Consider the following 115,343-nt stretch of genomic DNA (forward strand, 5'->3'; position numbering starts at 1 on the left):
TCGTTGCCGTAGATCGCCGCTGTGTCGATGCTGCGGTACCCGGCCTCCAGTGCCGTGGCGACGGCCCGCTCGGCCTCGTCGTCCGGCACCTGCCACACGCCGAAGCCCAGCTGGGGCATCTCGACACCGTTGTTGAGGATTTTCGGGGGGACCCTGCTGCTCACGAGCTCTCGATCCTTAGGTTGTCGACAGGTGGTACAACCATCGTCAACGATCACCGGCCCCGACGCATTCCTGACCGCGGAATCCGCCGGAACTGACCGATGGGTCAGCTGCAGCGGGCGGAGATTGGCCGGAAATGGATCCGACGTTATGGGTCCGGACCATTGACCGCGGCCCGTTCCTGCCGAGACTCTGGTGCGCATCGTCGGACGTATCGCTGAACCCGGTGCAGAGATGTGAACGTCCCTGTGGGTTTCCCGACCGATCCCTGTGAAAGAGAAACCTCTCTCTGCGCTCTGAGACCCCCCAACCTCAGGAAAGCAGGTACACACCCCATGAACGAGACGATCTCCGAGAACTGCCAGCCGGAACCCGCCGCCCCGCAGACATCGGATGAAAAGGTCTGGCGAACCCCTGGTTACCAGGTCGTGGAGACCGCCCTGGAAGTGACCGGCTACGCCCTCGGCGACCGCTGATCCGCCCTGGGCGACCCGCCATGACCGTCACCACCGCCACTGCCGTCGCCTCCACGTCCGCATCCGCCTCCTCGGCCGCCGACGCCGGGACCGCGGCCGACCCCTGGCCGGTCCCGGAGTTCACCGAACGGCTGCGCGCCGTCACCGCCGACCGCTACCACGACCGCCACCCCTTCAACGAGCGCATGCACCGGGGCGAGTTGACCCCGGCCGAACTGCGCCGCTGGATCACCAACCGCTTCCACTACCAGCGGCACATCCCCGTCAAGGACGCCCTGATCCTCGCCAAACTGGACCGGCCCGAGCTGCGCCGTCCGTGGCTGCGCCGCATCCGCGACCACGACGGCACCGCCGACGGCGAGGGCGGCATCGAGCGCTGGCTGCGCCTCGGCGAGGCGGCCGGCCTCCCGCGCGAACAGCTGTGGGACAGCTCCCGGGTGCTGCCCGGGGTGCGCTTCGCGGTCGAGGGGTACGTCACCTTCTGCCGGCTGCGCCCCGCCCTGGACGCGGTCTCCGCCTCCCTCACCGAACTGTCCGCACCCGGCCTGATGCGCACCCGCATCTCCGCCTTCGAACGCCACTACCCGTGGATCGACCCGGCCGGCCTCGCCTACTTCCGCACCCGCGTCGACCAGGGCGCCCGGGACGGCGCGGAGGCCCTCGCACTGGTCCACTCCTGGGCCCGCACCCGCGAGCAGCAGCACCGCGCCGTCGCCGCGCTCGCCTACAAGTGCGAGGTGCTCTGGGCACTGCTCGACGCCGTGGACCGGGGGGACACCGGGGGCCGGGACGGGGCCCCGGACGGAGCCGGGCCATGACCTGGCGGCCCGTCCTCGCCCGTACCGCCGTGCTGCGCCACGATCGGGTCCGCGGCACCGACCTGTTGCTGCTGCCCGAGCGGGTGGTCGTGCTGCACGGCGGGGCGGGCGGCGTGCTCCGGCTGTGCGACGGCAGCCGGGCGGTGCCCGAGATCGTCGCCGAACTGTCCGAGGCGTTCCCGGGCGCCCCGGTCGCGGCCGAGGTCCCGGAGTTCCTGACGGCGTTGCGAAAGGAGGGATGGCTGCGATGACGACCGCCGAGCCGCGTGGACCGGCGCCGCCCTGGGCGCTGCTCGCCGAGCTCACCCACGCCTGTCCGCTGCGCTGCGGGTACTGCTCGAACCCGGTCCGACTGATCGGTCGGTCAGCGGAACTGGCCACCGGACAGTGGGCGGAGGTGTTCCGGCAGGCCGGTGAGCTGGGCGTCGTCCAGACCCATCTGTCCGGCGGCGAACCGCTGCTCAGACGCGATCTGGCCGAGCTGGTCGGCGCCGCCGACACCGCGGGCCTGCACACCCAGCTGGTCACCAGCGGGGTCGGGCTGAGCGAGCGGCGGCTGGCCGGGCTGGTCGGCGCCGGGCTGCGCGGGGTGCAGTTGTCCGTGCAGCACGCGGAGCCGACGGAGGCCGAACGCATCGCCGGCGCCCGTTCGTTCGCGGCCAAGGAACGCGCGGCCCGGCTGATCCGGGCGGCGGGCCTGCCCTTCGGGCTGAACGTCGTGCTGCACCGGGGCAACCTGGACGCCGTCGAGGACCTGATCGCGCTCGGCGTGGCCTGGGGCGTGGACCGGATCGAGCTGGCCAACACCCAGTACCACGGCTGGGCGGCCCGCAACCGCGCCGCCCTGCTGCCGACGCCCGGACAGGTCGAGCGGGCCCGCGAGACGGTCCTGCGCCGGCGTCGGCGCCCGGACGAACCGGAGCTGGTGTGGGTCGCCCCCGACCTCCTCACCGGCACCGCGAAGCCCTGCATGGGCGGCTGGGGCCGGATCTCGCTCACCGTCACCCCCGACGGCACCGTCCTGCCCTGCCCGGCCGCCGGTACCCTGCCCGGCCTCGACCCGCCCAACGTCAGGGACCGTCGACTCGGCTGGATCTGGCGGGAGTCGAAGGCCTTCAACGCCTACCGGGGCGAGTCGTGGATGCGCGAGCCCTGCCGCGGCTGCGCCCTGCGCACCACCGACTTCGGCGGCTGCCGCTGCCAGGCGTACGCGCTCACCGGCGACGCCCGCAACCCCGACCCGGCCTGCCGTCACGCCCCCGACCACCACCTCGTACCCCTGCGGCGGAGCTCCGAGGCCGCCGTCCCCAGAGAAGCCCTTGCAGAAGGAGGACCATGAAACGCCTGCGAGTCGCCCTCGCGGCCGTCGCCCTCACCACCGCCCCCCTGGTCGCGCTCCCGGCGGCCGTACCCCCGCCCGCCGCCGCGGCAGCCGCGGCCGTCGCGCCGGCCAGGCCGGCCGCCGCCACCGACTGGTCCACCGCGGTCGTCGACTCCACCATGGCCCGCTACACCCCGAGCACCATCGGCGGCTGGTCCTACCCCGTCGGCCTCTACCTCTACGGCCAGTACCTCACCTACCGGCGCACCCACGATGCCCGCTACCTCACCTACATCAAGAACTACGTCGACCGGTTCGTGAAGAGCGACGGCTCGATCGACCAGTCCTTCAACAGCCTGGACAGCATGCAGGCGGGCCGGCTCCTGGTGATCCTGCACCACGAGACCGGCCAGGACCGCTATCGCAAGGCGGCGAAGAAGATCCGCGACCGCCTGAACACCTACCCGCGCACGGGCGACGGCGGCTTCTGGCACGCGGACAACTCCAGTCGCGCCCACCAACTCTGGGCGGACGGCGTCTACATGGTGAACCCGTTCCTCGTCGAGTACGGCAAGGAGTTCGGCGACAGCGTGTACACCGACGACGAGGCCGCCAAGCAGCTCGCCGTCTACGGCGGCCACCTCCAGGTCGCGAACGGCCTGCTCAAGCACGCCTACGACGAGTCGAAGACGGCGAGTTGGGCGGATCCGGCGACCGGGCTCGCCCCCGAGCACTGGTGCCGGGCCGTCGGCTGGTACGCGATGGCGATCGTCAACGTGCTGGACGCGATCCCGGCGAACCAGCCCCGCCGTCCGCAACTCCTCGGCATCTTCCAGAAGCTGGCGGCCGGCCTGGAGCGGTACCAGGACCCGGCGACCGGCCGCTGGTTCCAGGTGATCGACAAGGGCGCCCGGAGCGACAACTGGACCGAGACCTCCTGCTCCAGCATGTTCACCTACGCCCTCTCGCGCGGAGTCCAGCAGCACTACCTGGACCCGCACTACGCGGACGTCGCCCGCCGCGGCTACCAGGGCGTGCTCGCCGAGCTGTCGGTCGGCGCGGACGGCCGAACCGACCTCGCCGGGATCTCCATCGGCACCAACGTCGGCGACTACGCGTACTACGTCGGCCGCACCCGGGCCGTGAACGACTTCCACGGCCTCGGGGCCTTCCTGATCATGAACGAACAACTGCGAGGTGATTCAGTGTCATGAGCACATCATCCCGAAGGGCGGTGCTGGGAGCCGCGCTCGCCGGTGCCGCCACGGCCGCCGTCGGCCTTCCCGCGACCACCGCGCACGCGGCGTCCTGGCAGCTCAAGTGGCAGCCGTCGGCGAGCGGCGACGGCCTCGGCGCCTTCGAGACCGTCGAGGACGACCGCGCCGACTCCCACCCCGCCGGACACCCGCACATCTTCGCGACGGGGAACAACTGGCGCTTCAACATGCACACGGTCGACCGGGACACCTCGACCGACCGCCAGCGCCAGGAGGTCACCGGCCTGCGCAACGGCAGCGGCAGCGACTACCTCAAGTGGAACCAGGGCCAGACCTGGCGGCTCACCTACTCGATGTACATCCCGAGCTCGCTGAAGGCGACCACCACCTTCACCCACATCATGCAGATGAAACAGCCCGGCAGCGGCACCTCCCCGATCGTCACGCAGTCCCTGCGCCGGGTGAACGGCAAGCAGACCATCGAGCTGAACCTCGCCACCGACGGCATCATCGTCGGCCGTGCCGATCTCGACCCGCTGCACGACAACTGGACCGACGTCGATTTCCAGATCAAGGTCGGCAACGGGACGGCGGGCTCGGTCCGCTGGATCCTCAAGTCCGGCGGCGCCACCGTGATCGACGTCTCCAAGACCGGCGTCGACACCTTCCTGGCCGACCGGGTCCGCCCGAAGTGGGGCATCTACCGCTCCCTCGGCGACACCTCGGGCTCGCTCCAGGACACCTATCTCCTGCTCACCAACCTCCGCGGCTACCAACAGGTGTGAGGAACCGCCACCATGAAACCCCCCACCGCCGAGCGGCACCGTGCTGCCGCCATCGTCCTCTTCGTCCTCGCCGTCGTCCTCGGCCTCTCCCATCCCGCGGCCCTCGCCTCGTCGGGGACCGCCGCGCCACGCGCCGGCGCCGTCTACGACGTCCGTGACTACGGTGCCAAGGGCGACGGCTCCGCCAACGACTCCCCGGCCATCGACAAGGCCGTCACGGCCGCGAACGCGGCGGGCGGCGGCACCGTCCGCTTCACCGCCGGCACCTACAAGTCCAAGAACACCATCCACATGAAGAGCCATGTGACGCTCCAGCTCGACAAGGGCGCCACCCTCCAGGGCTCCAGCGCGGACACCTACGACAAGGCCGAGTCCAACCCGAACGACAACTACCAGGACTACGGCCACAGCCACTTCCACGACGCGATGATCTACGGCGACAAGCTCACCGACATCGGCTTCGTCGGACAGGGCGTCATCGACGGTGCGGGCAACCTGATCACCGGCAACCCGAAGACCGGCGAGGCCGACAAGATCATCTCGCTGACCCGGTGCGACGGCCTGCGGATCGGCGACGGTCTCACCCTCCGGCGCGGCGGCCACTTCGCGGCCCTCGTCAACGGCTGCAACAACGTGACGTCCGACCACCTGACCATCGACACCGCGAGCGACCGCGACGGCTGGAACGTCATCTCCACCACGAACGCCACGATCACCAACGCCGACATCAAGGCCAACGACGACGCCCTGGTCTTCAAGAGCGACTACGCCCTCGGCGCCAAGCTCCCCAACGGCCATGTCCGGGTGAGCGATTCGACCCTGTCGGCCAAGTGCTGCAACGCCCTGATGTTCGGCTCCGAGACCTGCGGCGACTTCTCGGACTACCAGTTCGAGCACATCCGTATCGAGGGCGCCGACAAGTCCGGCCTCGGCATGGTCTCCATGGACGGCGCGAAGATCTCCGACGTCCACTACCGCGACATCACGATGACGAACGTGCACTCACCGATCATGGAGAAGATCGGGACGCGGAAACGCTGCGGGAACAGTCCCGGCGTCGGATCGATCAGCGACGTCACGTACGACGACATCACCGCCACCGGCAACAGCCCCTCCTTCAGCCCGACCCTGTGGGGCGAGAGCGGCCACCGCATCAGCGGCGTGACCTTCGACAACGTCAACATCACCGTCCCCGGCGGCAACGGCACCATGTCCACCGCCGTGCCCAGCAACGACCCGAACGACTACAACCCCAAGGCCATCGGCACCCGGCCGGCCTACGGCTGGTACCTGCACAACGCCGACCACGTCCAGTTCACCGACAGCAGCGTGAAGTTCGCCGCGAACGACGGGCGTCCGGCCGTCATCGCCAACGCGGCGAGCGACCTCCGCCTCACCCGCTTCACCGCCCAGAAGGGGAGCAACTCCCCGTACGACGTCGTCCTCCAGGACGTCACAGGCGGCTGTCTGACGGACAGTCACAACACCTCGGGCGGCGCGCTGCGCGTCTCCGGCGGCCAGGACTGCGGTACGGCCGCACGCCCGCTCGACCTGGAGAACCCCCGCCAGGACTTCCTCCGCGGCTCCGTCGGCGGCCTCTTCCTGCACTGGGGCGAGCGCACCGCGCCCGCCCACACCAGCTGCACCGCCTGGGAGAACGACGTCACCGACGGCGGCTGGACCCCGGACTACTGGGTGAACGAGGCGCAGAAGCTGCACACCCAGTACCTGGTCCTGGCCACCTTCCACAGCCGCCTCGGTTACGCTCGCCCCTGGCCGTCGAAGATCCCCGGCTCCTGCTCCACCAAACGGGACTTCCTCGGCGAACTGATCACCGCGGCCAAGGCCAAGGGCCTGAAGGTCATCCTCTACATGACCAACGACCCCCAGTGGCACGACGAGGGCGGCCACGAGTGGCTGGACTCGGCCGCCTACTCCGCCTACAAGGGCAAGAACATCGACCTCACCACCAACGACGGCTTCGGGCAGTTCAGCTACGACAACTTCTTCGAGGTCATGGACCGCTACCCCGACCTCGGCGGCTTCTGGATCGACAACGACAACGCGTACTGGGAGAGCCACGACCTCTACCAGCAGATCTACCAGAAGCGCCCGAACTACACGCTCAGCAACAACAACGAGGACACGCCGATCATGGACATGATCAGCAATGAGCAGAAGACGGGGATGACACCGGCCTACGACTACCCGCAGGCCGTCTACACCGCCCAGCCCCGGCTGACCGAGGCCGACTTCAAGCTCCCCTCGACCGGCGCCTGGTGGTACGACGGCTCCGACCCGTCCGTCGACAAGATGCTCACCCTCGGCCGCCTCGTCACCAACGCGGGCTCCTCGGTGAAGGCCCTGATGGCCGAGACCGCCCAGGTCAACGGCAAGTTCCCGGCGAACCAGGCCGCCTTCAACAACTTCGCCAACTCCTACCTGAACCCCATCTGGGAGTCCCTGGGCGCCACCGAGGGCGGCGGGTACATGTACGGCGGCCTCAAGCCCGGCTTCTGGAACGACGGCGCCCACGGCGTGACGACGATCGCCAAGGACGACCCGAACCGCCAGTACGTCCACGTCCTGACCCCGCCGTCGACCAGCACCCTGCGGATCCGCGACAACGGCTACCGCATCGCCTCGGTCGCCAATCTCCGCACCGGCAAGGCCGTCTCCTGGTCGCAGTCCGGCGGTGTGCTGACCCTCACCGGGCTCGGCGACTGGGACCCGTACGACACCGTCTTCAAGGTCACCACGGCCGGCCGCCAGGGCATCCTCTCCGGCGTCAAGGTGACCGCGAGCGCCTCGGCGAGCGGCCACGCGGGCTCGGCCGCAGGAGACGGCGACTACCTCACCTACTGGGACAACAACAAGACGCTGCCCGTGAACCTCACCTTCGACCTCGGCTCGGCCAAGAAGGTGCAGTACCTCGGCCTCAACCAGCGTGAGGACTCGGTCGCCTACGCCCGCTCGGACACCGAGCAGTCGGCCCGCATCAAGGACTACAAGGTGTACCTCAGCAACGACGGCACCACGTGGGGGAGCGCCGTCAAGTCCGGGCAGCTGCCCAGCCGGCGCGGCATCCAGGGCATCGACCTCACCGCCGCCACGGCCCGTTACGTCCGCCTGGAGGTGGACACCACCTGGGCCGCCTCGACCGACACCACCCGCTACCAGCGGCTGCGGATCGACGAGGCGTGGATCGGCACCGCCTACGCGACGCCCGTGACCGGAGGACGCCCGTGACCAGGACCAGAACCCTCACCGTGGCGACGGCCGCGCTGCTGGCCGCGGCGGCGCTGCCGCTCCTGCGCCCCGGGCATCCGGCGCCCGCCTCCGACAACGGGCAGGCGATACGGCCCGCGATGGGCTGGAGCAGCTGGAGCTTTGTGCGCCGCTGGCCCACCCAGGCCAAGATCGAGGCCCAGGCCGACGCGCTCGCCGCGAGCGGGCTGAAGGGCCACGGCTTCGTCCAGGTCAACCTCGACGACTTCTGGCAGAAGTGCGACGGGAACGGCTTCACCGTCGACTCCTACGGCCGCTGGGCCGTCGACACCGCCAAGTTCCCCGACGGCATCAAGGCTCTCGCGGACTACGTCCACGCCAAGGGCCTGAAGTTCGGCTTCTACGTCACGCCCGGCATCGCCAAGAACGCCGTCACCAGGAACACCCCGATCGAGGGCACGTCCTACCACGCGCAGGACATCGCGGACACCTCGAAGACCGAGAAGAACTACAACTGCAAGAACATGTACTACATCGACTACTCCAAGCCGGGCGCGCAGGAATTCGTGAACTCCTGGGCGAAGCAGTTCGCCTCCTGGGGAGTCGACTACCTGAAGATCGACGGGGTGGGCAGCCAGGACATCCCCGACGTCCAGGCCTGGTCAAAGGCCCTGCGCGTCTCCGGCCGCCCCATCACCTTCGCGCTCTCCAACAACCTCGCCATCGCCGACGCCCCGACCTGGCGGTCCCTGGCCAACAGCTGGCGCACCCAGGGCGACGTCGAGTGCTACTGCGGACCCGGCGACAACGGCAGCGGCTACCCGCTCACCGACTGGTCGCACGTCTCCGCCCGCTTCAACACGGCGGCGAACTGGCAGCAGTACGCGGGACCCGGCGGCTGGAACGACCTGGACTCGCTGGAGATCGGCAACGGCGACCAGGTGGGCCTCACCGCCGACCAGCGCCGCTCCCACTTCACCCTGTGGTCGATGGCCGCCGCCCCGCTGCTGCTCGGCACCGACCTCACCCACCTCGACACCGTCGACAAGGCCATGCTCACCAACGACCGGCTGATCGGCGTCGACCAGGACGGGGTGGCCGCCAAGCGGATCGTGAACAGCGGGGTCAAGCAGGTCTGGAGCAAGAAGGAGAGCGACGGCCAGTACGTCGTGGCCCTCTTCAACACCGGCACCTCCGGCAGCTCCACGGTGAGCGTGGACTGGTCCCAGGTCGGCTTCACCGGCTCCGGGGACGTCACCGACCTGTGGTCCGGCTCCCACAAGGGCACCGTCGCCACCACCTACAGCGCGACCCTGCGCCCGGGCGAGACCCGGCTGATCCGCGTCCGGCCGCTCGGCTGAGGAGGACCGTCATGACACCCAGAACCCTGCTGGCCCGCGCCCTGCCGCTGGCCCTCGCCGTCCCGCTGGTCGCCCTGCTGCCGGGGACCGCGCGGGCGGCCACCGACTACCAGGCCGAGGACGCCACGATCTCCCAGGGCACCGTCGCCACCAACCACACCGGCTACACCGGCACCGGCTTCGTCGACTACACCAACATCAAGGGCTCGTACGTGGAGTTCACGGTGAGCGCGGCCACCGCCGGCACCTCCGCGCTCGCCGTGCGCTTCGCCAACGGCACCGACACCGACCGGCCGATGGACATCTCCGTCACCGGCACGGTCGTCGCCTCCGGCGTCTCCTTCCCGGCCACCGCCGACTGGAACACCTGGGTGACGAAGACGGTGAACGTCCCGCTCACCGCGGGCAGCAACAAGATCCGCGCCACCGCGACCACCGCGAACGGCGGCCCCAACCTGGACAAGGTCAGCCTCGCCGCGGCGGCCGACACCCAGGCCCCCACCCGCCCCGGCCAGCCGTCCTGCTCCGCCATCGGCGAGGACACGCTCACCCTCGCCTGGGGCGCCGCCACGGACAACGTGGGCGTGACGGCGTACGACCTCTACGAGCACGGCAACAAGATCGGTGAGACGGCCGGGAGTTCGACCTCGAAGACCCTCACCGGGCTCACCCCGAACACCACCTACGACCTCACCGTCATCGCCCGGGACGCGGCCGGCAACACCTCGCCGGCCAGCCCCGTCGTCGACTGCACGACCCAGCCGAGCAGCGACAGCACCCCGCCCACCGCCCCCGGCACCCTGTCCGCGACGAACATCACCGCGAACACCGCCGACCTCTCCTGGGGCGCGTCCACCGACGACCGGGCGGTGACCGCGTACGACATCCGCAGCGGCACCACCGTCTACCAGACGGTCACCGGCGGCACGACCAGCACCCTCACCGGTCTCGCCTGCGACAGCCCCTACACCCTGGACGTGGTCGCCCGGGACGCGGCCGGGAACGTCTCCCAGCCGAGCAACGCCGTCACCTTCACCACCAAGGCCTGCGCCACCGACGGCGGCACGCCCTCCTCCATCGCCACGCTCTCCAGCGGCTGGACCATCCCCTGGGGCACCTACTGGATGCCCGACGGCAAGACCGCGCTGGTCACCGAGCGGGACGACTTCCGGGTCTGGAAGGTGACCAAGGACGGCACCCGGACCCAGGTCGGGACCGTCCCGAACGCCGTCACCACCAACGGCGAGGGCGGCCTGCTGGGCGTCGCCGTCGACCCCAAGTGGGAGACCAACCACTACGTCTACTTCATGCACACCGCCGACGAGGGCAACCGGGTCGTGCGCATGACCTACGACGGCACCAAGCTCAGCGACTACAAGATCCTGCTCCAGGGCATCAAGAAGAACCGCTACCACAACGGCGGCCGGCTCCTCTTCGGCCCCGACGGCTACCTCTACGTCTCCACCGGGGAGGCCCAGACACCCGACCTCGCCCAGGACAAGAACTCCCTCAACGGCAAGATCCTGCGCATGACGACCGACGGCAAGCCGGCCCCCGGCAACCCGTTCGGCAACTACGTCTACAGCCTCGGCCACCGCAACCCGCAGGGCCTCGCCTTCGACCGCAACGGGCGCCTGTGGGAAGCCGAGTTCGGCAACAGCTCCAAGGACGAGCTGAACCTCATCAAGCCCGGCGCCAACTACGGCTGGCCGACCTGCGAGGGCACCTGCTCGGTCGCCGGGATGACCAACCCCAAGGCCACCTGGAACGTCTCCGAGGCGTCCCCGAGCGGCATCGCCATCGTCCGCAACGTCGTCTACATGGCGTCCCTGCGCGGCGAACGGCTCTGGCGCATCCCGATCAACGGCGACACCGAGAACGTCGGCACCCCGACGGCGTACTACGTCGGGACCTACGGCCGGCTGCGGACCGTGACCAAGGTGCCGGGCGCCGACCAGCTGTGGCTGTCCACCACCAACTGCGACAACAACGGCAACGAGCCGGACGGCTCGGACAAGATCTTCCGGGTCAACATCAGCTGACAAAAGGAAGGTGAGGTGCCGTCAGGCCCGGTACAGGGCCTCGACCTCGTTGGCGTAGGCGTTCTCGATCGCCTTGCGTTTCAGCTTCAACGACGGGGTCAGCAAGCCGTGTTCCTCGGTGAACGGCTGGGCGAGGATACGGAACGTACGGATCGACTCGGCCTGTGAGACCAGGGTGTTGGCGGCCACCACCGCGCGCCGCACCTCGGTCTCCAGGTCGGGGTCCCGCACCAGCTGGGCCGCGGACATCTGCGGCTTGCCGCGCATGGTCAGCCAGTGCTCGACCGCCTCGGTGTCGAGGGTGACCAGGGCGGCGATGTAGGGGCGGTCGTTGCCGACCACGATGCACTGGTTGACCAGCGGATGGTCCCGGACCCGCTCCTCCAGGACACCGGGGGAGACGCTCTTGCCGCCGGAGGTCACCAGGATCTCCTTCTTGCGGCCGGTGATCGTCAGATAGCCGTCCTCGTCGAGGGAGCCCAGGTCGCCGGTGGCCAGCCAGCCGTCGTGCAGGGTGGCGTCGGTGGCCTTCTGGTTGTTCAGGTAGCCCTGGAAGACGTTGCCGCCGTGCAGCCAGATCTCCCCGTCGTCCGCGATGTGCACGGTGGAGCCCGGGATGGCCTGCCCGACCGTGCCGTACCGGGTGCGCTCGGGCGGGTTGGCGGTCGCCGCCGCCGTCGACTCGGTCAGGCCGTAGCCCTCGTAGATCTGCACGCCCGCGCCGGCGAAGAACAGGCCGAGCCGGCGGTCCATCGCCGAGCCGCCGGACATGGCGTTGCGGATCCGGCCGCCCATCGCCGCCCGCACCTTGGAGTAGACGAGCTTGTCGAAGAGCTGGTGCTGCATGCGCAGCGACGCCGACGGACCGGGCCCGGTGCCCCACGCCTTCGCCTCGACCGCGTCCGCGTACTTCACCGCGATCTCGACCGCCTTCTCGAACGGCCCGCCCTTGCCGTCCTTCTCGGCCTTGCGCCGCGCGGCGTTGAACACCTTCTCGAAGATGTACGGCACGGCCAGGATGAACGTCGGCCGGAACGCGGCCAGGTCGGGCAGGAGCGCCGCCGCGTGCAGCTGCGGCTGGTGGCCGAAGCGGACCCCGTGCCGGATCGCCGCCACCTCCACCATGCGCCCGAAGACGTGCGCGAGCGGCAGGAAGAGCAGGGTGGAGACCTCCTCGCCCTTCTTCGCGCGGAACACCGACTCCCAGCGGGCCACGACCGTGTCCGCCTCGTACATGAAGTTCCCGTGCGACAGGACACAGCCCTTGGGGCGGCCGGTGGTGCCCGAGGTGTAGATGATCGTGGCCACCGAGTCGGGGGTGACGGCCTGCCGGTGCCGGTGCACCACGTCGTCCTCGAGGTGGGCGCCCGCGTCGTACAGCTCCTGCACCGCGCCCTCGTCGAGCTGCCACAGCTGGCGCAGCTGGGGCAGCCGGTCGATGACGGTGGCGATCGTCATCGCGTGGTCCTCGTGCTCCACGATCGCCGCCGTGCACTCGGCGTCGTACAGCATCCAGAAGCACTGCTCCGCCGACGAGGTCGGGTAGACCGGCACCACCTGGGCGCCGATCGTCCACAGCGCGAAGTCGAACAGGGTCCACTCGTAGCGGGTGCGGGACATGATCGCGACCCGGTCGCCGAAGCGGATGCCCCGGGCGAGGAGCCCCTTGGCGAGGGCGAGGACCTCGTCGCGGAACTCGGCGGCGGTCACGTCACGCCACTGGCCGAGCTCGTCCTTGCGGCCCAGCGCGACGTGCAGCGGGTCCGTCCGGGCATGCTCGAACACGGTGTCGGCCAGACCGCCGACCGGCGGTGCCGACGCCAACGGCGGGTTGGTGAACTCGCGCAAACCCCGCTCCCCGCTCCTCGCTCCACAGTGACGGTAGTAGTGACGCTCCGCACAGCGCCGTGAAAGCTACCCCACCGGAAGACCGTTCGGGAGGGGGTGCGAAAACGAGCATTGCTCTCGTATGACCGCGCTTGCGCACGGAAAATACGCCCACATGGGGAAGGGTCGGACAGAATCCTTACGGTTCAGTAAGTTCCGGCTCCGTAATCTCCACGGAATCTGTACGTCCCGATTACGGCCCCCGGCCGGTTACCCGCCGGTCAGGGGCGGGGTGCCGGAGCGCCCTCTGATGACTGCGCCGGGGTGGCCGATTTCGTCACTCCGCGGGTCCCGCCGCGCATACGGTTCGGGGCGGTGAGGTTCCGCCGCGCGACGGAACCCGACGGGAGTCGCCATGCTGGAGCTGGAATCCGACACGCTGGATCCGCTGGACCTGCAACTGCTCAGCGCGCTGGAGGTCGACGGCCGCGCCTCCTTCAGCCGGATCGCGGCCGTGCTCGGCGTCTCCGACCAGACGGTCGCCCGCCGTTACCGGCGGCTGTGCGCCGAGGCCGGGCTGCGGGTCGTCGCGGTCCGGGACGCCGAGCGGCTCGGCCAGGACCAGTGGATGCTCCGGCTGCGCTGCGCGCCCGACGGCGCCACCGTCATCGCCGACGCCCTCGCCAAGCGCCCCGACACCGCCTGGATCGGGCTGGCCTCCGGCGGCACGGAGATCGCCTGCATGACCCGGCCGCGCCACGCCGGCGACCACGACGACCTGCTGCTCGGCAAGCTGCCGCGGACCCCGAGCGTGGTGGAGATCCGGGCGCAGCAGCTCCTGCACCGGTTCTACGGGGGGCCGACGGGGTGGGTGCGGAAGTTCGGGGCGCTGTCCGAGGAGCAGGCGGCGGCGCTGCGGCCGGCGCCGCCGGAGGCCGCGGGGCCGGCGCGGCTGGAGGCCGCGGGGCCGGCGCGGCTGGAGCCCGAGGACGCGCCGCTGCTCGCCGCGCTGGAGCGGGACGGGCGGGCGACGTATCCGGAGTTGCAGCGGGCGACGGGGCGGTCCGAGTCCTCGGTGAAGCGGCGGCTGGCCGCGCTGATCGGTTCCGGGGCGGTGTACATCGACGTGGAGTACCGGTCCGAGGTGCTGGGATTCTCGAAGTCCGCGGTGCTGTGGATCACCACGACGCCGGCCGCGATGCACTCCGTGGGCGAGGCGCTGGCGGCCCATGACGAGGTGGCGTCGGCCGCGGCCACCGCCGGGCCGTCGCATGTCGTGGTGACGACGGTCTTGCGGGACACGGCGCATCTGTACGCGTACCTGAGCGGGCCGGTGGGGCGGCTGGAAGGGGTGCAGCATGTGGAGGCGATGCCGTTTTTGCGGAGGGTGAAGCAGCTGACCTACCAGGGGTTGTGGTGACGGCGCGGGCCGGTGGGGGCTGGTAGCTCGGTTCCCCGCGCCCCTGGCGGGGCGCTGTGGCTAGGGCCGTCTCAAGTGGGCTCCGCTGGCCAGGATCGCCGCTGCCAGGGCGTCTGCCGCTGCCTGGGCCGGTGATCGTCTCGGGCCGTGTACGAGGACGAAGTCGACCTTGCCCAGTTCCGGCAGGCCCGCCCGGTCCGGGACGCGGAACAGGCCCGGCGGGATCAGGCCCTTCGAGTGGGCCATCACGCCCAGGCCGGCCTGGGCCGCCGCGAGGAGGCCGTTGAGGCTGCCGCTCGTGCAGACGATGCGCCAGTCGCGGCCCTGGCGCTCCAGTGCCTCCAGGGCCAGGGCGCGGGTGATGCCGGGCGGGGGATAGACGATCAGTGGGACCGGGCGGGCGGGGTCCAGACGGAGCCGCTCCGCGCCGATCCACACCAGGTCGTCGTGCCAGACCAGCTCGCCCAGCGGGTCCTCGGCACGCCGCTTGGCCAGCACCAGGTCCAGCTTCCCGGCGGCCAGCTGCTCGTGCAGGGTGCCGGAGAGCTCCACCGTCAGTTCGAGGTCGACCTCGGGGTGGTCGTGCCGGAAGCCCTCCAGGATCTCCGGCAGCCGGGTGAGGACGAAGTCCTCCGACGCGCCGAAGCGGAGCCGGCCCCGGACCCGGGTGCCCGTGAAGAAGGCCGCCGCCTGCTCGTGCACCTCCAGGATCCGGCGGGCGAACCCGAGCATCGCCTCGCCGTCCTCGGTCAGCTCGACGGAGTGCGTGTCCCGGGAGAACAGCTGGCGGCCGGCCGCGTCCTCCAGACGGCGCACGTGCTGGCTGACCGTGGACTGGCGCAGTCCGAGCCGCCGGGCGGCCTGGGTGAAGCTGAGCGTCTGGGCCACGGCCAGAAAGGTGCGCAGCTGCGAAGGGTCGTACACTCGAACATGTTATCGCGGAACGCGATGGCAGTGAGAGTGGTATACCGGATTCCCGATCAAGTGTCGGAGGAGGACGATGGAGGGGGCCCCTCCGGCCCCCGCGACAACCCGGCCGTATCCGCCGTTACCCGGCCGTATCCGCCGGTACGACACCCTGACCGACCCGCAAGTGGAGCACCGTGAAACGCCTGAGCTGGCCCAGTCGGATGCCGATCGACCCGTACGTCCTGCTGTTGCTCGGGACGGTGGGTCTCGCCGCGCTCCTTCCGGCCCGGGACACGGCCGCCGACGTGGCCTCCGGCGCCTCCACGGCCGCGATCGCCTTTCTCTTCTTCCTCTACGGGGCCCGCCTGTCCACCCGCGAGGCCGTCGACGGGCTGCGCCACTGGCGGCTCCACGTCACGGTCCTGGCCTGCACCTTCGTGGTCTTCCCCGTGCTCGGCATGGCGGCCCGCGGTCTGGTGCCGGTACTGCTCACCCATCCGCTCTACCAGGGCCTCCTCTTCCTGACCCTGGTGCCCTCCACCATCCAGTCGTCGATCGCCTTCACCTCCATCGCCCGGGGCAACGTGCCCGCCGCGATCTGTGCCGGCTCCTTCTCCTCGCTGATCGGCATCGTCCTCACCCCGTTGCTCGCCGCCGCGCTGCTGGGCAACAGCGGGGGCGGGTTCTCCGCCGACTCGATCGTGAAGATCGTGCTCCAGCTGCTGGTGCCGTTCGTCGCCGGACAGCTGCTGCGCCGGTGGATCGGGGACTTCATCACCCGGCACAAGAGGATCCTCGGCCTCGTCGACCGAGGCTCCATCCTGCTCGTCGTCTACACCGCGTTCAGCGAGGGCATGGTCCGGGGCATCTGGCACCAGGTGAGCGCGGCCCGGCTGGCCGGACTGCTCCTCGTCGAGGCCGTCCTGCTCGCCGTGATGCTCCTGCTCACCTGGTACGGCGCCAAGGCGCTCGGCTTCGGCCGCGGGGACCGCGTCGCCATCCAGTTCGCCGGGTCGAAGAAGTCCCTCGCCTCCGGGCTGCCCATGGCCAGCGTCCTGTTCGGCGCCCATGCCTCGCTGGCCGTGCTGCCGCTGATGCTCTTCCACCAGATGCAGCTCATGGTGTGCGCGGTGATCGCCAAGCGCCGTGCCCACGACCCGGAGGCCCAGGAGGCCGCCGAACCCGCGGTGGCCCCGGCGGCGCAGCCGCGGCCCGCGGTCGGCACCGGGCCCCTCGGCCGCTGAGCGCACCTCCGTCGGCTGCCGAACGCGACCAGTTCACGGGCCTGTTGATCCGGATTTCCGGTACGGACGGCTCATGGCGGCTAACGTTCCGTCATGACCGCACCCCTGGCGCTCGATCCGGCGCACACGGCCCTCGTCCTCGTCGACCTGATGGACCGCATCGTCGCGCTGCCCCTGGAGCCCCGCAAAGGCACCGAAGTCCTGCACACGGCCGAGGAACTGGCCCACTCCTTCCGCGCCGCCGGCGCGCCCGTGGTGCTGATCCGCGTCGAACGGCCCTCGCTCGCGGAGCAGCCGCCGGGCAGCGGGCTCGTCGCCGGACTCAGGAAGGAGGGGGACGTGGAGATCGTCAAGCGGACGATCGGCGGCTTCCAGGGCACCGAACTCGACGCCCGGCTGCGCGGCCTCGGGGTCACCCGGCTGGTGTTCGGCGGCATCGCCACCAACCTCGGCGTCGAGTCCACCGCCCGCGCCGCCGGCGACCTCGGCTACGACCTGGTCTTCGTCGAGGACGCCATGGCCGCCCTCACCGGCCCCGAGCACGAGGCGTCCGTCCGGCTCGACTTCCCGCGCCTCGGCACGGTGGTCACCGCCGCCGACGTCCGCCTCGGCCCCGCCTGACCGGCCGGTCGCTCAGACCAGCGTTCCGCCGCCGTCCACGACCACCACCGACCCGGTGCTGTACCCCCCACGCATCAGGTACAGGTAGGCCTCCGCCACATCCGCCGGCTCGCCCATCCGCCCCACCGGCAGCGACTCGGCGGACGACCGGTACAGCTCCTCCCGGACCGTCTCCGGCAGCCCCCGCCACAGCTCGGTCCGCACCACCCCCGGCGAGACCACGTTGATCCGCAGCGGCGCCAGCTCCACCGCCAGTGCCCGGGTCAGCGACTCCATCGCCCCGCACAGCGCGGAGGCGACGCTCGACCCGGGCATCGGCCGGCGCCCCGCCGTGCCCGTGGTCAGCACCACCGACCCGCCCGGCCGGATCGACCCGGCGCCGTACTTGACCGCCGCGTACGCACCCCACAGCCGGGTGTCCAGGAAGCCCCGGGCCGTCGCGATGTCCGTCCCGGCCACCGTCTCCAGCAGGATCGAGTCACCGGCCGTGTACACCAGGTGGTCGAACGCCCCGATCCGGGCGAAGAAGGCGCGCAGCGCGTCCTCGTCCGTGGCGTCCAGCACCTGTCCCTCGGCGTCCTCCGGCAGCGTCTTCAGCGCCGCGTCGACGCTCTCCTGCCGCCGCGAGGCGACGACCACCCGCGCGCCCTCCCGTGCCGCGCCCTCGGCGACCGCGAGCCCGATGCCCGAGGTGCCCCCGATGACGACGACACACTGTCCCTGCAGACCCATGGCTGATCCCTTTCCAAGCCGGTGTTCCGTCCCGTCCGGACGTCTCCAGCCTGCGGCTCTGCGGCAACCGCCGTCCAAGACCTCTTTCGGCGGTGGCGATACCCTGAAGACATCGCCACCCCGGAAGGAGCCGCGGACATGGACCTGGATCTGCGCAAGGTCCGCTACTTCGCGGCGGTCGCCGAACTCCTCCACTTCGGCCGGGCGGCGGAGCGGCTGCACATCGCCCAGCCGGTGCTGAGCCGTCAGATCCGGGCCCTGGAGAAGGACTTGGGGGCCGAGCTGTTCGTACGGGACAGCCACGGTGTGACCCTGACCGACGCCGGGCGGCAACTCGTCGAGGACGCACGGCAGTTGCTGGCCGTCGCCGACGCGACCCGGCGCCGGGTCGGGCAGGCCGCACGGGGCGGGCGGCGGCTCGTCGTCGGCTTCCGGGCCGGCGTGGTGGTCACCGAGGCGCTGCGCGCCTTCTCCGCGGGCCACCCGGAGATCGAGGTGCGTGCCCTCCGGGTCGAGTGGGACGACCAGGAGCGGCTGATCCTCGACGGCACCGTCGACATCGCCTACGTACGGCTGCCCGTCCGGGAGGCGGGGCTCGAACTGCGCCCCCTGTACGGCGAGCCCCGGGTGGCGATGCTCCCGGACCGGCACCGGCTCGCCGGCAAGCAGGAGATCTCCCTGCCGGACCTCGACGGCGAGCAGTGGCTGCGCTACAACGACCCCCGGCCCGGCGACCTGCCGCTGCGCACCATCGAGGAGAAGTTCGAGTGCGTGGCCGCCGGCATGGCCATCACGATGGTGCCCCGCTCGGCCGCCGAGCAGTACTCCCGCCCGGACATCGTCTACGTCCCGGTCGTCGACGCCGAACCCGACCGGGTGCTGCTGGCCTGGGCGGCCGGCCGCCGCTCGCCGCTGGTCGCCGCCTTCGCCGAGGCCGCGGCGGGCGTCGGGGCGCCCGGCTCCGGCTGAGGCGGGGCCCCTGCGGCGCAGGGGGCGCTCCCCGCCGGTCGGGGCCCCGCCGCCGTGCCGCGGGGAACCGGGTCAGCCCTGGGCGGCCGCGGCCCGCAGAGCGATGCGGTCCTCGCCCGCGTACACGTTCATGTTGCTGCCCCGCAGGAAACCGACCAGGGTCAGCCCGGTCTCCGCCGCCAGGTCCACCGCAAGCGAGGACGGCGCCGAGACCGCCGCGAGCACCGGGATGCCCGCCATCACCGCCTTCTGCGCCAGCTCGAAGGAGGCCCGCCCGGAGACCAGCAGGATCGCCCGGGACAGCGGCAGGTCGCCGTTCTGCAGGGCCCGGCCGACCAGCTTGTCGACCGCGTTGTGCCGGCCCACGTCCTCGCGGATGTCCAGCAGCTCGCCGTCCTCCGCGAACAGGGCCGCCGCGTGCAGCCCCCCGGTCCGGTCGAAGACCCGCTGCGACGCGCGGAGCCGGTCGGGGAGGCTCGCGAGCAGCTCGGGCTCCACCCGGACCGGGGGAGTGTCGGCTATCGGCCAGCGGGCCGTCGTACGCACCGCGTCGAGGCTCGCCTTGCCGCACAGCCCGCAGGACGAGGAGGTGTAGACGTTCCGCTCCAGGGTGAAGTCGGGGAGCTGGACGCCCGGCGTCGTCCGTACGTCGACGACGTTGTAGGTGTTGGAACCGTCGGCCGTGGCGCCCGCGCAGTAGACGATGTTCTGCAGGTCGCCGGCCTCCGCCAGCACCCCCTCGCTCACCAGGAACCCGGCCGCCAGCGCGAAGTCGTCGCCGGGCGTGCGCATGGTGATGGCGAGGGGTTTCCCGTTGAGTCTGATCTCCAGCGGTTCCTCGGCGACGAGCGTGTCCGGCCGGGCGGAGACCGCTCCGTCGCGGATCCGGATGACCTTGCGTCGTTCCGTGACTCGTCCCATGGTCTGATCAGCCCCGGTTCTGTACGTGCTGGTAGCCGAAACGGCCCTTGATGCAGAGATTGCCGTGGGTCACCGGGTTGTCGTGCGGCGAGGTGACCTTCACTATCTCATTGTCCTGCACATGGAGCGTGAGGTTGCAGCCCACACCGCAGTACGCGCACACGGTGGTCGTCTCCGTCTGCCGGGAGGCGTCCCAGGTGCCAGCCGCCCGCATGTCGAACTCCGACTTGAACGACAGCGCCCCGGTGGGACACACCTCCACACAGTTGCCGCAGTACACGCACGCCGAGTCGGTCAGCGGGGCGTCGTGCTCGACGGCGATCCGGGCGTCGAAGCCGCGCCCGGCGACCGAGATCGCGAAGCTGTTCTGCCACTGGTCGCCGCAGGCGTCCACGCACTTGTAGCAGAGGATGCACTTGCCGTAGTCGCGCACGTACAGGTCGTTGTCGACCCTGGGCTCCTCGTCCAGGCGGGCCGCGTCGGGGCCGAAGCGGTCGGGCTTCGCCTCGTACTCCTTGATCCACTCGGCCGCGCGGGGCGTGGTCGACAGGTCGACCGAGGAGGCCAGCAGCTCCAGGACGATCCTGCGGCTGTGCCGGACGCGTTCGCCTCCGGTGCGCACCACCATCCCCGGCTCGGCCTTCCGGGAGCAGGCCGGCACCAGGGTGCGGGCCCCCTCCACCTCGACCACGCACACCCGGCAGGCGTTCTTCGGGCGCAGCGTGTCGCCCTCGCACAGGGTCGGCACGTCCTTCCCGGCGGCCCGGCAGGCGTCCAGGATCGTCGAGCCCTCCGGGACCCGCGCCTCCTCGCCGTCGACGGTGAACTCCAGCAGCCGGCGCGGGATCCCCAGCGGTGTCACGGTCATTCGTACGCCCCCAGACGGTCGATGGCGGATTCCACGGCGTTCCACGCGGTCTGGCCGAGACCGCAGATCGAGGCGTCCCGCATCGCCCGCCCGACCTCGCGCAACAGGCCGATGTCGGCGGCGGCTTCGGCGCCGGTGCGCGCGACGATCCGGTGCAGCGCCTCCTCCTGCCGGACCGTCCCGACCCGGCAGGGCACGCACTGCCCGCAGGACTCGTCGCGGAAGAACCGGGCTATCCGGAGCAGGAGTCGCGGCAGGGGCACGGTGTCGTCGAAGGCCATGACCACACCCGAGCCGAGCGTGGTACCGGCCTCCCGGGTGCCCTCGAAGGTGAGCGGGATGCCGAGTTCGTCCGGCCGGACGAAGCCCCCCGCGGCGCCGCCGAGCAGGACCGCCCGCAAGTTCTCGCGCACACCGGCCAGTTCGAGGAGTTCGCCGAGCGTGGCACCGAAGGGGAGTTCGTAGATGCCGGGGCGGGCCACGCTCCCCGACACGCAGAACAGCTTCGGGCCGGTGGACCTCGCCGTGCCGATCGCCGCGTATGCCGGGGCGCCCATGGTCAGGATCGGCAGGACGTTGACCAGCGTCTCCACGTTGTTCTCGACCGTCGGCTTCCCGAACAGCCCCTTCTCCACCGGGAACGGGGGCTTGGAGCGCGGCTCGCCCCGGTACCCCTCGATGGAGTTGAACAGGGCCGTCTCCTCACCGCAGATGTACGCCCCGGCGCCGCGCCGGATCTCGATGTCGAAGGCGAAGCCCTGCCCGAGGACGTCGTCGCCGAGGAAGCCCCGGGTACGGGCCTGGTCGATCGCGTGCTGGAGGCGCCGGGTCGCGCGCGGGTACTCGCCGCGGAGGTAGACGAAGCCCCGGTGCGCGCCGATCGCGTACGCCGCGATCGTCATCGCCTCGACCAGGGAGTACGGATCGCCCTCCATGAGCACGCGGTCCTTGAAGGTGCCCGGCTCCGATTCGTCGGCGTTGCAGACCAGGTAGTGCGGACGGTCGGGCTGGGACGCCGTGGCCTGCCACTTGCGGCCGGTGGGGAAGGCGGCACCGCCGCGCCCGACCAGACCCGAGTCGGTGACCTCGCGGACGACCCCGGCGGGGCCGAGCGCGAAGGCCTGCCGCAGGGCGGTGTAGCCGCCGTTCGCCCGGTAGTCGTCGAGCGAGGCCGGGTCGACCACGCCCACCCGCCGCAACAGGGTCAGGCCCTCCTGCCCCGCCTGGGGTACGGCCGCCACGGCCGGCGGCTCCTGAGGCACCGAGTCGGGTGCGGTGGCCGCGAGGACGGCCGCCCTGACGGTCGCCGGGGCCGCCACCGCCGTACGCACCGGGTCCCCGGCCCGGATCGCGAGGGCGGCCGGGGCGCGCTCGCACAGGCCCAGACAGGGGCTGCGCTCGACGTGCACGCCGGGGCCGAGACCCGCCTCCACCCCGGCGCACAGTGCGGCCGCGCCGGCCGCCGTGCACGCCAGGTCCGTGCAGACGTGCAGGACGGTCGCCGGGCGGGGCTTGACGGAGAACATCGCGTAGAAGGTGGCGACCCCGTAGGCCTCGGCCGGGGGGACGGTCAGGCGGCGGCACAGATAGCCGAGGGCGCCCTCGCCGATCCAGCCGATCCGGTCGTTGATCGCGTGCAGCCCCGGCAGCAGCAGGTCGCGGCGGTCCCGGGCCTCCCGGCCGCCGCGCGCCCACCGCAGGTCCGCGTCGGAACGGTCGGCGCCCTCCCAGGAGGACTCCGGAGGGCCCAACAGGGCGTCGACGGCGGCCCGTTCGTCGTCCGTCGGTTTGCTGTCGCCGAAGTGCAGGTCCACTTGTGTCACCTCACGATGGTCGCGACCGGGAGCTTCTCGATGCGGATCGCCGACGCCTTGAACTCCGCCGTCCCCGCGATCGGGCAGTTCGCCTCGATCGTCAGCTGGTTGGTGTCCACCTCGTCGGGAAAGTGCATGGTCATGAAGGCGAGACCGGGACGCAGCGCCGTGTCGATCCAGACCGGGGCCACCACCGCGCCCCGCCGCGAGGACACCTGGACCTCCTCGCCGACGACCACCCCGTACCGCTCGGCGTCCTCCGGGCACAGCTCGACGTACTCGCCGCGCCGTAGCGGTGAGGCGTAACCGCCGCTCTGCACCCCGGTGTTGTAGGAGTCCAGCCGTCGCCCGGTGGTGAGCCGGATCGGGAACTCCTCGTCGGTGAGGTCGACCGGCGGATCGTGCCGGACCAGCCCGAAGGGCGCCGGCATCCCGCGCCTGGCCGGGTCCGTCTCCCACAACCGGCCGTGCAGGTACGTCGGTTCGAGGCCCTCGGTGCTCGGGCACGGCCACTGGATGCCCTGGTGCTCGGCGAGCCGGTCGTACGTCATCCCGTAGTGGTCGGGGGAGACGGAGCGGAGCTCGTTCCAGACGGCCTCCGCGTCCTGGTACTTCCAGTCGTGGCCGAGCCGGGCCGCCAGGTCGCAGAGGATGTCGATGTCCTCGCGGGCCTCGCCGGGCGGGGTGACCGCCCGGCGGACCCGCTGGACCCGGCGCTCGCTGTTGGTGGTCGTGCCCTCGGTCTCCGCCCAGCCGGCGGTCGCGGGCAGCACGACGTCCGCCAGCTCCGCCGTCCTCGTGAGGAAGATGTCCTGGACGACCAGGAAGTCGAGGGCGCCCAGCCGCCGTACCGCCTGCTCGCTGTCGGCCTCCGACTGGGCCGGGTTCTCGCCGATGCAGTAGACGGCCCTGAGCGTGCCCTCCTCCATCGCCTCGAACATCTCGGTGAGGGTCAGCCCGTAGTGCGGCCGGATGACCGTGTCCCAGGCCGACTCGAACTTCAGCCGGGCGTCCGGGTCGAGGATGTCCTGGAAGCCGGGCAGGCGGTTGGGGATCGCGCCCATGTCGCCGCCGCCCTGCACGTTGTTCTGGCCGCGCAGCGGCTGCAGCCCGGCACCCCAGCGGCCCACCTGACCGGTGAGCAGGGAGAGGTTGATCAGGGCGCGGACGTTGTCGGTGCCGTTGTGGTGCTCGGTGATGCCGAGGGTCCAGCACAGCTGGGCACGCTCGGCACGCGCGTAGGCGTGCGCCAACTCCCTTATGGCGCGGGCCGGTACGCCCGTCACCTTCTCGGCGAGGGACAGCGTCCAGGGCTCGACGAGCGACCTGTACTCCGCGAAGCCGGTGGTCGCCCGCTCGACGAACGCCTCGTTGACCAGACCCGCGTGGATGATCTCCCGGCCGATCGCGTGCGCCATCGGGATGTCGGTGCCGACGTTCAGCCCGAGCCAGCTCTCCGCCCACTCGGCGGTCGAGGTACGGCGCGGGTCGACGGCGTACATCCGGGCGCCGTTCCTGATCCCCTTCAGCACGTGCTGGAAGAAGATCGGGTGCGCGAAGCGGGCGTTGGAGCCCCACATCACGATGACGTCGGTCTGCTCGATCTCCTCGTACGAGGAGGTGCCGCCGCCGGAGCCGAAGGCCGCGCTCAGGCCGGCCACGCTCGGGGCGTGGCACGTCCGGTTGCAGGAGTCGACGTTGTTGGTGCCCATCACCACCCGGGCGAACTTCTGCGCCACGTAGTTCATCTCGTTGGTGGCACGGGCGCAGGAGAACATCCCGAACGCGTCGCGGTTGCGCTCCAGACCCCGGGCCGCGCGGTCCAGGGCCTCCTCCCAGGTCGCCCGCCGGAAGGGCTCGTCGCGGGAGTCCCGGACCAGGGGGTGGGTGAGCCGGGTGTAGGTCTTCGGCTGCCGTTTCCCCGGGCGGCTCGTACGGCTCGTACGGCTTGTGCGGCTCATGCGGCGCTCCTCAGCGCGAGCAGGTCCGAGATGGCGTGCACGGTGCGCAGGGTGGGCACCTGCACGCCGGTGATCTCCGCCAGCTCGACGACCGCCGCGAGCAGCACGTCGAGTTCCAGCGGCTTGCCGCGCTCCAGGTCCTGGAGCGTGGAGGTGCGGTGGTCGCCGACCTTCTCGGCGCCCGCGAGCCGGCGTTCGATGGAGACCCCGACCTCGCAGCCGAGCGCCTCGGCGACGTCGAGCGTCTCGCGCATCATGATCTCGATGACCCGCCGGGTGCCGCCGTGCAGGCACATCTGCCGCATCGTGGCGCGGGCCAGCGCGCTGATCGGGTTGAAGGAGATGTTGCCGAGCAGCTTGAGCCAGATGTCGTTGCGCAGGTCGGGTTCGACCGGGCACTTCAGTCCGCCGCTCTGCATGGCCTCGCTCAGCCGCAGACAGCGCTTGGACACGCTGCGGTCGGGTTCCCCGATCGAGAACCGGGTCCCTTCCAAGTGCCGTACCACGCCCGGCGCTTCGAGCTCGGTGGCCGCGTACACCACGCAGCCGACGGCGCGTTCGGGGGCGAGTACGGCGCTGACGCTCCCGCCGGGGTCGACGCTCTCGACGCGGTGGCCGTCGTGGGGGCCGCCGTGCCGGTGGAAGTACCACCAGGGGATGCCGTTCTGGGCGGCGACCACCGCCGTCCGCTCGTGCAGCAGCGGCTCGACCAGCGGCCCGCACGCCGCGTACGAGTTGGCCTTCAGGCCCAGGAAGACGTAGTCGACCGGGCCGACCTCGGCCGGGTCGTCGGTGGCGTGGGCGTGCGCGGTGAAGTCGCCGCGCGGGCTGAGCACGCGAACTCCGTACTGCCTCATGGCCGCCAGATGGGGTCCACGGGCGATGAGATGCACGTCGGCGCCCGCGCGGTGGAGCGCGGCACCGACATAGGCGCCGATCGCACCGGCGCCGAGGACTGCGACTTTCACGGAACACTCCGTTCGGTTTGAGGGATACCGCGGAGGTGGTCGGGGAGAAGGCCGACCGAATCATGTCGACGAAATATTGTCTACAGTATGGAGTCGGGGTCGACAAGGGTTCGGGCAGCGACCGTTCGGCGCATTCTGGATACCGTTCAACGCATACGATCGAGCCACCGGGTTCTCAACCACCCCGGCGGGGCCCTACCGTCCGGGATTCATGAGCAGCCCCCCTGTAGCGCCGCCGGGCTGGAGCCGCTGGCTCGTCCCGCCCGCCGCCCTCTCCGTCCACCTCTCCATCGGCCAGGCCTATGCCTGGAGCGTGTTCAAGCCGCCGCTCGAATCCGCGCTGCACCTGAGCGGCACCGAGAGCGCGCTGCCCTTCCAGCTCGCGATCGTGATGCTCGGTCTGTCGGCCGCGTTCGGCGGCACCCTCGTCGAGCGCAACGGACCGCGCTGGGCCATGACGGTGGCCCTGATCTGCTTCTCCACCGGCTTCCTGATCTCCGCCCTCGGCGCCGAGACCAAGCAGTTCTGGCTGATCGTCCTCGGCTACGGCTTCGTCGGCGGCATCGGCCTCGGCATCGGCTATATCTCGCCCGTCTCCACGCTGATCAAGTGGTTCCCGGACCGGCCCGGCATGGCCACCGGCATCGCCATCATGGGCTTCGGCGGCGGCGCGCTGATCGCCTCGCCCTGGTCGGCGCAGATGCTTTCGTCCTTCGGCAGTGACAACGATGGCATCGCCCTCGCCTTCCTGGTGCACGGGCTGTCGTACGCCGTCTTCATGTCCCTCGGTGTGCTGCTGATCCGGGTCCCGCGCACGGAGGACCGCGTGAACACAGCGGACGCGCCGAGCGCCTTCGAGGGCGTCCAGGTCTCCGCGAACAGCGCGATCCGGACCCCGCAGTTCTGGTGCCTGTGGGTCGTGCTCTGCATGAACGTGACCGCCGGCATAGGCATTCTGGAGAAGGCCGCGCCGATGATCACGGACTTCTTCGCCGACAGCTCCACCCCCGTGACGGTGTCCGCCGCGGCCGGGTTCGTCGCCCTGCTCTCCGCCGCCAACATGGCGGGCCGGATCGGCTGGTCGTCCACCTCCGACCTGATCGGCCGCAAGAACATCTACCGCGTCTATCTGGGCGTCGGCGCTGTGATGTACCTGCTCATCGCCCTGTTCGGGGACTCGTCGAAGCCCCTGTTCATCCTCTGCGCCCTGGTGATCCTCTCCTTCTACGGCGGCGGCTTCGCGACCGTCCCCGCCTACCTGAAGGACCTCTTCGGTACCTACCAGGTCGGCGCCATCCACGGCCGGCTGCTCACCGCCTGGTCGCTGGCCGGGGTACTCGGCCCGCTGATCGTCAACTGGATCGCCGACCACCAGAAGGACGCCGGCAAGCACGGCTCCGATCTCTACACGCTGTCCTTCGGCATCATGATCGGCCTGCTCGTCGTCGGCTTCGTCGCGAACGAGCTGGTCCGGCCCGTCCATGTCCGCCACCACATCCCCGCCCCGAGGGAGGCCGTCGATGTCGAACGAGAGCAGCCGGCCTGAGCCGGACCGCCGCTGGCTGATCGCCGTCGCCTGGATCTGGGTGGGCGCGCCGTTCGCCTACGGGGTGTACGAACTGGTACAGAAAGCGACACAGCTGTTCAACGGGTGAGTCCGGTGTGCACCGGGTGAGTCCGGGGAATGCTCGGGCGTCCGAGGGTCTGCAAGAAGCCGACAACTCGGGCGCCCGTTTCCTGTGGCCTTACGTGCCGTCGTACCCGTGAGTCACTGAACAGACTGGTGGGCCCAGACCGAGGCAACAAGGGGGCTCCACCACCCATGATCGGCTCGCGCATCGCCGCCGTCGGCCACTACCAGCCCGCCAGGGTACTCACCAACGAGGACCTGGCGGGCATGGTCGACACCAGTGACGAGTGGATCCGCAGCCGGGTGGGCATCAACACCCGGCACATCGCGGGCCCCGACGAACCCGTCGACGAACTGGCCGCGCACGCCGCCGCCAAGGCCCTCGCGGCGGCCGGCCTCACCCCCGCGGACATCGACCTGGTGCTGGTCGCCACCTCCACCGCGATCGACCGCTCCCCGAACACCGCCGCGCGCGTCGCCGCCCGGCTGGGCATCCCGCGGCCCGCCGCGATGGACGTCAACGTCGTGTGCGCCGGCTTCACCCACGCGCTCGCCACCGCCGACCACACCGTCCGGGCGGGCGCCGCCACCCGGGCCCTGGTCATCGGCGCCGACAAGATGTCCGAGGTGACGGACTGGACCGACCGCACGACCTGCGTCCTGGTCGGCGACGGGGCGGGCGCGGCCGTGGTCGAGGCGTGCGGACCGGGCGAGGAGCCCGGGATCGGACCGGTCCTGTGGGGTTCCGTCCCCGAGATGGGCCACGCCGTACGGATCGAGGGCACCCCGCCCCGGTTCGCGCAGGAGGGGCAGAGCGTCTACCGCTGGGCCACCACCCAGCTGCCGCCCATCGCCCGGCGCGCCTGCGAGAAGGCCGGGATCGCCCCCGCCGACCTCGCGGCCGTCGTCCTGCACCAGGCCAACCTGCGGATCATCGAGCCGCTCGCGGCGAAGATCGGCGCGGTGGACGCGGTCGTAGCCCGTGACGTCACCGAGTCCGGCAACACGTCGGCGGCGAGCATTCCGCTCGCCCTCTCCAAGCTGGTCGAGCAGGGCCGGGTGTCGAGCGGCGACCCGGTCCTGCTGTTCGGCTTCGGCGGCAACCTGTCGTACGCGGGGCAGGTCGTGCGCTGTCCGTGAGGGCGCGCTCCGCGGTGTGACGTGGTCAACTCCCGCTTCCCCTGGCAGCAGTGCGCCGTAGACTGTAGACGAAAGACAATTGATACTGAGTGTCCGCACTGAGTGTCCGCTCGTAACGGGTGTCTGCCGAAGGGGGACCCGATGTTGTCAGCCGGACTGCCGCAGGGCGCGGTGCCCAAGCTCGAACGCCCCGGCCCGCTGCGCGACCGTGTCTACGAGGCGCTGCTGGAACTCATCACCACCCGCGCGCTCCAGCCCGGCCAGCACCTCGTCGAGAGCGAACTCGCCGGCCACCTCGGCGTCTCCCGGCAGCCGGTCCGCGAGGCGCTCCAGCGGCTGAACACCGAGGGCTGGGTGGACCTGCGGCCCGCGCAGGGCGCGTTCGTGCACGAGCCGACGGAGGAGGAGGCCGACCAACTCCTCACCGTCCGCACCCTGTTGGAGGCCGAAGCGGCACGGCTTGCGGCGGCCAACGCGGGCAGTGCGGGCGTGGCCGCCCTCGAATCCCTCTGCGCCGAGGGCGAGAAGGCGGTCGCCGCGGACGACGTGGACGCGGCCGTCGCCCTGAACGCCGCGTTCCACGCCAAGATCATGACCCTGGCCGGCAACACGGTCCTCGCCGAACTCGCCGCCCAGGTCGACCGCCGGGTCCGCTGGTACTACACCCCGGTGGCCCGCCAGCGCGGCCACGAGTCCTGGATCGAACACCGCGGACTGATCGCGGCGATCACGGCGCGGGACGAGCAACTGGCGACCACGCTGATGCGCGAACACACCGAGCACACGCGGCGGTCGTACCACGAGCGGGCGACGTCCTGACCCGGGCCGGGTGACGGCGGGCGCGTCTGTTTTACGGGTCGGCGTCTACAGGCCGGCTTGCGCAGGCCGGCTTGCGCAGGTCGGCGTTTACGGGTCGGCGTTTACGGGTCGGCGTTTACGGGTCGGCTCACGGCAGCGTGATGAGAGCGATGCTCTCCGCCGTCGCGACGGCCAGCCGGGTGCCGTCGGGGTGGAGGGCGGCGGCGGGGGTGGGAATGCGCCGGTAGCCGAAGCAGGTCGGTTTGACGGGCACGGCGACCTCGGGCCACTCCGCGACGATGCGCCCGGTGGCCGCGTCGAGCAGCCGCGGGTGGCCGGCGAACGAGATCACCTGGTCACCACGGGGCACCAACAGCACCCCCGGCTCGGCATCGCCGACGGGGCTGCGGTGGAGCCAGCGTCCCTCGGACACCGACCACACCCCGAGGTGGAGCGGCGGCAGCCCGGCCGTCTCCTCCTCGTCCCACTCCTCGGCCCCCGTCGCCAGCACCAGCCGGTCGGCGTCGAGCCAGCAGCCCGCCGTCACCTCGGCGGTCATGACCGCCGATATCGGCAACAGACCGTCGCCGTCCAGGGTTCCGGGGTCGCTGAGCGCGAGCGCGGTGTCGTAGACCAGGGCCACCCCGAAAGGCTGCCAGAACCAGCCGACCGAGAGCAGGTAGCGGCCGTCCGGGCTCAGTGCGAGTCTGGAGTGGAAGACGTCCTCCGGCTCCCGCCCGCCGGCGGTCAGCCGTTCGCCGCTCGCCGCGTCCTCGATCTGGAGCACGTTGTACTCGTCCGGGCAGTGCACGACGACCTCACGGCCGTCGCCCAACGCGCCCAGGGCGAGCGGGTAGTCGTAGTTCGGCGCCCGGTAGTAGCTGCGGTTCAGCTCCCGCACGACCCGTTCGCCTTCGAGCAACACGCCCTTGGTGCCGCGCTCCTGGTACACCGCGGAGTAGCGCCCCGAGGCCGAGACGGTCCCGGCGTCGAACGGAAAGCTCCATGCGAAGGGCGCCGAGCGCTCCACCCCGTCGCGGCTCCAGCGCCGCCCGCCGCCGGTCACGGAGACCAGCTCGTCGCCGTCCCACGCCAGCGACTTCGGCGCCGACTTCACCGGTATCGACTCCACGGTCATCGATGCCCCCGTCCCCGGAGCACCTCGGGCGGGCCTCCGCCGGGAATCTACGGGACCACGCTCGGTCGGCGCGTAGGAATTTCGCGCGTCCCGCGCCTACCCGTCGTCGCGGCACAGGCAGAAGGGGTGACCGGCGGGATCGAACAGCACGCGGACGTCGTCCCGCGGCTGATCCGGCGCGAGTACGGCCCCCTTGGCGACGGCCTCTGCCACCGCCCCCTCCAGGTCGGCCACCTGGAAGTCGAGATGCATCATCACGCGCTGCTCACCGTCGACCGGCGGCCAGGTCGGCGGCCGATATCCGGCAGCCTCCTGGAACACGATGTACACGGCCCCCTGCGGCGGCGCGACGACAGCGGTCCCGGGCTCCTCGTGCACGATCGGCCACTCCAGCAACTCCGCGTAGAAGCGGGCCAGGAGCGCGGGGTCCGGTGCCTCAAGGGCCGTGCCCCACCACATGCCGTTGCTTCGAGATCGCATGGCTGAACCTACCGCGGTGCCGCGGGAACCGTGGGCGTGGCCACGGCGCAGTTAACCGCGTCCATCAAGGCGGCGCCGGTCTGGTGCGCCTGCCTGGTGAGGGTGGACGTGGCGAAGAAGAAGGCGGCCGTGCGACGGCCGGTGGAGTCCGTGACGTTGTAGGTCGCGTAGCCCGGGACGATGCCGACGTGGTCCCAGACCGTGCCACAGGAGGTCTTCGCCGTCTCGATGCCCAACCCGTAGCCGAGCTCGTCCGGGTCCCCCGGCCCGTTCTCCGGCACGGTGGTGCGCATCTCGGCGAGTTGGGCGGCGGGAAGCAGGCGGCCCGACATCAGCGCGCCGTAGAAACGGGACCAGTCACCGGCGGTGGACACGATCGCGGCATCCGCTCCGTCGGCCGTGACGTAGTCGCCGGTGACGTCCACGTGGTCGTCGTGCTGAGGTCCGGCGTAGTTCCTGAACTCGTCGGGGACGTCCGGTGGCATGTGGGCAGCGTCGGGTTCATAGCCGTGCGCGTGCCGGTCGCGCCAGGCGGAGCCGGTGGCGTAGAAGGTGTGCCGGAGCCCCAGGGGCGCGGCGATCCGGTCCCGCACCAGCGCCGCAAGGCTTTTACCGGTGGCCTTCTCCAGAACGGCGCCGATCGCGATGTAGTTGGTGTTGCTGTACGACCACTCGGTGCCGGGCTCGAACTGTGCCGGGTGTCCGCTCACCAGCCGAAGGATTTCCGTCGACGTCCACACGTGGGTGTCCTGGCCGGTGAGGGCCCCGGCAAGGGCCGGGTCGTCGGTGTAGTCGAACAACCCGCTGGTGTGGTTGAGCAGCATGCGCAGGGTGATCTTTCTGCCGTTGCGCACCTGGCCGGGCAGCCACTTGTCGACCGGATCGGTGAGGGCGAGTCGGTGCTCGGCGACCAGTTGCAGGGCGAGGGTGGCCATCACCGTCTTCGTGTTGGACGCTTCCCGCACCTCGTCGTCCGCGCTGAGCCGATGGTCCTTCCTCGTCCAGGTGGCCTGTTCGGATATCTCGACGGGCCTGCCGTGACCGTCGTCCACCCGCACGATCACCCCGGGCACTCCTTCTTCCACCAACTCCCGTGCCAGTGACCGCAGATGAGCGCGTAACCCCGTGCTGTCGTCCTGTCGGACCGCAGCACTCCCATGGATCGTGTTCGCGCGGGACGGGATCGCAGTGAGGGGCACGACGAGCGCCGCGGACACCGCAAAGGTCGCCAGTGCACGAACCCCCGTCCGTTGCCGACGCCGTCCGACACGCACATTCACACGCAATGCATGCTCCTTCGTGCATCGGGGGGAAGGCCGTCGTGCACGATCGGGGCGAAGCCGGCTCCGGCGGGCCCTGTACAACCCTGGAGAATGCTTCGGAGGATAGCCGAAGCCGGGGTGAAAGAGATGAGTATCGACATCACCGGCCCGGCCGAGGCCGTGTTGCGGAAGCGGCGAAGTCCCGGACACGGGTCCGGGACTCGCCACTGGTAAGACCTGTCCTGAGGCTCCGGGGAAGTCCTCAGGTCGCCGTCTGCGGCTGTGCCGTCACCACCTTTGCTCCGGTGCCCGTCTCGCGCCCCGGCTGTCGCAGCAGCAGGGCGACGCCCGCGGCCAGCATGGAGATCCCGCCCGCGAGGGCGTACGCGCCGTTGTAGCCCCACGCGCCGACGACCATGGAGCCGAGGCCGCCGCCGAAGAGGCCGCTGATGAGTTTGCCGCTGTAGACGAGGCCGTAGTTGGTGGCGTTGTAGTTCTCGCCGAAGTAGTCCGGGGTGAGGGCGGCGAAGAGCGGGTAGAAGGCGCCGCCGCCGAAGCCGGAGAGGAAGGCGAAGAACAGGAACAGCCACTCGCTCTTGATGTCACCGGCCCAGATCACGCCGAACTGGGCGAGCCCGAGGACGACGATGACGAAGACCAGGGTCGGCTTGCGGCCGAGGCGGTCGGAGAGCCAGCCGACGACGCCGCGGCCGATGCCGTTGATGACCGCCATCACGCCCATGGACGAGGCCGCGACGAGCGGGCCGAAGCCGACGTCCTTCGCGAAGTCCACCTGGAAGGAGATGCCGAAGATCGAGACGCCGGCCGTCATGACGATCGCGATCCACATCAGCGGGAGCATGCCGGTGCGGATCGCCTCCTTGGGGGTGAACTGGCGTACCGCGGGAGGGTTCTTGGCGAGCGCCGCGCCGGTCCTCGTGTCGGTCGCGTGGGCGAGCGGGTCGACGTCGGCCGGCCACCAGTTCTTCGGCGGGTCCTTGAAGAAGAACGCGGTGACGAGGACGACGACCATCACGTAGGCGCCGATGAGGTCCAGGACCCGGTGGTAGTTCGCCGTGTCGAAGGCGTAGTTGAAGATGAAGATGAAGGGGAGCGAGCCGTAGGCGAAGCCGCCGTTCACGAAACCCGTGCGGGCGCCCCGGCGTTCGGGGAACCACTTGCCCACCATGTTGATGCAGGTCGCGTAGACGAGGCCGGAGCCGAGGCCGCCGATCACGCCGAAGCCGATGATCGCCAGCCAGATCTCGCTGATGTGGGAGAGGGCCAGGAAGCCGATCAGGCACATCCCGGATCCCGTGTACATCGCCCGGCGGGCCGTGAGGATGCCCTTCTCCCGCAGCCAGCCCGCCGGGAACGCGATGCCGGCCTGGAAGAACACCCAGACGCTCAGGATCCAGAACGTGTTGGACTGCGTCCAGCCGTGCGCGTGGGACAGGGTGTCCTCCGCGGAGCCGTACGCGTACTCGAAGACGCTGATGGCCATCATGGCGATCCACGGCAGGTACACCATGATGTTGCGGGAGTGGCCGAGGATGTCCCGGTCGGTCTCGCCGATCCGGTACACCCGGCCGCGGGCGTCCGTGACCTCGCGGTACGGGCGCCGGCCCGCGTCGGTGCTGTTCGTGGCTACAGGGTCTGCCGACATGTCACGCCATCTCCTCGCCGAGCGGCTGCGGGTTGGGGACGATGCGCCGGGCGCTGGGCCTGCCCGGTGCCTTGAGGAAGAGGGCCAGCACTGCGGAGGCCAGGCCGACGGAGCCCGCGAGCACGAACGCGCCGTGGTAGTCCCACTCACCGACGACGACCGCGCCCAGACCGGAGCCCACCAGGCCGGAGATCAGCTTGGAGCTGTAGACCATCCCGTAGTTGGTGGCGTTGTTGTTCTCACCGAAGTAGTCCGCCGTCATGGCCGCGAAGAGCGGGAAGATCGCCCCGCCGCCGAAGCCGGAGACCATGGAGCAGAACAGGAAGAACGGCATGCTGCCCATCTGGCCGGAGATCAGCACGCCGAACTGTGCCGTGCCGAGCACGATGCAGACGATGATGAGCGTGTTGCGGCGGCCGTACCGGTCGGAGATCCAGCCGATGACGCCGCGGCCGGTGCCGTTGACGATGGCCTTCAGGGACATGGCCGTGGCGACGATCCCGCCCGCGAAACCCATGTCCTTGCCGAACGGCACCTGGAAGGCGATGCCGAAGATATTGATGCCGGCCGTGCAGAGCAGACAGAACCACATCATCCACAGGACCGGTGTACGGGCGGCCTCCTTCGGGGTGTACTGCTTGACGGCGGGCGGGTTCTTCTCCAACGCCCTTCGTATCCGCAAGTCCTGAGTGGCCTTCAGGGGATCGACGTGCGGCGGCCACCAGTTCTTCGGCGGGTCCTTGAAGAACCAGCCGGCCGACGCCACCACCAGGCACAGCCCGATGCCGACCGCGGAGAGCACGACCTTGTAGTTGCCGAGGTCGAGGACCGAGGTGAACAGGAACACGAAGGGCACGGACCCGTAGGCGAAACCGCCGTTCACGAAGCCCGTCTTGCCGCCCTTGCGCTCCGGGTACCACTTGCCGACCATGTTCACGCAGGTCGCGTAGACGAGACCGGCGCCGATGCCGCTGCACATGCCGAAGCCGAGATAGGCGACGACCACGTTCGGCGCGAACGCCAGCGCCACATAGCCCAGCAGCGTGCCCACGGCACCGATCAGCATGGCCGTCCGGGCGGGGAGCCGTCCGCTCTCCCGCAGTTGCCCGGCCGGGAAGGCCACGGCCGCCTGGAAGAACACCCAGACGCCCATCAGCCAGAAGATGTGCCCGCTGCTCCACAGATGCGCCTCGTGGAGCGTGTCCTCCGCCGACGTGAACGCGTACTCGGCGGAGCTGATGCCCATCATGCCCACCCAGGGCAGGATGACCATCCACTTGCGTGTCCGGCCCATGAGATCGACATCGCGTTCGCCGATCCGGTACGTGCGGCCGTTGCGGTCCGTCACCTCCCTGAAAGGGACGGACGTCGATAGATCGATGGATGACATGTCTGCTCAGCACCCCTTGCGTCGAAAGTTCTGGCCAGCGCCCCCTGTCCAATGCCTTTCGTGCGCGCACGGGTCCCGGGGCCGGCCGGGGACGCGCTCCGCCGGCCGGCCCCTTCCTCGGCTACGTCATGACCCGCCCCCCAGCAGTCCGGCCGCCCGCGCCCAGCGGTACTTGGCGCCGAGCACGGCCACCGGCCGTTCGGTCGTGTACGGGTACGCCACGACCCCCCGCTCGTACAGGTACTGGCAGGCCTCCTCGACCTCGACGTCCCCCGCGAGCGAGGCGACGACCGGCTTCTCGATGCCCCGCTCCCGGAACTCCGCGACCACACGGGCCGTCAGTTCGGCGAAGACCATCGGCGGGGTGACGATGGTGTGCCAGTAGCCGAGGACCAGCGCGTGGATCCGCGGGTCCTCAAGGCCGAGCCGGATCGTCGCCTCGTACGTCGACGGCGGCTCGCCGCCCGTGATGTCCACCGGGTTGCCGGCGGCGCCGAACGGCGGGATGAAGCGCCGGAACGCCTCGTCCAGGTCCGGCGGGATCTCCATCAGGGTCAGCCCGTTGTCGGTGATCGCGTCGGACAACAGGACACCGCTGCCGCCGGCGCCGGTGATGATCACTACGTTGTCGCCCTGCGGGGGCGGCAGCACCGGCAGGCCGCGTGCGTACTCCAGCATGTCGTTCAGGCCGGGTGCGCGGATCACGCCCGCCTGCCGCAGGATGTCGTCGTACACCGCGTCGTCGCCCGCGAGCGCCCCGGTGTGCGAACCGGCCGCCTTGGCACCGGCCGCCGTTCGGCCCGCCTTGAGGACCACGACCGGCTTCTTCGGTACGGTCGCCCGCGCGGCCTCCACGAAGGCGCGGCCGTCCTTCAGGTCCTCCAGGTGCATCGCGATGCACTCGGTGTGCGGGTCCTCGCCGAACCAGGTCAGCAGGTCGTCCTCGTCCAGGTCCGACTTGTTGCCGAGCCCGACGATCGCCGACACACCCGTCTTCGTGGTGCGGGCGAAGCCGAGGATCGCCATGCCGATGCCGCCCGACTGGGACGTCAGCGCGACTCCGCCCTTCACGTCGTACGGCGTGCAGAACGTGGCGCACAGGTCCTGCCAGGTGGAGTAGTAGCCGTAGATGTTCGGGCCGAGGAGGCGGATGCCGTAGCGCTCGCCGATGGCGACGATCTCGGCCTGGAGTTCGTCCTCGCCGGTCTCCGCGAAACCGGACGGGATCAGGACGGCGTTGGGGATCCTCTTCCGGCCCACCTCCTCCAGCGCCGCCGCGACGAACTTGGCGGGAATGGCGAAGACGGCCACATCCACCTCACCGGGAACGTCCGTGACACTCTTGTACGCCTTGCGGCCCAGAATGTCATCGGCCTTGGGGTTCACCGGATGGATCTCCCCGGCGAAGCCGCCGTCCACGAGGTTGCGCATCACCGAATTGCCGATCTTGCCCTGCTCGTTGGAGGCGCCGATCACGGCGACCGAGCGGGGCTGCATCAGCCGGCGCATGGACTCCAGGATCTCCTCGCGCGTGTACTTCCTGCGCTCGGGCGGCTGCTTCTCCGCGAGGATGATCCGGATGTCGGCGGCGACCGCGCCCTCCGGGGTGGCGATCACCGGGTTGAGGTCCACCTCGGCGATCTCCGGGAAGTCCGCGACGAGTTGGGAGACCCGGCGGATCTGCTCGGCGACCGCCCACCGGTCCACCCCGGCCTGCCCGCGCACCCCGCGCAGCACCTCGGCCGCCTTGATGGAGTCCAGCATCGACAGCGCCTCGTCGGCGGAGACGGGCGCGAGCCGGAAGGTCACGTCCTTCAGCACCTCGACCAGCACCCCGCCGAGCCCGAACGCGACGACCTTCCCGAAGGTGGGGTCGGTGACCGCGCCGACGATCACCTCCGTGCCCTTCGGCAGCAACTCCTGCACCTGGACACCCTCGATGCGGGCCTCGGCGTCGTAGTCGCGCGCGTTCTCGACGATCCGGTGGAAGGCCGCGCGCACGTCCGCCGCGCCCTCGACGCCCACGATCACCCCGCCCGCGTCGGTCTTGTGCAGGATGTCCGGCGAGACGATCTTCATCACCACCGGTCCTGCGAAGCGCGCCGCGTACGCCACCGCCTCGTCGACGTCGGTCGCCAACTCCTCGCCCGGCACGGTGATCCCGTACGCGTCGGCGATCACCTTGCCCTCGGGCGCGGTGAGTGCGGTACGACCCTCCGCCCGCACGGAGTCGAGGAGTGCGCGGACCCGCAGCTCCCGGTCCTCTGCCATCACGTCAGATCACTCCGTTCGACTTGAGCAGGCGCAACTCCTCGTCGCCGAGACCGAGTTCGCCGATGTAGACCGCTTCGTTGTGCTCGCCGAGCAGCGGCGAACTGGTGACGTCGACCGGGGAGTCGGAGAGCTTGAGCGGGCTGCCGACGGTGACGAACTCGCCGCGCTCGGGGTGCGGGACGGTCACCACCATCTCGTTGGCGACCAGCGACTCGTCCTCGATGATCTCCTTGGTGGAGAGGATCGGCCCGCACGGGATGTTGTGGGCGTTGAGCTGCTCAAGGACCTCCCACTTGGGGAGCGTCGAGGACCATTCCTCGATCAGCTGGAACATCTTGCCGAGCTTGGGCAGGCGGGACTCCGGGGTCGCCCACTCGGGGTCGTCCGCGAGCTCCGGCCGGCCGATCAGCTGGGTGATCGGCTGCCAGCCGACCGGCTGCACGATCACGTACACGTAGTCGTTCGGGCCGCCCGGCGCGCACTGGACCGCCCAGCCGGGCTGGCCGCCGCCGGAGGCGTTGCCGGAGCGGGGCACCTCGTCGCCGAAGTCCTCGTTCGGGTACTCGGCGAGCCGGCCGTGGGCGAGCCGCTGCTGGTCGCGGAGCTTCACCCGGCAGAGGTTGAGCACGGCGTGCTGCATGGCGACGTTGACGCGCTGGCCGCGCCCGGTGTGCTCGCGCTGGAAGAGTGCCGCCAGTATTCCGGCTACTGTATGCACTCCGGTGCCCGAGTCGCCGATCTGTGCGCCCGTGGCCAGCGGGGGGCCGTCCTCGAAGCCGGTGGTCGACATCGACCCGCCCATCGCCTGGGCGACGACCTCGTACGCCTTGAAGTTGGTGTACGGGCCGTCCCCGAACCCCTTGATGGAGGCGTACACGATCCGGGGGTTGATCTCCTTGATGCGGTCCCAGGTGAACCCCATCCGGTCGACCGCGCCGGGACCGAAGTTCTCCACCATCACGTCCGAGCGCCGGATCAGCTCGGTGAGGAGTTCCTTGCCGCGCTCGGTCTTGGTGTTGAGGGTGATGCTCCGCTTGTTGCAGTTGAGCATCGTGAAGTAGAGGGAGTCGACGTCCGGGAGGTCGCGCAGCTGCTTGCGCGTGATGTCACCGGACGGCGCCTCCAGCTTGACCACGTCCGCGCCGAGCCAGGCGAGCAGCTGGGTGGCGGAGGGGCCGGACTGGACGTGGGTCATGTCGAGGACGCGAATGCCCTCAAGTGCCTTGGTGGTCATGGGCGTTCCACCTCACTTGTACATCGTCTGGTTCATGGTTCCGGGGGCGTACGCGTCCGGGTCGACCCAGACGTTGATCAGCGACGGCTTGCCCGACTCCCGGGCTCGGCGCAGCGCGGGGCCGATGTCTGCGGGGTCGCGGACTTCCTCGCCGTAACCGCCCAGCATCTGGGCGAACTTGTCGTAGTGGACGTCGCCGAGGGTATTGCCGACCCGCTCGCGCTCCTTGCCGTACTTGGCGGCCTGGCCGTAACGGATCTGGTTCATCGAGGAGTTGTTGCCGACGATCCCGACGAACGGGAGGTCGTAGCGGACCAGGGTCTCGAAGTCCCAGCCGGTGAGCGAGAAGGCGCCGTCGCCGAAGAGGGCGACCACCTCCTTGTCGGGGCGGGCCTGCTTGGCGGCCAGCACGAAGGGGACGCCGACGCCGAGGGTGCCGAGCGGACCCGGGTCCATCCAGTGGCCAGGCGACTTGGGCTGCACGACCTGCCCGGAGAAGGTGACGATGTCGCCGCCGTCGCCGATGTAGATCGAGTCCTCGGTGAGGAAGTCGTTGATCTCGCTGACCAGGCGGTACGGGTGGATGGGGGAGGCGTCCGACCGCAGGCTCGGCAACCGCTTCTCCAGCGCGGTCTGTTCGGCGGCGCGCAGCTCGTCCAGCCACTCCTTGCGCCGGGAGGCCCCGCCGTTCACCCGACCCGAGGCCGCCTCGGTCACGGACTTCAGGACCAGGCCCGCGTCCCCGACGATCCCGAGGTCGATGTCCCGGTTCTTGCCGACGGTGCGGTAATCGAGGTCGATCTGTACGACCGTCGCTTCCGGGGAGAGCCGCTTGCCGTAGCCCATGCGGAAGTCGAAGGGGGTGCCGACGATCACGATGACGTCGGCGTTGGAGAAGGCGTACCGGCGGGAGAGCTGGAAGTGGTGCGGGTCGCCGGGCGGCAGGGTGCCGCGCCCGGCGCCGTTCATGTACGCGGGGATGTTGAGGGTCCGGACCAGCTCGATGGCGTCCGCGGTGCCGCGGGTCGTCCAGACCTGGCTGCCGAGCAGGATGGCCGGCTTCTCGGCGTGCACGAGCAGGTCGGCGAGCTTCTCGATCGCCTCGGGGACGCCGGCCGAGCGGGTCGAGGCCCGGTAGGCGCCTGCCTTGGGTATGCGGGCCTTTGCGACCGGGACCTTGGCGTCGAGGACGTCGCGGGGTATCTCCAGGAAGGAGGGTCCCGGCGCGCCGTGGTAGCACTCGCGGAACGCCATCGACACCATGTCGGCGGCGCGCGCGGTGTCCGGGACGGCGGCGGCGAACTTGGTGATCGGCGTCATCATGTCGACGTGCGGCAGGTCCTGCAGGGACCCCATCTTGTGCTGGCTGAGCGCCCCTTGGCCGCCGATCAGCAGCATCGGGGACTCCGCGCGGAAGGCGTTGGCGACTCCGGTGACCGCGTCGGTCGTACCCGGCCCCGCGGTGACGACCGCACAGCCCGGTTTGCCGGTGATGCGTGCGTAGCCGTCGGCGGCGTGGGCGGCCACCTGCTCGTGGCGGACGTCGACGACTTCTATGCCCTCGTCGACGCAGCCGTCGTAGATGTCGATGATGTGGCCGCCGCACAGGGTGTAGATGCGGTCGACCCCCTCGGCCTTCAGCGCCTTGGCAACGAGATGACCACCGGAAATCACGTCCTGGGTGTCGTCGGGCATGGCGAAGTCCTGTCCCTTCGTAGGGGGTTGGAACGCTCTCGCGGTACATTGCATACAGTCGACGAATACTGTATGAACCTTGTTATCCCGCATCCGGTGGGTGGTGTCCAGGGGGCGTGCGGCACTTTCAAGGCAGGAGCCGAAATGGACCTGTACGAGCACCAGGCAAGGGAACTCTTCGAGGAACACGGCATCGTGGTGCCGAGGGCAGAGGTCACCGACTCGCCCAAGGAGGCCCGCGAGATCGCCCGCCGACTCGGCGGCAAGGTCGTCGTGAAGGCGCAGGTCAAGACCGGTGGCCGGGGCAAGGCGGGCGGCGTGAAGCTCGCCGCCGACCCGGCCGCGGCGGAACTCACGGCACGTCAGATTCTCGGCATGGACATCAAGGGACACACGGTCGGCAAGGTGATGCTGGCCCAACCCGTCGACATCGAGAGCGAGTTCTATGTCTCCTACGTCCTCGACCGGGCGGCCGGCGGCTTCCTCGCCATCGCCTCCGCCGAGGGCGGCATGGAGGTCGAGGAGGTGGCCGCGACCCGGCCGGAGGCGGTGGCCCGGGTCCCCGTCGACCCCGCGGTCGGCGTGACCTCCGCCAAGGCCCAGGAGATCGCCGACGCCGCCGGACTGCCGCCGCAGACCGTCGACGTCCTCGTCCGGCTCTGGCAGGTGCTGGTCCGCGAGGACGCGGTGCTCGTCGAGGTGAACCCGCTCGTGCGCACCGAAGAGGGCCGGATCCTGGCCCTCGACGGCAAGGTCACCCTGGACGACAACGCCCGCTTCCGGCAGTCCCGTTGGGGTGCGGAGGAGGGCGAGCACCACGACCCGCTGGAGGCGGTGGCCGCCGCGAAGGGACTCAACTACGTCAAGCTCGACGGCGAGGTCGGCATCATCGGCAACGGCGCGGGCCTGGTGATGTCCACCCTGGACGTGGTCGCAGGCTGCGGAGCCCGGCCCGCCAACTTCCTGGACATCGGCGGCGGAGCCTCCGCCCGGATCATGGCCGACGGGCTGTCGGTGATCCTCTCCGACCCCTCGGTGAAGTCGGTCTTCGTCAACGTCTTCGGCGGGATCACGGCCTGCGACGCGGTCGCCGACGGCATCGTCCAGGCGCTGGAGGCCGTCCGGTTGACCAAGCCGCTGGTGGTCCGCCTCGACGGCAACAACGCGGCCCGCGGCCGGACGATCCTCGACGGCCGCGCGCACCCCCTGGTCGAACAGGCCACCACCATGGACGGCGCCGCCCGCCGCGCCGCCGAACTCGCCCACACCGCCTGAGGAGCCGGGACATGGCGATCTATCTCACCAAGGAGAGCAAGGTCCTCGTCCAGGGCATGACCGGCGGCGAGGGCATGAAGCACACCCGGCGGATGCTGGCGGCCGGGACCGACGTCGTCGGCGGGGTCAACCCGCGCAAGGCCGGGCAGAGCGTCGACTTCGACGTCCCCCAGTGCCTCAAGGGCCTGGGAGGTGCCCCCAGTGCCGTCCCGGTCTTCGGCACGGTCGCCGAGGGCATGGCCGCGACCGGCGCCGACGTCACCGTCGTCTTCGTGCCGCCCGCCTTCGCCAAGGCGGCGGTGCTGGAGGCCGCCGACGCCGGCATCGGCCTCGCCGTCGTGATCACCGAGGGCATCCCGGTGCACGACTCGGTGGCCTTCACGTCGTACGCCCGGCGGAGCGGCACCCGGATCATCGGGCCCAACTGCCCCGGGCTGATCACCCCCGGCCAGTCCAACGCGGGCATCATCCCGGCCGACATCACCAAGCCCGGCCGGATCGGACTCGTCTCCAAGTCCGGCACGCTGACCTACCAACTCATGTACGAGCTGCGGGACATCGGCTTCTCCACCTGTGTGGGCATCGGCGGCGACCCGGTCGTCGGGACGAGCCACATCGACTGCCTGGCGGCCTTCCAGGAGGACCCCGACACCGAACTCGTCGTCCTCATCGGGGAGATCGGCGGCGACGCGGAGGAACGGGCCGCCGCCTACATCCGGGAGCACGTGACCAAGCCGGTCGTCGGCTACATCGCCGGGTTCACCGCGCCCGAGGGCCGCACCATGGGCCACGCGGGCGCCATCGTCTCCGGCTCGGCCGGCACCGCACGGGCCAAGCAGGAGGCGCTGGAGGCGGTCGGGGTGCGGGTGGGGAGCACACCGACCGAGACCGCCCGGCTGGTGCTCGAACTCCTGGAAACGGGGGGCTGACCATGGACCTCGTCCGCAAGCCCGGCACCGGCTGGGACGACGCCTGGGCGCGCTGTCTCGACCTCGCCCCCGAGGCCTTCCGGGACGACCGGGTCCTCAACCTCTGGGCGGGCACCTGGCGGCCCGACGGCCGCCCGCTCCCCGCGAGCAGCCCCGTCGACGGCGGCCCGATCGCCGGCGCCCCGCGCCTGGACCGGGACACCGCGCGCCGGGCCGTCCGCGCCTGCCTCGACCAGCACCGCGCCTGGCGGTACATCCCGCTGGAGGAACGCCGGGCCAGGGTCGCCGCCACCCTGGACGCCCTCACCGAACACCGCGAACTCCTCGCCCTGCTGCTCGTCTGGGAGATCGGCAAGCCCTGGCGGCTCGCCCAGGCGGACGTGGACCGGGCGATCGACGGGGTGCGCTGGTACGTCGACGGCATCGGGCCGATGCTCGCCGGGCGGGCCCCGCTGGACGGGCCGGTGTCCAACATCGCCAGCTGGAACTACCCGATGAGCGTGCTCGTTCACGCGGTACTGGTCCAGGCTCTGGCCGGCAACGCGGTGGTGGCGAAGACCCCGACCGACGGCGGAGTCGCCTGTCTCACCCTGGCCTGCGCGCTGGCCGCCCGCGAGGGCCTGCCGGTGACGCTGCTCAGCGGCAGCGGGGGCGAGCTGTCGGAGGCGCTGGTGCGGGCGCCCGAGATCGGCTGCGTCTCCTTCGTCGGCGGCCGGGACACGGGGGCCGCGGTGGCCATGGCCGTCACCGACCTCGGCAAGCGGCACGTACTCGAACAGGAGGGACTCAACACCTGGGGCATCTGGAACTTCACCGAATGGGAGGCGTTCACCGCCGTCGTTCCCAAGCTCTTCGACTACGGCAAACAGCGCTGCACCGCCTATCCGCGCTTCGTCGTCCAGCGCGAGCTGTTCGACGAGTTCCTCACGGCGTACCTGCCGGCGGTGCGCCGGCTCCGGATCGGCCACCCCCTCTCGGTCGCCGACCCCGCCGATCCGCTCCCCGAACTGGACTTCGGGCCGGTGATCAACGCGGCCAAGGCCAAGGACCTGACCGACCAGGTGGCCGAGGCCGTCGACCGCGGCGCCGTCCCGCTGCACCGCGGCAGCGTGTCCGACGCCCGCTTCCTGCCCGGCCAGGACACGTCGTCGTACGTCCACCCGGTCACCCTCCTCAACCCGCCCCCGTCCTCCCCGCTCCACCACGCGGAACCCTTCGGCCCGGTCGACACGATCGTCCTGGTCGACACCGAGGCCGAGCTGCTGGCCGCCATGAACGCGTCCAACGGCGCGCTGGTCGCCACCCTCTCCACCGACGACGAGGCCACCTTCGCGCGGCTTGCCCCGCAGATCCGCGCCTTCAAGGTCGGCCACGGCAAGCCACGCTCCCGCGGCGACCGCGACGAGCTCTTCGGCGGCTTCGGCGCGTCCTGGCGGGGCGCCTTCGTCGGCGGGGAGCTGCTGGTGCGGGCGGTGACCAACGGGCCGGCGGGGGAGCGGCTGCCGGGGAACTTCCCGGAGTACCAGCTCATGCCGTGACGGCGGCGCGCACAGGCGGCGGTCCGGGCGCGCGCCCGGACCGCCTGCGAGCAGGGGGCCGGCCCCGGGAGGTGGGCCGGCCGCCTGTGCGGTAGCGGACCGGGCACACACGGTGAGGCGCCGCCCACCTGCGGATATGCCGACGGAAACGCAGGTGAATGGCACTCCGAAAGCTTGGTATTGTTGTCCATGTCGCCGCGGGGAACACCCCCGGTCAGGCGGCAGACACCTAGTCCGGGTGGCGGAATGGCAGACGCGCTAGCTTGAGGTGCTAGTGCCCTTTATCGGGCGTGGGGGTTCAAGTCCCCCCTCGGACACAGATTGCCCCACGGCGTCATATTTCGGGGCAGAGGACATCGGCACCCGTTTCCGGCCACTGGCTGGGGCGGGTGTTCGTCGTACTCGACCAGCAGCTGCACTGCCTTCTCGTCGTCCCAGTGAACATCCGGGATCTTCAGTCCGATCACCGCGAAGCCCCCAGGTCGACTCTGTGCGTGTCCGACAGCGACGATGGCGGCGTGGTCAGAGGGCCAACTGCTCAGCGAGCCCCGGCTGGTGGGTGGTCCGCGAGCGCGGCGTGCTCGTCAGCGGGTGTCTCAGCCCCAAGGCGTCTCAGGCGGCGCAGCTCCCATGGACGAGACGTGACGGACGTCGCGGCCATGTGCCGCAGCCGCCGCTCAGAGGTGGCCGTCCAGGAACTTCCGTACCTCGGCGATGGTCATGGGCCCCGTGCCGTGCGCCACCGTCTCCCCCTCCTTCAGCAGGACGTAGGACGGGACTCCGGTGATCCCGTATCGCTCGGTTGCGGCCGGACAACGGGTGATGTCGGCGCGGACGGCCGTCAGGCGGCCCGTGTAGTCGTCGGCGATGCCACCCACGACGAGGTCCATCATCCGGCAGGGCTCGATTGCCTTGGGCCATGTCCCGGTGAAGTATGCGAGAACCGGAACCTCGCTCATCCCGAGGATGAAGTTGAACTCCGCGTCCTCACGGGGTCGGTGAACCCGCTTCGTCATGGAAGCTCCTCCTGACCTCACGTTCCGTCACTCTATCCCCATGTGTGCCAGGCCGGCCCGGTCGGTCGTCCGGTTGACCTGGCGGAAGAGAGGCACGGGGCCGCCGCAGAACCATGGTGGTCCCCGGCGTGAGCGGCCGCGACCCAGATCGCCGACCGGATGTTCGATGAGTGCGTCGACGAGCGGGCCGGTGCGCATCGTCCACCGGCATCCAGGCAGCATGAGCCAGCTGATGGCACCGAGAACGAGGCACGATTCCTGGACCGCTCATGGATGCGGTCGTGGACGGTCGGAGTACGCGTCAGCTGACCCGGAGACCGACCGCCAGTGTCAGTTCAAGGACCCGGTGTGGCGATGTGAGATCCGGAAACAGCTCCCGCAGCTGCGACATCCGGTACCGGACTGTCTGGGGATGGACGAACAGCGCCGCCGCCACCTCGTCCCGCCTGCCCTGGTGCAGCAGCCACTCCCGCAACGTCTCCTCCAGCCGCCGTGCGGTCGCGACGGGCAAGGTCCGCAATGGTGCGAGGGCTCGGGCACGCAGGTCCGCGAACGCGTTGGCGTCGGCGCTCAGCACCAGCTCGGGCAGGTGGTCCTCGGTATCGCGAACATCACAGGAGAGGGAGCGCGCGCGTACGGCTCGTGCGTACGAGGCGGACGCACGTGTCCATGGCCGGGCCGGGCCGACCACGGCGGTGCGGTCGGTCAGCTGCCGCAGGAGATGTGACCGGTCGGCATCGGGGACGAGCAGCACACCGGTGGCGTCCGGCAGATCGTCGAGGACGAGGGTGCTCGGGTCGAACGCGCGGTAGGCAGGCCGGGCCTGGGCGGCGGGCAGCAGGACCGCGGTCAGCGAAACCGGAGGCTGCCACCCGGCCCGTTGGGCAGAGACCAACAGCACGTCCGGGCTCGCTCCGGCGAGGAGGTCGCGGGCCAGGTGCTCCAGGTGACGCTCGTGATCCCTGCCCCGGGCGGCCAGTTCGTCGGCGTGGCCCGCGGCGCTCGCGGCGGAGAGCTCGTCGATGTAGGCGAAGGTCAGCTCGGCGAACTTGGCGACCTCGGCGGCGGGCAGACCTGCGGGTACGGCCCCCGCTGCCAGGCATCGCCAGGCCACGCGGGCACCGACGCGGTAGGCGCTGAGCAGGGCGTCCATCGAACGGCCGTCGCGGACCTCGCCGCGGCCCAGCTCGTAGGCGGCGTCACCGCCGTCGCCGCCCGTGGCGTTCCCGCTCGCGAGGTCCAGATAGTGCCCCAGGGCGGTGCGGACGGCTCGGCGGATGGTGGCGCCCATGTGGCCCGTAAGGGCGTTGGTGTAGGGAGGGACCTCGTCGATGATCGCCTGGACGACCTCGTCGGCGGTGGCCTTCAGCCCAGCCCGAAGTACGGTGACCGTCGTCTCGTCCAGGGCCAGTTCGCTGGCCCTCCGGATCACATGGTTCACGTTTTATTCCCTGCGAACAATTCTGCCGTCCAGATTTACGTCCTGCGGTTAGGACCTTACGCCCTGAGGCACAGCAAGCTGGAGCCATGACGAGTACAGCCCTCCGCAGCAGGGCGTGGAAACTGCTGGAGATGGTCACGACGCCGCTGCTGCCGTCTGACTACCTCGACCTGGTCAGCCCGCTGCGTGCGGGCGCTGACCTGCGGGGGCGCATCGAGGCCGTGCATCCCGAGACGGGTGACGCCGCGACCATCGTGATCAGACCGGGACGGGGCTGGCGCGGCCACACAGCCGGTCAGTACGTGCGGATCGGGGTCGACGTCGACGGGGTGCGCCTGTGGCGTGCCTACTCCATCACCTCGCCGACGAACCGCCAGGACGGCCGCGTCACGATCACCGTGAAGGCGATCCCGGACGGCAAGGTCAGCAACCACCTGGTCCGCAGGGCGACTCCGGGGACGCTGATCCAGCTCGACCAGGCGACCGGTGACTTCGTGCTGCCCCAGGCCAAGCCCGCCAAGGTGCTCTACCTGACGGCCGGCAGCGGCATCACGCCCGTGATGGGCATGCTGCGCGACACCGAGTTCGACGACGTCGTCATGGTCCACTGCGCGCCACAGCCGCACGACGTGATCTTCCGCAGTGAACTGCACGACCTGGTCGCGGACGAGAAGCTGCGGCTCACCGAGGTGCACACCGACACGGACGGCATGCTCGACATCGCCCGTCTCGACGAACTCGTGCCCGACTGGGCCGAGCGCGAGACCTGGGCCTGCGGCCCCGCGGGCCTGCTCGACGCCGCCGAAAAGCACTGGACCGAGCACGGCGTCCAAGAGCGCCTGCACACCGAACGCTTCCGCCCCGGCATCGTCGTCCCCGGCGACGGCGGCGGTGAGGTCACGTTCAGCGCCACCGGCAGGACCGTCGACGCGGACGGCGCCACGCCGTTGCTGGACATCGGCGAGGAGGCCGGCGTGCTCATGCCCTCCGGGTGCCGCATGGGGATCTGCTTCGGCTGCGTCACGCCGCTCAAGGCGGGCGCCGTCCGCGACCTGCGCACCGGCGAGATCACCGAGGCCGAGCCCGGCGTCCTCATCCAGACCTGCGTGTCCGCCGCGGCGGGCTCCTGCGACATCGAACGGTAGGAACACCTTGACCGCCATCGACCCCACCGCCCACCTGACCGCGGAGCAGATCGAGGAGCTCGGCCGCGAGCTGGACGCGATCCGCGACGAGGTGATCGCCAGCCGTGGAGAGAAGGACGCCGCCTACATCCGCAAGGTCATCTCGGCGCAGCGTAAGCTCGAACTGGCCAGCCGGGGCGTGCTGCTGTTCTCGATCTTCCCGCCCGCGTGGCTGATCGGCACCGCCGGCCTGTCCGTGGCGAAGATCATGGACAACATGGAGATCGGCCACAACATCCTGCACGGCCAGTGGGACTGGATGCGGGACCCGAAGATCCACTCCACCACCTGGGAGTGGGATCACGTCTCGCCGGCCGACCAGTGGAAGCACTCCCACAACGAGCTGCACCACACGTACACCAACGTGATCGGCAAGGACAACGACCTCGGCTACGGCATCATGCGCGTCGACGAGGACCAGAAGTGGCACCCGTTCCACCTCGGCCAGCCGCTGTGGAACTTCATCAACGCCTGCTTCTTCGAGTACGGCATCGCGGCGTACGACCTGGAACTCGGCAAGAACCTGCACAAGCGCCGCCGCAAGAACCCGGAGTTCCGCGCGCGGGCCAAGGCCGTGGGCCGCAAGATCCGCAAGCAGGTCCTCAAGGACTACGTGATCCACCCGCTGCTGTCGGGCCCGTCGTTCCTCCCCACGCTCGCCGCCACGTTCACCGCGAACCTGGTCCGCAACATCTGGTCCCACTCGGTGATCATGTGCGGCCACTTCCCCGAGGGCGTGCAGGTCTTCGAGCGCCGGTCGATCAAGGGCGAGACGCGCGGCCAGTGGTACCTGCGCCAGATGATGGGCTCGGCGAACATCAGCGGCAGCAAGGCCATGCACTTCATGACCGGGAACCTCTCGCACCAGATCGAGCACCACCTGTTCCCGGACCTGCCGAGCAACCGGTACGCCGAGGTCGCGGTGAAGGTGCGCGCACTGTTCGAGAAGTACGAGCTGGAGTACGTCACCGGGCCGCTGCCCAAGCAGGTGTTCTCCGCGTGGCACAAGGTCTTCCGGCTCTCCCTGCCGAACAAGAAGCCCGAGGTCAAGACCCCGGACCGCGAGCAGGAGCTCGTCGCGGCCTGATTCCCGATATCACTCGCAGTAACGGTACGGAACAGAGGGCCCCGACCTGACGGTCGTGGCCCTCGTTGCGTCTGCTGTTGGTGCGTCGGTCACCCGGCAGGGTCGAGCACGACCGGAAGCTCCGCGAGGCCGCGGAAGGCCGGGAAGGGAACCTCCAGCCACCGCGTCTCGGCGCGGGGGTCGGCCAGAGCCATCCTCGGGAACCGGTCGAACAGGATGGTGAGGGCCAGCTGCATCTCCAGCCGGGCCAGCGGGGCTCCCAGGCAGTAGTGGCCGCCGTGCCCGAACCCGAGATGCGCGTCCTGTGCGTTGCCCGGACGCATCACATTCAACTCGTCCGGGGCGTCGAACTTCAGCGGATCACGGTTGGCCGAACTGATCGCGACCTGGACCAGGGCGCCCTTGGGAATCCGGGTCCCGCTGTACTCCACGTCCTCGGTCGCGTAACGGAACGTCGAGCTCTCCACGGAGCCGTCGTAGCGCACCAGTTCCTCGACCGCGGCACGCATCAGCTCCCCGTTCTCCCGCACGGCGCGCAGCTGTTCGGGGTGGGACAGGAGGTGGTGCACGGCGTTGCCGATCAGGTACGCGGTCGTCTTGTGACCCGCGAACATCAGCAGGAACGCCGTGGAGACCAGCTCGCTCTCGGTCAGCCCGCCGTCGTCGTCCCGGACCGCGGTGAGCGCGCTCAGGAGATCGTCACCCGGACGCCTCCGCTTGGCGGCGACGAGATCCGAGAAGTACGCGTGCAGATCCTCCTCCGCCTGCTGCCGGACCCGCCTGGCCTCCTCGCTGAAGCCGCTCTGAGCCACCGTGGTGGACAGGTTCTGCATCCGCGACCGCTCCTGGGGCGGTACACCGAGCAGATCGCAGGTCACGATGATCGGTAGCGGGAACGCGAAGACCGGCAGCAGGTCGAAGGGTTCCCGGCTCGGGCACTCGTCGAGCAGGCCCCGGACGATGTCCTGGATCTTCGGCCGCAGAGCCTCCACCCGCCGTGGGGTGAACGCGGAGTTGACCAGCCTGCGCAGCCGCGTGTGCTTGGGCCCGTCGGAGTTGAGCATGTTGTCGTCCAGCGCGACGGACGAGTCACCGAAGATCCTCCGGTAGGCGTCCATGGCCCCGTACATGTCCTTGCTCAACCGCGGATCCGCCAGCGCGGCCCGGGCGTCCTCGTACCGGGTGATCAGGTACGTCTCGTTGCCGTGCGGCGGTCTCATGGGGCAGACCGGGGCCGCGTCGCGGAGACGGGCGTAGACCGTGTGAGGGTCCCGCCGGAACTCCGGGGTGCAGCGTTCGGCCGCGGTGACGGCCTCTTGCGTGGTGGTCACGGACGACTCCTGAGGTCGAAGACTGCCTCGGCGTTGCCACCGAGGACGAGCTGCTGCGACGCCCGGTCGACCGGCAGCTTCTCGATCATGCGGATCTGCTCCTCCAGCGGCACGGCCAACGGTGGTGAGTCGGTACCGAACAGCATCCGCTCGGGGCCCAGCACCTCCGCGTTCAGGCTCAGATGCGCCGAACTGAACGGGCTCGTGTCGACGTACATGCGCCGCAGCGCGGCGGCCGGGTCGACGGCCGGTGTCCGGGCCGCCGACGGGTCCGAGGCCGCCTCGGGCCGGCCGGAGGGGGGCGCGCCCCCGGCCCAGTGCCGGGGGCGCGCCGCCGTCTGCAGGCGCTCCGACAGCAGCGCCATCGCGCCGCCGCCGGTCGCGCCGATCAGCCGTAGATCCGGGTACTTGTCCAGCCACCCCGCGAAGGCGATCATGGCCATGCCCATGGTGACGTCGCCGAACCGGCCGATCTGCTCGACGAAGCCCATCTCGGCGACCCGTTCCGTGCCGACCGGTTCGGCCGGGGCGTGTACCAGGACCGGCACCCCCGCCTCCGCGGCCAACGCGAAGAAGGAGTCGGCGCGCGGGGAGCCGAGCAGCTCCCCGTGCACGCTGGACGTGGTGATCAGGCCGACGAAGGCCGGGTCCTTCAGGGTCTCCCGCACCCCGTCGAGGTGATCGTCGTCCCCGAACGGGTTGGCGTACACATAGCCGCGCAACTGGTCGGGGAACCTGGCGATCAGCCCCGACATCCAGGCGTGGAAGCCGCGCAGCCGGTCCCGTGGTTGCGCGTAGTTGTCCACGCCCGGTACCCGCGCCATCGCTCCGGCGCCGACGGGGCTGCCGATGATGGTGAGGTCGATGCCGGCCTCGGCGCGAGCGGCGAGCATGCCGTCGACGTCGGTCAGGCTCGGGGGCATGGGGAAGCGTTTGGCCGCCTCCGGCGGGGAGAGATGCCCGTGGATGTCGATGATCACGTGTCGCTACCCGGTTTCGGTGTCAGTGCGCGGGTGACCGCGGCACAGTCCTGGTCGCCCAGTCCCTGCTCGATGGCGTGGACGTGGGTCTCCGCCGCGGCGCTCGCCAGCGGCAGACTCAGGCCGACTGCCGCCGCCTGCTTGGTAGCGAGCATGAGGTCTTTCGCCATCAGCCGCAGCCGGAAGTCCGGCTCCTCGAAGCGGCCGGAACCCAGGCGCCTCGACTTGAACGCCATGACCGGGGAGGCGAAACCGCTGCCCGCGATGGTCTTGAGGATCAACTGCCGGTCCAGGCCGCAGGCGGTCGCCAGTTCGGTGACCTCGGCCAGGGCCTGCACCTCGATGCCCATCAGGAGGTTGAGGCACAGTTTCATCCGCATGCCGGAACCGAGTGCGCCCAGATGGACGACCTCCTTGCCCAGTGCCTCCAGCAGCGGGCGGCAGGCGTCGAACGTCTGCTCCTCGCCGCCGACGAAGAGCCGGAGCTCGCCGTCACGGGCATGGTCCCGGTTGCCGAGCATGCCGACGTCCACGACCGAGGGGATGTCCCCGGCGATCTGGAGGACCTCATCGGGGGAGACGGTGCTGGCGCAGACGAGGACGCCGGGGTACGGGCCCTTGGACAGGACGCCGTCGGGTCCGTGCAGCATGGAGCCGAGGGCTTCGCCGTCGGCGACGACGCAGATGGCGGCGCTCGTGCCCGCGACGGCGTCGGCGGGGTGTGCGGCGACGAAGGCGCCTGCCTCGGCAAGCGGTTCGGCCCGCTCCGCGGTACGGTTCCAGACCCGGACCTGTATTCCCCGGTCGAGGAGGCGGGTGGCCAGGCCGGTGCCCATCGTGCCGAGCCCGAGTACGGCGACGGGGCCGTTGGCGGTGCGCGTCATGACGTCACCCCCGTGGTCTCCTTGACGACCCGGAACCGCAGCGACTGTGTCGAGTCGACCCACTCGCGCAGCGGAGCCACCAGTGCGCGGTGCTCCGCGCTCTGCTGCCAGGCGAAGAAGTCCTCGGCCGTCTGCCACTCGCTGGTGATGACCCACTGCCGGGAGTCGTCCACGGGTGCTCCCAGCCTCTCGACGATGTGACCGGGGGTCCGGGCGACGGACTTGCGGAGCTGGTCGTACAGATCCAGGAAGCCCTCCTCGCCGCCCTCGATCACTCGGACGGTGAAGACGACGTTCAGCTTGTCGGCCGGCCGGCCGTTGTTCCTCGTGTCCATGTCTCCTCCTGAGGGTGAGATCCGGCAGGACACGACTCCACTGCCCCATGTCCCTCGTGCGGACGCAACTCCGAATGGGGCACGGGCCAACGGGGACAAGGGGACAACGGTCCGTGATTGCTCTGTACGGGTGAGTGACGAGGCGGTGCGTTTCGCCGCCTGCCGGGGCCCGAACGGCCGCGTTCGAATGGGGGTCCGCAACCCCCGCTACGTGCCGGGGAAGCCGCGGAGGCGACCGGCGCCGTGGACGCCGCAGGCGGCGGCCGACATGGTCGGCCGCCGCCTGCGGAAGGGGTTCGGGTTCCTGTGCGTGGAGTGACGCGGTGTCAGCCGGTCGCGCTGCCCGAGACCCACTGGGCCCACGGCATGTTCCAGTCGCTGAGGCCGTTGTCCGGGGCCAGCGCGGTCTTGTCGTCGGAGTTCTTGACGATCACGATGTCACCGATCATCGAGTTGTCGAAGAACCACGCGGCGCGCTGCTTGCCGTCGCCGCCGCTCCTGACGTCCTTCAGGCCCACGCAGCCATGGCTGGTGTTGACCTTGCCGAAGATCGAGTCGGCACCCCAGTAGTTGCCGTGGATGAAGGTGCCCGAGTCGGTCAGGCGCATGGCGTGCGGTACGGCCTTGATGTCGTACGAGGGCTTGCCGTCCTTCTCCGTGAGGCCGACGGTCGCACCGTTCATGCGGATGTGCCGGTACTTCTCGGAGATGACCATCTGACCGTTGTACGTCGGGTGCTCGGGGCTGCCGGACGAGATCGGGATGGTCTTGATCGTCTTGCCGTCCCGTACGACGGTCATCTTCTTCGTCCTGGCGTCGACGGTGCTGATCTGGCTCCGGCCGATCTTGAACGTGACCGTCTTCTGGATGCCCTGACGGGTGAGCTTGACGGTGACGGTGGAGCCGGGCTTCCAGTAGTGCTCGGGGCGGAAGTCCAGGCGGTGGTCGTTGAACCAGTGACCGACGACCCGCTGCCCACTGCTGGAGCCGACCTGGATCTCCGACTGCACGGCGGCCTTGTCGCTGATCGCCTTGTCGAAGGAGATCGACACCGGCATGCCCACGCCGACGGTCGAGCCGTCCTCGGGCGAGAGGTGCCCGATGAAGTCGTTGGCCGGGGAGGTCGTGGTGATCGTGGCGTTCCCGGTGACCGAGCGGCCCTTGGCGTCCTCGGCATCTGCGGCGACCTGGTATCGGGCAGCCCGTTCCAGCCGGCCGTTCGACTGCCAGGACGTGCCGTCCGCGGACAGGGTGCCCGGGATCTCGGCACCGGTCGCGACGGCGGTCATCACCACCCTGGTGAGGGTGCCGTTGCTGACGGTGACCTTGACGGGATCGCCGACTCCGACGCCGTGGGTGCCTTGCCCGGGCGTGATCTTTATTCGGGCGTCGGAGGCGTCCTGGGTGCCCGTCTGATCTCCCCGCGCATGCGATGCCGGCTGGTTCCCGGTGGCGTCGCCGCCGGTGGCGGCGTTGCCGGTACCGCCGAGGGCCGTGAGTGCGAGTACGCCGCCGAGTACGCCGGTCATGGTCATCAGGCCGGCGTGTCGCTTACTTAGCGTGATCAAACGCTTCTCCCATGCCACTGATCGTTGAAATCGCTGGAGCCGACCACCGGAGGGGTGGTAATTGGCATTAAGGGACCATTTTTATCTATTGATCCGCACTAAAAGGGGGGAATGTGGCGAATTACACGCGTCGCGAGAGCCTCGCCCGGGCTCTCCTCGCCTGTCTGCCGACGCGCAGGGCCACGCAGATCCGGCGGGTGCTCACCGGGTCGTTCTCCGCCGGTCGCTCGTTCAGAGGCCGAAGAGGCCGGGGTTCTCACGGACGTAGTCGGCCACCCCCGCTGGAGGCCGCCCGGTGACCTGCTCGACCCCGTCCGCCTTGCGGTCGTACCGACCCTCCGCGTGCAGGCGGGCCATCGTGGAGATGTGCTGGAAGGTGTGCTCCGGCAGTCCCAGCGGTCTGAGACAGTCGTCGATCCATTCCCGCAGCGGGACGTCGGTGTAACCGACCGGGCGTCCCAGAGCCGCGGAAACCTCTGCCGCCATGGCGGCGATGTCCTGCGAGCAAGGGCCGGTCAGCTCGTAGGTCCGGCCGATGTGCGGGGCCGGATCGGCCAGGATCTCCTCCACGACCGCGGCCACGTCCCTGGCCGCCACGGGGGAGGTCTTCGCCCGGCCGAACGGCAGTCTGATGCTTCCGGTCTTCGCGATCGAGGCGAAGCCCACCCGGAACAGCGGGTTCTCCAAGAACACGGTGGGCCTGATCCGGACGACGGGCAGGCCGGACCAGTCGAGCACCTGCTCCACCAGCCACTGCTGCCGCTGCTGCACGGACTCGGAGGCGCTGGTGAGGTCCATCTCGGAGACGGTGAGCTGCGACATGTTCACGAAGACTTCCAGGCTGCCGTACTCGCGTGCGACGGCCGCTGCCGTCACTGCGGCCTCCAGATACTGCGCCGACACCCCCATGCCGAAGTACATGCGTCCACAGCCGGCCAGGGCGTCGGCGACGTCGCCCGTGCGCGTCAGGTCTCCGACGACGACCTCGCAGCCCGACGCGCGCAGCGCCTCCGCCCGCTCGTCCTCGCGATGCACCATGGCCCGGACGGGCAGACCCCGTTGCCGAAGACCTTCGGCAACGGATCGTCCGACGGCACCGATGCTGCCCGCGGCGCCCGTCACCAGTATGGGCAGCACACTGCCTTCCGGGACGCGCTCCATACCAGCAGCCTGCGATGCGCCCTGCCGGAGTGCAACAGGAGTGCAACCGGAGCCCGACGAGCTGTGGGCGCGGCACAGGCGCGGCGCGGGTCGCGCCCGGCCGCCGCTCGGCGAGCGGCACCGCGGCGACGGCATCGGCCCGGTGCCGGCTCGCCCTCCTGGTAGCGTCCTGCGGTGATCACTCTGGGGGAACCCGCGTTCTTCACCCGCCTGCGCGACGTGCGACGGGTGCTCATAGCCGGTGCGGGCGGCGGCTTCGACGTGTACGCCGGGCTGCCGCTCGCGCTCGCGCTGCGGTCGGCGGGCAAGGAGGTGCACCTCGCGAACCTGTCCTTCGCCGACCTGTACGGCCTGGACCTCGACGTGTGGGTGGACCAGGACGTCGCGGCGGTCGGGCCCGACACCCCGCTGCGCGGCGACTACTTTCCCGAGCGGACGCTCGCCCAGTGGCTCGCGGCGCAGGACATGCCGTCGACCGTGTACGCGTTCCCGGGTATCGGGGTCGCTCCGCTGCGAGCGGCCTACCGGACGCTGATCACGCATCTCGGCGGTGTCGACGCGGTCGTGCTGGTGGACGGCGGGACCGACATCCTGATGCGCGGCGACGAACACGGCCTCGGCACCCCGGAGGAGGACATGGCGAGCCTGGCCGCCGTGAGCGGGCTCGACGAGGTCCCGCACCGGCTGGTGGCCTGCCTCGGCTTCGGGGTGGACGCCTATCACGGCGTGAACCACTCGCTCGTACTGGAGAACCTGGCCGCCCTGGACCGGGACGGCGCCTATCTCGGGGCGTTCTCGCTGCTCGGGGCGGCACGCGAGGGTGCGCTCTATCTCGACGCGGTGGCGCACGCCCAGCGCCACACCGCGAGCCATCCGAGCATCGTGAACGGATCCGTCGCCGCCGCCGTGCGCGGTGACTTCGGCGACGTCCGGTTCACGGAACGGACCAGGGGCGGCGAGTTGTTCGTCAACCCGCTGATGGCGCTGTACTTCTGTGTGGACCTGCCCGGACTGGCCCGCCGCAATCTCTACCTCGGTCTGCTGGAGGGGACTTCGCTGATGCGGCAGGTGAGTTCGGTGATCGAGGAGTTCCGTACCACGCTGCCCCGTCAGCGTCCGCCGCGGGCGTTCCCGCACTGAGCCCCGCACGGGGATGCACGACTCGTTCTCCCCGTGCACCGGACGATGCGGTGGCCGGCCTCCGCACTGGCCCATCCGAATGATTCACCGGCGCCGCAGGGTGAACGGCGGCGCTGTGGGCCCCGACTCGGGGGACGGGGGCCGTTCGCGCGCCTACGTTGGCTCGTGTGCCGCTGAGCTACGCCTTTGTGAACCTGAAGCCCGGGGTGGGAAAGACGACCAGCGCGGTCTGGTTGGCCCACGCGCTGCACGAGTCGGGCATCCCGCCGCTGCTGGTCGACAGTGACCCCGCTTCCTCCGCGCTGCGCTGGAGCGAACTGGCGGGCGGCTTCCCGTTTCCCGTGGTCGCCCTCCCGGTGGGCGATGTGCACCGACGTGTGAACGACTTCCTGGGCGAGCGGCAGGCCGTCGTGTTCGACGCCCCGCAGATGGAGGACCACGCGCACATCGCCCGCAGCATCATGAGATACGCGGGCGAATGGATCGTGCCGGTCACTCCGGCCCCCATCGAACTGGACCGCATGGCGCCCATCGGGGGCGAGATGGGCGACGTGCAGTCCCTGCGCGCCCAGCCGGCCCACGCCGCCGTTCTGCTGAACCGGACCAACCGGGCCGACGCCACGCGCACGGGTCCCGACGCCGACGCCCGGGAGGCGCTCACCGAGCGGGGTTTCGACGTGCTGTCCACGCACATTCCGCGGCTCGACCTGTACGCCCAGTCGTTCGGAAGCCCGGTGGCGGCCAAGGGCTCGGCGTACATGGACCTCGCAGAAGAACTCGTCAAGCGACAGGACACGGCATGAACCAGCGCAAGGACACCTACCGGGCCGCGTTGAAGCGCGGCCCGGAGGCGGTCGTACCGCGTCTCGTCGAGGTCACCCGGCTGCACACCCGGTACGTCCGGGTGACCGTCGAGCTCGACACCGGTCTGCCGCGTGACCTCGTGCAAAGGGCGAGGTCACCGCTGGCCGCGATGGTGCGGGCGGGCGCCGCCGCCCTGCGACCCCCGAGAAGCGAGCCGTAAGCCCCGGCGCGGAAACCCTTTGCCCGTGCCGCCGCCCGGATGATGGGGTGGCACGGTGTCCGACCACGACGAAGCAGGAGCGGTCCGGCCGTCGGCCCTGGCCTGGGTGGGCCGGCATCTGGCGGCCGGTGAACGGGTCGTCGCGACCGGGGCGCTGCACGGGGGCATCACCGCCGAGATGCGGCGGCTGACCATCGGCGCCCGGGACGGAGCCACCCGAGACCTGGTGCTGCGGACCTTCGTCGACCCGTCGTTCGTGGCGCTCGCCGAGGACCTGCTGAACCGCGAGGCCGGCGTCCTCGCCCTGCTCGCGGGGACGGGCGTGCCGGCTCCGGGCCCTGTCGCGGTCGACGCGGCCGCCGCGCACTGCGAGTACCCGTCACTCCTGATGACGCATCTGCCGGGCCGGACGGTCCTCGACGACCGGGGACTTGAGGCGCGCGTCCCCCTGCTGGCCCGGCAACTCGTGGCGATCCACGCGCTGCGGCCCGCCGAACGTCCCCGGGAGTACCGGGCGTGGACGACCGCCGACGCCGTCGTCCCGCCGGACGGCGCCGACGCCGCGGCGTGGGCAGCGGCGACGGACGTGATCCGCCGGCCGGCGCCAGGATACGAAGGGCGGTTCCTGCACCGGGACTTCCAACCCGGCAACGTGCTGTTCGACGTGGCACCGCCAAGCCTGGCCGGTCCCCGGATCACCGGGGTCGTGGACTGGGTGGAGACCTGCTGGGGTCCGGCGGATCTCGACGTGGCGCACTGCTCCACCAATCTCGCGATGCTGCACGGCCCGGCGTGGGGGCTGCGGTTCGCCGAGGCGTACGAGGAGGCCGGCGGGGTGCTGGCCGCGGCCACGGGCGAACGGCTCTACTGGCGGCTGCTGGACGCCCTGGGCTTCGCGGGGCAGATGCGGTGGGTGGCCCGGCCGTGGCAGGAGGCGGGCAGGACGGAACTGACGACGCGGACGGTAGAGGGGCGGCTGGACGCCTACGTCACCGCCCTGCTGGACACCCTGCGCTGAGCCGGGGCCGGAGGGCGAGCCGCCGTGGCGCCGCGAAAACCCGTTGGCGGGCCGTGGCGACCGCTGCTACCTTTCCGGAGGCCGTGCCAGAGACGAGGAGGTGGTACCCGTGAACGCTGTATCGACATGGGTGCTCCCCTCCGGGGTCGCGGTCGGGCGATAGGTCGTCCGGGAGCGCCGTTCACGCGCATTCCCGAAAGGCACGACCATGCATTTCACTTCTGAACGGCGTCTCGACGACGGCGTCCTCGAACGCGAATTCACCCTCGGCGAGATCCCCGGCACCCTGTGGACACCGGAGTCCGCCACGCCGGAGTCCGCCACATCGGAGTCCGCCACACCGGCCCCGCTGATCCTGATGGCCCACAACAACGGCCTGCCCAAGAGCGAGCCCCGGCTGGTGGCCCGGGCCCGGAGGACCGCGGCGTACGGCTACGCGGTGGCCTCCATCGACGCCGCCGGGTGCGGCGACCGGCCCCGTTCCGCCGCCGCCGAGCAGGCCCGCGCCGGCCTCCGCCGCGCGATGAAGGCCGGCGAGCCGGTCGACGAGATCTTCGAGTCGTTCGTCGGCCCCCTGGTCGAGAACGCGGTCCCGGAATGGCGGACCGCCCTGGACGCCCTCCTCGCGCTGCCCGAGCTCGCCGGCCCGGTCGGCTACTCCGGGTGGACCGCCGTCGGCATCGGCCTCGTGGCGGTCGAGCCGCGCATCGCTGCCGCCGGGCTCTTCGCCGGGGGATACGTGCCCCGTGCCCAGCGCGCGGAGGCCCGGCAGGTCACCGTGCCCCTGCTGCTCCTGCTCCAGTGGGACGACGAGGGCAACCCCCGGCAGCGGGCCCTCGACCTGTTCGACGCCTTCGGCAGCAAGGAGAAGACCCTGCACGCCAATCTCGGCGGGCACACCGGCACCCCGTGGTTCGAGCTGGAGGACGGGAACCGGTTCTTCGACCGGCACCTGAGGTGAGGCCGGGCCGTCGGGCCGGCCGCAGACGGTAGGCGGCCGGCCGGTAGACGGCAGTCAGGCGGTGTCGGCCAGGATGCCGCTCGTCGAGGACAGGCCCCGGCCTCCTCGACGGCGGCACCCGGCCGGCCCCGCGCCGCCCGCACCGTCAGGACGCCTTGCGCCCGCGCCGGATGGGTTCCCCCACCCGGTGCAGGTGCGTGAGGGCCTCGCGGTACGACCGCAGCAGCCCCGTCTCGTGGTACGGCACACCGATCTCCGCGCAGTACTCCCGCACGATCACCCGGGCGCGGCGCAGGTGAGGGGTGGGCATGCTCGGGAACAGGTGGTGTTCGATCTGGTAGTTGAGCCCGCCGAGCAGCACGTCCGTGCACCGGCCGCCCCGCACGTTGCGGGAGGTGAGCACCTGGCGCCGCAGGAAGTCGGGCCGCTCGTCGCCGGTGAAGGTGGGCATGCCCTTGTGGTTCGGGGCGAACGTGCAGCCGAGGTAGACGCCGAACAGACACTGGTGCACGGCGAGGAACGCCACGGCCTTGCCGGGGGAGAGGACCAGGAACAGCGCCGACAGGTAGGCCGCGAAGTGCAGAAGGAGCAGCACGCCCTCCGCCGTCCGGTTCTTCATGGAGGGCGAGCGCAGCGCCCGCACGCTCGACACATGCAGGTTGAAACCCTCCAGGGTCAGCAGCGGGAAGAACAGGAACGCCTGGTGGCCGCCGACCAGCCGGGCCAGGCCGCTGCTGGTGCGTGCCTGGTCGGTGGACCACACCAGGATGTCCGGTGCGACGTCCGGGTCGAGTTCCTCGTGGTTGGGGTTGGCGTGGTGACGGGTGTGCTTGTTCATCCACCACCCGTAGCTCATGCCGATGGCGAGGTTGCCGAAGAGCCGGCCCCAGGTCTCGCTCGGGCGGCGTCGGCGGAAGACCTGACGGTGGGCCAGGTCGTGTGCCACGAGCGCCACTTGGCCGAAGACGAGGGCCATGGCGGCGGCGAGGGCCAGCTGCCACCAGGTGTCGCCGAGCGCGAAGAAGGCCGCCGCGCCGCCCAGCAGAGCCGCGACCACCAGGCCGAGCCGCACGGCGTAGTAACCCGGGCGCCGGTCCAGCAGGCCCGCTTCGCCGATGCGTCGGGAGAGCCTGGCGAAGTCGCTGCCGGGACCGGAGGTCGGCGCGGGGGCGGCGGCCGTCCCGGCCGCGACGGGAGCGTCGATGGAGAACGTCATGCCGCCGAGTCTGGGTACGGCCGCTGCGCGCCGACAGCTGGCCAGCCACCGGATCCGCAGGGGGACCACCTCCGGCGCTCCGGGGGGTTACCACCCCTTCCCGCACCGCTGACCTGGGCTTTCGCGTCGGACTCGGGGCCGTTGCGGTCCCCGAGTCCGACAGCTCCGCGGGCGGTAGGTCAGCGCAGTCCGGCGAAGAGGTCGTTCTCGGGTACGGGCGCGCCGGTGGTGTCCTGGACCCGGACGAAGGTCTCCACGCCCATCAGTTCGGTGAACCTCTCCCGGCCCATCCCGAGGAAGAAGATGTTCTCGCCCTGGCTGGCGTGCGCGGCCAGCGCGTCGAACTTCTGGCCGCCGAACGCGGTGGTGTCCACCCAGGTGCTGATCTCGTCGTCGGGGAGTCCGATCTCCGCCATCGCGGCGGCCTCCTCGGGGTCCGGCTCCGGCACGTCCGCGCCGAACTCGCGCATGACCTCTCCGAACCGCTGCATCATCGAACGCGGTGCCGTCGTCCAGTACACCTTCGGGGTCGGCTCGGTCATCTCCAGCGCCGCCATCGTGATGCGGTGGGCCTGGATGTGGTCGGGGTGGCCGTAGAAGCCGTTCTCGTCGTAGGTGACGACCACATCGGGCTGGTAACGCCGCAGGAGCTCCGCGAGCCGGGCGGCGCACTCCGCCACGGGGGTCCGCCAGAAGGAACCGGGGGCGTCGTTGGCCGGCCAGCCCATCATTCCGGAGTCGGCGTAGTCCAGCGTCTCCAGATGGCTGATCTTCAGGATCTCGCAGCTCGCCTCCAGTTCCCGGCGCCGCATCGAGGCGACGGCCGCCGGGTCGTGCCCGGGCTCGCCCGGCTTGACACCCCCCGGCCCGTCTCCGCAACCGCCGTCGGTGCAGGTCACGAGGACCGTGCGCATGCCCTCCGCCGCGTACCGCGCGAGGACCCCTCCGGTGCCGGTGGCCTCGTCGTCGGGGTGGGCGTGTACCGCCATCAGCGTCAAGGGCCGGTCGTTCATGAAACAGTCCTCCTGTGTGACAAGGTCTCGGCGCGAGTCCGCGGCGGGTACCAGCGCGGTGCCGGTCCCCCGGCGGGTGCAACAGTGCCGGCCGGGCAGGCTGTTCCCACCGCACGCGGCACACCTCAGGATCCTGCACCTGGGCGAGGCAGAGTGACTGCACTGGCTATGTGAATTACAGGTTCCAGCAAGAAACTTGCGTCTTTTTGTGCAATCCATTCTCCACTTCGTTGGAATCTAGCGAGTCGGCTACCGGTGGTGGCCGCAGTCGCTGCGGTCGACGCACTGTGCGCGGCCGTCCGGTCGCTGACTGCCGCGCCGACATCCCGGATTCGGCGTCCGGCGGGGTGTCACCACCTCGACTTCGTCGCGCATTAGATCTTGCATGCCGAAATTTTATTGTTGCAATGTTCTGTCTGGTTATTGCGCGGCGATGTCAACGTCATTACGGTCCCCCGTGCGTCATCACCACCCTCCGTCTCCCCTCCCGCCTCTGGCGGTGCCGGCGGAACAGTTCGGGCATTACGTGATGAAAGGAGTGGTAAGTGTTCCATTCCGTCAGAGATCTGAGACGAGCCCTCGTCTGGGCGGTCAGCACCGCGATGCTGACCGTCGCCGGCGTCTTCGCGCTGGCCGTCCAGCCGGCCGCGGCGGCGGCGACCGCCGCCACCGGCGGCAGCGGCGCGAGCCTGCCGTACGTCGAGGTGCAGGCGGAGAACTCCGCCACCAACGGCACGAACATCGGACCGAGCTACACCCAGGGCCAGTTGGCCGACGAGGCGTCGTACCGCAAGGCGACGACCCTCCAGGGCACCGGCCAGTACGTCACCTTCACCACGCCGGTGGCGACCAACTCGATCAACTTCCGGTACAGCATCCCCGACACCTCGGGCGGCTCGGTCTACACCGCCGCGCTGTCGCTGTACATCAACGGCGTCAAGCAGCCCGACTTCACCCTGACCAACGCGTACAGCTGGTACTACGGCAGCTACCCGTTCACCAACACCCCGGGCAGCAACCCGCACCACTTCTACGACGAGGCCCACCGCCTGTTCGCCACCACCTATCCGGCGGGCACCACCTTCAAGCTGCAGGTCGACTCGGGCGACACCGCCTCCTCGTACACGATCGACTTCGCCGACTTCGAGCAGGTCGGCGCCGCCCTGACCGCGCCTTCGGGAGCGGTGTCGGTGACCAGCCAGGGCGCAGATCCGACCGGTGCGACCGACGCGACCGGTGCGTTCAACGCCGCGATCAGCGCGGCAGGCCCCGGCGGCACGGTGTGGATCCCGCCGGGCACCTACAACATCCCCGGCCACATCAGCGTCAACAACGTCACCGTCGCCGGCGCCGGCATGTGGTACTCGACCGTCACCGGCACGGCACCCGGCTTCTACGGCAACTCCGCGCCCTCGGCCAGCACCGGCGTGCACCTGCAGAACTTCGCGATCTTCGGCAACGTGCAGGAGCGCGACGACAGCGCCCAGGTCAACGGCATCGGCGGCGCGATGAGCAACTCGACCGTCGCCAACCTGTGGATCGACCACATGAAGGTCGGCGCCTGGATGGACGGGCCGATGGACGGGCTGACGTTCAGCGGCATGCGCATCCGCGACACCACCGCGGACGGCATCAACTTCCACGGCGGCGTCACCAACTCGAAGGTGACCAACAGCGACATCCGCAACACCGGCGACGACTCCATCGCCACCTGGGCGGACTCCGGTATCGGCGCCGACGCCAACGACACGATCTCCAACAACACCGTCTCGCTGCAGATCCTCGCCAACGGCATCGCGATCTACGGCGGCCACGACAACACCGTCAGCGGCAACCGCGTGGTGGACTCCGGCATCACCCAGGGCGGCGGCATCCACGTGGGCCAGCGCTTCTCGTCGACGCCGGTCGGCACCACCACCATCTCCGACAACACCATGGTCCGGGACGGCAGCCTCGACCCGAACTGGCAGTTCGGCGTGGGCGCGCTGTGGTTCGACGGCAGCCAGGGCGCGATCACCGGCCCGATCAACGTGACCAACGCGCTGATCCAGCAGAGCCCTTACGAAGCGATCCAGTGGGTCGAGGGCACCATCAGCGGGGTCAACCTGAACAACGTGACCATCGCCGGCACCGGAACCTTCGCGCTCCAGGAACAGACCGGCGGCGCGGCCAAGTTCACCAACGTCACGGCGACCGGCGTCGGTTACACCTCGCCGGTGTACAGCTGCTCGGTCGGCAGCTTCACGGTGACCGACGGCGGCGGCAACTCCGGCATCAGCGGCACACCGTACTGCGGAGGGTGGCCGGCCCCGGTCTACCCGCCCTACCCGTCCGAAGGCGTCACGGCCACCCCGGGCGCGCTCAACTTCGGCTCGGTTCCCACCGGTTCGACGAGCGACGCGCAGACCGTGACGGTCTCCAACCCGACCAACGCCGCCGCGTCCGTGTCGTCGATCTCCACCAGCGGCGACTACTCCCAGACCAACACCTGCGGCTCGTCGATCGCGGCGAACGGCTCGTGCACCGTCAGCGTGAAGTTCGCCCCGACGGCCACCGGCAGCCGGAGCGGCTCCCTGAGCGTCAACGCGGGCGGGGTCACCAACACCGTCACCCTCTCCGGCACCGGCACCGCGCCGGGCCCGGTGCTGAACACCGACCCGGCGAGCCTCGCCTTCGCCGCCACGGTGGTCGGCTCCTCGGCCGCCACGCAGACGGTGAAGGTGACCAACTCGGGCACCACCTCGGCGACCGTCTCCGGCGTCACGGCGACCGGCGACTTCAGCCAGACCAACAACTGCGCCACCCTCGCGGTCGGCGCGTCCTGCACGGTGACCGTCGGCTTCAAGCCCACCGCAGGAGGCTCCCGCACCGGCAGCCTGACCGTCGCCAGCAACGCCAACAACAGCCCGACCGTCGTCGCCCTGTCCGGCAGCGGCATCGACAGCACCACCGACATCGCCGCCGGGCGGCCGGCGACGGCGAGTTCGAGCAACAGCCCGTACGTCGCTTCCAACCTCACCGACCCGGACGCCTCGACGTACTGGGAGGGCACCAACGGCTCGTTCCCGCAGTGGGCCCAGGTCGACCTCGGCCAGAGCTACGGCGTCGGCAAGGTCGTGCTCAAGCTCCCGCCGGCGACCGCCTGGTCGGCCCGCACCCAGACGCTGTCGGTGCAGGCATCCACGGACGGCTCCAGCTTCTCCACGATCAAGGCGTCGGCCGGGTACACCTTCGACCCGAACGCCAACGGCAACACGGCGACCATCACGTTCAGCGCCGCCACGGCGCGCTATGTGCGGGTGAACATCACCGCCAACACGGGCTGGAACGCCGCCCAGTTGTCGGACTTCGAGGTGTTCCCCAGCGGCGGCGGCTCCTCCCCGGCGGCCCTGTCGGCGAGCCCGGCGTCACTGACGTATCCCACCCAGGCCCTCAACACCGCAAGCAGCGCGCAGACCGTCACGGTGACCAACACCGGAACGGCGGCCGCGACGGTCTCCGGCGTCACCGTCACCGGTGACTTCTCGCAGACCAACACCTGCGGGACGTCGCTCGCGGCCGGGGCCTCCTGCACGGTGGCCGTCACCTTCACGCCCACCGCGTCCGGCACCCGCACCGGCGATCTCGGCATCGCCAGCAACGCGTCGAACGGCACGACCACGGTCGCGCTGACCGGTACCGGCGCCGGCACGGCGAGCAGGAACCTGGCGGCCGGAGCGGCATCCACCGAGTCCAGCCACACCGACGTCTACCCGTCGTCGAACGTGACGGACGGCAACCAGGGCACCTACTGGGAGAGCGCCAACAACGCCTTCCCGCAGTGGGTGCAGGTGGACCTCGGTTCCGCGCAGAGCGCGAGCCGCGTCGTCCTCCAGCTCCCCGCGACGTGGGGCGCCCGCAACCAGACGCTGTCCCTGTCGGGCAGCACCGACGGCTCCTCCTTCACCACCGTCAAGTCGTCGGCCACGTACACCTTCGACCCCACCACCAGCAACACGGTCACGATCACCTTCACCGCGACCACCCAGCGGTACTTCCGGGTGAACATCACGGCGAACAGCGGCTGGCCCGCCGGTCAGATCTCCGAGTTCCAGGTCTGGAACACCTGATCCCCCCCCACGGTGCCGCCGGGCGCGATCGTCAGCGCGCCCGGCGGCACCGGCCACCGAAGGCGACCCGACCGCAGGAGTGCCCACCGGCTCCGGGCGGCGGTCCGTCAGTTCGACGGCGGAAGGTCCATGGAGCCCGGTGTGACCAGACCCGTCTCGTACGCGGCGATGACCGCCTGGGCGCGGTCGCGGAGCTGCAGCTTGGCGAGGACGTGCGTCACGTGGGTCTTCACCGTCGCCTCGCTCAGGTGGAGACGGGCGGCCAGCTCCGCGTTGGTCAGGCCGCGGGCCAACGACTCCAGGACCTCCAGCTCCCTGCGGGTGAGCGTGGACAGGTCGCGGTGCAGCGTGGTGGTACGCCCCGCGGGCTGGGCGAAGCGCTCCACCAGGCGGCGGGTGATGGACGGCGCGAGCAGTGCGTCCCCGGAGCGGACCAGGCGCACGGCCGCGGCCAGGTGCTCCGGGGTGACGTCCTTGAGCAGGAACCCGCTGGCGCCCACGGCGAGTGCCCCGTAGACGTACTGGTCGAGGTCGTAGGTGGTGAGGATGATGATCCGGGGCGGGCTGGGCGGCGCGTCCGGGCCGAGAATGCGGCGGGTGGCCTCCAGACCGTCCGTACCCGGCATGCGGATGTCCATCAGGACGACGTCGGGGAGCGTACGCCGCACGGTCGCCACGGCCTCGTCGCCGTCGGCCGCCTCGCCGACGACCTCGATGCCGTCCGCGGCCAGGATCATCCGGAAGCCGGTGCGGACCAGTGCCTGGTCGTCGGCGATCACCACCCGGGGCGGTCCCGCACCGTCGTCGGCGCGCTGTGTCTCGGTACTCACTCCACCTCCACCGGAATGACCGCCAGGACCGCGAAGCCTCCGTGCGGGCGGCTGCCGGCGGACAGCGTACCGCCGTAGACCGCGAGCCGTTCGCGCAGTCCGATCAGGCCACGGCCGCTGCCCGCGACCCGTGAGCCGCGCTGCCCGCCGGTGTCCTCGACCGCCACCCGTACCTGGCCCGGGGCGTGCTCCACGCGCACGGTGACCGTGGCACCGGCGGCGTGTTTGACGGCGTTGGTCAGCCCCTCCTGCACCACCCGGTACGCGGCGAGGTCCACGCCCGCGGGCAGCGTGGCCGGGGTGCCGGTGACGGACAGCTCGACACGCGTGCCCGAGTCGCGCACCCGCCCGGTCAGTTCGGCCAGCTGACCGAGGCCCGGCTGGGGCGCCAGATCCGCGGTGGCGGCCGGCTGCGGTCCATCGGAGGCCATCGTCAGCAGACCCATGACGTGCCGCAGCTCCGCCAGCGCGGCCCGGCCGCCCGCCTCGACGGCCTTGAGCGCCTCGCGGGCCTGGTCGGGGGAGACGTCGAGGGTCTTGCGCGCCGCACCGGCCTGAATGGTCATCATGCTGACGTTGTGGGTGACGACGTCGTGCAACTCGCGGGCGATGCGGGCGCGTTCCCGCTCCACGGCCTGCCGGGTCGCCTCCTGCTGGGCGCGGCCCCGCTGCTGCCACACGTGCACCGCGTTGGCGGCGAGCGCCACCGGCAGCAGCACCAGGACCGGGATCAGGCCGCGGTCTATCTCCGGCATCAGCGACAGGACACCGAACGCGGTACCGCCCAGCGCCAGGCTGGCCAGTGCCGGTGCGCGGTACGGGCTGTACATCGCCGCGCTGTACGCCGCGATCAGCGCGCTCGCGAAGGCGAACACCGACGCGTCCTCGGTGATCTCGCCCTGGTGGAAGCCCCAGGCCGCGGCCAGCACGGCCCAGAAGGCGGCCAGCGGATACCGCCGGCGCAGTGCCAGCGGTGCCGCGCAGAGCACACCCAGGGCCAGCTCCCACGGGTGGGCGGGAGGCAGCTTCCGCTCGGTCCGCTGCCGGGGCTCGGGGTTCTGGTCGCCGGACAGGTCCGGACGGGACGGCGCGGCCGAGCCGGAGCCGGAGCCCGTGTCGGCGTCGGAGGCCGATGCCGACACGCGCGGCACCTGCGGCCGGTTGTCGTACGTGGAGCGGTCGAGATCCGCGGAGACCGTGCCCACCGCGAGGACCGCGGCGATCAGCAGATCGGCGATCCAGGTCCAGCGCGAGCGCCGCGGCAGCGCACCGGCGGCGCGCCACCACCTACCCCCTCGGGACGACTGGACGATGCCTGCGCGCAGCCGCCGCACGGGTGCCGGCCACCATCGGACGATCCGCCTGGCTCCATTCACCGGGCCATTGTGTCAACCGGGCGCCGGCCCGGGATCCGTCTGCGTGCGGGGACGACTCAGCCTGTGGACTAGGCCGCTGGGTTGAGACGGCCGGACCTCCTCCGGAGACGGTAGGAATCTTCGGCACAGCGGCCGACGCGGCACCGGACCCCCCACACCTAGCTTCTTCGGTACTACAAGAGACCCGGCAACCCTGGAGGAGCCGTGAGGGACCTGACCGACCCGCTCATCGAGCTGCGCGACGTGAGCAAGGCGTACGACGAGGGCCCGCCCGCGCTCTCCGGGCTGTCGCTGGACGTGCGGCCAGGCGAGGCCGTCGCCGTGCTGGGCCCGTCCGGCAGCGGCAAGTCGACGCTGCTGAACCTCGTCGCCGGCCTCGACCGGCCCACCGAGGGCGGCGTGACCGTCGCCGGGGTGCGGGTGGACCAGCTGAACGAGGCCGGATCCGCGAAGTACCGCAGGTCCTGGATCGGCATGATCTTCCAGTTCTTCAACCTGCTGGACGACCTGACCGTCGCCGACAACGTGCTGCTGCCGGCCCAGCTCGCGGGCATGCCCCGGGCCCGGGCCGCCGCCCGCGCCGACGAACTGCTCGGCCATCTCGGCATCGCCCGCCACGCGCACGCCTACCCCGGCCGGCTCTCCGGCGGTGAACGGCAGCGGGTCGCGGTGGCCAGGGCGCTGATGAACAGTCCGGCGCTGCTGCTGGCCGACGAACCCACCGGCGCACTCGACTCGGCGTCCGGGGCGGACGTACAGACGCTGCTGCGCGAGCTGAACGACGACGGGCTGACGATCGTGCTGGTCACCCATGACCTGGCGCTGGCGAAGGCATGCGCCACCCGCACCGTCGAACTGGTCGACGGACAGGTCGCCCGGGACACGACGCACGGTCTTCCGCAGGTGAGCCGATGAGCGCCCCGTGGCCGTCGGGCCGGGCGAGCACCCGACTCGAAGAGCCCGGCACGGCCGCGCCCGCGCCCGACGGCGGCGGCCCGGGCCGCGGAACGGGGTCTGCCGGGGGTGCCCGCGGGGGTGGTGCGCTCGGCAGAGTGGTGCGCGCCGGTGTGGGGCGGCGCCGGGTGCAGACCGTGGTGATGGTGCTGACGACCCTGCTCGCGGTGGCCGCCTCGGTGCTCGGCGCCGGGCTGCTCGTCGCCTCCCAGGGCCCCTTCGACCAGGCGTTCGGGAAGCAGCAGGGGGCCCATCTCAGCGCGGAGTTCGACGGGACGAAGGTCTCGCAGGCACGGCTGGCGGCGACCGGGGACGCCGACGGCGTGGCGGCGGCGGCCGGTCCGTTCCCCATGGCCTCGCTGCGGGTGCAGAGCACGACGGGCGGGGCCCTGGGCATCACCCCGCCGCCGCTGACCGTGGTCGGCCGCGCGCAGGCGGACCAGCCGGTGGACAAGGTGACACTCGTCGAGGGCAAGTGGGCCGCGAAGTCCGGGGAGATCGTCCTGGACACCAGTGCCCGCACCCCGGGCGTGACGGTGGGCAGCCGGCTGGAGGTCACCGGGCCGGGCGGCAAGACGGAGCTGACCGTGTCGGGCATCGCCGAGTCCGTCGGCGAGAGCGCCGACGCCTGGACGCTGCCGGCTCAATTGCGCGAACTGGCCGGCTCCGGCACGGGCCTGGGCTACCAGATGCTGTACCGCTTCGACCACGCGGACAGCCGCGCGGAGGTCGCCGCCGGCAAGAAGGCCGTCTCCGCGGGACTGCCCGCCGGGGCCCTGCGCGGCGCGCAGTCATGGCTCGACGTCAAGCAGATCGCGGACGACAACGTCTCGGCGTTCGTGCCGTTCGTGACCGCGTTCGCGCTCATCGGCCTGGCCATGTCCGTCCTCATCATCTCCATCGTGGTCAGCGGCGCGGTCGCGGCGGCCACCCGGCGCATCGGCATCCTGAAGGCCATCGGCTTCACCCCGGCACAGGTGGGCCGGGCCTACGTCGCGCAGGCCCTGATCCCGGCCTCGGCCGGCGCCCTGCTGGGCGTGGTCGTGGGCAACCTGCTGGCCGTGCCGATGCTGAACGAGGTCGAGACCGCGTACGACACGACCTCCCTGCTCATCCCGCTGTGGATCGACGTCGTGGTGCCCCTGGCGGCGCTGGGACTGGTGGTCCTCGCCGCGCTGGGACCGGCGCTGCGGGCCGCCCGGCTGCGGACCACGGAGGCGATCAACGTCGGCCGTACACCCCGGGAGGGACGGGGGCGCACCGTCCGGCGGCTGCTGACCCGGCTGCCGGTGCCGCGCCCGGTCAGCCTCGGCCTCGCCACTCCGTTCGCGCGTCCCGCGCGGGCGGCGACCACCGCCGCCGCCGTCGGCTTCGGGGCGCTGGCGATCACCTTCGCGGTGGGCCTCGGCAGTTCGCTGTTCGCCATCCAGACGGACGGCAACCCGGACTCGGTCGGTGACGTGACGGTCAGCACCGTGGGACGCCCTGGCGCCCCGGCCCGCCAGGGCGCAGGCGACCGCGAGGCACCCACCCGCGGTGCCGAGGGCACGACGGCCGGGACGGGCTCCCGTACGGATGACGGTTCCCGCGCGGACGCCGGTCCCACCGCCCGCGACGACCAGGGGGGCCGCGGCGACCCCGGGTCCGCGACCGGTCCGCAGACCAAGGTGAAACCGGCCGACCCCGCCAAGGTGGCCGCCGCGATCCGGGCGCAGTCCGGCACCGGGTCGTACTTCAGCACCGCGAAGACGCAGGTCAGCGTCGCCGGCGTCAAGGGCGGCTCACCCCTGGTGGTGTACGAGGGCGACGCCGCGAACAGCGGGCAGCGGATGCTGTCGGGGCGCTGGTTCTCCGCACCCGGCGAGGCCGTGGCACCCGCCCGCTTCCTCCAGGCCACGGGGGCGAAGATCGGGGACACCGTGACGCTGACCGACCAGGGGCACAGCGCGCGGCTGAAGCTGGTCGGCGAGATCTTCGACCTCGGTGACCAGGGCATGGCGGTGCGCACCGACGCCGCGTCGGTGACGCAGCTCGTGCCCGACGTGAAGCCGGACCACTTCACGGTCAGGCTCGCCGAGGGCACGGACAAGGGCGACTACGTGGACGGGCTCAACGCCAGGCTGAAGACCATCGGCGGGGTGGCCACGAGCTCCGACGACGACCGCTCCTCGACCGTCATCGTGGTGATGCAGTCGCTGATCGCGATGCTGACGGTGATGCTGGTGGTGGTGGCCTGCCTGTGCGTGCTCAACACGGTGGTGCTCGACACCCGCGAACGCGTCCACGACCTCGGGGTGTTCAAGGCGCTGGGGATGACACCCCGGCAGACCGTCACCATGGTGCTCGTCTCGGTGACGGCGACCGGGCTGGTGGCCGGTGCCGTCGGCGTACCGCTGGGCGTGGCGCTGCACCACTTCGTCATGCCGGCGATGGGCCGGTCGACCGGCGCCGAGATCCCGGCCGCCGACATCGACGTCTACGGCCCGGGACTGCTGGTGCTGCTCGCCCTGGGCGGCGTCGTCATCGCGGCGGCCGGCGCCCTGCTGCCGGCCGGCTGGGCGGCGCGTACGGGGACGGCCCGGGCGCTGCGCACGGAGTGAGACACGGGGCGGACCCGGCACACGAACGCCCGGGCGGTACCGGTTGAATCCGGTACCGCCCGGGCGTTCGCGCGCGGCCCGGACCTGCCGCTCAGACCTGCCGGCCGGCCCTGTCGGCCGGGCGCCGGTCGGAGAAGCGGCCGACCTTGGCCAGTACGTCCGTGCTGTACAGGCGCCGGGCCTGTTCCAGGGCGAAGTCGGCCAGGTAGCGGCGGAGCGCGTCGGGGTCCTCCTCGGCCGCGTTCAGCATCCTGCGGTTCGCGGCGACCGCCTGGCCGCGGAACCGGTCGAGGGCGTCCTCGACGGCCCGGTCCAGGTCCCCGGGCGGATGCACCTCGTCCACGAGCAGGCGTGCCTCCGGGTCGGTGGCGTGGATCGTACGGCCCTCCAGAATGATCTGGCGGGCCAGCCGGGGTCCCGTGAACCGGGTGAGACGGAAGTTGGCGGCGCCCGGCACGATGCCCTCCTGGGCCGCCGGGAGGCTGAGATACGCGTCCGACGCGGCCAGTACGTGGTCGAGGACGAGGAGCAGTTGCATGCCCCCGCCGATCGCGAAGCCGTCGACGGCCGCCACCCACGGTTTCGCCCGCACGGCCGGCGGCCAGTGGCCGTCCCCGTCCGGGTGCAGACCGCCCCAGATCTTTCGGAGGTAGCCCAGCTCACGGCGGAGCAGGAAACCCATGAGTGAAATGTCCCCGGCGTGCAGGGACTTGAGGTTGATGCCGGCGCTGAACACCCGTCTGCCCCGGTAGCGCGGGTGCGTCATGACGCCGCCGCGCAGCAGGCACACGTCCACCGCGGGGTCGAGCAGGACGAGGTCGACGGCGGTCTCCATGTCGTCGACCTGGCGTTCGTCCTCGGCGTTCAGGCAGTCGTCGCGGCACATGGTCAGCCTGGCCACGCCGTCGCGGCGCTCGACGCGCACCGAACCGAGGTCGGCCGCGCCCGACGCCGTGTACGCGGGCAGCAGAGCCAGCGCGCGGGGGGTCGGCCGGAGCATCGACTCCAGCAGGTGGGCGCCCGCGGCCGGCGCGTGCAGGACGGCGCTGAAGAAGATGCCGAGGTCGATCTCGTGGCCCTCCTTCAGCGCCTGCGGCAGCCGCCGGTCCGCGGCCAGTTCGGCCGGCGTCGGCAGCAGCCCGGGAAAGGCCGCGCCGGCCGACTCGGCCAGTTCGGCCGGCCGCGGCCGACGGGTGTACCCGGCGGTGGCCTCGGCGTACACGGCCTCGGCGTGCACGGCGAGGAACGCGGCCCGGACCGACCGGCGTTCGTCGGCGTGCGCCGGATCCGACCGGGCCCGCCCGCGCAGCGCCGCACGGTCCTCGGCGAGTGCGGCCCCGCCCGCCCGAGGGCCGGAACTCTCCCGGGCGGTCGTCATGTGGTCGGCTCCGCCGCAGCGAGACGCAGGGCCCGGTCGCAGGCCGCCAGATGGGCGCCGAGGGCCTCCTCGAACGGTACGGTCCGTGCGTCGAGGAGCAGTTGGCGGCGGATCGCCAGTTCGGGGCCGGGTACACCGGCCGCCAGGCCCGCCGCGGCCGCCGCCGCGCCCGCCGCGTCGTCCGTCACCTCGTCGACGAGGTGCAGGGCCAGCGCCTCCGCCGCGTCGATCGGCGTGCCGAACAGCGCCGCCCGGCGGATCGCGGCGATCCCGGGCGTCTGCTGGACCAGCCGGTGCAGTGCCATGCCCGGCCAGGTCACGCCGTCCAGGGCGGGCAGCCGCAGCCGCAGCGAGCGGGTCGCCACCCGCAGGTCGGTGGCGAGCAGCGCGTCCAGGGCGGCGCCGCCGCAGGCCCCGTCGGCGACGGCGACGGTGACCGCGGGCAGCCGTTCCAGCCGGCGCAGCACACGCTCCCACTTGCTGACGAGGCCGACCGTCATCCCCTGCGCCCACCCTGAGCCGGGCGTGCCGCTCAGTTCGAGGACGACCGGGCCGCGGGCCCCGCCGTCCTCGGCCGCGTCGCACACGGCGCCCACCGCCGCGACGGTGTCGGCGCCCGGCGGCCGGCCGCCGTCGATGTGCACCCTCAGGTAGTCGTTCACCGGATTCTCCTCACCACTGGACCAGTGCCGTCTCGATCGTGGAGCCGGGTCCCATCGTCATCAGCACCCCGAAGTCGCCCGCCCGCACGACGCGTTCGCGCACCAGTCGCTCGTAGGAGAACAGGAAGGAACCGCTCGACAGGTTGCCGTAGTCGCGCAGCACGCCGCTGGTGTGCCGCAGGTCGTGCCGGGTGAGTCCGAGGTTGACCCGGACGGCGTCGATGACCTTCTTCCCGCCCGAGTGCACCAGCCAGTGCCCGATGTCGGTGCGGCGCAGCCCCTCGCCCGCGAGCAGGCGGTCCACCACCTGCTCGGCGTTCGCGCCGACCACGTAGGGGATGTCCGGGTCCAGGTAGAAGCTGAACTTGTGCTGGTCGTCGTCCCAGTCGTAGCGCATCGCGTCGATCGCGCTGTCGATGAGGTGGCTGGCGAAGCCCAGCAGCCGGGGTCCCGCCGAGGCGCCGGGCACGGCCGGCAGGCCGCCGGACGGCGGTCCCGCGGCGTCCGGCGGGTCGGCGCTCAGCGCGATGGCGGCTGCCCCGTCGCCGAAGAGGCTGTTGACGACGGAGGTGCGCATCGAGCCGTCCATGACGTACGCGGCCGAGCAGGCCTCCACGCACAGCAGCACCGCCACCCGGCCGGGATGGGCGGTGGCCCAGGCGGCCACGGCGTTGAGGGCGTTGAGCCCGGCGTTGCACCCCATGCCCACCACGTCCATGCGGCTGGTGCCGGCCCTGATGCCGGTCTCCCGCATCAGATGCGCGCTGACCCCGGGCGTGAGCAGCCCGGTGGTGGTGACGCAGCACAGGTGGTCGATGTCCGCGAGGGCGAGACCGGCGTCGTCCAGGCACCGCCGAACGGCCCTCGCGCCCATGTCGAGGGCCAGCCGTTTGTGCTTGGCCAGCAGCTGCCCCTGGGGTTCGGTGCCGAAGGCCCCGGTGTCGTCGCGCGGGGGCAGGGTGAGGAAGCGCCGCTCGATGGCGCTGTTGAGGAAGACCGACCGGGTCCGGGGGTCGGTGATGCCGAAGAGGTCGAGCAGTTCGCGCTGCCCGTACGCGTTCCCGGTGACGGCGGTGCCGGCGCCGATGATCCGGGCCGGTGTCAGGGTGTGCTTGCCGTGCGGCTCCACCGCCGCGGGCGCCGGACGGGCGTCGGGCGGGGTACTCGTGGTGGTCATCGGTAGGTCCACCCCCACATACGGGGCTTGCTGCGCGGACGGCGTACGACGTCGGTCACTCTCGTCGTCCTTTCAGGTGCGGGCCGTGGCCGTGATGAACCGCGCCAGTCGCGCGATTCCCTCACGGATGTCGGCGTGGGTGAGATAACTGACGGACAGCCGGAGCACGTGCTCTCCGCCGCCCTGCGGATAGAAGTAGGACATGGGCGTCCAGATGACGCCGAACTCCTCGGCCGAGCGCGTCAGCGCCGCGTTGTCGGCGGCGAAGGGCACGGTGACGGTCAGGAAGAACCCGCCGCTCGGCCGGTTCCAGCGCACGCCGAGCGCGGTGCGCCGCGGCTCCGGCAGACAGACGTCGAGCTGCCGGAGCGTGGCCCGCATGGCCGCGCCGTAGTGCGCCGCGGTCTCGGTGTTGAGGGCCGCGGCGCCCCCGCCCGCGGACAGCAGCATGCCGGCGACGGCGGCCTGGCTCAGCGCCGAGGTGTTCACCGTCACCATGCTCTTGATCCGGATCAGCTCGTCGGCCAGCAGCCCGGTGTTGCCGTCCCGGTCGACGACGGGCTGGTCCGCGACCACGTAGCCGACGCGGGCGCCGGGGAAGAGGGACTTGGCGAAGGAGCCGAGCTGGACGACCCGCCGCTGCCGGTCCAGCGCCTTCAGCGTGGGCTGCTGCGGCCCCGGACTGACCAACCGGTACGGGCTGTCCTCCAGGATCAGGATGTCCTCGCGGGCCGCCAGCCGCAGCAGTTCGCGCCGCTCGGCGGGGGACATGGTGGCGCCGGACGGGTTGGAGTGGTCGGGGACGACGTAGAAGGCGCGTGGACGGCGTCCGCGGGCGCGCTCCGCTCCGATCGCGGCCGCCAGGTCGGCGCAGCGGAACCCGTCCGGTCCCTCCTCGACCGCGACCGTCTCGATGTCGAGGAGCCGCGCCGCGCCCGTGATGCCCACGTAGCAGGGGCTGGAGACCAGCAGCACGTCCTCGGGTCCGGCGATGAGCGCGCGCAGCGCGAGCAGCATCGCCTCCTGGCAGCCGACGGTCACGACGATCGCCTCGGGCGGCACGTCGATCCGCTCGTCGAGACGGAGCGACTCGGCCACCAGCTCACGGATCTGACCGCCGGTCGGCCCGTACTGGAAGAGCGCGTCACGGATCCGCTCGGCCGACCAGCCGGCCTTCTCCAGGTGCTGCATGTAACGGCGGATGTACCCGAAGATGCTCTCCGGATCGAAGAAACCGTCGTAGGGACGCCCGGGGGCGAAGGAGACGGCCCGCGGATAGCGGTGCGTGATCTCGTTGAGGAAGTTCATGGTGTCCAGCAGCGGATCGCTGACACTGGCGTGCAGGTGCTCCCGCGCCAGCACGGCGTCCGCGGCCGGGGCCGGGGGAGCGGCCACGGAGCGCCGCGGGCGCCGCACGGACGGGGGAGCGCCCCCGGCGACCAGGTCCGGCCCCGCGTCGGACACGGACGCCAGGCCGGTCAGCGCCATCGCGTCGCCCAACTCCTCGGCCACGATGCCCAGGACGTCCGCGACGCCGTCCCGGCCGGCCACGGCCAGGCCGTACAGCACCGGGCGGCCCAGGAGCACCGCGTCCGCGCCGAGCGCGAGCGCCGCGAGCACGTCGACGCCGCGCCGCACGCCACCGTCGAGGAGCACGGGGACACGGCCGGCCGCCGCCGCGGCGACCTCCGGCAGTGCTTCCAGGGCGGCGGGCGCGCCGTCGAGCTGCCGGCCGCCGTGGTTGGAGACCACGACCCCGGCCGCGCCGGCGGCCAGTGCCCGCGTGGTGTCCTCGGCGGTGAGGACGCCCTTGACCAGCACCGGCAGCGCGCTGACGGACCGCAGCCAGGACAGGACCGTCCAGTCCGGCCCCGGGTCGAAGGCTTCGCGGGCGTGGTCGGCGGGGGAGGCGAACCCGGTGCCGGACAGGTTGGCTGGCGTGATCTCCGGCGGCAGCCGGAAGCCGCCTCGCAGGTCCCGCAGCCGCCGGCCGAGACGCGGGGTGTCCGCCGTCAGCACCAGCGCCTCGACGCCGGCCCGCTCGGCCCGCTCGACCAGGGCCCGCATCGTGGCACGGTCGCGCAAGCAGTACAGCTGCAGCCACAGCGGTGCCCCCGCGGCGGCGATGTCCTCGAACGTGCGGCCCGCGAAGGTGCTGACGACCAGCGGCACGCCCGCCGCCCCGGCCGCCGCCGCGGTGGCGACCTCACCGTCCGGGTGCACCAGGGTGTGATAGCCCATCGGGGCGACGCCGACCGGCGCCGCCCACTCCCGGCCGAGGACCCGGGTGCCCGGACCCGGCCGGCCCGCGCCGGTGAGTACGCGCGGACGCAGCCGCACCCGGTCGAACGCCGCCGTGTTCGCGGCCAGCGTCCGCTCGTCCCCGGCGCCACCGGTGACGAAGTCCCATACGCCCGGGGCCATCCGGCTCTGGGCCCGCCTCGCGTAGTCGGCCAGGGTGAGCGGCCCCGGCTCGCCGGCCGGCGACGTCATTCGGTGGCCAGCCGGTCGCGTTCCACGGCCTCGTACAGCGCGCGGATGTTGGCGCTGCCGAACCCACGGGAGCCCCGGCGCTGGATCAACTCGTAGAAGAGCGTGTTGCGTTCGTAGGGGGAGCGGCTGAACAGCTGGAGCAGGTGGCCCCACTCGTCGCGGTCCGCCAGCACCTGCGCGGAACGCAACTCGTCGATCTCGTCGCGCAGTCCGGGCAGGCGCTCCAGCAGCGCGTCGTAGTAGGTGTCCGGGACCGACAGGAACTCGATGCCGCGCGTGCGGAAGTCCGCCACGGCCGGGATGAGGTCGTCGACCAGGAAGGCCAGATGCTGGACGCCGGGGCCGCCGTTGCGTTCGAGGAAGGCGTCGAGCTGGCCGGTTCCCTTCGACAGGTCCGGGGCGACGAAGGTGAACGTGACCCGGCCGGAGGCATCGCGCACCACGATCGAGTCCATCGCGTGCGCGCCGACGTCCACGTACTCGGAGGAGTAGCGGGAGAACCCGAAGGCGTCCCGGTAGAAGTCCGCGTAGGTGTCCAGGGTGCCGCCCTCGACGCAGACCGCGACATGGTCGAGGAGCCGGATGTGCCGGGCGCGCCCGGCCGGGTCCGGCACCGCGTCCGGTACGGCGACCCAGCTGTGGCCCGGCGGCAGTCCGTCGCCGTGCGCGTCCGCGGGCAGCAGGGTGTGGGCGACCCCGCCGAAGCCGGAGACCACCGGGGCGCCCGCCGCCGAGGCGGACCGCCGGGCCCCGGCGGCCACCGCGGCCCGTACCGCCCCGGGCACGTCGTCGCAGGCGAACGCGATGTCCGCGACGCCGTCGCCGTGCGCGTCCAGGAAACCCCAGGTCGCGGGACCGGTCGTGACGACCAGCTGCACGGAGCCCTGCCGCAGCAGCGCGGAACTGCGGTCGACGGCCACCGTGTCGGCGGTCCGTACGAAGCCCAGGGCGGTGACGAGGTAGTCGACGACCGCCTTCTTGTTGCTGGTGTAGAGCTCGATGTACGCGATGTCCGTCCCGGCCATCGTCACCAACGCCATTCCTGCTGACCGTACAGGTGCCCCGACTTGATGCCGTGGTCCGCGCACCAGGTCATGAACTCCTCGATCTGCTTGATCTGGTAGGTGTCCTCGTTGTACGTGGTGGCCATGACGTGCCCGAGCCAGGGCTCCTCGCCCATCGCGTACACGTACGCCTCGCCGGCACCCAGCTCCGTCATGATCGCCGCCGCCTGCTCGGCGTTGGAGCCGGACAGCTTGCGGGAGCTGCTCATCTTCTTCGTCACCGGCTTGGTGAGCAGCGCCTGGTACAGCCAGGTGAGCGGGGCGCCGTCGCACTCCATGCCGAGGAAGGCGTAGTCGGCCGTACCCAGGTGCCGGCGCACATAGCGGTACAGCGCGGGGTCGATGCCGGAGGAGTCGGCGCCGACGAACGCGGACCGGCCCGCCAGGTCCACCCAGTAGGTCGACTTGCTGCGGATGTCGAGGTCGCAGTGTTCGCCGAGGAACGGGGTGGCCACCACCTTGCCGCCCGGGAAGGGGAACTCGTCGTAGTCGTCCGCCTCCACCACCGGGAACCCGAGGTGCTTGAGGTACAGGCCGATCGAGGGGTCCTCCAGGTTGCCGCGCGAGGAGCGGGGCACCACGACCGTGCCGACCCGGCCGCGCAGTTGCAGCAGTGTCTCCAGCACGATGTGGTCCTGGTGGCCGTGGGTGATCAGCACCAGGTCGACGAAGTCCGGCAGGTCGTCCAGGGTGTAGCGGTCGCCCGCGTCCCCGTCGGCGCTGATGAACGGGTCGGTGAGGACCGCTCCGCCGGGGGTCTGGAGCAGCAGGCAGGCGTGCCCGAGGTAGCGGATCCGGCCCCCGGCCTCGATGTGCCGGTCCGGTGCCAGGCTCGGCTCGGGGGCGAGCAGCCCGGACAGCTGCGCGGCCTGCGCGTCGTTCAGCCCCAGCGCCTCGCGCAGGTGCCCGAGGGTGGTCGGGCGGACCCGGGTCCTGAACAGCTCCTCCAGGCCGGGGTGGCGGAAGGGGATCTTCAGCTCCAGTACGTCGGGCGACGGCAGCCTCGGTGTGCTGAGGATGAACGGCCGCTCGACTCCGGGCTCCAGCGAGAGCTGCACCGACTGCCGGTCCTCCATGTAGGCCGGGCTCTGGTAGACGAGCGGTTCGATGAACCGCAGCGCCGCCTGGTTGTCGGTGTCGTACGCCAGCTCCACGAGGCCGCCCAGCTCCGGCGGCAGCTTCGGGTACAGCGGCGTGAGGTCGTATCCGGTGGCGTTGGTCCGCAGCAGCTCCTGGCCCTCCGCGACCGCCTCGGCGAACCGCAGCATGCCGGCCCGCTCGCGCTTGATCTCGTCGAGGAGTTCCGCCACCTGGGAGCTGGCCTCCTCCGGGATGTTGACGAAGAATCCGCCGCGCAGCTCGGGATTGCTGCTCGCCGCGACATGCACCTGCGGCGACTGCAAATACGATTCGAGCATGGGTACCTGAAGAAAGGCCAGATTCATCGAGGCCTGCACAGGAGCCACCGTGTGAAACCAGCCGTAGAAACGGTCGACCAGCGGCTCGATTATTGCTTTCGACCGCAGAAACAGCTGCTCGTCGGGCATGAAGGTGCCTACCTCCCGCAAAGAAGGAACAGAATTCCCAGCCGGTGATTCCGTGTTCTCTGCGCAGCACTATGGCCCGCATGCGGCTCGGGGAACAAGACGCGCCGAGCGGTGTTCAACTGCGGCGGAAACACAGTTGAACACCGCTCGGCGAGAAAAAGAAGGACGGGCCGGACGGGGCTGTTCCCGCCGGTCCGCGGGGGTCGGCCGGCCGGTCCGGCCATGGCACTCGCGGGACTTCGGCGGCGCTGCCAGGACCGCGCGGATCTTTTCCGCGGCCGGCCGCAGTTCCGTCCAGTCCGGCTGTTACCCGCACGAACTGCGAACCCGGCCCGTGGCATCTCGGGCAGCGGTTCCCAGCGGGTGGCGCGAACCGCGGCGCGGTCCCGGGCGTGCGCCGCGGAATTCCACTGCCGGTGCGGAGCGTACGTACTCCTCGGGAATCGGCAATTCGCTCCCGCGTGGAAAGATCTCTCTCCGGGTCAGTGCGGCGGCCAGCCGCGGGCGCGCAGCGACTCCTCCAGCCCGGCCCCGGCCCCCCGGGCGACGCTCAGCCGCACCAGGCCGGTCGGCTGCACCGCCGAGTGCTCAAGAGAGACGTCCTCGATGTTCACCCCGGCCCGGCCGGCATCGGTGAACAGCCGTGCCAGCTCGCCCGGTTGGTCGCCGATGCGGACCGTCACGGTCTCGTACGGCGCCGGGTGCACGCCGTGCTTGCCGGCGATCCTGGCCCGGCCGGCCGCTCCCCGGCGCAGCAGCTCCGCCACGGCCCGGGCGCCGTCGGCACGTTTGGCCTCGTCCGTCGCGGCCATGGCGCGCAGTCCGGCGACGGCGTCCGCGAGGCCCTCCGCCAGGGTCTCCAACAGGTCGGCCACGACGGCCGAGTTGGCGCCGAGGATGTCCACCCACAGCCCCGGGTCGGCGGCCGCGATCCGGGTGAGGTCGCGCACCCCGGGCCCGGCGATCCGCACCTCGCGCTCCTCCGCCCGGGCCAGCAGGTCCGCGACCAGGCTGGCCACCACGTGCGGGAGGTGCGAGACCAGGCCCACGGCCCGGTCGTGGGCGTCCGCCGCCATCACCACCGGCACCGCCCGGCACGCCGAGACCAGCTCCAGCACGGTGTTGAGGGTGTCGGTGCCGGTGTCCGGGGTGGGGGTCAGGACCCAGGTGCAGCCCTCGAAGAGGTCGGGCCGGGCGCCCAGCGGGCCGCTGCGCTCGCCGCCCGCCATCGGATGGCCGCCGAGATAGCGGACGGTGTCGCAGTCGAGGGCGAGCGCGTCCAGCCGGGGCCCGGCCTTGACGCTGGCCACGTCGGTGAAGTGCCGTGCCACCCCTTCGGCCTGCACGTCGCTGAGCACCCCGGCGACCAGGGCGGGAGGCACCGCGAGCACCGCGAGCTCGACCGGCTCCTCGGGCGGTGCGACGGTGCCGGCGCCGAGGGAGGCGGCGGTTCGCGCGGCGCCTGCGTCCGTGTCCCGCAGGTGCACGGTCGCGCCGTGCGCCCGCAGCGCGAGAGCGACGGAGGTGCCCATCAGGCCGGTGCCGATCACCAGGGCGGTCTTCATGGCGGATGTGTCCGTTTCCGGGAAGGGGGACGGCGCCCGTACGGTTCGTCGGTTTCCGGGGTGAACCCGAGCCGGAACGAAGGCGGAACGAAGCCGGAAGGAAAGTCCGAAGTGCCGTCGATTTCCGTGGATGACACCGTCCTCAGCTGAACCACAAACTCCGGTTCATGGTCCTGTATCCATGGTTGCCGGGTGTCCTCGGCCTGTCCACATTCACTCCCGGCGCCCGGTACCCCATGCATGGAATTAGAGCATCCGCTTATTCGAATGAGAATGCAGTGTGAAGGTTCGGGTCCCGGCCCTGTCGTGCGGCGGCCCGGTCGGCGAGGGTGTTCCCGGGTCCCCGGCTGCGGACCTGGTAAGTGTCGAGGCGCTGGTGCGGACCGGAACGGACGCCAGGTGTCTAGACCTTTTGTCAGCTACGGTCGAGAGTCTCGACAGTGCCGTGGCGACTGATGAAGATGGGGACTGGTCTCTTGCAGAGGGCCCGCAGCGCCACGAGTGCCGAGCACGCACAGGGGCCGCGGACGCGGTTTCCGTCCCGGCCGGAGCGCCCTGTCCCGCGGCTCGGTATTCCGGCAGCCGGCCCGGTCGACGTTCAGCGCCACACGGGTCACAGCTGTTCAACGGAAACCATACGGGGGATACATGGATCCATTGATTGCTGGGCCACCGGAAAATATCGGTGAACCCCGAGCTGTCAATTCTGACGGAACACAGAGAGTCAGGTCCCAGACACGATCGAATATCTGGAGCAAAAAGACGGAAACCGTCCCGATCTCGTCCCTGCGCCCCGGAGAGTCGCCGCGCACGGAAGGGCAGGACAGGGAGCACATCGCCAGACTCGCCGAGGTCGACACGCCGTTCCCGCCCATCCTCGTCGACCGGCGCACCATGCGCGTGATCGACGGGATGCACCGGATTCTCGCCACCCTGTGGCAGGGCCGGCAGGACATCGAGGTCGAGTTCTTCGAGGGAACCGAGGAAGACGCCTTCCTGCGAGCCGTCGAAGCCAACGTGACACACGGCTTCCCCCTCTCCCAGGCCGACCGGCGAGCCGCCGCCACGAAAATCATGATCACCCACCCGCACCTGTCGGACCGCGCCATCGCACGGTCCGCGGGCCTCGGCGCCAAGACCGTCGCGGCCATCCGACGCCGTTCCGCCGACGCACTGCCACAGGTGGACGCCCGCGTCGGCCGGGACGGCAGAGTCCGCCCGCTCAACAGCCTGGAGGGCCGGTTACGGGCCGCGGCGGTACTGGCCGAACGGCCGGAGACATCGCTGCGGGAGGTGGCACGACTGGCCGGAATCTCACCCGCGACGGCCGGCGACGTACGCAAGCGCCTCAACTCCGGTCTGCCACCGGCCCCCCTGCCACCCGTACCGCACCCCGCGGAGTGGTCCGAGGACGGGACGGAGTCCGACCAGGAACCGGACCCGGCGGACACCTCCGCGGCGCAGGACCTCCCGGGCCCCCGGATGTCCCGGGTACCCCGGCAGCGACGCCTGCCGGGGCCACTGCTCGACAAACTGATGCGGGACCCGTCCTTACGGCACAAGGAAGGCGGCCGCCACCTGCTCCGCCTGCTCCAGCAGAACGCCATCGGCCCGGCCGAGTGGTCCGAACTCAGCTCCGTGGTGCCGCCGCACTGCGGTGACCTCGTGGCCCAGCTGGCCCGGCAGTACGCCGAGACCTGGCAGGGATTCGCGAAGGAACTGGAGGAGCGGGAACGCTCCCTGAACCGCGAGGCCGCATGCGGCGAGGCGGCCTGCGGCTGAGCACCGCGACCCGGTGCCGCGCACACGACACGGCGCCTGCCCCGGTCCACCGACCGGAGCAGGCGCCGTAGTCCGTCCAGGGCCGCCCGTCGCCCGCCGCGCGACGTAGACGTCACGGGGCCGGGCCCCCGCTCACAGGATCGGCCTGCGGATCCAGACCAGCCCGAACGCGGCCAGCGCGCCCGCGGCCACCGCGTAACCGGCGAACTCCGTCCACTGGAACGACCAGTAGCGCCCGGCCGGCTGATACGTCACCTCGAAATGCAGGTTCTTCCCCGCCAGACAGGCCACGTCCCTGGGCCGGTCCCCGGTCATACAGCTCTTGACCTGATCGGTCCGCACCGGCTTGCCCGCCGCGTCGAGCAGGGTGTGACCCGAGTCCATCACCCACGCCCCCGCGATCACGAAGTCCAGGATCTGCACCTGCTTCCCGCCCAGATCGACCCGCCCCTCCTCGGCCGTCTGCGCGCTGAGCGCCTCCGTCGTCGTCACCGGCTCCCGCAGTTGCGGGCGGACGAGGAACGGCACCGCCACCTGGACGGCCACGAGGACGGCCAGGGCGACCGCCATCGCCGGCAGGGTACGGCGCACCAGCAGCCCGACGAGCGTGGCCAGCACGAACGCGAACACCGCGTACGCAGGCGGCGTGATGTTGCGCGAGCCGAACGACAGAACGGCGAAACGGTTGCCGTCCACCTCGTCGTACGGACTGGCCGCCCAGGTCAGCAGCAGGCTGAAGGCGCCCGTGAACACCACCGCGGCCAGCGCCGGCACCGCCAGCTTCACCGCCAGCCAGCGCGTGCGCGTCACGCTCTGGCTCCACACCAGGCGATGCGTCCCCGCCTCCAACTCCCTGGTGACCAACGGAGCGCCCCAGAAGATGCCGATGACCACGGGCAGCGCCAGCAGCACCGCACTGACGAGAAACACCAGCGTGTCGTACTGCCCGAGGAACGCGTCCCGGGCGGTGGCGCAGCTGTGCCGGGCGGCACAGCCGGCCACCACCTCGTCGTACCGGTCGCGCAGTTCCAGGCCGAGAACCACCAGCACGGCCGCGAAGGCGGCGAGCGCGGTCGTGGCGGTCAGGGCCTGGGCACGGAACTGACGCCAGGTGAGCCAGGTCATGGCCGGACCTCCGAGGACTGCGACGGGACGGCGGAAGGGCTCGCGGCCCGCTCCAGGTACGCGAGGATGATGTCCTCCAGATCCAGGTGCTCCGCCCGCACCGCGTACGGCACCGGACCGGGCGAGCGGACGATCAACGAGCTCTCGTCGCCCGAACCCTCGGCCCTGATGACCTCCGCCGTGGCCGGCAGCTCCGCCAGCTCCTCGCGGCCCCCCGACAACCGGTAGTGCATCGCGACCAGGTCGTCGGCCTCGCCGGTCAGCCTGACCCGGCCGTCGGCCAGCACCACCAGGTAGTCGCAGACCTTCTCCAGGTCGCCCAGCAGATGCGAGGACAGCACCACCCCGACACCGAGATCGGCGACGAACTCCATCAGGTTCTCCAGGAACCCGCGGCGCGCCAGCGGATCGAGCGAGGCCACCGGCTCGTCGCACACGAGCAGTTCGGGGCGCTTGGCCGCGGCGACGGTCAGCGCGAGCTGCGCCCGCTGCCCGCCGGAGAGCCGGCCCGCCCGCTGACCGGGGTCGAGCCCGATCTGCCGGATCCGGCCCTCGGCCAGCTCCTGGTCCCAGCGCGGATTGAGCTTCGCGCCCAGCCGCAGATGCTCCGCGACCGTCAGGTTCCCGTAGACCGGGGTGTCCTGGGCCACGAACCCGACGCGCGCCAGTTGCTCCGCGCCGCTGCCGGGCCGCCTGCCGAGCACCGAGATCCGGCCCTCGGACGGCTCGACCAGACCACAGGTCAGCCCGAGCAGCGTCGACTTGCCGGCGCCGTTCGGACCGACCAGGCCCACCACCCGGCCGGCCGGTATCCGCAGGTCGACACCGGAGAGCGCCGACCTCCGGCCGTACCGTTTCCCGAGGCCGTCCGCCTCGATCGCAAGGGACATCCGATCACCTCTCCTGTGGGGGATCCGTGGGGGGAACCGTCGTGGGAACTGCGCGTGGGGGGATGGTGGGCCCCGTGGGGGGACAAGCGGTGCAGGCCGGTCAGGACGGGTCCGGCAGCGGCACTTCGAGCCGGCGGCCCGCGCCGTTCGGCGCCTGCCGGGAGAACTGCGTGTGGTACAGCTGCGCGTACAGCCCGCCCGCCGCCAGCAGCGAGTCGTGCGTGCCCCGCTCCCGCACCCGGCCCGCGTCGATGACCAGGATCTGGTCCGCGTGCCGGATCGTGGACAGCCGGTGCGCGATCACCAGCGAGGTACGGCCGCTCAGCGCGTTCGCCAACGCCTGCTGGATCGCCGCCTCCGACTCCGAGTCCAGATGCGCCGTGGCCTCGTCGAGCACCACGATCGGCGGCGACTTGAGCAGCACCCGGGCCAGCGCGACGCGCTGCTTCTCGCCGCCCGAGAGCCGGTAACCCCGGTCGCCGACCACGGTGTCGAGGCCGTTCGGCAGCCCGTCGATCACCTCCCAGATCCGCGCCGCCCGGCACGCCTCCTCCAACTCGCCGTCCGTGGCGTCCGGATCGGCGTACAGCAGGTTCGTGCGGATCGTGTCGTGGAAGAGATGGGCGTCCTGCGTCACCACGCCGATCTGCTCGCGCAGCGACGCGAACGTCAGCTCCCGCACGTCCTGCCCGCCGATCCGGACCGCCCCCGCCAACGCGTCGTACAACCGCGGCACCAGGTGGGTGATCGTGCTCTTGCCCGCACCCGACGGGCCCACCAGAGCGGTGAGTTGACCTGCCGGCGCACGGAACGACACGTCGTCGAGGATCCAGGAGTCGTCCGCCTTCTCCGGCACGCGCCGCTCCAGCGACTCCAGCGACCTGAGCGACACCTGCTCCGCCGTCGGATAGCGGAACGACACCCCCTCGAACTCGATGTCGGGGGCCACCTCGCCGGCCGCGGGCAGCGCCCGGGCGTCCGCCCGCTCCTCCAGCAGCGGCTTGAGGTCCATCACCTCGAAGACCCGGTCGAAACTGACCACCGCCGAGATGATGTTCCGCTGGATGCTGGTCAGCTGGTTGATCGGACCGTACAGCCGGAACAGCAGCGTCGTCAGCGCCACCAGGGTGCCGATCTGCAGCACCCCGTCGATGACCAGGCTGCCGCCCAGCCCGTACACCAGCGCCGTCGTACAGGCGGTGAGCAGCGTGGTGGCGATGAAGAACATCCGGCCGTAGACGTCCTGCGTGACCCGCAGGTCGCGCACCTTCGACGCCCGGCCGTCGAAGGCCTCGGCCTCCTGCACCGGACGGCCGTAGAGCTTCGAGAGCATCGCGCCGGCCACGTTGAAACGCTCGTTCATGATCGTGCCCATGGCCGCGTCCTGCTCCATGGCCGCCCGCACCAGCCGCTGCACCCGCTTGCCGAACACCTTCGCGGGCAGGAAGAAGATCGGGATCATCAGCAGCGCGACCGCCGAGATCTGCCAGGACAGATAGAACATCGCCGACACCACCAGCGCCATCGTCAGCACGATGGACACCGACTGGGACAGCACCGAGGAGACCACCTGCTGGGCCCCGATGATGTCCGTGTTGAGCCGGCTGACCAGGGACCCCGTCTGGGTCCTGGTGAAGAAGGCGACCGGCTGCCGCTGCACATGCCGGAACACCTGGGTACGCAGCGTGTAGACGAGGCCGTGGCCGATACGGCCCGAGAACAGGGCCTGACAGTAGATCGCCCCGGCGTCCACCAGCGCCAGACCCACCAGCGCCAGCGACAGGCCCACCACCAACGACAGGCGCTTGTGCATGATGCCCTCGTCGATGATCAGCTTCAGCAGCACCGGGCTGGACGCCGTGATCAGCGCGTCCAGCCCGGTCGCGAGCAGCATCGCCGTCAGCGCGCCGCGATGCCGCAGCGCGTACGGGACGATCCTGCGCACCGTGCCCGGCTTGATCTGCTGCCGGGTGATGGAGTCGTCGTTGAACCTCATACGCCGGGGACCGAGGGGCTCCGGGCCGCCCATCATCGCCATGGGGGACTTCCTTCCGATCGGGGCCCGGCTGCGGTCAACCGAGCGAACTGTGCTTGTCGAGGAACTCGATGACCGCCTGGTTGAAAGGCTCCGGGCGCTCCAGATAGCCGAGATGGCCGCAGTCCCGCAGCTCCACGAGGTCGCAGTCCGGGATGGCCTCGGCGACCTCCGCGCCCAGATGCGGCGGGCTGATCCGGTCATCGGTGAACGTGATCACCCGGCACGGCACCGTGAGCCGTGCCAGCTCCGCACGCCGGTCCCGTCCGGTGTCGATCCAGGCCTGCCCGCCGGCCTCACCGCCGTCGCCGGAGTACTCGAACAGGTCGAGCCACCCCGCCACGGCGGACTCGTCGTCGACGGTCGCCGGCGACAGCATGTCGAACACCGTCTTCACCGCCCGGTACCCGCGCGGCAGTTCGAGGCCGCTCTCCCGCAGCGCCCGGCTCGCCGCGTCCTGCGCCCGACGCGCCCGATCGGAACGGGACTTGGTCGCGGCCAGCACCGCGGTCCGCACCAACTCAGGCTGGGACACGGCCAGTTCCTGGGCGATCAACGCACCCAGGGACACCCCGACGAGATGACACGGACCGAGCTCCAGAGCCCGGATCAGGCCCGCGGTGTCCGCGACCATATCGTCGAGCGAGTATTTCCCGGGCGGTATCGCGGAAGGCGACACACCTCGGTTGTCGAAAGCGAAGGTCCGATATCCGGCGGCGTTCAGCGCAGGCGTCTGGTACATCTCCCAGACACGCGCCGACGCACCCGATCCCATGATGAGCAGGACATTGACACCGGACCCGGAAACCGAATAGGCGAGTTGGATGCCGTTGCTCTGCAGGTAAGGCAAGATGGCCTCCCGATCCGCGCGTTGTGGAGATGCCGTCGTCGGGACACGCGCACACTATGCCAGCGACCGGGTGAACACAGAACGACGGTGTTCAACCGCTGCCTTGCGCCAGTTGAACAGCCGTGGTGAAAGGCCTGTTGGACAGTGGATAGCGCCCTTGTCATCCTGGCTTCGGCCGACGAGAGTTGCGCATCGAGTCGCCCGGTCAATTCGGCCAGGGAGATGTCCCCTCGTCATCGGGGCCGCGAATCCACTGGTCACCACGGTCCGAGAGGAAGGCTTGCCATGAACCCCTTCGAAGATCCCGACGCGAGCTATCTGATCCTGGTCAACGAGGAAGGACAGCACTCGCTCTGGCCGGTCTTCGCAGACGTGCCCGAGGGATGGACCAAGGTGTTCGGCGCGGCCGGACGCCAGGAATGCCTCGACTATGTCGAGAAGAACTGGACCGACCTGCGTCCGAAGAGCCTCATCGAGGCCATGGAGAAGGACCGCGCGTAAATCGCGGACAGAGAAGAACCGCGGGTGACAACCGCGGGCAGCAGAACCGCGCACAAGGCGAGGCGGACGGCCTGGCGAGCCGTCCGCAACAGCCGCCGGTGAACGCGGATCCGTCTTTCACACCGCCCGGTGGCCGCCCAATTCCGCCACCCGTGGCGTTCGGTGGTGCAAGTCAGTGAATCGATCGGGAGATGGGAATCGTTGTGTCTCGAGTCGGGATGGCGGACCGCACGACCGGAAACACGGGTGAATACGTCGAGATCCGCGGCGGCCTCGACACGGACCTGCTGCTACGGGCCCTGCGCACCACGTCCGCCGAGGCGGCCGACCGTCTCCGGAGCCACCACGTCGGCGACACCCTCGCCGAAGTCCGCCTGACGGACCTGCGCACCGAGCCCGACCCGCGCGCGGCAGCCGAGCGCGACATGCGCGAGGACCTGTGGACCCCGCGCCCGTCCGCCGACACCGGCCGCCCGCTCACCGCCCAGACCCTCTACGTCCTGGGCCCGGACCACGTGCTCTGGTACCGGCGCAGCCACCGCCTGGTCGAGGACGCGCGCGATGCCGCACTCTTCCGCGACCGGGTCGCCGCGCACTACGCCGCCCTCACCGCGGACACCGAGCCCCCCGCGCCGCGGCACCGCCCGGCCTCCCCGGACACCCCGGCCGACTACCCGAACTACCCGGCGTACGAGGAGGACCGGCGCTACTGGGCGCGCTCGCTCGCCGGCCTCACCGAGCCCACGGACCCCGGACGACGGCTGCGCGTGCCCGCCGGCACCGACGCGACCGCCCTCGCGGCCGTCGCCCTGACCGCGCACCAGCTCACCGGCGACGAGGACGTCGTCATCGGTGTCCTCCCCCGGAGCCAGGCAGGCACCGGAGCCGGGTCCGTCCTGCCCGTACGCGTCAGGCTCACCCCGCTGATGACCGCACAGGACCTCGTCCGGGCGAGCGTCTCCGCGCTGCGCTCCGCACTGAGCCACCGACGCTTCCCGTACGACCACATGCTGCGCGACCTCGGCCTCGACGCCGGCACCCCCCTCCACGACATCGAGGCCGAACTCCTCCCCGCGCACCCGGCCCCCCGCTTCGGCGACTGCACCGTCTCCGTCCACCACGTCCCCGCCACCGGGCGCGACGAGGAGACCGAGCTGCGGTACCACCGGGCGCTGGAGTGGCTGAACCGCGCCGCCGCCGACGAACCCCTCCGCCACGCCGATGCGTTGGTGGCGGGGGAGTGGGGTCGGTTGGTGGGTTGGGGTGGGTTGGGTCGTGGTGTGGCTGGTGGCTGGGGTTCGGGGTTGGGGTTGTTCGAGGAGCAGGTGGGTTTGGACGGGGATGCGTTGGCGGTGCTGGGTGAGGGGGGTGGGGTTTCTTTCGGTGAGTTGGATGTGCGGGCGAATCGGGTGGCTCGGTGGTTGCGGGGTGTGGGGGTGGGGGTTGGTTCGTCGGTGGGTGTGGTGCTGGGGCGTGGGGTTGATGTGGTGGTGGTGTTGTTGGGGGTGTGGAAGGCGGGTGCGGTGTTCGTTCCGGTGGATCCGCGGGTTCCGTCGGAGCGGATGCGGTTCGTGTTCCGGGATGCGGATGTCATGTGTGTGGTGACGTCGGGTGAGTGTGCGGAGGCGGTCCCGGGAGACCTGGACGCTCCGGTACTGGTGGTCGACGAGCCGGGTGTGGTGCGGGAGTTGGCTGCCCTTGAAGGGGCTCCGCTTTCGGATGGCGAGCGTGGCGGGGCTGTGTTGCCGTTGGCCGGTGCGTATGTGACGTACACGTCGGGGTCGACGGGGCGGCCGAAGGGTGTGGTGTTGACGCATGGCGGGGTGGCCAGGCTGGTCGCTGCGCAGCGGGAGCGTTTTGGAGTGGGCCGGGGTGCGCGGGTGTTGCAGTTCGCGTCGATCGGGTTCGACGGGGCGGTGGCGGAGTGGGTGATGGCTCTGTGTTCGGGTGGGGTGTTGGTGGTGGCGTCTGGTGAGGTGCTGGTGCCGGGGGCGGGGCTGGAGGAGGTGCTGGACCGGTTCGGGGTGACGCACGCGACCGTTCCGCCGGCGGTGTTGGCGGTGCTGGATCCGGCGCGTCACGCGGGTTCGGTGGAGGTGCTGATCTCCGCCGGTGAGGCGATGGACGGTCGGCTCGTGCAGCGGTGGGGCGGTGGGCGGCGGCTGTTCAACGGTTACGGGCCGACGGAGACGACGGTGGCGGCGACGGTGTCGCCGGCGTTGGCACCGGGTGATCAGCCGGTGATCGGTACGCCGATTGTGGCGACGGGTGCGGTGGTACTCGACGACTGGCTGCGGCCGGTGCCGGTGGGCGGGGTCGGGGAGTTGTATGTGACCGGGGCCGGGCTGGCTCGGGGTTATGTCGGTAGGAGTGCTCTGACTGCTGAGCGTTTCGTGGCCTGCCCGTTTGTCGTGGGTGAGCGGATGTATCGGACGGGTGACCGGGTGCGGTGGAACGCGGACGGGCAGTTGGTGTTCGCGGGGCGGGTGGATGAGCAGGTGAAGATCCGGGGGTTCCGGATCGAGCCGGGTGAGGTGCGGGCGGTGCTGGGCTCGGCTGCGGGGGTGGGCCAGGTCGCGGTGGTGGTGCGGGAGGACGAGCCGGGACAGAAGCGGCTGGTGGCCTACGTCGTCATGGAGACGCCGGAGACGCCGGAGGCGGCGGAGATGGCGGGTGTTGTGGCGGGGCTGCGGGAGTACGCGGCCGAGCGGCTGCCGTACTACATGGTGCCCTCCGCGATCGTGCCGCTCGACCGGCTCCCGCTGACCGTCAACGGCAAACTCGACCACGAGGCCCTGCCCTCACCGGAACAGGCTCTGCGCGACAGGTCGGTCCGGCAACCCGGCGATATTCGTGAAGCCCTGCTCTGCCGGGCGTTCGCCGAGGTCCTGGGCGTGGACTCGGTCGGCGTCGACGACGACTTCTTCGCCCTGGGCGGCCACTCCCTCATGGTGGTCCGGCTCATCTCGCGAGTCCGCGTACTCCTCGGTGCCGAGGTACAGGTGCGCGCGCTGTTCGAGGCGCCGACCCCGGCCGGGCTCGCGGTCCACCTCGACCAAAAGGGTGCCGGCCGGACCCGGCTCGCCCTCACCGCCCGCAAGCGGACGCCGCGCGTACCGCTGTCCTTCGCGCAGCAGCGGCTGTGGTTCCTCGGCCGCCTCGAAGGCGCCCGTCCCACCTACAACCTGCCCGTCGCCCTGCGCCTGACCGGCGACCTGGACCGGGCCGCACTCGCTGCCGCGCTGCGGGACGTCATCGGCCGGCACGAGACGCTCCGTACGGTCTTCCCCAGCGTCGACGGCGAACCGCACCAGGAGATCGTCAACCTGTGGGACCTCGACTGGAACCTGGAAACCGTGGACCTGCGGGCGGCGAACAGCCCCGGCCTCGTCGAGACCGTCCGGGACAAGGCGGCCCACGCCTTCGACCTCGCGCGCGAAATCCCCATCCGTGCCTGGCTGCTGGAGACCGGACCCGGCGACGCGGAACTCGGCGGCGAAGTGTCCGCGGACCTGGTCGAGACGAGCCTCGGCGAACTGCGTCTCAGCGGTGACGACCGCTTGGCGGCTGCCATCGCCCCCGAGAGCGGCGCGGACCAGGCGGTACTGCTGTTCGTCGTGCACCACATCGCCAGCGACGGCTGGTCCATGCGGCCCCTCGCCCGCGATCTGTCCTTCGCCTACGCGGAACGGCGGGAGGGACGTGCGCCGCAGTGGGCGCCCCTGCCGGTCCAGTACGCGGACTACGCGCTGTGGCAGCGTGAGCTGCTCGGCGCCGAGGACGATCAGGACAGCGTCCTCGCCCGGCAGGTCGGCTACTGGCGGGCGGCGCTGGACGGCATACCGGAGGAACTGGAGCTGCCGTTCGACCGGACCCGCCCGGCGGTGTCCGACCACGCCGCCCACATAGCGCCGCTGACCGTACCGGCCGACGTGCACGCACGGATCGTGGCACTGGCCCGGGCCGAGGGCGTGACCGTGTTCATGGTGCTCCAGGCCGCGCTCGCCGTGCTGCTCTCCCGCCTCGGCGCGGGCGAGGACATACCCATCGGCTCGGCGGTGGCCGGCCGCACGGACGAGAACCTGGACGACCTCGTCGGCTACTTCCTCAACACCCTTGTCATCCGTACCGACCTGAGCGGCGACCCCACCTTCCGTGACGTGCTCACCCGCGTGCGGGAACGCAGCGTCGAGGCGCTGGCCCACCAGGACGTGCCGTTCGAGCGCCTGGTCGAGGAGCTCGCGCCGAGCCGGTCGATGAGCCGCCATCCCCTCTTCCAGGTCATGCTCACCCTCCAGAACGTCGAGCGAGCGGCACTGGACCTGCCCGGTGTCCGGGCCGGCGGTGCCGTACCCGCCGACGCCCTGGTGCTCGCCGCCAGGCTCGACCTCGAACTGACCGTCTCCGAGACATACGACGCCGACGGCGCCCCTGCCGGACTGCGCGGCGGCCTCACCGCCGCGGCCGACCTCTTCGAACCCACCACGGCCCACGCGATCGCCGAGCGCTGGTCCCACGTACTCGACCGGCTCACCGCCGACCCGGACCACGCGCTGCACGGCACCGATGTGTTGGTGGCGGGGGAGTGGGGTCGGTTGGCGGAGTGGAGTGGGCTGGGCTCCGGTGAGGATGGGCTGGTTTCGGGGTTGGGGTTGTTCGAGGAGCAGGTGGCGCTGCGCGGTGGTGCGTCGGCGGTGGTGGGCGACGGGATCGAGGTCTCGTTCAGCGAGCTGGATGCGCGGGCGAACCAAGTGGCCCGGTGGTTGCGCGACGCCGGGGCGGGGGTCGGTTCGTCGGTCGGTGTGGTCCTGGGGCGGGGGATCGATGTGGCGGCGGTCCTGCTGGGGGTGTGGAAGGCGGGCGCGGTGTTCGTTCCGGTCGATCCGCGGGTTCCGGCGGAGCGGATGGGCTTCGTGTTCGGGGACTGCGGCGCCGTGTGTGTGGTGACGTCCCGGGAGTGCGTCGGGGCGGTGCCGGGGGAGCTGGGCGTGCCGGTGCTGCTCGTCGATGAACCGGGTGCGCTGGCGGCCTTCGACGGCGGTGCGGTGTCCGATGCCGAGCGTGGTGGGGCTGTGTTGCCGTTGGGTGGGGCGTATGTGACGTATACGTCGGGGTCGACGGGGCGGCCGAAGGGTGTGGCGCTGACGCATGGTGGGGTGGCCAGGTTGGTTGCCGCCCAGCGTGAGCGGCTGGGGGCGGGTGCGGATGCGCGGGTGTTGCAGTTCGCGTCGATCGGGTTCGACGGGGCGGTGGCCGAGTGGGTGATGGCTCTGTGTTCGGGTGGGGTCTTGGTGGTGGCTCCAGGTGGGGAGTTGGTGCCGGGGGCGGGGCTGGAGGAGGTGCTGGACCGGTTCGGGGTGACGCACGCGACCGTTCCGCCGGCGGTGTTGGCGGTGCTGGATCCGGCGCGTCACGCGCCTTCGGTAAAGGTGCTGATCTCCGCGGGTGAGGCGATGGACGCTCGGCTCGTGGAGCGCTGGGGTGCCGGGCGGCGGCTGTTCAACGGTTACGGTCCGACGGAGACGACGGTGGCGGCGACGATATCGCCGGCGCTGGCACCCGGCGACGAACCGGTGATCGGTACGCCGATCACGGCGACGGGTGTGGCCGTCCTCGACGACTGGCTGCGCCCGGTCCCGGTCGGGGTCGCGGGCGAGCTGTATGTGACAGGTGCCGGTCTGGCCCGGGGCTACGTGGGCAGGGGCGCGCTCAGCGCGGAGCGGTTCGTGGCCTGCCCGTGGGGCGCGGGCGGGCGGATGTACCGCACCGGGGACCGGGTGCGGTGGAACGCGGGCGGGCAGTTGCTGTTCGCGGGGCGTGCGGATGACCAGGTGAAGATCCGGGGGTTCCGGATCGAGCCGGGCGAGGTGCGGGCGGTGCTGGGTTCGGCGCCGGGGGTGGAGCAGGTCGCGGTGGTGGTGCGGGAGGACGAGCCGGGGCAGAAACGGCTGGTCGCCTACGTCGTCATGGAGACGCCGGAGACGGCGGAGGTCGTGGCCGGGCTGCGGGAGTACGCGGCCGAGCGGCTGCCGTACTACATGGTGCCCTCCGCCATCGTCCTTCTCGACCGGCTCCCGCTCACCGTCAACGGGAAACTCGACCACAACGCCTTGCCCGCTCCCGCGCACACCGCGCACACCGCGGACGGAGCGGACGGTGCGGCCCGTGGCCTGGCGAACGCCCGCGAGGAAGCCGTGTGCGCCGCCTTCGCCGAGGTGCTGGAGGTGGACGCGGTCGGCGTCGAGGACGACTTCTTCGCGCTGGGCGGGCATTCCCTGCTGGGAGTGCGTCTGGTGGAGCGGCTCCGGGCGCGCGGGCTGGCGGCGACAGTGCGTACGCTGTTCGAGGCCCCGACTCCGGGTGGGCTCGCGGCGCTGGTGGCGGCCGCCGGTCCGGAGGGTTCCCGGCCGGCGGGTGGCGTGCCGGTGGGTACGGCGGTGATCACGCCGGAGTCGGTCCCGCTGGCCGGGCGGACGGCGGCGGAGCTCGACCGGGTGGTGTCGACGGTCGAGGGCGGCGCGGCGAACGTGGCGGACGTCTATCCGCTGGCGCCGCTCCAGGAAGGCCTGCTGTTCCACCACCTCCTGGCGGAGGGCGGAGCCGACGCCTATGTGACGGTCGTGGTCCTGGAGTTCGACGGGTCCCCGCGGCTGGACGCGTTCGTCGAGGCGTTGCGGCGGGTCGTGGACCGGCATGACGTCTATCGCACCGGGGTGGTCTGGGAGGGCATCGCCGAACCGGTCCAAGTCGTCTGGCGCCACGCGGAGTTGCGGACCCACACCGTGGATCTGGCCGCGGCGGCACCGGCCGACCCGGTGGCCGCGCTGGTGGGCGCGGTGGGCCGGTCGATGAATCTCGCCCATGCACCGCTGATGGATGTGCACAGGGCTCGTACGGCGGACGGCCGGCATCTGGCGCTGTTGCGGATGCACCACCTGATCCAGGACCACACCGGCATGGCGCTGCTGCTGCAGGAAGTGCGCGCGTTCATGCGCGGCGAGGAGGCGCAACTGCCTGCTCCCGCCCCGTTCCGGGACTTCGTGGCCCAGGCGCGCAACGACATCGCCACCGCCGATCACGCCGGTTTCTTCCGTGAGCTGCTGGCAGACGTGACCGAACCGACCGCGCCCTTCGGTCTGTTGGACGTGCACGGCAACGGCGCCGAGGTGGTGCGCGCCCACCGTCCGGTGACGGACGTGGTCGCCGAACGGGTCCGCCGCGTGGCCCGGAGCCTGGGGGTGAGTCCGGCGACGGTGTGGCATGTGGCGTGGGCGCGGGTGCTGGCGGCGGTGTCGGGCCGGGACGACGTGGTGTTCGGGACCGTACTGCTCGGCCGGATGAGCGGAGGAGCCGGCGCCGACCGGGCGTTGGGCCTGTTCATGAACACCCTGCCCGCCCGGGTGCGGACACGTGGTGTCGGCGTCAGCGCCGCGGTGGCCGCGATGCGGGAACAGCTGGCCGGGCTGGTGGCACACGAGCACGCGCCGCTGGCGATCGCGCAGCAGGCCAGCGGGGTCGCGGGGGACACCCCTCTGTTCACCGCCCTCTTCAACTACCGCCACAACGACCGCGGACTCTGGGTCGACGACGTCAACAACGAGTCCAACGAAGGCCTTGAGGGCGTCACCACCCGGTATGTCGAGGAGCGCGACAACTACCCGCTCAACGTCTCCGTCGACGACCTCGGCGACCACGGCTTCGAGCTCACGGTCGACGCCGTGAGCCCCGTCGCCCCACAGTTCGTCGCCGACCTGGTCCACGTCGCCATGGACCGTCTCTCCGCCGCGCTGGAAACCGCCCTCGACGGCGGCCCCGAGGTCGCGCTCGGCACGATCGACGTCCTCGACACCGAGCAGCGGCGACAACTGGTCGAGGAGTGGAACGAGTCGTCCGTGGAGTCGGAGGACACCACGCTCGCCGAGCTGTTCGAGGCGCAGGCGCGGCGGACCCCGGACGCGGTGGCCGTGGTCGCCGACGGCGCCGAGATCTCGTACGCCGAACTGGACGCCCGCGCCAACCGCCTGGCCCGCCACCTCGTCGGCCAGGGCGTGGGGCCGGAGTGCGTGGTCGCCGTGGTGATGGACCGCGGCGTGGACGTGGTCACGGCGCTGCTGGGCATCGTGAAAGCGGGGGCCGCGTATCTGCCGGTCGATCCGCAACAGCCCCCGGAGCGGCTCGGGTTCATGCTCGCGGACAGCGGAGCCGACTGCGTGGTGGCGTCCCGGTCGGTCGAGGACGTGCTGTCCGGGCCGGTCTGCGATGTGCCGCTGCTGTTCGTCGACGATCCGGCGACCGCCGCCTACCTGGCCCGACTGCCCGGCACCCCCTCCCCCTTGCAGGACGGCTCGGTCCGGGTGTCCCCGGACCATCCGGCGTACGTGATCTACACCTCGGGCTCGACGGGCCGGCCCAAGGGCGTCGTGGTCACGCACCGCAATGTCGTGCGGCTCTTCGCCGCCGCGGAGCAGGTGTACGACATCGGCGCCGACGACGTGTGGAGCTGCTTCCACTCGTTCGCCTTCGACTTCTCGGTCTGGGAGATGTGGGGCGCGTTGCTGCGCGGCGGCCGCCTGGTCGTGGTCGGCTTCTCCGTGTCCCGCTCGCCCGGTGAGTTCCTGGAACTGCTGGCGCGTGAGCGGGTGACCGTACTGAGCCAGACCCCCTCCGCCTTCTACCAGTTGACGGCCGCCGAAGCGGAACGGCCGGACATCGGCGCCCGACTCGCCCTGCGCTACGTGGTGTTCGGCGGCGAAGCGCTGGATCCGAGCCGTCTGGCGGAGTGGTACGCACGCCGACCGGCCGACGAAGGACCGGTCCTGGTGAACATGTACGGGATCACCGAGACCACCGTGCACGTCACGCACCTCGCGCTGGACGCCGACTCCGCCGCACGAAACGGTGCCAGTCCCGTCGGCCGCGGCCTTCCCGGCCTACGGACCTATGTGCTGGACGGGGGACTGCTGCCGGTGCCGGCCGGGGCGGTCGGCGAACTGTACGTCGCGGGCGACCAGTTGGCGCGCGGGTATCTGCGGCGCGCGGACCTGTCCGCACAGCGCTTCGTGGCCTGCCCCTTCGGTACCGGCGAGCGGATGTACCGCACCGGCGACCTGGCCCGCTGGACCGGGGACGGCTCGCTGGAGTACCTCGGCCGTGCCGACGAACAGGTGAAGATCCGCGGCTTCCGCATCGAGCCGGGTGAGATCGAGGCGGCACTGGTCGCACACCCGGGCGTCGCGCAGGCGGCCGTGGTACCACGCGACGACCAGCCCGGCGGCCCCCGGCTCGTCGGCTACGTCACGCCCGACCAGGAGAACGCGGGCCGGATCGCGACCTGGCTGCGCCTGCGGGACGAGGGCGCTCTGGACGCCGCGGAACGGCACGAACTGCCCAACGGGATGACCGTACTCGGCCACAACCGCGCCAACATCGAGTTCCTCTACCGGGAGATCTTCGAGCAGAACGAGTACCTGAAGTTCGGCGTCAGCCTGCCCGAGGACGCCTGCGTGGTCGACGTCGGCGGCCACGTCGGCATGTTCTCGATGTACGTCAACGAGGTCGCCCCGGCCAGCCGCATCCACGCCTTCGAACCCATCCCCGAACTCGCCGCGCTCTACCGGATCAACGCCGAACTCAACGACGTCGACGCCGTCGTCACCAACTGCGGTGTCGGCGAGCACGCCGAGACGGCCACCTTCACCTACTACCCCCAGATGTCGATCCTCTCCGGCCGTTTCGCCGACGAGGCCGCCGAACGCGACACCCTGCAACGCTTCCTGCGCAACGAACACGCGGCCGAGATGAGGGAGGCCGACGACTCGCTCATGCGCGAGATGCTCGCGCAGCGGCTGCGCGGCGAACAGGTCGAGGTGCAACTGCGCACCCTGTCCGACCTCATCCGCGAACACGGGATCCCGGCGATCGATCTGCTGAAGATCGACGCGGAGAAGAGCGAGCTGGAGGTCCTGCGCGGCATCGAGGAGGAGCACTGGCCGCTCGTCCGCCAGATCGTGGCGGAGGTGCACGAGGTCGACGGACGGCTCGCCGACGTTGTCGGCATGCTCCGCGACCGCGGCTTCGACGTCCGCCACGACACCGCCGAGGACGTCGCAGGCACCGGACTGCACATGGTCTACGCCGTCCGCCCGGGCGCGATCGACGCGGGCAGGACGACACCGCCACAGACCTCGGACCGGCCCCGCCGCCACGCCCCGGACCAACTCGTCGACGACCTGCGCACGCACCTCAAACAGCGCCTCCCCGGCTACATGGTGCCCACCGCCCTGGTGCTGCTCGACAGCCTGCCGCTCACCGTCAACGGCAAACTCGACCGCAAGGCCCTGCCCGCACCCGCCCAGACCACCGGCACCGGCACGGGCGACCGCGGCCCCTCGAACGCCCACGAGGAGATCCTGTGCGCCGCGTTCGCGCAGGTGCTGGGGCTGGACTCGGTCGGGGTCGACGACGACTTCTTCGGCCTCGGCGGCCACTCCCTGCTCGCCGTCCGGCTCATGTCCCGCATCCGCGTCCTGCTCGGCGCCGAGGTCGAGATCCGGGTGCTGTTCGACGCCCCCACCCCGGCCGGCATCGCCGCCCACCTCGCGGGCCGGCAGGACGGCGCCGCCCGCCGCCCCGCGCTCACGGGCGGCGCGCAGCGCCAGGAGCGCCCGGCCCGGATCCCGCTCTCCTTCGGACAACGCCGACTGTGGTTCCTCGGCCAACTCGAGGGCCGCAGCGCCACCTACAACGCACCCTGCGTGCTCCAACTGACCGGCCCGGTCGACACCGACGCGCTGGGTGCCGCGCTGCGGGACGTCATCGGCCGGCACGAATCGCTGCGTACGGTCTTCCCGGCCACGGACGGCGAGCCGTACCAGCACGTCGTCCCGCTGGAGGAGCTCGACTGGACGCTCCAGCCGGTGGACCTCGTCGACGCCTCCGCGGACGACGTGGCCCAGGCGGTACGACAGCGCGCCCGGCACGCCTTCGACCTGGAGCACGAAGTGCCCTTCAAGGCATGGCTGCTGCACACCGGCGCCGACCAGTACGGCCTGATGCTGGTCGCCCACCACATCGCCAGCGACGGCTGGTCCATGAGCCCCCTGGCCGCCGATCTGTCGACGGCCTACGCGGCACGGCGAGCCGACCAGTCGCCGGAGTGGCCGCCGCTGCGGGTTCAGTACGCGGACTACGCGCTGTGGCAGCGGGAGTTGCTCGGCGACGAGAGCGACCCCGACAGCCTGATGTCCCGCCAGATCGACTACTGGCGCGACGCCTTGGACGGCGCCCCCGAGGAACTGGCCCTGCCCTTCGACCGCCCGCGCCCCGCCACTGCCAGCCACCGCGGCCACAGCATGCCGCTGACGATTCCCGCCGAGACACACCGGTCGCTTGCCGAGTTGGCGAAGGCCGAGGGTGTGACGGTGTTCATGGTGTTGCAGGCCGCGCTCGCGGTGCTGCTGTCCCGCCTGGGCGCCGGTACCGACATCCCGATCGGCTCGGCGGTGGCGGGCCGCACGGACGAGGGTCTGGACGACCTCGTGGGTTGCTTCGTGAACACGCTGGTGGTGCGTACGGATGTGGGTGGTGATCCGACGTTCAGGGATGTGCTGGCGCGGGTGCGTGGGCGCAGCCTCGAAGCGCTGGCCCACCAGGATGTGCCGTTCGAGCGGCTGGTGGAGGAGCTGGCGCCAGCACGTTCCATGGCCCGGCATCCCCTCTTCCAGATCGTCCTCACCATGGAGAACACCGTCGACGCCACCCTCGACATCCCCGGCGTGGCCGTCGAACTCCTCTCGGTCGACCGGCCCGTGGCCAAGTTCGACCTCGACGTCATGATCCGCGAGACACACGACATCCAGGGCCGGCCCGCGGGACTCCAGGGCTCTATGACCGCCGCGGCGGACCTCTTCGACCCCGCCACGGCAGAGGCGATCGCGGTGCGCTGGGAGCGAGTGGTGAGCCAACTCGTCACGACTCCGGACCGGCGACTGCACGAGGTCGCGGTGACGTCGACGGCGGAGTGTCGGACGGTGGTGGGGGAGTGGAACGACACGGGTGGTGTGGTGTCGGGTGGTTCGGTGTTGGGGTGGTTTGAGGAGTGGGTGGGGCGGTCGCCGGGTGGGGTGGCGGTGGTTGCTGGTGGTGTGGGGGTGTCGTTTGGTGAGTTGGATGCGCGGGCGAATCGGCTGGCTCGGTATTTGAGGGGTCTGGGGGTTGGGCGGGAGTCGGTGGTGGCGTTGGCTCTGGGTCGTGGTGTGGAGATGGTTGCGGCGGTGTTGGGGGTGTGGAAGGCGGGGGCGGCGTATGTGCCGGTGGATGTGGGTCTGCCGGTGGAGCGTATTGCGTTCATGTTGGCGGACAGTCGTGCGGTGTTGTTGTTGGGTTCGGAGGATGTGGTTGGGGATCTGCCTGCTGGTCGGGTGCGGGTGGTGGCGCTTGATGATCCGTGGACGGTGAAGCAGCTCGGTGCTCTGGATCCGTCGGCGCCGGCGGGGGTGTCGGTGTTGCCGGAGCAGGCTGCGTATGTGATGTACACGTCGGGTTCGACGGGTCGGCCGAAGGGTGTCGTGGTCACGCATGGTGGGCTGGCGAATTACGTGGGGTCGGTGCCGGGTCGGCTGGGCTGGGGTGGGCCGGGGGAGCGGTATGGCCTGTTGCAGGCGCAGGTGACGGACCTGGGCAACACGGTGGTGTTCACGAGTCTGTCGACCGGTGGTGAGTTGCACATTCTCGACGCGGAGTCGGTGGTGGACGCGGATGCCGTTGCCCGCTATCTGCGTGACCACCGGATCGATCACGTCAAGGCAGTGCCGTCGCATCTGGCTGCGTTGTCGTCGGTGGCGGGTGTCGGCTCGGTGTTGCCGCGCAAGTCGTTGGTGCTGGGTGGTGAGGCGGCTTCACCGGAGTGGGTGGGGGAGGTCCTGGACGCCGGTGCCGGTGGGTGTGCGGTGTTGAACCACTATGGGCCGACCGAGACCACGATCGGTGTCCTGACCACCGCTCTGGACGAGGAGACCGTTGCCGGTGGTGTGGTGCCGGTCGGTACTCCGGTGGCCAACACGCGTGTGTTTGTCCTCGACGAGTGGCTGGCGCCGGTGCCGGCCGGGGTGACCGGCGAACTCTATGTGTCTGGTGCTCAGGTGGCGCGTGGTTACGTGGGTAATGCGCCGTTGTCCGCCGAGCGTTTCGTGGCGTGCCCGTTCGGGGCGGGTGAGCGGATGTATCGCACCGGGGACCGCGCGCGTTGGACGACCGGGGGTCGGTTGGTCTTCGGCGGACGTGCGGACGACCAGGTGAAGATCCGTGGCTTCCGCGTGGAACCCGGGGAGATCCGGGCTGTTCTCGTCGCTCATCCGGAGGTCGCGCAGGCCGTTGTCGTTCCCCGTTCGGATGCCGGTGAGGATGTGCGCCTGGTCGCTTATGTCGTTGCGGTGGATGTGGAGGATGTTCCTGACGAGGCGCACGTGAAGGCTTTTGTCGGTGGGCGGTTGCCTGAGTACATGGTGCCGAGTGCGGTCGTATTCCTGGACGCGCTGCCTCTGACGTCGAACGGCAAGCTGGATCGCAAGGCTCTACCTGCTCCGGAGTACGTCTCCGGTGCAGGCCGCAGTCGGCCACCGGCGAACGCTCGGGAAGAGGCGTTGTGTGCTGCGTTCGCGCAGGTGCTGGGGCTGGAGTCGGTCGGGGTCGAGGACGACTTCTTCGCTCTTGGCGGGCATTCCCTGCTCGCCGTCCGGCTGATCTCCCGTATCCGCGCTCTCCTGGGTGCGGAGGTCGAGATCCGGGTGCTGTTCCAGACCCCGACCCCCGCCGGACTCGCCGCGTACCTGGCGGGACAGGACGGTGGTCCCGCCAGGCCTCGGTTGACGGTGGGTGTGCGGCCCGAGCGGGTGCCGTTGTCGTACGCGCAACGACGGCTGTGGTTCCTTGCCGAGCTTGAGGGCGACAGCGCCACGTACAACGCACCCAACGTGCTCCGCCTCACCGGCGACCTCGACGCCGATGCGCTGGGCGCGGCACTGCGGGACGTGATCGGCCGGCACGAATCCCTGCGTACGATCTTCCCCACCGTCGACGGAGAGCCGTACCAACAGGTCACTCCGATCACCGAGTTGGTCTGGCAGATGGAATGTCTCGACCTGACCGCCAGTACGGCGGCGGAACGGGACGCCGTGATCGCCGCGCGTGCGCGATACGCGTTCGAGCTGGCCACCGAGGTGCCGATTCGGGCCACGCTGATCAAGGTCGGCGACCACGAGCACCAGTTGGTGCTGGTCGTCCACCACATAGCCAGCGACGGTTGGTCCATGACCCCGCTCGCCGCCGACCTGTCGCTGGCGTACGCGGCCCGCCGACGTGGACAACGGCCGGAGTGGGCGCCGTTGCCGGTGCAGTACGCGGACTACGCGCTGTGGCAGAGGGAGCTGCTTGGGGACGACGGTGACGAGGAGAGTCTGATCTCTCACCAGGTCGACTACTGGCGCGATGCATTGGCGGGCGCTCCCGAGGAACTGGCCCTTCCCTTCGATCGACTGCGCCCCGTCACGGCGAGCCACCGCGCGCACAGTGTGCCGCTGCGCGTCCCGGCCGACGTGCATGCCGGCCTGGTGGAGTTGGCGAGGGCTGAGGGTGTGACGGTGTTCATGGTGTTGCAGGCCGCGCTTGCGGTGCTGCTGTCCCGCCTGGGCGCCGGTACCGACATTCCGATCGGCTCGGCGGTGGCGGGGCGTACGGATGAGGGTCTGGACGATCTCGTGGGTTGCTTCGTGAACACGTTGGTGGTGCGTACGGATGTGGGTGGTGATCCGTCGTTCAGGGATGTGCTGGCGCGGGTGCGTGGGCGGAGTCTTGAGGCGCTGGCGCATCAGGATGTGCCGTTCGAGCGGCTGGTGGAGGAGTTGGCGCCGTCGCGGTCGATGGCCCGGCATCCCCTCTTCCAGGTCGTCCTCACCACCGACGCCATGGGCGAGTCAATGCTCGAACTCGAAGGCCTGGACGTCGAACTCCTCCCCATCGACCGCCCGGCAGCCAAGTTCGACCTGGACGTGATGGTCGGCGAGACCCATGACGAACTGGGGCTCCCCGCCGGGCTGCGAGGCTCCGTGACGGTGGCCGCGGATCTGTTCGATCCCACGTCGGTGGAGTCGATCGCCGCTCGCTGGGTGCGGCTGCTGGAGCAGGTCGCGGCGGCTCCGGACGGGGCCGTGCATGCGGTGGGGTTGTTGTCCGATGTGGAGTTGCGGCGGGTGGTGGGGGAGTGGAACGACACGGGTGGTGTGGTGTCGGGTGGTTCGGTGTTGGGGTGGTTTGAGGAGTGCGTGGGGCGGTCGCCGGGTGGGGTTGCGGTGGTTGCTGGTGGTGTGGGGGTGTCGTTTGGTGAGTTGGATGCGCGGGCGAATCGGCTGGCTCGGTATTTGAGGGGTCTGGGGGTTGGGCGGGAGTCGGTGGTGGCGTTGGCTCTGGGTCGTGGTGTGGAGATGGTTGCGGCGGTGTTGGGGGTGTGGAAGGCGGGGGCGGCGTATGTGCCGGTGGATGTGGGTCTGCCGGTGGAGCGGATCGCGTTCATGCTGGCCGACAGCCGTGCCGTACTGCTGCTGGGTTCGCAGGATGTGGTCGGGGATCTGCCTGCTGGTCGAGTGCGGGTGGTGGCGCTCGACGATCCGTCGACGATGCTGCAGCTTGAGGCTGCCGATCCGAGTCCGCCCGGGGTTGTGGTTGCCGGTGACGGTCTGGCGTACGTGATGTACACGTCGGGTTCCACAGGTCGGCCGAAGGGCGTGGCCGTCACGCACGGTGGCCTGGCGAATTACGTGGGGTCGGTGCCGGGCCGGCTGGGCTGGGGGGCGCCCGGGGAGCGGTATGGCCTGTTGCAGGCGCAGGTGACGGATCTCGGCAACACGGTGGTGTTCACCAGTCTGACGACCGGCGGTGAGTTGCACATTCTCGATGCGGAGTCGGTGGTGGACGCGGGGGCGGTGGCTGCGTATGTGCGTGGTGAGGGGATTGATCATCTGAAGGTCGTGCCGTCGCATCTGGCTGCGTTGTCGTCGGTGGCGGGTGCGAAGGCGGTGTTGCCGCGGAGGTCTCTGGTGTTGGGTGGTGAGGCGGCTTCGCCGGAGTGGGTGGGGGAGGTCCTGGACGCCGGTGAGTGCACGGTGTTCAACCACTACGGGCCGACCGAGACCACCATCGGCGTCCTGACCATGGCCCTGGACGAGGAGACCGTCGCCGGAGGCGTGGTGCCGGTCGGCACCCCCGTCGCCAACACGCGGGCGTTCGTCCTCGACGAGTGGCTGGCCCCGGTGCCGGTGGGTGTGATCGGCGAACTCTATGTTTCCGGCGCCCAGTTGGCGCGCGGATACATGGGCAACGGGCCGCTGACCGCCGAGCGGTTCATCGCCTGCCCCCACCCTCTGAATGGGTCCGGCGAGCGGATGTACCGCACCGGGGACCGCGTGCGCTGGACTCCCGACGGTCGGCTGGTCTTCGCCGGGCGGGTGGACGATCAGGTGAAGATCCGTGGCTTCCGGATCGAGCCGGGAGAGGTCGAAGCCGTCCTCGCTGCCCATCCCGAGGTCTCTCAGGCGGCGGTAGTGGCTCGCGATGATGCCGCCGGGGATGTGCGTCTGGTGGCCTACGTGGTCCCTGCGGACGCGGAGGATGCTCCTGACGAGGCGCGGGTGAAGGCCTTTGTCGGTGGGCGGTTGCCTGAGTACATGGTGCCGAGTGCGGTCGTTCTCCTGGACGCGCTGCCTCTGACGTCGAACGGCAAGCTGGATCGCAAGGCCCTGCCGGCCCCGGAGTACGTCTCCGGTGCAGGCCGCAGTCGGCCACCGGCGAACGCTCGGGAAGAGGCGTTGTGTGCTGCGTTCGCGCAGGTGCTGGGGCTGGAGTCGGTGGGGGTCGAGGACGACTTCTTCGCCCTGGGCGGGCACTCCCTGCTCGCCGTCCGGCTGATCTCCCGCATCCGTGCACTCCTGGGTGTCGAGGTGGAGATCCGGGTGCTGTTCCAGACCCCCACCCCCGCCGGACTCGCCGACGAACTCGACCAACAGCCGACTCGGCCTGAAAGGCCGGCACTGCGGCCGATGCGTATGGAGGAAGACCGATGATCCCGTTGTCGTTCGCGCAGCGTCGGCTCTGGTTCCTCGGCCGGCTAGAGGGCCCGAACCCGATGTACAACAGCGCAGCTGTGGCCCGAGTCACCGGCGAACTGGCACCGGACGCGCTCGCAGCCGCGTTGCGGGATGTCATCGGCCGGCATGAGTCCTTGCGCACCACGTTCCCCGAGACGGACGGTGAGCCGTACCAGCACATACTTCAGCCCGACTCGCTCGACTGGCAGCTGCGGACGGTCGATCTGACCGCCGCCACGGCCGAGGAGTTGACGGCGGCGATCGACGAGCGGGCGCGGTATGCCTTCGACCTGTCCACTGATGTGCCGATCCAGGCGTGGTTGCTGCGCACGGCAGCGGACGAGCACGTCCTGGTGCTCGTGCTGCACCACATCGCCAGTGACGGCTGGTCCCTCGGACCGCTCGCCCGGGACATCTCGACCGCCTATGCCGCCCGGCGCGACGGCCGGGCGCCGGAGTGGGCCCCGTTGCCGGTGCAGTATGCCGACTACGCCCTGTGGCAGCGGCAGTTGCTCGGCGCCGAGGACGATCCGGAGAGCCTGGTCTCCCGGCAGGTCGACTACTGGCGCGAAGCCCTGACCGGCATCCCCGACGAGCTCGCCCTGCCCGCCGACCGGCCGCGCCCCCCTGTGGCCTCGCACCGCGGGCACTCGCACGACTTCGCCGTGCCTGCGGACGTGCACGCGCGGGTGCTCGAGTTGGCGAAGGCCGAGGGTGTGACGGTGTTCATGGTGTTGCAGGCCGCGCTTGCGGTGCTGCTGTCCCGCCTGGGCGCCGGTACCGACATTCCGATCGGCTCGGCGGTGGCGGGGCGTACGGACGAGGGTCTGGACGACCTCGTGGGTTGCTTCGTGAACACGCTGGTGGTGCGTACGGATGTGGGCGGTGATCCGTCGTTCAGGGATGTGCTGGCGCGGGTGCGTGGGCGCAGCCTCGAAGCGCTGGCGCATCAGGATGTGCCGTTCGAGCGGCTGGTGGAGGAGTTGGCGCCGTCGCGGTCGATGGCCCGGCATCCCCTCTTCCAGGTCGTCCTCACCACACACGCCATGGGTGAGGCCACACTGCAACTCGACGGTCTTGAAGTCGAGTTACTGCCGGTGGACCGTCCTGCGGCCAAGTTCGACCTGGACGTGATGGTCGCGGAAACCCGCGACGCGCGAGGTCGCCCGGCCGGCCTGAGGGGCGCGGTGACCGCGGCGGCGGACCTTTTTGACCCCGCGACGGTCGCGTCCATCGCGGATCGATGGGCACGCACACTGCACCAACTCGTCGCGGCACCGGATCGACGCCTTCGGGACGCGCAACTGCTGACAGGCGCGGAGCGTCGGACGGTGGTGGGGGAGTGGAACGACACGGGTGGTGTGGTGTCGGGTGGTTCGGTGTTGGGGTGGTTTGAGGGGTGGGTGGGGCGGTCGCCGGGTGGGGTGGCGGTGGTTGCTGGTGGTGTGGGGGTGTCGTTTGGTGAGTTGGATGCGCGGGCGAATCGGCTGGCTCGTTTTCTTGTGGCGCAGGGTGTGGGTGCGGAGTCGGTGGTGGCGCTGGCGATGGGTCGTGGTGTGGAGATGGTTGCGGCGGTGTTGGGGGTGTGGAAGGCGGGGGCGGCGTATGTGCCGGTGGATGTGGGTCTGCCGGTGGAGCGTATTGCGTTCATGCTGGCGGACAGTCGTGCGGTGTTGTTGTTGGGTTCGGAGGATGTGGTTGGGGATCTGCCTGCTGGTCGGGTGCGGGTGGTGGCGCTCGACGACCCGTGGACGGTGAAGCAGCTGGATGCTCTGGAGCCCACTGCACCGCAGGCGTCGATCCGCGCGGAGCAGGCTGCGTATGTGATGTACACGTCGGGTTCGACGGGTCGGCCGAAGGGTGTCGTGGTCACGCATGGTGGCCTGGCGAACTATGTGGGGTCGGTGCCGGGTCGGCTGGGTTGGGGTGGGCCTGGGGAGCGGTATGGGTTGTTGCAGGCGCAGGTGACGGATCTGGGCAACACGGTGGTGTTCACCAGTCTGACGACCGGCGGTGAGCTGCACATTCTCGACGCTGATGCTGTCGTCGATCCGCGAGCCGTCGCCGGTTATCTCGCGGAGCATGGGATTGATCATGTGAAGGCGGTGCCGTCGCATCTGGCTGCGTTGTCGTCGGTGGCGGGTGTGGGGTCGGTGTTGCCGCGGAAGTCGTTGGTGTTGGGTGGTGAGGCGGCTTCGCCGGAGTGGGTGGGGGAGGTACTGGACGCCGGTGAGTGCACGGTGTTCAACCACTATGGGCCGACCGAGACCACGATCGGTGTCCTGACCACCGCTCTGGACGAGGAGACCGTTGCCGGTGGTGTGGTGCCGGTGGGTACGCCTGTCGCCAACACGCGGGTGTTTGTGCTGGATCAGTGGTTGCGGCCGGTGGCTCCTGGCGTGACGGGTGAGCTGTATGTCGCTGGTGCTCAGTTGGCGCGTGGTTACGTGGGTAATGCGCCGTTGTCCGCCGAGCGTTTCGTGGCGTGCCCGTTCGGGGGCGGCGAGCGGATGTATCGCACCGGGGACCGCGTGCGTTGGACGACCGGGGGTCGGTTGGTCTTCGCCGGACGTGCGGACGATCAGGTGAAGATCCGTGGCTTCCGTGTTGAGCCGGGTGAGATCCAGGCTGTTCTCGTCGCTCATCCGGAGGTCGCGCAGGCGGTCGTTGTTGCCCGTTCGGATGCCGGTGAGGATGTGCGCCTGGTCGCTTATGTCGTTGCGGTGGATGTGGAGGATGTTCCTGACGAGGCGCACGTGAAGGCTTTTGTCGGTGGGCGGTTGCCTGAGTACATGGTCCCGTCCGCGGTGATCGTGCTGGACGCGCTGCCTCTGACGTCGAACGGCAAGCTGGACCGCAAGGCGCTGCCCGCCCCGGAGTATGCGGCTTCGGGCGGGGTGAGTCGCCCGCCGGCGGATGCCCGGGAAGAGGCGTTGTGTGCTGCGTTCGCGCAGGTGCTGGGGCTGGAGTCGGTCGGGGTCGAGGACGACTTCTTCGCGCTGGGCGGGCATTCCCTGCTCGCCGTCCGGCTGATCTCCCGCATCCGCGCTCTCCTGGGTGTCGAGGTGGAGATCCGGGTGCTGTTCCAGACCCCGACTCCCGCCGGACTCGCGGTATATCTCGCAGCGCAGGAGAGCGGTCCCGCCAGGCCCACGCTGAGGGCGGTCGTCGAGCGGCCGGAGTTGGTCCCGCTGTCCTTCGCCCAGCGCAGGCTGTGGTTCCTGGCCCAACTTGAAGGCCCCAACCCCTCGTACAACTTGCCCGTAGTCCTTCGGCTGACCGGCGAGCTGGAGGCCGAGGCGCTCGACACGGCGTTGCGGGACGTCATCGGCCGGCACGAGGCGCTGCGCACGATGTTCCCGGCCGCCGACGGTGAGCCTTACCAGCGGATAGTGGCGCCCGAGGAACTGCACTGGCAGTTGGAGTACGTCGACCTCACCTCCGCGTCGCAGGACGACGTCGTGAGCGCGGTCGCCGAGCGCGCCCGGCACGTTCTCGACTTCGCGCAGGACATTCCCGTCCGAGCCACTCTCTTCCAGACCAGCGCGGACGAGTACGTACTCGTGCTCCTGCTGCACCACATAGCCACCGACGGCTGGTCGATGAGCCCGCTGGCGCACGACCTGTCGCTCGCCTATGCCGCCCGGTGCGAAGGTCGACCGCCGGAGTGGGCGCCGTTGCCGGTGCAGTACGCGGACTACACGGTGTGGCAACGGGAGTTGCTGGGCGACGAGGGTGATCCGGACAGCGTCGTGTCCCGTCAGATGGCCTACTGGCGTGAGGCCCTGCGTGACATTCCGGCGGAACTGGAGCTGCCTTTCGACCATCCGCGTCCGGCAACCGCCACGCACCGCGCGCACAGCCTGCCGCTCCTGGTGCCGGCCGAAGTCCATGTCAGGCTCGCCGAGTTGGCGAAGGCCGAGGGTGTGACGGTGTTCATGGTGTTGCAGGCCGCGCTGGCGGTGCTGCTGTCCCGGCTGGGCGCCGGTACCGACATTCCGATCGGGTCGGCGGTGGCGGGTCGTACGGACGAGGGCCTGGACGACCTCGTCGGCTGCTTCCTGAACACTCTTGTCATCCGTACCGATCTCAGTGGCGAGCCCACGTTCAGGGAAGTGCTGGCTCGGGTGCGGGAGCGCAGCCTCGAAGCGCTGGCCCATCAGGACGTGCCGTTCGAGCGGCTGGTGGAGGAGCTGGCGCCGGCACGTTCCATGGCCCGGCACCCCCTCTTCCAGGTGGTGTTGACCAAGCAGAACACCGTCGAGGCAGTCCTCGACATGGATGGTGTCCACGTCGAACCCGTGTCGGCGACCCGACGCTGGGCGAAGTTCGATCTGGACGTGATGGTCGCGGAGACCCACGACGACCAGGGACGCCCTGCGGGGCTGCGCGGCGCGATGACGGTCGCTGCCGACCTCTTCGAACCGGCGTCACTCGAGGCGATCAACACCCGTTGGACGCGGCTGCTGGAGCAGGTCGCGGCGGCTCCGGACGGGGCCGTGCATGCGGTGGGGTTGTTGTCCGATGTGGAGTTGCGGCGGGTGGTGGGGGAGTGGAACGACACGGGTGGTGTGGTGTCGGGTGGTTCGGTGTTGGGGTGGTTTGAGGGGTGGGTGGGGCGGTCGCCGGGTGGGGTGGCGGTGGTTGCTGGTGGTGTGGGGGTGTCGTTTGGTGAGTTGGATGCGCGGGCGAATCGGCTGGCTCGTTTTCTTGTGGCGCAGGGTGTGGGTGCGGAGTCGGTGGTGGCGTTGGCTCTGGATCGTGGTGTGGAGATGGTTGCGGCGGTGTTGGGGGTGTGGAAGGCGGGGGCGGCGTATGTGCCGGTGGATGTGGGTCTGCCGGTGGAGCGTATTGCGTTCATGCTGGCGGACAGCCGGGCGGTGCTGTTGTTGGGTTCGGAGGATGTGGTTGGGGATCTGCCTGCTGGTCGGGTGCGGGTGGTGGCGCTCGACGACCCGTCGACGGTCAAGCAGCTCGATGCCCTGGAGCCCACTGCACCGCAGGCGCCAGTCCTGGCGGAGCAGGCTGCGTATGTGATGTACACGTCGGGTTCGACGGGTCGGCCGAAGGGTGTCGTGGTTACCCACGGTGGGCTGGCGAATTACGTGGGGTCGGTGCCGGGTCGGCTGGGCTGGGGGGCGCCGGGGGAGCGGTATGGGTTGTTGCAGGCGCAGGTGACGGATCTGGGCAACACGGTGGTGTTCACCAGTCTGTCGACCGGTGGTGAGTTGCACATTCTCGATGCGGAGTCGGTGGTGGACGCGGATGCCGTTGCCCGCTATCTGCGTGACCACCGGATCGATCACGTCAAGGCGGTGCCGTCGCATCTGGCTGCGTTGTCGTCGGTGGCGGGTGTCGGCTCGGTGTTGCCGCGGAAGTCGTTGGTGCTGGGTGGTGAGGCGGCTTCGCCGGAGTGGGTGGGGGAGCTCGTGGACGCCGGTGCCGGTGGGTGTGCGGTGTTCAACCACTACGGGCCAACCGAGACCACGATTGGTGTCCTGACCACGGCTCTGGACGAGGAGACCGTTGCTGGTGGTGTGGTGCCGGTCGGTACTCCGGTGGCCAACACGCGGGCGTTCGTACTCGACGAGTGGCTGGCGCCGGTGCCGGCTGGGGTGACCGGCGAACTCTATGTGTCCGGTGCCCAGGTGGCGCGCGGATACGTGGGTAATGCGCCGTTGTCCGCCGAGCGTTTCGTGGCGTGCCCGTTCGGGGCCGGAGAACGGATGTATCGCACCGGGGACCGCGCGCGTTGGACGACCGGGGGTCGGTTGGTCTTCGGCGGACGTGCGGACGACCAGGTGAAGATCCGTGGCTTCCGTGTCGAGCCGGGTGAGATCCAGGCTGTTCTCGTCGCTCATCCGGAGGTCGCGCAGGCCGTTGTCGTTCCCCGTTCGGATGCCGGCGAGGATGTGCGCCTGGTCGCCTATGTCGTCCCGGATGATCCGGAGGGCGAGGTCGATGGCGACCGGTTGAGGGAGTTCGTCGCGGGGCGGTTGCCTGAGTACATGGTGCCGAGTGCGGTCGTACTCCTGGACGCGCTGCCCCTGACGTCCAACGGCAAGCTGGATCGCAAGGCTCTACCCGCTCCGGAGTACGTCTCCGGTGCAGGCCGCAGTCGGCCACCGGCGAACGCTCGGGAAGAGGCGTTGTGTGCTGCGTTCGCGCAGGTGCTGGGGCTGGAGTCGGTCGGGGTCGAGGACGACTTCTTCGCCCTGGGCGGGCACTCCCTGCTCGCCGTCCGGCTGATCTCCCGCATCCGTGCACTCCTGGGTGTCGAGGTGGAGATCCGGGCGCTGTTCCAGACCCCGACCCCCGCCGGACTCGCGGTATATCTCGCAGCGGAGGAGAGCGGTCCCGCCAGGCCCGCGCTGACGGCGGTCGTCGAGCGGCCGGAGCTGGTCCCGCTGTCGTTCGCCCAGCGCAGGCTGTGGTTCCTGGCGCAGTTGGAGGGCCCGAGCCCGACCTACCACATCCCGATGGTGCTGCGGCTGGCCGGTGACACGGACCGCGCGGGGCTGGCGGCGGCTCTGCGGGACGTCGTCGGGCGGCACGAGGTGCTGCGTACGACGTTCCCGGCGGTGGACGGCGAGCCGTACCAGCGCATCGTTCCCGTCGAGGAGCTGGTGTCCGCCTGGGAGCTGGAGGTCGTGGACCTCAGCGGAGTCACGGACGACGGGCTGACGGCTGAGATCGAGGAACGGGTACGGCATCCGTTCGATCTGGACGTCGAACTCCCCTTCCGTGGCTGGCTGCTGGATCTGGGTACCGGCCGCGAGTGCGTGTTGGTGCTCGTGGCGCATCACATCGCCAGTGACGGCTGGTCGAAGGGCCCGTTGGCGCGTGATGTGTCGCTGGCCTACACGGCTCGCTGTGCGGGGCGGGAGCCCGAGTGGGCGGAGTTGACCGTGCAGTACGCGGACTACGCCTTGTGGCAGCGGGAGTTGTTGGGGGAGGAAGGTGACTCGAAGAGCCTGATCAGTCGACAGGTCGCCTACTGGCGTGCGGCTTTGGCGGATGTGCCGGAGGAGCTCGAACTTCCCGTCGACCGGTCGCGGCCTGCCGTGGTCTCGCATCGCGGGCACGCCAGTGAGTTCGCGGTGTCGGCCGATGTGCACGCGCGGCTGGTGGAGGTGGCGCGGGCCGAGGGTGTGACGGTGTTCATGGTGTTGCAGGCTGCGCTGGCGGTGTTGCTGTCGCGGCTCGGTGCCGGTACCGACATTCCGATCGGGTCGGCGGTTGCGGGCCGTACGGACGAGGGGCTTGACGATCTCGTCGGGTTCTTCGTGAACACCCTGGTCATCCGCACCGATCTCTCCGGTGACCCGACGTTCCGGGACGTGCTGGCGCGGGTGCGTGAGCGGAGTCTTGAGGCGTTGGCGCATCAGGACGTGCCGTTCGAGCGGCTGGTGGAGGAGTTGGCGCCGGTCCGGTCGCTGGCGCGGCATCCGCTGTTCCAGGTGATGCTGACTCTCCAGAACCTCGACGAACAGCACCCGGCCGACCTTCCCGACGTCCGGCTCCCCGTCGTCGGGGGGATCTCCGGGGCGGGCGGTGCTCTGACCGCCGTGTCCAAGTTCGACCTGGACGTCGTCGCCCGCGAACTGCAGGCGCCCGACGGCAGCCCGGGCGGGCTGCGCGGCTCACTCAGCGGTGCCGCGGACCTCTTCGACGCCGAGTCGGTGGCCGCGCTCGCCGAGCGGTGGGCGTGGGTACTCGACCAGGTGGCCGTGGCTCCCGAACGACGCCTGCACGACGTACAGGTGCTCTCCGACGCGGAGCGGCGCCAGGCGGTGGCCGAGTGGAGCGGGGTCGAGGACGAAACCTCATCTCACCTCCCGCTCTCCGTGGTCGAGTTGTTCGAGGCACAGGCGGCCCGTACGCCGGAGGCGCCCGCGCTGCTCGGTGACGGGGTCGACGTGTCGTACGCCGAACTGGACGCACGGGCGAATCGGCTGGCGCGCCATCTGCTCGGCCGCGGTGTGGGGGCCGAGTCCGTGGTGGCGGTGGTCCTGGACCGGGGCGCCGACCTGATCGCGACCCTGCTGGGTGTGCTGAAGGCGGGAGCGGCGTATCTGCCGGTCGATTCGAGTCAGCCGGCCGAGCGGCTCGCCTTCATGCTCGCCGACAGCGGTGCTCGGCATGTCGTGACGTCCCGGGCCCGCGCCGGTCTGCTGGACGGAGCGGTGGCGGCGGAGGCGATGGTACGCGTGGTGGTGGACGACCCGGAGGTGGTGAGCGGGATCACCGGGCGGGACGCGGCACCGTTGACCGACGCCGAGCGCGGCGGGGCCGTGCTGCCGCAGCGGGCCGCGTACGTGATCTACACCTCTGGTTCCACGGGGCGGCCCAAGGGCGTCGTCCTCTCCCACGCGGGCGCCGTGAACCTCGCCCGGGCCCAGGCACGCCGACTCGGCGTCCAACAGGGCAGCCGGGTACTGCAGTTCGCCAGCGTCGGCTTCGACGCGGCCACCTCCGAGCTGCTGATGGCGCTGACCGCGGGCGCGGCCCTCGTCGTCGCGGCGGCCGACGAACTGGCGCCCGGCGCGGGGCTCGTGGACGTCGTCGCCCGGTGGCGGGTCAGCCACGCGACGCTGCCGCCCGCCGTGCTGGCGATCGAGCGGACGACGGACTACGCCTCCCTGCGTACGGTCGTGTCGGCCGGGTCGGCGCTGGACGCACAGGTCGCCGAGCGCTGGGCCCACGACCGTGAACTGGTCAACGCCTACGGGCCGACCGAGACCACCGTCTGCGCCACCATGTCCGAGCCGTTGGCCGTGGCGGACGCGGCAGCCGGTGCGGCCCTCGACATCGGCACACCGATCGCCAACACCCGGCTGTTCGTGCTCGACGAGTGGCTGCAGCCCGTTCCGCCCGGCACGACAGGCGAGTTGTACGTCGCGGGTGTGCAAGTCGCCCGCGGGTATGCGGGGAACGGCCCGCTGACCGCCGAGCGGTTCACCGCCTGCCCGTACCCGCTGAACGGCTCCGGTGAGCGCATGTACCGCACCGGTGACCGGGTCCGCCGGACCTCCGACGGCCGACTGGTGTTCGCCGGCCGGGCGGACGACCAGGTGAAGATCCGCGGCTTCCGGATCGAACCCGGCGAGGTACGGGCGGTTGTCGCCGCACACCCGGAGGTCCGCCAGGCCGTCGTGGTGGCCCGGGGCGACTCCTCCGAAGAGCTGCGGCTCGTCGCGTACGTCGTACCGGTCGACGGCTCCGACACGGTACGGCGGAACCTGCCCGCGGGCGTGCGGACGCTGGTGCGGGAACGGCTGCCCGAGTACATGGTGCCCTCGGCGGTCGTGGTGCTGGACGCGCTGCCGCTGACCGTCAACGGCAAGGTGGACCGGGCCGCGCTGCCGGCCCCCGAACACGTCGCCGACGGCCTCGGCCGCGCTCCGGCCGACGTCCGCGAGGAACTGCTGTGCGCGGCGTTCGCGCAGGTGCTCGGGGTGGAGTCGGTCGGTGTCGACGACGACTTCTTCGCCCTCGGCGGGCACTCGCTGCTCGCCGTCCGGCTCGCCTCCCGTATTCGGGTGCTGCTGGGTGCCGAGGTCGGGATCCGCGCCCTGTTCGAGGCGCCGACACCGGCCGGGCTCGCGACGCGTCTGGCGGAGCGGGCGGCGGCGGGCGACGCCCGGCCGCTGCCGGCCGCGCCCCGCCGGCGGCCCGAGCGGGTGCCGCTGTCCTTCGCACAGCAGCGCCTGTGGTTCCTCGCCCAACTCGAAGGGAGCGCGGGGGCCTACAACACCCCGAGCGTGCTGCGGCTTTCGGGCGCGGTGGACCGGGCGG

At 70.8% G+C, this 115,343-nt stretch carries 74 protein-coding genes and 1 tRNA gene (2 of these 75 only partly in view); 35 read left to right on the top strand and 40 right to left on the bottom strand.

Annotated elements, in window-relative coordinates:
- A protein-coding gene (locus ACGF5O_RS23685) for an aldo/keto reductase (RefSeq protein WP_393811857.1) crosses the window boundary here: on the bottom strand, positions 1-164 show its start. Its footprint begins 673 nt before the window's first position; the window shows 164 of its 837 coding nt (coding positions 1-164); its start codon is at positions 162-164; the stop codon falls past the left edge of the window.
- A gap of 333 nt (positions 165-497) precedes the next feature.
- Between ACGF5O_RS23685 and ACGF5O_RS23690 the strand changes: the two genes are divergently transcribed.
- The 9 genes from ACGF5O_RS23690 to ACGF5O_RS23730 are packed head-to-tail and all read left to right on the top strand — an operon-like array spanning position 498 to position 11,410.
- Positions 498-638 carry a pyrroloquinoline quinone precursor peptide PqqA gene (locus ACGF5O_RS23690; protein WP_393811858.1) on the top strand — a complete coding sequence of 47 codons (141 nt, stop codon included), beginning with the start codon at positions 498-500 and terminating at the stop codon, positions 636-638.
- A 20-nt stretch (positions 639-658) separates the two neighbouring features.
- Entirely contained in the window at positions 659-1,456 is a 798-nt protein-coding gene (gene pqqC, locus ACGF5O_RS23695; RefSeq protein WP_393811859.1) for a pyrroloquinoline-quinone synthase PqqC, read from the top strand.
- Positions 1,453-1,707: a pyrroloquinoline quinone biosynthesis peptide chaperone PqqD gene (gene pqqD, locus ACGF5O_RS23700; RefSeq protein WP_362653262.1), complete on the top strand. Its 255-nt coding sequence runs from the start codon at positions 1,453-1,455 to the stop codon at positions 1,705-1,707. Before pqqC ends, pqqD begins: the two co-directional genes overlap by 4 nt.
- Positions 1,695-2,795, top strand: coding sequence for a pyrroloquinoline quinone biosynthesis protein PqqE (gene pqqE / locus ACGF5O_RS23705; RefSeq protein ID WP_393811860.1), 1,101 nt, complete (start codon positions 1,695-1,697; stop codon positions 2,793-2,795). The genes pqqD and pqqE overlap by 13 nt, the downstream gene beginning before the upstream one ends.
- Entirely contained in the window at positions 2,792-3,991 is a 1,200-nt protein-coding gene (locus ACGF5O_RS23710) for a glycoside hydrolase family 105 protein (RefSeq protein WP_393811861.1), read from the top strand. The genes pqqE and ACGF5O_RS23710 overlap by 4 nt, the downstream gene beginning before the upstream one ends.
- Positions 3,988-4,779 (top strand): heparin lyase I family protein, encoded by a 792-nt coding sequence (locus ACGF5O_RS23715; protein ID WP_393811862.1) that lies wholly within the window; start codon positions 3,988-3,990, stop codon positions 4,777-4,779. The genes ACGF5O_RS23710 and ACGF5O_RS23715 overlap by 4 nt, the downstream gene beginning before the upstream one ends.
- Positions 4,780-4,791: 12 nt before the next feature.
- Entirely contained in the window at positions 4,792-8,028 is a 3,237-nt protein-coding gene (locus ACGF5O_RS23720) for a glycosyl hydrolase family 28 protein (RefSeq protein ID WP_393811863.1), read from the top strand.
- The gene (locus ACGF5O_RS23725; protein ID WP_393811864.1) at positions 8,025-9,368 is read left to right on the top strand and encodes a glycoside hydrolase family 27 protein; all 1,344 of its coding nucleotides are present in this window, start codon (positions 8,025-8,027) and stop codon (positions 9,366-9,368) included. The genes ACGF5O_RS23720 and ACGF5O_RS23725 overlap by 4 nt, the downstream gene beginning before the upstream one ends.
- Positions 9,369-9,379: 11 nt before the next feature.
- On the top strand, positions 9,380-11,410 hold the full coding sequence (locus ACGF5O_RS23730) for a PQQ-dependent sugar dehydrogenase (protein ID WP_393811865.1): 2,031 nt from the start codon (positions 9,380-9,382) through the stop codon (positions 11,408-11,410).
- A 21-nt stretch (positions 11,411-11,431) separates the two neighbouring features.
- On the opposite strand, the gene ACGF5O_RS23735 is transcribed toward ACGF5O_RS23730, so the two are convergent.
- On the bottom strand, positions 11,432-13,258 hold the full coding sequence (locus ACGF5O_RS23735) for an AMP-dependent synthetase/ligase (RefSeq protein ID WP_393811866.1): 1,827 nt from the start codon (positions 13,256-13,258) through the stop codon (positions 11,432-11,434).
- A gap of 397 nt (positions 13,259-13,655) precedes the next feature.
- Here ACGF5O_RS23735 and ACGF5O_RS23740 point away from each other — a divergent pair, with 397 nt between their 5' ends.
- Positions 13,656-14,657: an Lrp/AsnC family transcriptional regulator gene (locus tag ACGF5O_RS23740; RefSeq protein ID WP_393811939.1), complete on the top strand. Its 1,002-nt coding sequence runs from the start codon at positions 13,656-13,658 to the stop codon at positions 14,655-14,657.
- A 60-nt stretch (positions 14,658-14,717) separates the two neighbouring features.
- On the opposite strand, the gene ACGF5O_RS23745 is transcribed toward ACGF5O_RS23740, so the two are convergent.
- Positions 14,718-15,581 (bottom strand): LysR substrate-binding domain-containing protein, encoded by an 864-nt coding sequence (locus tag ACGF5O_RS23745; RefSeq protein ID WP_393811867.1) that lies wholly within the window; start codon positions 15,579-15,581, stop codon positions 14,718-14,720.
- Between the two features lie 179 nt (positions 15,582-15,760).
- Here ACGF5O_RS23745 and ACGF5O_RS23750 point away from each other — a divergent pair, with 179 nt between their 5' ends.
- Together ACGF5O_RS23750 and ACGF5O_RS23755 are read left to right on the top strand one after the other, a co-directional pair.
- The gene (locus ACGF5O_RS23750) at positions 15,761-16,810 is read left to right on the top strand and encodes a bile acid:sodium symporter family protein (RefSeq protein ID WP_393811868.1); all 1,050 of its coding nucleotides are present in this window, start codon (positions 15,761-15,763) and stop codon (positions 16,808-16,810) included.
- 93 nt (positions 16,811-16,903) lie between these two features.
- Positions 16,904-17,431 carry an isochorismatase family protein gene (locus ACGF5O_RS23755; RefSeq protein WP_393811869.1) on the top strand — a complete coding sequence of 176 codons (528 nt, stop codon included), beginning with the start codon at positions 16,904-16,906 and terminating at the stop codon, positions 17,429-17,431.
- 12 nt (positions 17,432-17,443) lie between these two features.
- Here the strand turns inward: ACGF5O_RS23755 and ACGF5O_RS23760 are convergent, their stop codons facing one another.
- Positions 17,444-18,163 (bottom strand): SDR family oxidoreductase, encoded by a 720-nt coding sequence (locus ACGF5O_RS23760; RefSeq protein ID WP_393811870.1) that lies wholly within the window; start codon positions 18,161-18,163, stop codon positions 17,444-17,446.
- Between the two features lie 138 nt (positions 18,164-18,301).
- On the opposite strand from ACGF5O_RS23760, the gene ACGF5O_RS23765 reads away from it, so the two are divergent.
- Positions 18,302-19,132 carry a LysR family transcriptional regulator gene (locus ACGF5O_RS23765; protein WP_393811871.1) on the top strand — a complete coding sequence of 277 codons (831 nt, stop codon included), beginning with the start codon at positions 18,302-18,304 and terminating at the stop codon, positions 19,130-19,132.
- A 72-nt stretch (positions 19,133-19,204) separates the two neighbouring features.
- Here the strand turns inward: ACGF5O_RS23765 and fdhD are convergent, their stop codons facing one another.
- Genes fdhD through ACGF5O_RS23790 form a run of 5 tightly spaced genes read right to left on the bottom strand, consistent with a single transcriptional unit; the run spans position 19,205 to position 25,664 of the window.
- A complete protein-coding gene (gene fdhD, locus ACGF5O_RS23770) occupies positions 19,205-20,053 on the bottom strand; it encodes a formate dehydrogenase accessory sulfurtransferase FdhD (protein ID WP_393811872.1) in 849 nt (282 codons plus the stop codon).
- Positions 20,054-20,060: 7 nt separating this feature from the next.
- Positions 20,061-20,921 carry a 2Fe-2S iron-sulfur cluster-binding protein gene (locus tag ACGF5O_RS23775; RefSeq protein ID WP_393811873.1) on the bottom strand — a complete coding sequence of 287 codons (861 nt, stop codon included), beginning with the start codon at positions 20,919-20,921 and terminating at the stop codon, positions 20,061-20,063.
- A complete protein-coding gene (locus tag ACGF5O_RS23780; RefSeq protein WP_393811940.1) occupies positions 20,918-22,735 on the bottom strand; it encodes an NADH-ubiquinone oxidoreductase-F iron-sulfur binding region domain-containing protein in 1,818 nt (605 codons plus the stop codon). Before ACGF5O_RS23780 ends, ACGF5O_RS23775 begins: the two co-directional genes overlap by 4 nt.
- 5 nt (positions 22,736-22,740) lie before the next feature.
- Complete coding sequence (locus ACGF5O_RS23785) at positions 22,741-24,696, bottom strand: molybdopterin oxidoreductase family protein (RefSeq protein ID WP_393811874.1); 1,956 nt, start codon at positions 24,694-24,696, stop codon at positions 22,741-22,743.
- Positions 24,693-25,664: a 2-dehydropantoate 2-reductase gene (locus ACGF5O_RS23790; protein WP_393811875.1), complete on the bottom strand. Its 972-nt coding sequence runs from the start codon at positions 25,662-25,664 to the stop codon at positions 24,693-24,695. Before ACGF5O_RS23790 ends, ACGF5O_RS23785 begins: the two co-directional genes overlap by 4 nt.
- A 211-nt stretch (positions 25,665-25,875) precedes the next feature.
- On the opposite strand from ACGF5O_RS23790, the gene ACGF5O_RS23795 reads away from it, so the two are divergent.
- From ACGF5O_RS23795 to ACGF5O_RS23810, 4 genes are all read left to right on the top strand, one after another.
- Positions 25,876-27,210, top strand: a complete 1,335-nt coding sequence (locus ACGF5O_RS23795; RefSeq protein WP_393811876.1) for an OFA family MFS transporter — start codon at positions 25,876-25,878, stop codon at positions 27,208-27,210.
- Positions 27,185-27,319 carry a hypothetical protein gene (locus ACGF5O_RS23800; protein WP_293994368.1) on the top strand — a complete coding sequence of 45 codons (135 nt, stop codon included), beginning with the start codon at positions 27,185-27,187 and terminating at the stop codon, positions 27,317-27,319. Before ACGF5O_RS23795 ends, ACGF5O_RS23800 begins: the two co-directional genes overlap by 26 nt.
- Before the next feature lie 167 nt (positions 27,320-27,486).
- The gene (locus ACGF5O_RS23805) at positions 27,487-28,434 is read left to right on the top strand and encodes a beta-ketoacyl-ACP synthase III (RefSeq protein WP_393811877.1); all 948 of its coding nucleotides are present in this window, start codon (positions 27,487-27,489) and stop codon (positions 28,432-28,434) included.
- Positions 28,435-28,575: 141 nt separating this feature from the next.
- Positions 28,576-29,253, top strand: coding sequence for a GntR family transcriptional regulator (locus ACGF5O_RS23810; RefSeq protein ID WP_393811878.1), 678 nt, complete (start codon positions 28,576-28,578; stop codon positions 29,251-29,253).
- Positions 29,254-29,380: 127 nt separating this feature from the next.
- On the opposite strand, the gene ACGF5O_RS23815 is transcribed toward ACGF5O_RS23810, so the two are convergent.
- From ACGF5O_RS23815 to ACGF5O_RS23850, 8 genes are all read right to left on the bottom strand, one after another.
- A complete protein-coding gene (locus ACGF5O_RS23815; RefSeq protein WP_393811879.1) occupies positions 29,381-30,370 on the bottom strand; it encodes a hypothetical protein in 990 nt (329 codons plus the stop codon).
- 96 nt (positions 30,371-30,466) lie between these two features.
- Positions 30,467-30,850, bottom strand: a complete 384-nt coding sequence (locus ACGF5O_RS23820; RefSeq protein WP_393811880.1) for a VOC family protein — start codon at positions 30,848-30,850, stop codon at positions 30,467-30,469.
- An 8-nt stretch (positions 30,851-30,858) separates the two neighbouring features.
- Positions 30,859-31,914, bottom strand: a complete 1,056-nt coding sequence (locus ACGF5O_RS23825; protein ID WP_393811881.1) for a serine hydrolase domain-containing protein — start codon at positions 31,912-31,914, stop codon at positions 30,859-30,861.
- A 460-nt stretch (positions 31,915-32,374) separates the two neighbouring features.
- Complete coding sequence (locus ACGF5O_RS23830) at positions 32,375-33,778, bottom strand: OFA family MFS transporter (RefSeq protein ID WP_393811882.1); 1,404 nt, start codon at positions 33,776-33,778, stop codon at positions 32,375-32,377.
- Position 33,779: 1 nt separating this feature from the next.
- Complete coding sequence (locus ACGF5O_RS23835) at positions 33,780-35,168, bottom strand: OFA family MFS transporter (RefSeq protein ID WP_393811883.1); 1,389 nt, start codon at positions 35,166-35,168, stop codon at positions 33,780-33,782.
- A gap of 126 nt (positions 35,169-35,294) precedes the next feature.
- Entirely contained in the window at positions 35,295-37,439 is a 2,145-nt protein-coding gene (locus ACGF5O_RS23840; protein WP_393811884.1) for an acetate--CoA ligase family protein, read from the bottom strand.
- Positions 37,440-37,443: 4 nt separating this feature from the next.
- A complete protein-coding gene (frc, locus tag ACGF5O_RS23845) occupies positions 37,444-38,676 on the bottom strand; it encodes a formyl-CoA transferase (RefSeq protein WP_362590531.1) in 1,233 nt (410 codons plus the stop codon).
- Between the two features lie 12 nt (positions 38,677-38,688).
- Complete coding sequence (locus ACGF5O_RS23850) at positions 38,689-40,371, bottom strand: thiamine pyrophosphate-binding protein (protein WP_393811885.1); 1,683 nt, start codon at positions 40,369-40,371, stop codon at positions 38,689-38,691.
- 144 nt (positions 40,372-40,515) lie between these two features.
- On the opposite strand from ACGF5O_RS23850, the gene sucC reads away from it, so the two are divergent.
- The 4 genes from sucC (at position 40,516) to ACGF5O_RS23870 (ending at position 44,430) form a co-directional block, all read left to right on the top strand.
- Positions 40,516-41,646 (top strand): ADP-forming succinate--CoA ligase subunit beta, encoded by a 1,131-nt coding sequence (gene sucC / locus ACGF5O_RS23855; protein WP_393811886.1) that lies wholly within the window; start codon positions 40,516-40,518, stop codon positions 41,644-41,646.
- An 11-nt stretch (positions 41,647-41,657) separates the two neighbouring features.
- The gene (gene sucD / locus ACGF5O_RS23860) at positions 41,658-42,575 is read left to right on the top strand and encodes a succinate--CoA ligase subunit alpha (protein WP_393811887.1); all 918 of its coding nucleotides are present in this window, start codon (positions 41,658-41,660) and stop codon (positions 42,573-42,575) included.
- A gap of 2 nt (positions 42,576-42,577) precedes the next feature.
- Positions 42,578-44,113 carry an aldehyde dehydrogenase family protein gene (locus tag ACGF5O_RS23865; protein WP_393811888.1) on the top strand — a complete coding sequence of 512 codons (1,536 nt, stop codon included), beginning with the start codon at positions 42,578-42,580 and terminating at the stop codon, positions 44,111-44,113.
- A 232-nt stretch (positions 44,114-44,345) separates the two neighbouring features.
- A tRNA-Leu gene (locus tag ACGF5O_RS23870) sits at positions 44,346-44,430 on the top strand.
- A 360-nt stretch (positions 44,431-44,790) separates the two neighbouring features.
- On the opposite strand, the gene ACGF5O_RS23875 is transcribed toward ACGF5O_RS23870, so the two are convergent.
- Both ACGF5O_RS23875 and ACGF5O_RS23880 read right to left on the bottom strand, forming a co-directional pair.
- A complete protein-coding gene (locus ACGF5O_RS23875; RefSeq protein ID WP_393811889.1) occupies positions 44,791-45,129 on the bottom strand; it encodes a thioredoxin family protein in 339 nt (112 codons plus the stop codon).
- Between the two features lie 301 nt (positions 45,130-45,430).
- A complete protein-coding gene (locus ACGF5O_RS23880; RefSeq protein WP_393811890.1) occupies positions 45,431-46,570 on the bottom strand; it encodes a PucR family transcriptional regulator in 1,140 nt (379 codons plus the stop codon).
- Positions 46,571-46,656: 86 nt separating this feature from the next.
- Here ACGF5O_RS23880 and ACGF5O_RS23885 point away from each other — a divergent pair, with 86 nt between their 5' ends.
- Both ACGF5O_RS23885 and ACGF5O_RS23890 read left to right on the top strand, forming a co-directional pair.
- The gene (locus tag ACGF5O_RS23885; protein ID WP_393811891.1) at positions 46,657-47,715 is read left to right on the top strand and encodes a ferredoxin reductase; all 1,059 of its coding nucleotides are present in this window, start codon (positions 46,657-46,659) and stop codon (positions 47,713-47,715) included.
- 7 nt (positions 47,716-47,722) lie between these two features.
- Complete coding sequence (locus tag ACGF5O_RS23890; RefSeq protein ID WP_393811892.1) at positions 47,723-48,841, top strand: fatty acid desaturase family protein; 1,119 nt, start codon at positions 47,723-47,725, stop codon at positions 48,839-48,841.
- Between the two features lie 89 nt (positions 48,842-48,930).
- Here the strand turns inward: ACGF5O_RS23890 and ACGF5O_RS23895 are convergent, their stop codons facing one another.
- The 6 genes from ACGF5O_RS23895 to ACGF5O_RS23920 all read right to left on the bottom strand — a co-directional run bounded on the left by ACGF5O_RS23895 (position 48,931) and on the right by ACGF5O_RS23920 (position 55,100).
- Entirely contained in the window at positions 48,931-50,172 is a 1,242-nt protein-coding gene (locus tag ACGF5O_RS23895; RefSeq protein WP_393811893.1) for a cytochrome P450, read from the bottom strand.
- Positions 50,169-51,152, bottom strand: a complete 984-nt coding sequence (locus ACGF5O_RS23900; RefSeq protein ID WP_393811894.1) for an amidohydrolase family protein — start codon at positions 51,150-51,152, stop codon at positions 50,169-50,171. Before ACGF5O_RS23900 ends, ACGF5O_RS23895 begins: the two co-directional genes overlap by 4 nt.
- Entirely contained in the window at positions 51,149-52,036 is an 888-nt protein-coding gene (locus tag ACGF5O_RS23905; RefSeq protein WP_393811895.1) for an NAD(P)-dependent oxidoreductase, read from the bottom strand. Before ACGF5O_RS23905 ends, ACGF5O_RS23900 begins: the two co-directional genes overlap by 4 nt.
- Positions 52,033-52,371, bottom strand: coding sequence for an antibiotic biosynthesis monooxygenase family protein (locus ACGF5O_RS23910; RefSeq protein ID WP_393811896.1), 339 nt, complete (start codon positions 52,369-52,371; stop codon positions 52,033-52,035). The genes ACGF5O_RS23905 and ACGF5O_RS23910 overlap by 4 nt, the downstream gene beginning before the upstream one ends.
- Before the next feature lie 326 nt (positions 52,372-52,697).
- Entirely contained in the window at positions 52,698-53,906 is a 1,209-nt protein-coding gene (locus ACGF5O_RS23915) for an Ig-like domain-containing protein (RefSeq protein ID WP_393811897.1), read from the bottom strand.
- Positions 53,907-54,170: 264 nt separating this feature from the next.
- Positions 54,171-55,100, bottom strand: coding sequence for an NAD(P)H-binding protein (locus ACGF5O_RS23920; protein WP_393811898.1), 930 nt, complete (start codon positions 55,098-55,100; stop codon positions 54,171-54,173).
- A 174-nt stretch (positions 55,101-55,274) separates the two neighbouring features.
- Between ACGF5O_RS23920 and ACGF5O_RS23925 the strand changes: the two genes are divergently transcribed.
- From ACGF5O_RS23925 to ACGF5O_RS23945, 5 genes are all read left to right on the top strand, one after another.
- Positions 55,275-56,240, top strand: a complete 966-nt coding sequence (locus ACGF5O_RS23925; protein WP_393811899.1) for a DUF1152 domain-containing protein — start codon at positions 55,275-55,277, stop codon at positions 56,238-56,240.
- A 167-nt stretch (positions 56,241-56,407) separates the two neighbouring features.
- A complete protein-coding gene (locus ACGF5O_RS23930; protein ID WP_393811900.1) occupies positions 56,408-57,043 on the top strand; it encodes an AAA family ATPase in 636 nt (211 codons plus the stop codon).
- Positions 57,040-57,264: a hypothetical protein gene (locus tag ACGF5O_RS23935; RefSeq protein ID WP_393811901.1), complete on the top strand. Its 225-nt coding sequence runs from the start codon at positions 57,040-57,042 to the stop codon at positions 57,262-57,264. Before ACGF5O_RS23930 ends, ACGF5O_RS23935 begins: the two co-directional genes overlap by 4 nt.
- Before the next feature lie 55 nt (positions 57,265-57,319).
- Positions 57,320-58,282 (top strand): phosphotransferase family protein, encoded by a 963-nt coding sequence (locus tag ACGF5O_RS23940; protein WP_393811902.1) that lies wholly within the window; start codon positions 57,320-57,322, stop codon positions 58,280-58,282.
- A gap of 208 nt (positions 58,283-58,490) precedes the next feature.
- Complete coding sequence (locus tag ACGF5O_RS23945) at positions 58,491-59,243, top strand: dienelactone hydrolase family protein (RefSeq protein WP_393811903.1); 753 nt, start codon at positions 58,491-58,493, stop codon at positions 59,241-59,243.
- A 145-nt stretch (positions 59,244-59,388) separates the two neighbouring features.
- Here ACGF5O_RS23945 and ACGF5O_RS23950 read toward each other — a convergent pair whose 3' ends face one another.
- Both ACGF5O_RS23950 and ACGF5O_RS23955 read right to left on the bottom strand, forming a co-directional pair.
- On the bottom strand, positions 59,389-60,459 hold the full coding sequence (locus tag ACGF5O_RS23950) for a fatty acid desaturase family protein (RefSeq protein ID WP_393811904.1): 1,071 nt from the start codon (positions 60,457-60,459) through the stop codon (positions 59,389-59,391).
- Between the two features lie 179 nt (positions 60,460-60,638).
- Positions 60,639-61,472 carry a PIG-L family deacetylase gene (locus ACGF5O_RS23955; protein WP_393811905.1) on the bottom strand — a complete coding sequence of 278 codons (834 nt, stop codon included), beginning with the start codon at positions 61,470-61,472 and terminating at the stop codon, positions 60,639-60,641.
- Positions 61,473-62,017: 545 nt separating this feature from the next.
- Here ACGF5O_RS23955 and ACGF5O_RS23960 point away from each other — a divergent pair.
- Positions 62,018-65,581, top strand: a complete 3,564-nt coding sequence (locus tag ACGF5O_RS23960) for a choice-of-anchor D domain-containing protein (RefSeq protein ID WP_393811906.1) — start codon at positions 62,018-62,020, stop codon at positions 65,579-65,581.
- Positions 65,582-65,688: 107 nt separating this feature from the next.
- Here the strand turns inward: ACGF5O_RS23960 and ACGF5O_RS23965 are convergent, their stop codons facing one another.
- Positions 65,689-66,411 carry a response regulator gene (locus ACGF5O_RS23965; protein ID WP_393811907.1) on the bottom strand — a complete coding sequence of 241 codons (723 nt, stop codon included), beginning with the start codon at positions 66,409-66,411 and terminating at the stop codon, positions 65,689-65,691.
- A complete protein-coding gene (locus tag ACGF5O_RS23970; protein WP_393811908.1) occupies positions 66,408-67,787 on the bottom strand; it encodes a sensor histidine kinase in 1,380 nt (459 codons plus the stop codon). The genes ACGF5O_RS23965 and ACGF5O_RS23970 overlap by 4 nt, the downstream gene beginning before the upstream one ends.
- A gap of 213 nt (positions 67,788-68,000) precedes the next feature.
- Here ACGF5O_RS23970 and ACGF5O_RS23975 point away from each other — a divergent pair, with 213 nt between their 5' ends.
- Positions 68,001-68,702, top strand: a complete 702-nt coding sequence (locus ACGF5O_RS23975; RefSeq protein ID WP_393811941.1) for an ABC transporter ATP-binding protein — start codon at positions 68,001-68,003, stop codon at positions 68,700-68,702.
- Positions 68,699-71,341: an ABC transporter permease gene (locus tag ACGF5O_RS23980; RefSeq protein ID WP_393811909.1), complete on the top strand. Its 2,643-nt coding sequence runs from the start codon at positions 68,699-68,701 to the stop codon at positions 71,339-71,341. The genes ACGF5O_RS23975 and ACGF5O_RS23980 overlap by 4 nt, the downstream gene beginning before the upstream one ends.
- Positions 71,342-71,432: 91 nt before the next feature.
- On the opposite strand, the gene dpgC is transcribed toward ACGF5O_RS23980, so the two are convergent.
- From dpgC to ACGF5O_RS24015, 7 genes are all read right to left on the bottom strand, one after another.
- Positions 71,433-72,719 carry a (3,5-dihydroxyphenyl)acetyl-CoA 1,2-dioxygenase DpgC gene (gene dpgC / locus ACGF5O_RS23985; protein WP_393811910.1) on the bottom strand — a complete coding sequence of 429 codons (1,287 nt, stop codon included), beginning with the start codon at positions 72,717-72,719 and terminating at the stop codon, positions 71,433-71,435.
- Positions 72,716-73,381 (bottom strand): enoyl-CoA-hydratase DpgB, encoded by a 666-nt coding sequence (dpgB, locus tag ACGF5O_RS23990; RefSeq protein WP_393811911.1) that lies wholly within the window; start codon positions 73,379-73,381, stop codon positions 72,716-72,718. The genes dpgC and dpgB overlap by 4 nt, the downstream gene beginning before the upstream one ends.
- Before the next feature lie 10 nt (positions 73,382-73,391).
- Positions 73,392-74,558, bottom strand: coding sequence for a 3,5-dihydroxyphenylacetyl-CoA synthase DpgA (gene dpgA / locus ACGF5O_RS23995; RefSeq protein ID WP_393811912.1), 1,167 nt, complete (start codon positions 74,556-74,558; stop codon positions 73,392-73,394).
- 72 nt (positions 74,559-74,630) lie between these two features.
- On the bottom strand, positions 74,631-77,051 hold the full coding sequence (locus ACGF5O_RS24000) for an aminotransferase class I/II-fold pyridoxal phosphate-dependent enzyme (protein WP_393811913.1): 2,421 nt from the start codon (positions 77,049-77,051) through the stop codon (positions 74,631-74,633).
- The gene (gene hppD / locus ACGF5O_RS24005) at positions 77,048-78,091 is read right to left on the bottom strand and encodes a 4-hydroxyphenylpyruvate dioxygenase (RefSeq protein ID WP_393811914.1); all 1,044 of its coding nucleotides are present in this window, start codon (positions 78,089-78,091) and stop codon (positions 77,048-77,050) included. The genes ACGF5O_RS24000 and hppD overlap by 4 nt, the downstream gene beginning before the upstream one ends.
- Entirely contained in the window at positions 78,079-79,662 is a 1,584-nt protein-coding gene (locus tag ACGF5O_RS24010) for an MBL fold metallo-hydrolase (RefSeq protein ID WP_393811915.1), read from the bottom strand. The genes hppD and ACGF5O_RS24010 overlap by 13 nt, the downstream gene beginning before the upstream one ends.
- 482 nt (positions 79,663-80,144) lie before the next feature.
- Entirely contained in the window at positions 80,145-81,227 is a 1,083-nt protein-coding gene (locus ACGF5O_RS24015) for a prephenate dehydrogenase (RefSeq protein WP_393811916.1), read from the bottom strand.
- A gap of 894 nt (positions 81,228-82,121) precedes the next feature.
- On the opposite strand from ACGF5O_RS24015, the gene ACGF5O_RS24020 reads away from it, so the two are divergent.
- Positions 82,122-83,009, top strand: a complete 888-nt coding sequence (locus ACGF5O_RS24020) for a transcriptional regulator (protein ID WP_393811917.1) — start codon at positions 82,122-82,124, stop codon at positions 83,007-83,009.
- 132 nt (positions 83,010-83,141) lie between these two features.
- On the opposite strand, the gene ACGF5O_RS24025 is transcribed toward ACGF5O_RS24020, so the two are convergent.
- The 4 genes from ACGF5O_RS24025 to ACGF5O_RS24040 all read right to left on the bottom strand — a co-directional run bounded on the left by ACGF5O_RS24025 (position 83,142) and on the right by ACGF5O_RS24040 (position 87,834).
- The gene (locus ACGF5O_RS24025) at positions 83,142-84,134 is read right to left on the bottom strand and encodes a transporter (RefSeq protein WP_393811918.1); all 993 of its coding nucleotides are present in this window, start codon (positions 84,132-84,134) and stop codon (positions 83,142-83,144) included.
- Positions 84,131-85,024, bottom strand: a complete 894-nt coding sequence (locus tag ACGF5O_RS24030; RefSeq protein WP_393811919.1) for an ABC transporter ATP-binding protein — start codon at positions 85,022-85,024, stop codon at positions 84,131-84,133. The genes ACGF5O_RS24025 and ACGF5O_RS24030 overlap by 4 nt, the downstream gene beginning before the upstream one ends.
- 100 nt (positions 85,025-85,124) lie before the next feature.
- On the bottom strand, positions 85,125-87,062 hold the full coding sequence (locus ACGF5O_RS24035) for an ABC transporter ATP-binding protein (RefSeq protein WP_393811920.1): 1,938 nt from the start codon (positions 87,060-87,062) through the stop codon (positions 85,125-85,127).
- 34 nt (positions 87,063-87,096) lie between these two features.
- A complete protein-coding gene (locus ACGF5O_RS24040) occupies positions 87,097-87,834 on the bottom strand; it encodes an alpha/beta fold hydrolase (RefSeq protein ID WP_393811942.1) in 738 nt (245 codons plus the stop codon).
- Between the two features lie 360 nt (positions 87,835-88,194).
- On the opposite strand from ACGF5O_RS24040, the gene ACGF5O_RS24045 reads away from it, so the two are divergent.
- The 3 genes from ACGF5O_RS24045 to ACGF5O_RS24055 all read left to right on the top strand — a co-directional run.
- Positions 88,195-88,410 (top strand): MbtH family protein, encoded by a 216-nt coding sequence (locus tag ACGF5O_RS24045; RefSeq protein ID WP_393811921.1) that lies wholly within the window; start codon positions 88,195-88,197, stop codon positions 88,408-88,410.
- A 218-nt stretch (positions 88,411-88,628) separates the two neighbouring features.
- Entirely contained in the window at positions 88,629-105,521 is a 16,893-nt protein-coding gene (locus ACGF5O_RS24050; protein WP_393811922.1) for an amino acid adenylation domain-containing protein, read from the top strand.
- On the top strand, positions 105,518-115,343 hold the 5' portion of the coding sequence (locus ACGF5O_RS24055; RefSeq protein WP_393811923.1) for an amino acid adenylation domain-containing protein. The gene runs 6,524 nt beyond the window's last position; 9,826 of the gene's 16,350 nt are visible here — the first part of the coding sequence; its start codon is at positions 105,518-105,520; the stop codon falls past the right edge of the window. Before ACGF5O_RS24050 ends, ACGF5O_RS24055 begins: the two co-directional genes overlap by 4 nt.

Source organism: Streptomyces sp. NPDC048291, from assembly GCF_043201715.1.
Classification (GTDB): domain Bacteria; phylum Actinomycetota; class Actinomycetes; order Streptomycetales; family Streptomycetaceae; genus Streptomyces.

Coding starts and splice junctions, on each gene's coding strand:
- ACGF5O_RS23690 (WP_393811858.1), top strand. CDS start 498: ATGAACGAGACGATCTCCGAGAACTGCCAGCCGGAACCCGCCGCCCCG.
- pqqC (WP_393811859.1), top strand. CDS start 659: ATGACCGTCACCACCGCCACTGCCGTCGCCTCCACGTCCGCATCCGCC.
- pqqD (WP_362653262.1), top strand. CDS start 1,453: ATGACCTGGCGGCCCGTCCTCGCCCGTACCGCCGTGCTGCGCCACGAT.
- pqqE (WP_393811860.1), top strand. CDS start 1,695: ATGGCTGCGATGACGACCGCCGAGCCGCGTGGACCGGCGCCGCCCTGG.
- ACGF5O_RS23710 (WP_393811861.1), top strand. CDS start 2,792: ATGAAACGCCTGCGAGTCGCCCTCGCGGCCGTCGCCCTCACCACCGCC.
- ACGF5O_RS23715 (WP_393811862.1), top strand. CDS start 3,988: ATGAGCACATCATCCCGAAGGGCGGTGCTGGGAGCCGCGCTCGCCGGT.
- ACGF5O_RS23720 (WP_393811863.1), top strand. CDS start 4,792: ATGAAACCCCCCACCGCCGAGCGGCACCGTGCTGCCGCCATCGTCCTC.
- ACGF5O_RS23730 (WP_393811865.1), top strand. CDS start 9,380: ATGACACCCAGAACCCTGCTGGCCCGCGCCCTGCCGCTGGCCCTCGCC.
- ACGF5O_RS23755 (WP_393811869.1), top strand. CDS start 16,904: ATGACCGCACCCCTGGCGCTCGATCCGGCGCACACGGCCCTCGTCCTC.
- ACGF5O_RS23760 (WP_393811870.1), bottom strand. CDS start 18,163: ATGGGTCTGCAGGGACAGTGTGTCGTCGTCATCGGGGGCACCTCGGGC.
- ACGF5O_RS23765 (WP_393811871.1), top strand. CDS start 18,302: ATGGACCTGGATCTGCGCAAGGTCCGCTACTTCGCGGCGGTCGCCGAA.
- fdhD (WP_393811872.1), bottom strand. CDS start 20,053: ATGGGACGAGTCACGGAACGACGCAAGGTCATCCGGATCCGCGACGGA.
- ACGF5O_RS23775 (WP_393811873.1), bottom strand. CDS start 20,921: ATGACCGTGACACCGCTGGGGATCCCGCGCCGGCTGCTGGAGTTCACC.
- ACGF5O_RS23785 (WP_393811874.1), bottom strand. CDS start 24,696: ATGAGCCGCACAAGCCGTACGAGCCGTACGAGCCGCCCGGGGAAACGG.
- ACGF5O_RS23795 (WP_393811876.1), top strand. CDS start 25,876: ATGAGCAGCCCCCCTGTAGCGCCGCCGGGCTGGAGCCGCTGGCTCGTC.
- ACGF5O_RS23800 (WP_293994368.1), top strand. CDS start 27,185: ATGTCGAACGAGAGCAGCCGGCCTGAGCCGGACCGCCGCTGGCTGATC.
- ACGF5O_RS23805 (WP_393811877.1), top strand. CDS start 27,487: ATGATCGGCTCGCGCATCGCCGCCGTCGGCCACTACCAGCCCGCCAGG.
- ACGF5O_RS23810 (WP_393811878.1), top strand. CDS start 28,576: ATGTTGTCAGCCGGACTGCCGCAGGGCGCGGTGCCCAAGCTCGAACGC.
- ACGF5O_RS23815 (WP_393811879.1), bottom strand. CDS start 30,370: ATGACCGTGGAGTCGATACCGGTGAAGTCGGCGCCGAAGTCGCTGGCG.
- ACGF5O_RS23820 (WP_393811880.1), bottom strand. CDS start 30,850: ATGCGATCTCGAAGCAACGGCATGTGGTGGGGCACGGCCCTTGAGGCA.
- ACGF5O_RS23830 (WP_393811882.1), bottom strand. CDS start 33,778: ATGTCGGCAGACCCTGTAGCCACGAACAGCACCGACGCGGGCCGGCGC.
- ACGF5O_RS23835 (WP_393811883.1), bottom strand. CDS start 35,168: ATGTCATCCATCGATCTATCGACGTCCGTCCCTTTCAGGGAGGTGACG.
- ACGF5O_RS23840 (WP_393811884.1), bottom strand. CDS start 37,439: ATGGCAGAGGACCGGGAGCTGCGGGTCCGCGCACTCCTCGACTCCGTG.
- frc (WP_362590531.1), bottom strand. CDS start 38,676: ATGACCACCAAGGCACTTGAGGGCATTCGCGTCCTCGACATGACCCAC.
- ACGF5O_RS23850 (WP_393811885.1), bottom strand. CDS start 40,371: ATGCCCGACGACACCCAGGACGTGATTTCCGGTGGTCATCTCGTTGCC.
- sucC (WP_393811886.1), top strand. CDS start 40,516: ATGGACCTGTACGAGCACCAGGCAAGGGAACTCTTCGAGGAACACGGC.
- sucD (WP_393811887.1), top strand. CDS start 41,658: ATGGCGATCTATCTCACCAAGGAGAGCAAGGTCCTCGTCCAGGGCATG.
- ACGF5O_RS23865 (WP_393811888.1), top strand. CDS start 42,578: ATGGACCTCGTCCGCAAGCCCGGCACCGGCTGGGACGACGCCTGGGCG.
- ACGF5O_RS23875 (WP_393811889.1), bottom strand. CDS start 45,129: ATGACGAAGCGGGTTCACCGACCCCGTGAGGACGCGGAGTTCAACTTC.
- ACGF5O_RS23885 (WP_393811891.1), top strand. CDS start 46,657: ATGACGAGTACAGCCCTCCGCAGCAGGGCGTGGAAACTGCTGGAGATG.
- ACGF5O_RS23905 (WP_393811895.1), bottom strand. CDS start 52,036: ATGACGCGCACCGCCAACGGCCCCGTCGCCGTACTCGGGCTCGGCACG.
- ACGF5O_RS23910 (WP_393811896.1), bottom strand. CDS start 52,371: ATGGACACGAGGAACAACGGCCGGCCGGCCGACAAGCTGAACGTCGTC.
- ACGF5O_RS23915 (WP_393811897.1), bottom strand. CDS start 53,906: ATGACCATGACCGGCGTACTCGGCGGCGTACTCGCACTCACGGCCCTC.
- ACGF5O_RS23920 (WP_393811898.1), bottom strand. CDS start 55,100: ATGGAGCGCGTCCCGGAAGGCAGTGTGCTGCCCATACTGGTGACGGGC.
- ACGF5O_RS23935 (WP_393811901.1), top strand. CDS start 57,040: ATGAACCAGCGCAAGGACACCTACCGGGCCGCGTTGAAGCGCGGCCCG.
- ACGF5O_RS23945 (WP_393811903.1), top strand. CDS start 58,491: ATGCATTTCACTTCTGAACGGCGTCTCGACGACGGCGTCCTCGAACGC.
- ACGF5O_RS23950 (WP_393811904.1), bottom strand. CDS start 60,459: ATGACGTTCTCCATCGACGCTCCCGTCGCGGCCGGGACGGCCGCCGCC.
- ACGF5O_RS23955 (WP_393811905.1), bottom strand. CDS start 61,472: ATGAACGACCGGCCCTTGACGCTGATGGCGGTACACGCCCACCCCGAC.
- ACGF5O_RS23980 (WP_393811909.1), top strand. CDS start 68,699: ATGAGCGCCCCGTGGCCGTCGGGCCGGGCGAGCACCCGACTCGAAGAG.
- dpgC (WP_393811910.1), bottom strand. CDS start 72,719: ATGACGACCGCCCGGGAGAGTTCCGGCCCTCGGGCGGGCGGGGCCGCA.
- dpgA (WP_393811912.1), bottom strand. CDS start 74,558: ATGACCACCACGAGTACCCCGCCCGACGCCCGTCCGGCGCCCGCGGCG.
- ACGF5O_RS24000 (WP_393811913.1), bottom strand. CDS start 77,051: ATGACGTCGCCGGCCGGCGAGCCGGGGCCGCTCACCCTGGCCGACTAC.
- hppD (WP_393811914.1), bottom strand. CDS start 78,091: ATGGCGTTGGTGACGATGGCCGGGACGGACATCGCGTACATCGAGCTC.
- ACGF5O_RS24010 (WP_393811915.1), bottom strand. CDS start 79,662: ATGCCCGACGAGCAGCTGTTTCTGCGGTCGAAAGCAATAATCGAGCCG.
- ACGF5O_RS24015 (WP_393811916.1), bottom strand. CDS start 81,227: ATGAAGACCGCCCTGGTGATCGGCACCGGCCTGATGGGCACCTCCGTC.
- ACGF5O_RS24020 (WP_393811917.1), top strand. CDS start 82,122: ATGCGCGTGATCGACGGGATGCACCGGATTCTCGCCACCCTGTGGCAG.
- ACGF5O_RS24025 (WP_393811918.1), bottom strand. CDS start 84,134: ATGACCTGGCTCACCTGGCGTCAGTTCCGTGCCCAGGCCCTGACCGCC.
- ACGF5O_RS24030 (WP_393811919.1), bottom strand. CDS start 85,024: ATGTCCCTTGCGATCGAGGCGGACGGCCTCGGGAAACGGTACGGCCGG.
- ACGF5O_RS24035 (WP_393811920.1), bottom strand. CDS start 87,062: ATGGCGATGATGGGCGGCCCGGAGCCCCTCGGTCCCCGGCGTATGAGG.
- ACGF5O_RS24040 (WP_393811942.1), bottom strand. CDS start 87,834: ATGGGATCGGGTGCGTCGGCGCGTGTCTGGGAGATGTACCAGACGCCT.
- ACGF5O_RS24045 (WP_393811921.1), top strand. CDS start 88,195: ATGAACCCCTTCGAAGATCCCGACGCGAGCTATCTGATCCTGGTCAAC.
- ACGF5O_RS24050 (WP_393811922.1), top strand. CDS start 88,629: ATGGCGGACCGCACGACCGGAAACACGGGTGAATACGTCGAGATCCGC.